Here is a 115343-nt window from a genome sequence, read left to right on the forward strand (position 1 = left end):
TCGGCAGACCACACTGATGCAGACGCAGGTATGGACCAACGGTGATTACAGAACGACCAGAATAGTCAACACGTTTACCTAACAGGTTTTGACGGAAACGACCTTGTTTACCTTTGATCATATCAGCCAAAGATTTCAGAGGACGTTTGTTAGAGCCTGTAATTGCACGACCGCGACGACCGTTATCTAATAACGCATCAACAGACTCTTGTAACATACGTTTTTCGTTACGTACGATAATGTCTGGAGCTGCTAAATCTAGCAGGCGTTTTAAACGGTTATTACGGTTGATAACGCGACGATATAAATCGTTCAAGTCAGAAGTCGCAAAACGACCACCATCAAGTGGAACCAGTGGACGTAAGTCTGGTGGTAACACTGGCAGTACAGTTAAGATCATCCACTCAGGTTTATTGCCTGATTGCATGAATGCTTCAAGTAACTTGATACGTTTAGTCAGTTTCTTACGTTTAGTTTCAGAGTTAGTCTCATTTAACTCTTCACGCAGCGTTTCACACTCTTGTTCCAGATCCATGCTCTGTAACAAGTTCTGAACAGCTTCAGCACCCATCTTCGCATCAAATTCATCACCGAATTCTTCTAATGCATCGAGGTATTGCTCTTCTGTTAAGATTTGGCCACGTTCAAGGCTGGTCATACCACCTTCAACAACAACATAAGATTCAAAATACAGTACACGTTCAATATCGCGCAGTGGCATATCCAACAGCAGACCGATACGGGACGGCAGTGATTTCAAGAACCAGATGTGCGCCACTGGAGAAGCTAATTCGATGTGACCCATACGTTCACGACGAACTTTAGTTTGTGTGACTTCAACGCCACACTTCTCACAGATAACACCACGGTGTTTTAAACGTTTGTATTTACCACACAAACATTCGTAATCTTTTACTGGTCCGAAAATACGGGCACAGAAAAGGCCGTCACGTTCTGGTTTGAACGTACGGTAGTTAATTGTTTCTGGCTTTTTAACTTCACCAAATGACCATGAACGGATCATATCAGGTGATGCCAGAGCAATTTTGATCGCATCAAACTCTTCGGTCTTGGTTTGCGCTTTCAGAAACTTTAATAAGTCTTTCACGAAATGGCTCCTGTCGGAGTTAGACCTGCCAGGCAAATGACCCCTGTCATTCACCCCTTTAAACCAGTGTAGTCACTGTTTAGCAGACTGCCATATTTAGCAGTCTGCTTTCATGGAATACGTTATTCGTCTTCCAATTCGATGTTGATACCCAGTGAACGGATCTCTTTCAACAATACGTTGAACGACTCAGGCATACCTGGTTCCATCTGATGGTTACCATCAACAATGTTTTTGTACATTTTGGTACGACCGTTAACGTCATCCGACTTAACAGTAAGCATTTCTTGTAGCGTGTAAGCCGCACCGTATGCTTCCAGTGCCCATACTTCCATCTCCCCGAAACGCTGTCCACCAAACTGTGCTTTACCACCAAGAGGTTGCTGAGTAACTAAGCTGTACGAACCGGTAGAACGGGCGTGCATCTTGTCATCAACTAAGTGGTTCAGTTTCAGCATGTACATGTAACCTACAGTTACTGGACGTTCGAATTGTTCACCTGTACGACCATCGAAAAGTGTAATCTGACCAGAAGTTGGAAGATCTGCTAATTTCAGCATCTCTTTAATTTCCATCTCTTCTGCACCATCGAACACAGGTGTTGCAGTTGGCATACCTTTTTTCAGGTTTTCAGCCAAACGTAACACTTCTTCATCACTGAAGGTGTCCAAATCAACTTTCTGACGAGGTGCCATACCCAGATCATAAGCTTTCTGGATAAATTCACGTAACTTAGCCACTTCTTGTTGCTGTTTCAGCATCGCATTGATTTTATCACCGATACCTTTAGCAGCCATACCCAAGTGAGTTTCAAGGATCTGACCAATGTTCATACGTGATGGTACACCCAGTGGGTTCAGTACGAGGTCAACAGGATTACCGTTTTCATCGTATGGCATGTCTTCAATTGGGTTAATCTTAGAGATAACACCCTTGTTACCATGACGACCCGCCATCTTATCACCAGGTTGGATCTGACGTTTAACAGCCAGATAAACCTTAACAATCTTCAATACACCCGGTGCTAAATCATCACCTTGAGTGATCTTACGACGCTTAGCTTCCAGTTTCTTCGCGAATTCAGCTTTCAGTTCATCATACTGTTCAGCTAATTGTTCTAACTGGTTTTGCTTCTCTTCATCAGCAAGACCCAGTTCTAACCAACGTTCACGAGGTAGTTTATCTAATTTGTCAGCTTCAATACCGCCGGCAATCAGAACGCCACGAATACGTGCAAAAAGACCCGCTTCAAAGATACGTAACTCTTCTGTTAAGTCTTTTTTAACTTCACGTAATTGCGATTCTTCGATTTCTAATGCACGTTTGTCTTTTTCTACGCCATCACGGGTGAAGACTTGTACATCAATAACTGTACCAGATACACCGTTAGGAACACGCAGAGAAGAATCTTTAACATCAGATGCTTTTTCACCGAAGATAGCACGTAGCAGTTTCTCTTCTGGAGTCAGTTGAGTTTCACCTTTCGGTGTTACTTTACCTACCAGAATATCACCGCCTTTCACTTCAGCACCGATATAAACGATACCTGATTCATCCAGTTTAGATAACGCAGCTTCACCAACATTAGGAATATCTGCAGTGATCTCTTCAGGCCCTAACTTAGTATCACGAGACACACAAGCAAGTTCTTGAATATGGATAGTTGTGAAACGGTCTTCTTGAACAACACGCTCAGATACAAGGATGGAGTCCTCGTAGTTATAACCATTCCATGGCATAAATGCCACGCGCATGTTTTGACCTAATGCAAGTTCACCAAGGTCTGTTGATGGACCATCGGCAAGTACATCACCACGTTCAACAGGTTCACCTAAAGAAACACAAGGTGTTTGGTTAATACATGTGTTTTGGTTAGAGCGGGTATATTTAGTTAAGCTGTAAATATCAATGCCTGCTTCACCAGCATAAGTCTCATCTTCGTTTACTTTGATAACGATACGAGAAGCATCAACATACTGAACAGTACCACCACGTTTTGCTACCGCAGTAACACCGGAGTCAACCGCTACAGCACGTTCCATACCTGTACCTACCAGTGGTTTATCACCACGAAGTGTAGGAACAGCCTGACGTTGCATGTTCGCACCCATCAATGCACGGTTGGCGTCATCGTGTTCAAGGAATGGGATCAGTGAAGCACCGACAGAAACAACCTGTTGAGTTGAAACGTCCATGTACTGAACTTGATCACGACTAAATAAACTTGACTCACCTTTATGACGGCAAGTTACTAATTCTTCTACGAAGTGGCCATCATCATCTAATACGGAGTTAGCCTGAGCAATGATGAAGTTACCTTCTTCAATTGCAGACAGATAGTGGATTTCATCTGTTACAGCGTTGTTTTCTACAACACGGTAAGGCGTTTCTAAGAATCCGTACTCGTTAGTCTGTGCATAAACAGATAATGAGTTAATCAGACCGATATTTGGACCTTCAGGTGTTTCGATTGGGCACACACGACCATAGTGAGTTGGGTGTACGTCTCGAACTTCGAAGCCTGCACGTTCACGAGTCAGACCACCAGGGCCTAATGCAGAAATACGACGTTTATGGGTAATTTCTGACAGCGGGTTATTCTGATCCATAAACTGCGATAACTGGCTAGAGCCAAAGAACTCTTTAACTGCAGCAGAAATCGGTTTTGCATTGATCATATCTTGTGGCATTAATGCATCAAGATCACCTAAAGATAGACGCTCTTTAACTGCACGCTCAACACGCACCAGACCAACACGGAATTGGTTTTCAGCCATTTCGCCAACAGAACGAATACGACGGTTACCTAAGTGGTCGATATCATCCACTTCACCTTTACCATTACGGATATCAATCAGTTTTTTCATCACTTCAATGATATCTTCTTGGCTTAAGATGCCAGAACCTTCAACTTCTTCGCGACCTAAAGAGCGGTTGAACTTCATGCGACCAACCGCAGAGAGATCATAACGATCTTCTGAGAAGAATAAGTTCTCAAATAAGTTTTCTGCCGCTTCGCGAGTTGGTGGTTCACCAGGACGCATCATGCGATAGATTTCAACTAATGCGCTTAAACGATCGTTGGTAGGATCGACGCGAATAGTTTCTGAAATATAAGCACCATGATCTAAATCGTTGGTAAACAGTGTTTCGATGGTTTTATGACCAGCTTGACTTAAGCGAGCTAACACATCTAAAGAGATTTCCATGTTAGCAGCACAAATCAATTCACCTGTCGCTTCATCAATATAGTCACGAGCCACTACTTTACCTGCGATGTATTCAACAGGTACTTCGATGCGCTCAATTTGTTCTTTTTCTAACTGACGAATATGACGAGCAGTAATACGGCGACCTTTTTCGACATAAACTTTGCCGTTTGCTTCAATATCAAATGAAGCTGTTTCACCACGCAGACGCTCAGGAACTAACGTCATCATCAGTTTATTATTACTGATTTCAAACGTTGTTTTCTCGAAGAACAGATTTAAGATGTCTTCGGTGCTGTAGTTCATTGCGCGTAAAATGATAGTCGCTGGTAATTTACGACGACGGTCAATACGGACAAAAAGATTATCTTTAGGGTCGAATTCGAAGTCTAACCATGAACCACGATAAGGAATAATACGTGCGTTATACAGTACTTTACCTGAAGAGTGCGTTTTACCTTTATCGCTATCAAAGAACACACCAGGGCTACGATGTAACTGGGACACAATAACACGCTCAGTACCATTGATAACAAAAGTACCATTATCGGTCATTAATGGGATTTCACCCATATAGACTTCTTGTTCTTTGATGTCTTTAACGGTGCCTTCTGGGGCTTCACGTTCATAAATGACCAGACGCAGTTTTACACGTAATGGTGCAGAATAAGTTACACCACGGATCTGACATTCTTTAACATCAAAAACAGGCTCGCCAAGGCGGTAGCTGACATATTGCAGTTCAGCATTGCCGCTGTAGCTTTGGATTGGAAATACGGAACGGAAAGCCGCTTCCAGCCCATTTTGACCATCAGGATCTTGCTCGATAAACTTCTGGAACGAGTCAAGTTGGATAGAAAGGAGATAGGGAACATCCAGAACTTGTGGACGTTTACCAAAATCCTTACGAATACGTTTTTTCTCGGTATAGGAGTAAACCATAGGGTTCCTCAGCTCGCTGAAAAGTGACCCACTCTGCCTGCCCTTGTTATTAAGGGTGACACGACATTCATCTAACACTGTTTTTTTGTAGGTAGGAAAATAGAATTTTCCATAATACTTATTGCTATTACTCTTAAATCATTTCATTGCATTGCGCACACTACCGAGCTTTTGGAAAAACGTGGATCGTAGTGGCTAACACAGTATATTAAGTCGTCAATAGCAAAAAATATTGAGGTAAAGAGGAAGCCAAAAAAGTGTGAAAAAGCTACTCTTACCTTACAGCGCAAAAAGGCTGGTGACCAAAAAATCACCAGCCATCAGCCGTTAGGCTGCTCTCTGGGAAGTTAAATTACTTAACTTCAACCTCAGCACCTGCTTCTTCCAGAGCTTTCTTCAGAGCTTCAGCATCATCTTTGCTTACGCCTTCTTTCAGAGCTGCTGGAGCAGATTCTACTAAGTCTTTAGCTTCTTTCAGACCAAGACCGGTAGCGCCACGTACTGCTTTGATTACTGCTACTTTGTTACCGCCGATACCTTTCAGGATAACGTCGAATTCAGTTTTTTCTTCAGCAGCTTCTGCTGGACCCGCAGCAACAGCAACAGCTGCAGCAGCAGATACACCGAATTTTTCTTCCATCATAGTGATCAGTTCAACAACGTCCATTACAGACATTTCAGCAACTGCATTTAAGATATCGTCTTTAGAGATAGACATAACAATTGTTCCTAAAATTCAGAAAAAGTTTATACGTAGTAAAGCAACGAAGGAAATTGGCTATTAAGCAGCTTCTTTCTGATCGCGCAGTGCAGCCAGAGTACGAACCAGTTTGCCGGCAGCGGCTTCTTTCATGGTTGACATCAGGCGTGCGATTGCTTCTTCGTAAGTTGGTAGTGTAGCCAGGCGATCAATGTTTGAACCTGGGATAAACTCACCTTCAAAGGCAGCCGCTTTAATCTCGAATGCTGGGTTCGCTTTCGCGAAATCTTTGAACAGACGAGCTGCAGCGCCCGGGTGTTCAGAAGAGAAAGCAATCAAGGTAGGACCAACAAATGCGTCTTTCAGCACTTCATAAGAAGTACCTTCAACAGCGCGACGTAGCAATGTGTTACGTACTACACGTACAGTAACACCAGCTTCACGACATGCTTTACGCAGTTCAGTCATTTTATCTACAGTTACACCACGGGAATCCGCAACAACTGCAGACAGCGCGCCTTTGGCAACTTCGCTGACTTCAGCAACAATCGCTTGTTTGTCTTGAAGATTTAGTGCCATTAGCTTCTTGCTCCTGGATTAACCGAGTAAAAACTCGGGACTCACATCACTTATTGCCACAATGGAAATAAGCGCTAAAACACGGTGAGCAGAATCCAGAATATAAAATTCTTTTTGGCTCTCTCACCGTCTACGCAGGAAAATTAAGTAATTACTTACACCTGCGGTCTTGGACGGGGTCTGGATAGGCCAGACTCCAACCGAATTTGGGAATTTAGTTATGTTGACTCACATTCAAAATACAACATAGCTAAACTCAAGGCGTCAAATTCTATACAAATTTGACGCCAAGGTAAAGTCTTTTATGACTTTTAGTCTAATCGAGGATTAAACTGTCGCGCTTAAGCTTGCTTGATCAATAGCAACACCTGCACCCATAGTGGTAGACAGGCTTACTTTCTTGATATAAACGCCTTTAGCTGAAGATGGTTTTGCTTTTTTCAGCGCAACCAGCAGAGCTTCTAAGTTTTCTTTCAACTGAGCTTCGTTGAAATCAACTTTACCGATAGTGGTATGGATAATACCATTTTTGTCGTTACGGTAACGAACCTGACCAGCTTTAGCATTTTTAACAGCTTCAGCAACGTTAGGTGTTACAGTACCCACTTTCGGGTTTGGCATTAAACCGCGTGGACCAAGGATTTGGCCTAATTGACCAACAACGCGCATTGCATCTGGAGATGCAATTACAACGTCAAAGTCCATTTCGCCAGCTTTAACTTTAGCAGCTAAGTCATCCATACCGACTAATTCTGCACCAGCTTCTTTAGCAGCTTCTGCATTTGCACCTTGTGCGAATACAGCAACGCGAACTGAACGACCAGTACCGTGTGGCAGAACAGTAGCACCACGAACGTTTTGGTCTGATTTACGAGCATCGATGCCGAGGTTAACAGCAACATCAACACTTTCAACAAATTTAGCTGTAGCTAACTCTTTCAATAAAGCAACTGCTTCATTGATTTCGTACTGTTTCACTACATCTACTTTTTCACGGATATTGCGCATGCGCTTGGTTAGTTTAGCCATCAGATTAGTCCTCCACTACCAGGCCCATGGAACGAGCAGTACCTTCAATTGAACGCATCATAGCTTCAACATCAGCACCAGTCAGATCCGCAGCTTTAGTTTCTGCAATTTCACGAACTTGAGCAGTAGTTACTTTACCTACTTTCTCTTTGTTCGGTTTGCCAGAACCTGATTTCACGCCCGCCGCTTTCTTCAGCAGAATCGCTGCTGGAGGAGTTTTAGTCACGAAAGTGAAAGAACGGTCTGCGTAAACTGTAATAACAACAGGGATTGGTAAACCTTTTTCTACGCTTTCAGTTTTAGCGTTGAATGCTTTACAGAATTCCATGATGTTAACACCTTGTTGACCCAGAGCTGGACCAACTGGTGGACTTGGATTAGCCATACCTGCTGCAACTTGCAGTTTGATATAGGCTTGGACTTTCTTAGCCATTAATTAATTCCTCAATGTGGGTATATCGCCCGGCTAGGGCTCCCCGATTTACTTTGTTTTGTCTCATGACAAAACAACTCAAAACGAAAGGTGGAAAATTGTAGTGAACTTTTCCACCTTTTGCAAGAAAGGCGAGTAAAAAGGTTTAACCTTTTTCAACCTGACTAAAGTCTAATTCCACTGGGGTCGCACGACCAAAGATAGAAACAGACACTTTCAGGCGACTTTTCTCGTAATCAACTTCTTCAACAACACCGTTAAAGTCAGCAAATGGACCATCACTAACACGAACCATTTCACCTGGTTCAAACAGTGTTTTAGGACGTGGTTTGTCACCAACTTGTTGTAGACGATTCATGATCGCATCAACTTCTTTATCACTAATTGGTGCAGGTCTGTCTGAAGTACCGCCAATAAAACCCATGACTCTTGGCACATTACGCACAAGATGCCAAGTTGCATCATTCATGACCATTTGGACAAGAACATAGCCTGGGAAAAATTTACGCTCACTTTTACGGCGCTGTCCGCTACGGATCTCAACAACTTCTTCTGTTGGAACCATAACTTCGCCAAATGAGTCTTCCATTTCGTTTAATTTGATATGTTCACGCAGAGACTGTGCTACACGGCCTTCGAAGCCTGAAAAGGCTTGAATAACATACCAGCGTTTTTTAGGAGAATCAGTCATGAACACCTCACAGGCCAGTAATAAATGAAACTAAACGAACCAGAATGCCATCCAGTCCCCAAAGAACCAATGACACAATAGCCGTCACCGCAGCAACGATTAATGTTGTCTGCAATGTTTCTTGACGCGTTGGCCATACTACCTTACGCATTTCAATTCGAGCTTCGCGAGCAAATGCTAGTGTTGCTTTACCTTGTGTTGTCCACAACGCAACTCCGCCCGCAGCCGCGAACAGAATAACAACCGCTAAAGCCCGCAACGCAAGGTTAAATTCACGATAAAGATAGTTGCCACCCACTGCTACTACCAGCAATAAGACGGTAATGATCCACTTAGCGATATCACCACCGCGTTTGCTATCTTGAGCTCCGCTATTCGCACTCATAAATTAACCTGTCCATATGATGTAAATAAATAGCCAGCTTGCCTCGCAAGAGCAAAACAAATCAGACTAACCATAAATAAACTATGATTGCATCTGACACAGCGTCATATCTCTATGACATTCGTATCTGCAAGATACTGGACTCAATTCGTTGTATCAGAGCCTATCTCACCAATAATTTCCAGAAAACTAGTGATGAGATAGGTTCTTTTTCAAACAACGCATAAAAAGGGCATCAATTGATGCCCTTCTTTAGGAAAATTACCGAGTAATTAACCTAATACTTTAGCAACAACACCCGCACCTACTGTACGGCCACCTTCACGGATTGCGAAGCGTAAACCTTCGTCCATTGCGATTGGGTGGATCAGTTCAACGATCATGTTCACGTTGTCGCCTGGCATTACCATTTCTACGCCTTCTGGTAATTCGATAGTACCAGTTACGTCAGTTGTACGGAAGTAGAACTGTGGACGGTAGCCTTTGAAGAATGGAGTGTGACGACCACCTTCATCTTTGCTCAGAATATAAACTTCTGATTCAAATTTGTTGTGTGGGTTGATTGAACCTGGTTTCGCCAGTACTTGTCCACGTTCGATTTCTTCACGTTTTGTACCACGCAGCAGAACACCTACGTTCTCACCTGCACGACCTTCGTCAAGTAATTTACGGAACATTTCAACGCCAGTACAAGTTGTTTTGGTGGTTTCTTTGATACCAACAATCTCAACTTCATCACCTACTTTGATGATACCACGCTCTACACGACCAGTAACTACTGTACCACGGCCTGAGATTGAGAATACATCTTCGATTGGTAACAGGAATGGTTTGTCAATTGCACGCTCTGGCTCTGGGATATAAGAATCCAGTGCTTCTGCTAATTCAACAATTTTTGCTTCCCACTCTGCTTCGCCTTCCAGTGCTTTCAGCGCTGAACCACGGATTACTGGAGTGTCATCACCTGGGAAATCGTATTGAGACAGAAGTTCACGAACTTCCATTTCAACTAATTCTAACAGCTCTTCATCATCTACCATGTCACATTTGTTCAGGAATACGATGATGTAAGGAACACCAACCTGACGACCTAACAGGATGTGCTCACGAGTTTGTGGCATTGGACCATCAGTTGCTGCTACTACCAGAATAGCTCCGTCCATTTGCGCAGCACCAGTGATCATGTTTTTAACATAGTCGGCGTGACCTGGGCAGTCTACGTGTGCGTAGTGGCGAGTTGGAGTATCGTATTCTACGTGTGAAGTAGAGATGGTGATACCACGCGCTTTTTCTTCTGGCGCATTATCGATTTGGTCGAATGCACGAGCAGCACCACCGTAAGTTTTAGCTAAAACTGTAGTGATTGCAGCAGTCAGAGTTGTTTTACCGTGGTCAACGTGGCCGATAGTACCAACGTTAACGTGCGGTTTTGAACGTTCAAATTTTTCTTTAGACACGACTATATTCCTTAATATCGCTCCCTCTCACAGAGGGAGCGTAAACTAAATTGAACTCGAAAGGATCTTATTTCGCTTTACGAGCTTCGATAATAGCCTGAGCGACGTTGCTAGGCGCTTCGTTGTACTTCAAGAACTCCATTGAGTATGAAGCACGACCCTGAGTTTGTGAACGCAGGTCAGTTGCATAACCGAACATTTCAGCCAGTGGTACTTGTGCACGAATGATCTTACCAGTAGGTAGATCGTCCATACCTTCAACCATACCACGACGACGGTTTAAGTCACCGATAACGTCGCCCATGTAATCTTCTGGCGTTTCAATCTCAACTTTCATGATTGGCTCTAACAGAATCGGTTTTGCTTTCATGAAACCTTCTTTAAAGGCCATAGATGCAGCAATTTTAAACGCGATCTCTGAGGAGTCAACATCATGGTAAGAACCGAAGTGCAGACGAGCTTTGATATCAACAACAGGGTAACCGGCTAAAGGACCTGATTTCAGCTGTTCTTGGATACCTTTGTCAACAGCTGGGATGAATTCTTTAGGAATTACACCACCAACGATATCGTTGACAAACACATAGTTCTCTTCACCACCTGATGGTAATGGGCTAAGGTCAATAACAACATGACCATACTGACCACGACCACCAGATTGTTTAGCGTGTTTACCTTCAACGTCAGTAATTTCTTCGCGAATTGTTTCACGGTAAGCAACTTGTGGTTTACCTACGTTCGCTTCAACTTTAAACTCACGACGCATACGGTCAACTAACACGTCTAAGTGTAGCTCACCCATACCTGCGATGATAGTCTGTCCAGACTCTTCATCACTAGATACACGGAAAGATGGATCTTCTTGAGCCAGACGGTTCAGAGCGATACCCATTTTTTCTTGGTCAGCTTTAGTCTTAGGTTCGATAGCAACAGAGATTACTGGCTCTGGGAATTCCATACGTTCTAAGATGATTGGTGCATCAATTGCACACAGTGTATCACCTGTAGTAACGTCTTTCAGACCGATAGCAGCAGCGATGTCACCTGCACGAACTTCTTTAATTTCTTCACGTTTGTTAGCATGCATCTGAACGATACGGCCAAAACGTTCTTTTTTGTCTTTAACTGGGTTCAGAACTGTGTCACCAGAGTTTACAACACCGGAATAAACACGGAAGAACGTTAAGTTACCAACAAATGGGTCAGTTGCGATTTTAAATGCCAGTGCAGAGAATGGCTCTTCATCGCTTGAATGACGTTCTGCTGGAGTATCTTTACCATCTGGTAAAATACCTTTAATTGCAGGTACATCTGTTGGTGCTGGCAGATATTCAATAACTGCATCCAGCATCGCCTGAACACCTTTGTTCTTAAATGCAGAACCACAGGTAACCAGGATAATTTCGTTATCTAGAACGCGTTTACGCAGCGCAGATTTAATTTCTGCTTCTGACAGTTCTTCACCGCCCAGATATTTGTCCATCAGATCTTCTGATGCTTCAGCTGCAGATTCGATCAGGTTGTTGTGCCACTCTTCTGCTAGATCTTGTAAATCAGCAGGAATGTCTTCGTATTCGAAGGTGACGCCTTGATCTTCTTCATTCCAGCGAATCGCTTTCATTTTGATCAGGTCAACAACACCAGTGAAATCTTCTTCAGCGCCTACTGGGATTTGCAGTGGAACTGGGTTTGCAGCTAAACGTGTTTTGATTTGTTCAACTACACGTAAGAAGTTTGCACCCATACGGTCCATTTTGTTAACGAACGCGATACGTGGTACATGATATTTGTTAGCCTGGCGCCATACTGTTTCTGACTGAGGCTGAACACCACCAACTGCACAGTAAACCATAACCGCGCCATCAAGAACACGCATAGAACGTTCTACTTCGATAGTGAAGTCAACGTGTCCCGGGGTGTCGATGATGTTTACACGGTGAGGCTCAAACTGTTTAGCCATACCAGACCAGAATGCAGTAGTTGCAGCGGATGTGATAGTGATACCACGTTCCTGCTCTTGCTCCATCCAGTCCATTGTTGCTGAACCTTCGTGAGTTTCACCAATTTTATGGTTTACACCGGTATAAAACAGAATACGTTCACTTGTAGTGGTTTTACCGGCGTCGATGTGCGCACTAATACCGATATTACGATAGCGTGCTATGGGGGTTTGACGAGCCATTTTTTCCTCTCTCGTGGGCGTTCAATTCAGGTAAAGGACAGCATAGCTGTCCTGAAAAGAGTTGCGACTACTTCGCGGATTACCAGCGGTAGTGTGCGAACGCCTTGTTTGCATCTGCCATACGGTGAACGTCTTCACGTTTCTTAACAGCAGCGCCTTTGTTTTCAGCCGCATCAGATAATTCATTTGCCAGGCGAAGAGCCATGGATTTATCACCGCGTTTACGAGCAGCTTCAACAATCCAACGCATTGCTAATGCATTACGACGAACTGGGCGTACTTCAACTGGAACTTGGTAAGTTGAACCACCAACACGGCGGGATTTAACTTCCACAGTAGGACGTACGTTATCTAATGCGATTTCGAACGCTTCCAGTTCAGTTTTGCCTGAACGCTGAGCCAGGGTCTCTAGCGCATTATAAACAATAGATTCTGCAGTAGATTTTTTACCGTCTACCATCAGAATGTTAACAAATTTGGCCAGTAGTTCTGATCCGAACTTAGGATCTGGCAGAATTTTACGTTGACCAATTACACGACGACGTGGCATGGAAATACTCCGTTTAAAATTCAGGGTTGTCCAAAACTCGATGAGTTTATTTTGACATTAATTGTGAAAAAATGTTTGGCCTTACTTAACGGAGAACCATTAAGCCTTTGGCTTCTTCACACCGTACTTAGAGCGACCTTGTTTACGGTCTTTAACACCGGAACAGTCCAGCGCGCCGCGAACAGTGTGGTAACGCACACCTGGTAAGTCTTTAACACGACCACCACGGATAAGGATTACGGAGTGCTCCTGCAAGTTGTGGCCTTCACCACCGATGTAGGAAGAAACTTCGAAACCGTTAGTCAAACGAACACGGCATACTTTACGCAGTGCTGAGTTTGGTTTTTTAGGAGTGGTAGTATATACACGAGTACATACGCCACGTTTTTGCGGGCAAGCTTCCAGAGCTGGAACGTTGCTTTTAACAACTTTCGAGCTACGAGATTTGCGCACCAGCTGATTAATAGTTGCCATTTAAAAAAAGCTCCTGGTTTTTGCTTCGTAAACACGGATTTGAACTCTGTCTTGTCGACAAGACAAAACATGAGGACGCAGAATTTTATTGCTGACGAGCTCATGTGTCAAGAATTATACAGCAATTCTACGCGCCCCAGTGAATTTGTTGGGGGTGTTTTACCGTTAAATCGACAAAATCACCATAATTGATAAGTTTAATCTGATGAGAAACCTGATCTTTTAGGCCTCGCGCGAGAACATCATCAATTAATGCATAAACAGAAATTTGCTGAGCCAGACAATAAATTAATAAAGGATTATCTTCAAGAACGGCTAGTACACCATCTTGGATTAATAAAACTTCATCATGCTTTGTCAATAAAGACAAAAATGCGTCCAAATCACTTTGGTAAATAGAGACGGAGTAAGTATACAACATAACCGTTCATCCTTCTTGACTAACTCATCATTAAAAACGTAATACCACGTCATAGTGACTCAGTTTCTGAGCAATCTCTTGAGCTGTTATAACCTTGGCGTCAAGAATAAACATTGTTTGTGACGATAAACCACGATGAGCTAGATCTTCTTGTGATATATAGACGTTTGTCACATCATACAAGGGGAGGACTTTAAATGTAGCTGCATGATGACGAGAAAGAACGCCTTCAGGCTGTTGATTTTCCAGTAATTGGAACACGCCATCAGAAAGAAAAAAAACACCTATATTTTCGGTTAAGGCGGAAGTTGCTAATAGCGCATCTAAACCTTCACGCCCAGCACTATTACCATGAGGTGCCTGAGTAAAGATAAACGCCACAGAATTCATTTTCTTCATTAAAACTGCACCACACGATCACAAGTTAACATCGCTTGAGCGAGGGCTCCTAAGCCACTTAGCTCAAACTTTGTTGCCATATTGCTGCTCAGTAACCCCTGCTCTTTAGCTTGTTGCTCATCAACAACACCACGCCGTAATGCTGCAGCAACACAAACCTGCAAAGGGATATTGTAGCGTGAAGCCAATGCTATCCAGGCTTTTGGCAAGTCAAATTCATCACTTGCGGGTGAGACCAATTGATTAGCATTGGACACACCTTCACGATAAAAAAATACTTGTGCGATGTGATGACCTTTTTCAAGTAACGCTTTAGCAAATAAATAAGCGCTAGAAGCTTGTTCCGTGCCATAATGTGGCCCAGTCACCAGCAAGCAATATGTCAGATTCATCGTATTACTCTATTCTCCATTTTTAAATTGGCGGATATAGAGATACACAGTATGTTTAGAAATATTCAGTCTATCAGCAACCTGATTTATCGCGTCTTTGATATCAAAGATCCCTTTCTCATAAAGATTTAACACCACTTGTTTATTTTTCGCATTATTAGCCACTTCACGATCGTTATTCACTTCTTCAATCGTAAATTCAAGTGTTTGTGCCACGAGATCATCGACAGAAGAAGCAAAATTCACATCAGAAGCCACTTCATGAGTTTCTTCAGGAATAAAGGTTTTAATAATCTCAGAGAATGGGACATCAAGGTTCATATTAATACATAATAAACCAATAACACGGCGCTCACGATTACGAATAGCGATCGTAATTGATTTCATCAAAGCGCCACTTTTTGCACGGGTAAAATAAGCTTTTGAAAAACTTGAATCTTCATCTGTAATATCATGCAACATTTGTAATGCTAAATCGGTAATAGGTGAACCAATCTTACGGCCTGTATGTTCCCCATTCGCAATTTTAACCGCTGAACATTTCAAATCTTCCAGAGAGTGCAATACGATTTCGCAGTGATGACCAATTAACATGGCTAAACCATCTACTGCAGCCTCATATGACTTTAAAATTTCGTGATCAGTTTGAGTAAAAGGTCGGCTATCTAGTTTTTCAAACTCGTTGCTGTCACCATAGAATAACGGGCTAGACATTTGATTATATAATCCTTAAAGGCTTTAATTATGATAATGACTTGAGGTCTTATTATTTATAATGATTCATCTTCATGAATCAATTCAATATTAAAATTTAAATATAAAGTCCTGTACAATCTTGACGTTAAATCGTCAAGGGATCTACGTCAAGAGTCTTAGAATAAGAGCTTTGTCATAGGTCACAGCTTTGCTTTATTTTCTTTCTATTTTTACATTACTCACGCATTTCTCTTGATAAAATTACCCTATTTCGGGGATCAAGAAAAAGATCAATGAAGCTAAGCACACCAGTTATATTTAAATATTATGCTATTTTAAGAAGTTGTTAACCCTATTAATATGCTAATTATCTAAAAATTTTAACAAATATTATAAAATATCGATCCGCGGGTGAAACCGACTATATCTACATTTTCTCTCGCTTGTTTTATGCAAAAGTTGCTAGGAAAACAGTTTACCTTTAGCACTGTTATGCACTTCTATAATTTATCTGGCTAGAATATATTCATTACTATATGTATGCAGAGAGATTATTACTATTGATTCTCCTATCAGAATGACATAACCGTTATCTCGACATTACTGCTGTTTCTACACACTTTTACAGGTTTACTTATGTTTTTAGGTCAATATTGGGCAAAGTTTGCCCCAACTACGCTTTTTGTTCTACTTTGGAGTAGTGGTGCTATTTTTTCTCGTTGGGGTTTAGATAATGGCAGTTCATTTGCCATTTTGACTTGGCGTTTTGTTATTGCATTACTGTTTCTTACCCTACTTTGTCTCCAACGTCGCCAATTTCTTCCCCCTAAAGGAAGCCGTTTAAAAACAGCATGGGTTGGATTGCTCATTATCGGTGGTTACTCTATTTGTTACTTGTTAGCGCTCGCTAACAGTATTACACCAGGGATGCTCGCCACTATTATGGGTATTCAGCCGATCCTCACTTTATGGATCATTGAACGACACTTTACTGCGAGTCGGTTATTAGGACTATTTATTGCTTTGATAGGATTAGTATTAGTGGTTGCGCAGAGTTTATTTAATACTTCACTCTCATTAACAGGAATGATTTATGCACTCATTGCACTCCTCTGTATGAGCTTTGGCGCAATTTCCCAAAAGAAATTACAATTAGCGCCTATGGAGGCATTGCCGATACAATATGTGGTTAGTTTAACGCTATGCTTATTATTTATTCCATTTCAACCTATGCAGCAATCTTGGGATATTGGTTTTATTGTTCCCGTACTTTGGCTAGCAATTATTATTTCTGTCGTGGCACAATTACTACTCTACCGACTGTTAACTGCAGGTAATCTGGTTAATGTGACTAGCTTATTCTATTTAGTACCGGGAGTAACTGCGTTAATGGATTATATCTTCTTAGGCAATAAAATGTCTTGGCTTAGCTTAGCGGGGATGGGCGCCATTATTATTGGTCTTATTTTTGTATTTAAAAAGTCTAACTCGATGATTGTTGAAGAAAAAATAAAATAAACAAACAAAAATGCTGGAATAGTACTCCAGCATTTTTTCATTAAGCAACTGATTATTTGTCGCTTTCAACACTCAGCAATTCAACTTCAAAGACTAATGTTGAGTTAGCTGGAATGCCACTCGTTGCACGTTGACCGTAACCTAATTCAGGTGGAATAACTAACTTAATTTTTCCGCCTTCTTTAATGTATTTCATACCTTCAGTCCAACCTGGGATAACACTTTTCAGGCTAATAGTTAAAGGCTCTTTACGATCATAAGAACTATCAAATTGTTTACCGTCAATCAGCATACCTTTATAGTTCACAGTAACGCGATCGGCATCTGTTGGTGTTTTACCTTTACCTGGATTTTCAACTAAATACAGTAGGCCTGATTTAGTTTTAACAACACCTTTTTCAGCCGCAAATTCTGTACGGAATTTATCACCAGCAGCTTTATTCTCTGCAGCTTCTTTTTCCATTTTCGCCGTTGCAACCGTACGTACTTGATCTTCAAAAGCTGCCAGCGTTAATTCAATTTCTGCATCTGATAATTTAGATTTATTATTAAAGGCATCTTGAACACCGGCTAATAATTGTTTTGAATCTAAATTAATACCGATATTTTTTTGTTCTGTTAATGCAGCTTCCATATAGCGACCCATTGACGCGCCTAAAGCATATGCATTCTGCTCATCCTGAGTTTTAAACGCGCTATTTAATGTTGGTACTTTAGCTGTCTCTTCTGCCAGTGCATGAGGTGCACTAAATGCAAATGCTAAACTTGTTGCCAACAACGTCGTTTTTAATAAAGATTTCATCCCGTTCTCCAGTTTATGTTAGTGAGTCACTACGCGTTGCAAACGATCATCTTAAATCTTAGCAAATACGTTTTGCATCACTTCTTTCTGTCGTTGCGGAGTAGATCTCATCCGCGGGTAACAATTTTATATGAATTAAAAATATTTGCCGACACCCACAACCGTTAATGTTAGGATTTTCGTCAGCACAGCGTGTTACCACATTAACAAAATAGTCTTTTAACTCAAACCAGATTTATGTCTTACTGTGTATATATCAGTAAATAATATTAAATTTTACTCAGTAATTCACTATATTAGTCATTATATGACATCACATAACAAGGAGAAAAAACCATGGACATTAAGGAAATAGAAGAGTTACTTATTCAATTAGAGAGTAAAATTGCTTTCCAAGATGCCACCATCGAAGAGTTAAATCAGGTGGTCACACAACAACAAATTGAAATTAGTCGTTTTAAAGAGGCCTTAAAAATCGTCACCGAACGATTGAAGTCATCCCAATCATCAATGCTCGCTCGCCCTGAAGATGAGACCCCACCACCTCATTATTAACTTCAAGTGAGACTGTAGGCAAGAACAAAAAAGGAGCGTTATCACGCTCCTTTTTCAATGGTTTCACAAGATTAATGTTGGCAACCACAACCGCCATGACCGTGGCCGTGACCACCTTTTCCATGACCGCCACCACAACATCCACCTTCTTCACCGTGATCGTGATCATGACCATGACCATGACCACCACCACAGCATCCGCCTTCTTCACCGTGGCCATGTCCGCCACAACACTCATGACCTTCATCTTCACCATGAACATGACCATGAGCTAATTCTTCTTCCGTGGCTTCACGGATAGCAACGATTTCTACATGAAACTTCAGGTTTTGACCCGCTAACATGTGGTTACCATCAACGATAACTTCGTCACCCTCAATACCGGTAATTTCTACTGGTACTGGGCCTTGATCTGTATCAGCTAAGAAGCGCATACCCACTTCTAACTCATCAACACCAACAAAAACATCTTTCGGTACACGTTGAACTAAGTTTTCATCGTATTGGCCATATGCGTCATCAGAAGCGACTTCAACGTCGAACTTCTCACCAACTTCACGACCCGTTAATGCATTTTCTAAACCACTGATTAAAGAACCACGGCCATGTAGATAGTCTAGCGGTGCACTCACCGGGGACTCATCAACTAAAACACCGTCTTCTGTTCTTACTTGATAAGCCAGACTAACTACCAAGTCGTTTGCTACTTTCATGACATCTCCTACATACCCGTGGGCAAAATTTTCCCGATTGTAACGAAAAATAAATCGTCTGTATCGGGTTATATCAAAAAAACCTACAATTATTGTGGTGTAAAGATCCCGATGACCTGTTCATTTTCACGCACAAGTGCACTCACCTCACCGTCTGTTTGCCTTTGCTGATGACCACATTGAGCGCATTCCACAATATCCACTTTATCTTCTCGCCACATTTTGAGTGTATCTTGGGCTTGACAGTGGGGACATACTGCGCCAGCAATAAAACGCTTACGGGTTGCAGACATGGGGTCAGTTCTCCTGTTTATCAATGGGTCTTTTTTCTCTATTTACTTGAGGGATAGCATCAGTTAACGATTCGTCCCAAATATCAGGCTGGTGGTGCTCTTGTCTCATCTCTTCATTAAACAGCTCTTCTAATTCACGACGAGCCTCTTTAACACGTGAAACATTCGAGACTTCTTCGGGTGATTCGTCCACCAACTTTCTTAATAACTGCATATCTAGACGACGAAAATGCTGTTGTGCACGATAGGCCTGATGTGGATGCATACCAAGTTCAATTAAAGTTTTACGTCCTAGCTCTAAAGCACTCGAGAAGGTTTCTCGACTAAACTCTGTTACCCCTGCTTTTAACAGCTCATGTGCTTCAACCCGTCCTCTTGCTCTGGCAATAATTTGTAATTGAGGAAAATGGCGCTGGCATAAATGGACAATTTCCATTGTCGCTTCAGGCTCATTACTGGTGATCACAATGGCTTTCGCGTGTTCAGCCCCCGCAGCACGTAATAAATTCAAGTCTGTCGCATCGCCATAATAAACTTTATAACCATATTTACGCATGGTACTTAAACTACCAACGTCATGCTCTAATACGGTCACATTGACTTTATTTGCCATAAGTAGGCGCCCGACTACCTGTCCCATACGACCAAAGCCCACCAGGATCACTTCTGGATGGTTATTTTCAACAAAAGGCTCTTCGTCTATCTTTGCATCATTATAACGGCGCGATAACACGGCGTCTGTCATTTGCATCACAAGTGGCGTAGTCATCATTGAAAGCGTTACGACAACCAAAAGCAATGCCATCTGTTCACTATTTAATACCCCCATCGCCATAGAGGTAGAAAAAACAACAAAAGCAAATTCACCGCCTTGGCTTAATACGGCTGAAAATTGCAAACGTGTCGAAAAGCGTAATCTCGCTAACCAAGCGATACCATAAAGTACCAACCCTTTAATCAAGACTAAAATGACAACGCCCAGTAACACTTGCGGTAAATAATGCCACAATATACCTATATCGAGGGACATGCCGACGGAGATAAAAAACAACCCTAACAATAAGCCTTTAAAAGGTTCAATCGAGATTTCTAATTCATGACGATATTCAGAGTCAGCTAATAATACCCCTGCAATAAAAGTTCCCATCGCCATGGAAAAGCCAATCATTTCCATAAAGAGTGCTGACCCTAATACCACTAATAGCGCACCGGCGGTAAAAACTTCTCTCACACCCGATTTAACAATTAAGCGAAATAGTGGGCGCAATAAATAGCGGCCACAAATTAATAATGCAGCGAATGAGACTATTTTTAGGGCAATACGATACCAATCACTACTGGCTGTTTCGCCAGCAAGTAAAGGGATCACCGCAAGAATAGGAATAACGGCCATATCTTGAAAGAGTAAAACCGCAAAACCCAACTGCCCTCCTTCGTTATGATTCATTCCTTTTTCATTCATCAATTGTAAAGCCATCGCAGTTGATGACATGGCGATACCTAGGCCACCAATCAATGCTGCTTGCCACGAAAAAGAAGTTAAGAGTAAAAGTAGCCCTGTGATAACAGATGCAGTAAAGACAACCTGCATGGCGCCGACACCAAATATTGCTCGCCGTAACTCCCAAAGCTTAGCTGGATTTAACTCCAGCCCAATCAGGAACATTAAAAAAACAACCCCTAATTCAGAAAAGTGTAAGATGTAATCAACATCTTTAAATAACCCTAATCCCCAAGGGCCAATCGCAATACCAGCAATTAAATAGCCTAATACCGCACCAATTTTTAAGCGTTGTGCAATGGGGACCATAATCACGGCAGCACATAAGAAAAACAGCACGGCTTTTATCATCCAATTACCTTCCATCCGCGTGTTCCCCCTCTAACGGTGCTTGTAACCATTGGCGATAAGCATCACTAATATGCCCTAGTGTTGTTTTGGACTGTTGCCTTGCGGAGTAAATAATCATCGGCGATAACCAGCGCATACCACACATTTCCGCCATTAACTCGATAGGACGCAATAATTCAGATAGTGTGTAGTGATTTTTACCATTATGTTGATAAGCATGTTCAGGCTCACCAGTAGTCACCACACAACGGAATGTTTTTCCTTTAAGTTGAGCTCGTCCAACTTTATTAGCAAAAGGACGCGTGAGCACTCTATCTTGCCACTCTTTTAATAGCGCAGGACAACTATAAGTTTGTAATGGAAACTGAAATACAATGACTTGATGTTGACACAATAGTGCTTGCTCACGGTGAATATCGATAAAAAAATCAGGGTAAGTGGCATATAAATCATGAATTGTTATATTTTCCAGATCCCTCACCGCACGCAACAACGCTTTATTGGCGATAGATTGACGCGGCTCGGGATGGACATACACCAGTAAAACATTTGATGCGTTTGACATCATTCCTCCTTACAAAACGTGTCAGAAACCTTTTTTTCCGTTACCATGCACGCATTGTGACCAACTGTTACGAACAACTTACTCTATATATTAATTTACATACTCTTAATAGACGACATTTATGATTGTTTTTTCTTCTTTGCAAATTCGCCGCGGTGTCAGGGTATTACTTGATAATGCCAGCGCAACGATTAATCCAGGACAAAAGATTGGTCTTGTGGGTAAAAATGGCTGTGGCAAAACCACACTGCTCTCTTTATTAAAAGGGGATCTACAAGCTGAAGCGGGTAATGTGACATTTCCTAGCACTTGGTCAATGGCATGGGTAAATCAAGAGACACCCGCTTTAGACGTTCCTGCCATTGATTATGTTATTGATGGTGATAGAGAATACCGCGAATTGGAGCGTCGTCTACAACAGGCGAACGACAATAACGATGGTCATGCTATTGCCCTGATCCACGGCCAACTCGATGCTATTAATGCGTGGACTATCCAATCACGTGCAGCCACATTACTTAATGGCTTGGGATTCAGCCAACAACAACTCACTGAGCCAGTAAAATCATTTTCTGGTGGTTGGCGAATGCGCTTAAACTTAGCACAGGCACTAATTTGTCGTTCTGATCTATTACTACTTGATGAACCGACTAACCACTTAGATTTAGATGCGGTAATTTGGCTAGAAAAATGGCTAAAAAGTTATAATGGTACGTTGATTTTAATTTCCCACGACCGAGATTTTCTTGATCCGATTGTGGATAAAATCTTACATATTGAACAAGAGAAAATATTTGAATATTCAGGTAACTACTCTTCGTTTGAAATGCAACGTGCAACAAAATTGGCACAACAACAAGCACTCTTTGAAAATCAGCAAGCAAAAATTGCCCATTTACAAAGTTTTATTGACCGCTTTAAGGCGAAAGCAACTAAAGCCAAACAGGCACAAAGCCGTGTCAAAATGCTTGAACGTATGGAGCGAGTGGCGCCTGCGCACTCAGATAACCCGTTCCAGTTTAGTTTTCGCCAACCAGAAAGCTTACCAAATCCGCTTCTGTCTATGGAAAAAGTCAGTGCCGGTTACGGTGATAAGATTATCCTTAATAACATCAAACTTAACTTAATTCCCGGCTCACGAATTGGGCTCTTAGGCCGTAATGGTGCAGGTAAATCTACATTAATTAAGCTGTTAGCTGGAGAATTAGCTCCACTACAAGGAAAGGTTGCCCTTTCCAAAGGGATCAAATTAGGTTATTTCGCCCAGCATCAGCTGGAATATTTACGTGCCGATGAATCTGCATTACAACATTTAACTCGTTTAGCGCCACAAGAGACTGAGCAAAAATTACGTGATTATCTAGGAGGGTTTGGTTTCCATGGTGATAAAGTCACCGATGCATGTGGCCAATTTTCTGGTGGTGAAAAAGCACGTTTAGTTTTATCGCTACTGGTTTGGCAACGCCCAAATTTACTACTAATGGATGAACCAACCAACCACCTTGATTTAGATATGCGACAAGCATTAACACAAGCGCTAATTAGCTTTGAAGGTGCGATTGTTGTGGTATCCCATGACAGGCATTTATTACGCTCAACCACAGACGATTTATATCTCGTCCATGACGGTCAAGTAGAGCCATTTGAAGGCGATCTTGATGATTATCAGCAGTGGTTAGTTGATCAAAATCGCCAAGAGACTCAAGCTAATAAAACGCAACCCGATCAAGAAACAACAAACGTCTCTAACTTAACGGCTCAAGATAAAAAAGAGCAAAAGCGTAAAGAGGCGGAGTTTAGACAACAAACTCAACCTTTGCGCAAAAAGCTAACCACATTAGAAAGTAAAATGGATAAGCTTAGCCAAGAGCTGACCGCCATCGAAACTGAGCTTTCTGATAGTCAAATTTATGAAGCGAAGAACAAGGCGACGCTTACCGATTGCTTAAGCCGTCAAAGTATTGCCAAATCGGCTTTAGAAGAAGTTGAGATGGCGTGGATGGAATTACAAGAAAAACTAGAAGAGATGACCAACGCTTTTGAGTCTCAATAACTATTTTTCATTAATGCCTAAAAAGGAACTATTAAAATAATATAGTTCCTTTTCATTAAAATACATTTAAAAAATTTATATAACTCATTTAACTTAACGCCTTTATTTCCTGTCACATTAGCACGTTTTACACAAAATTATATCCTCACCTTGTACGCAATTATCCAATTTAAATAGTTATCTATCATTTATTTACCCATTATTTGTATTAAGTAAGGGAAATACTCATTTTCTAGCTAAAGTTTTTAATCTACCAGCCGAATTAATCATTCTGCTAAGTGGAGCTCCCACTGGCGAAGAAAAAGGCCAAGCTAATAGGTAGGGTTATGTTAAAACGAATTAAAATCTCTCAAGGTTTAATGTGTGTCCTGACTCTGTTTTGTATTATTCAGGTAATATCTGGAGTACAAAGCATTCACGATGCCTACCAAACTCAAAACAAATTAAAACAAATCTCATACAGTTTCGACCAGTTACGCACTATGGATAACACCTACGCGGCGTTAAATACTTTACGTACTGATATTATTGCGCAGGCGTTTAGTTATATTGCTAATCCACAGGTGGAAGATGCCAATATTACTACATTCATGCAAACAATGGATGCACGTAAGGCAGAGGTGGATACGTTGATGAATGAATATGTCGAACTATCTGCACAAACTGGATTTGATCAGCAACGCATGGCAGAGATCAAACAACTTTATCAAAAAAGTCGTTATGACTTAGATCTTCTTGTGCAATATTTAAATGAACGTAATACCAATGCAATTCGTTTGATCTTAAAAAGTCCAGCCAACGATAACTTCACTAATTCATTATATGAAGCAACAGATTTCATTACTGATGACGTTGTTAATCCGTCAGTGATTGAAGCAGAAGATAACTATCACGAGATGCTATGGATAGCCTCCCTATTCATGGGCATATTCCTGATATTTACGACATTAGTGCTCTTTTGGATCCGTAAACATATTATTGTACGCATTAACCAAATGATTGAATATCAAGAGGCGATTGCTAGTGGAGATTTAATTAGTCGCATTGACCATGATATTACAGGCCGCAATGAAATAGACCAACTTATGTTGGGTTTACAACAAATGCGAGCGCGCTTAAAAGAAATGGTTAGCGCTATCCGTAACAGTAGTACAACGATTTATAGTGGTGTTCAAGAAATTGCCGCAGGTAATAACGATTTATCAAGTCGTACCGAAGAACAAGCCAGTGCTTTAGAAGAAACGGCTTCCAGTATGGAACAGCTTACCGCAACAGTCAGAAATAATACCGAAAGCGCACGTGAAGTCACTCAGTTAGTCATGAGCACAGCAGATATTGCCGTTCAAGGTGGTGAGCATAGCAATAAGATGGTGATGACCATGACAGACATTGCCGATCGTTCGCAAAAAATTGGTGAGATCACCGCAGTGATTGATGATATCGCTTTTCAAACCAATATATTAGCACTCAATGCCGCAGTAGAAGCAGCCAGAGCCGGTGAGCAAGGACGCGGTTTTTCTGTGGTAGCCAGTGAGGTACGTAATTTGGCGCAACGTAGTGCGGAGGCGGCAAAAGAGATAAAAGAACTCATTGAATCAACTATTTTACGAGTAAAACAGGGTAATGATCTTGTCGAACAAGTCAGCTTATCTATGGGAGAGATCGTCACATCAGTTAACCATGTATCAGGCTCGATGAAAGAGATTTTAGCAGCATCAGAAGAGCAAACTCGTGGCATTGCTCAGATTAGCCTTGCAGTTAATGAAATGGATAAAGCGACACAACAAAATGCCGCGATGGTGGAACAATCTACAGCGGCTTCAGCAACACTAAGTGAACAAGCCTCAATGTTAGATATGATTGTAAATACCTTCAAGGTAGAACAAGTCGCGGTTACATCACCACGATCACCAACATTCTCGGCTAAGCCAGCTGAACCGGAAATAACAAAAACAGCAACAACATCCACAATAAAATCCCATCATCATGAAGCCGATGACAATTGGGAAAGTTTTTAAGCTAAATAACCTACAATAATATTAACCTGCGACAACGTTTAAATAACACGTTACATCTGTATTAAAGACCTCTACCGTTAATACCTTCAATCAAATAAGATTGGAGGTATTTCTTAAAATCAATTATAAATTTTCCCATTCTATATAGGTTATAAAAGTCAGACAGCACTTTGATTGCTGATATTTTTCTTTCTCATCAATCATTAGAAACTTTTAATTACTAATAATTCGCCTTGCTAATAAATCATTTTTTTCCTCTAGCACCTTACACCAATCATTAGAAAATTTTAGTTATTAGCGGTTAATTAAAGCGAAAAAAAGCAAAATAAGTCGTTTTCAGTCACAAAATAGATAAAAAAAGTAAAGTTTTCAATTATTAAGCCGAATAAATTTAACTGATGTATGTTTGTCGTTCCTTGCTCTTTATCCTACAAATTAATGAAATAGGTAAGGCTATGCTTAAACGAATAAAAATATCTAGTGGCTTAATGTTTATTTTGATCTTGTTTTGTGCCATTCAGTTGTTTTCTGGTGCTACAGGCATTCGTGATGCTTATTTAACTAATAAGCGAATTTCACAGTTAGCCGATGGTTTTGAACAGATAAAAACCATGGATTATGGTTATGCCGCATTAAATAAATTACGTGAAGATATGCTTAATGTAATGTTTGATGCTCATCTCACCCCAGATCTTGCTGAAAGCAAAATTACAGATTTCCTCTCCTCTTACCCTCAACGAAAAAAAGAAGTCTCTAGCATTATTACCCAATATTTTACCTCCGCTGAAAATGCCGATTTTGATCGCGAAAAAGTGGCGAAAATGAAAAAACTATTTCAGCGTGTCATTTACGATCTTGACCAGCTCGTTTCATGTTTAGAAATACGAGATTATTACGGTTTCCAATCTCTTTATGCTCACAATACGAATGAGCGGTTCACACAATCACTTTATGAGGCAACGGATCATCTTAGTGATAATGTCGTCAACCACGCTATAGAAGCCGCACAGGGTAATTATCAACGCGCGTTGATCTTCGCGTTTATTTTTATGTCGGTATTTATCTTATTTACGGTGTTTGTCATGTTGTGGATACGCCACCATATCGTGTTACGTATTAAACAAGTCATTGATTATATGTCAGATATCTCACAAGGGAATTTACTTGAAAATAGCACCATAAAAGCCAAAGGTAATAATGAGATAGACCAACTTATTAATGGAATACAGTATATGCGGTCTGAATTATCACTGATAGTCAATGCTATTCGCGGAACAAGTCATCATATTTATAATGGTGTACAAGAGCTCAGTGCTGGTAATAACGATCTATCTAGTCGTACTCAAGAGCAAGCGAGTGCTTTAGAAGAAACCGCTTCTAGTATGGAGCAACTAACCGCCACAGTAAAAAATAATACTGAAAGTGCTCGTGAAGTATCACACCTTATCAATCAAACCTCTAATATTGCCAGTAAAGGGGGGGATGTTACCCATAGAATGGTAAAAACCATGAACGATATTGCACAAAGCTCTCAAAAGATTGGCGAGATCACAACGGTTATCAACAGCATTGCTTTTCAAACCAATATATTATCACTCAATGCTGCGGTAGAAGCGGCCAGAGCAGGAGAGCAAGGACGTGGTTTTTCTGTTGTTGCCACAGAAGTAAGAGAATTGGCGCAACGCAGTGCAGAGGCGGCAAAAGAGATCAAAGAGCTTATTGATGCGTCGATTAACCGCGTCAAACAAGGTAATCAACTGGTTGAACAAGTCAGTACTTCAATGGATGAGATCCTCACATCAGTTAAACATGTTGAAAGCTCAATGACTGAGATCCTATCTGCATCAGAAGAACAAACGCGAGGCATTTCTCAAGTCTCCTTAGCCGTCACTGAAATGGATAAAGCGACACAACAAAATGCCGCAATGGTGGAGCAATCTTCTGCTGTAGCGAGTTTACTAACCGAAGAGGCGGGTGATCTTGAGCAAATTGTTGAGCAATTTAAAACAGCGGAAAGTCTATTTTCGAAGAAGAGTACATTAACAAAACCCGTTGAGAAATCAGCCAATATTGGGTTATCGCCCATAAAAGAAAATCAACAAGACTCAAGAATAAAAGAGCCAAAAAACCATAACCAATCGACATTCAAAGAAGATGAAGATGATGATTGGACAAGTTTTTAACAAGTGCTAATCTATTTATATGTATATCAACACCTCATAAAAATGAGGTGTTGATATACTATTATAAACTGTGAAATTGGGCTTTAATACTATGTGTGATTTAGCGATTAAAATAATACTGCAATATTTTTATAGTATTTAACAGAGAAGTTTAAGTAGTAAATTCGCTCATTTCGCATCATGATTCTTATCTGAGTCTAAATTGTTAATTAAGCATAAGGATATTTGCATGGATGATGATATAAATATTAGACCTTTTGATTATAATGATATTGGTAGAGTCTATGACTTTAAATCACCATTAGTTGAAGGAGAGTATTTTGCTCTAGAATTAACTGACACTATACCATCAGGGTCAGTACCTGTCGTCGATGAAGATTCCGGAATGTGCATAGGCTATCTATATGGCATATCTGGAGTTTATGATGTTTATGATGCAACTGGTGAATATTTAGGTAAATATGAACTACCTTTAGTATCACCATTAATTGATCCTTTAGATATAATTTTACTTGGGGGATGGTTTGTTAAAAATGGAGCGAAGCTCACTACTTTACTTAAAGGAGGTGGTACATCTTTAGTCAAAGCAGGAACTATTAAATTAACAGATCATTTAATTTCACTTTTACGTGGACGACTAAAAATAGGATTATCACCTAGAACTTTAAAATTCACACCTAAAGCCGCATCTCACATGGCTGAAGCAGAAAGATATGTTCCAATAACAATTATTGAAAAAGCAATAAGATATGGTCAGAGAGGGATAGACACTAAAGGTAGATCTGCTTTAATACTTAAAAGATATATTATCAAAATAAAAAAGTATCGTTACTCATCAAAAATAAAAAATCTTAATGGTAAAAATATAAATGAAGTAAAAGAATATACTTTAGAAGTTGTTGTTGATGAAAAAACATGGACCGTTACTCATTTTATGTATAAATAGAGGTAATATGTTTAGTATAAACAATGAAATAAATAATATAAAGTTTTCTATTATTGATATACACGATTTCTCTATTGATAGTGAACAATACTCTGAATATGATAAATCATTTACTTTTAATATAGAATTAACCCTTAAAAACGGTTTTTTTAATGTTTTTAATTGTGAATTTTATTATTTTGAATTAAGTGATTTTGTCGATAATATTTTAGATATTATAAACAACGTTAGTCATAAATGTTTATTCACAGATGAGAGAAACATAATTAACATTTCCTTTAAAAAAATAAAAAACTCTAGCGACATTTCAGTTCACTATAAGTTATTTGAATACTTCGATAGTGACTGCTATATAACTGGAATATTTATTATTTCTAAAGAAAAACTATATGACATTATAAATGATATAAAACCTTATCTATTAGAGAAGAAAGCATCTACTTAGTAGATACTTTCTTCTCTAATACTATATCCTGATGTGGATGCCGCTAAATGCCTCCATGTGATATCTCTATAATCTAACAATATGATTTCTTCCGGTTGTCTGTCATTATGAGATATTGAATTAGGATAATCATAAGTTATATTTTTTATGGTGGCCTGTTGTAATGATATACTGTAGTACTTTTCTTGAGCGCCATTTTGACTAGTTCTAAAAAATTCTAGTTTGCAATCTATTAACTCATTATTAGATATGGCGACACCTAGCAGTGGCGATGATTTATCGATGGGTTTTACTATTTCGAATGGATGATGATGAGAGTTTTGGGCTCGAGATATCGAATGTCTAATAGCTAATACAAGTATTTCATCCTCATGACCTTTTTGGTATTTATTTCCAATTGAATCATATGTTGAACACCCTTTAGATATTAATCCTTGTTGTTCCCCAGTTAGGGTCATGTATATAATGTTAGCCATGTGATTTTCCTATTTTATATTTTCAATATTTTATATATAACTTAAGTCAGGACAAAAAACAATCAAAAATCCAAATATAGTAAAATCTCAAATGAAAGAAATAAGAGACACTATTTTTTCCATAATTAATTATTTAATACAATTTAATCAAATAATTACACCTCATAAAAATGAGGTGTTTTATATTATCTGTAAGATCTCTACCTATTTTCTCTCTTCTACTTTTCTTATTATTTAGTGAAATACATGAATGGCTTTTACTAAATAATTCGTTTGTTCTTTCATTTCTCCGGAAATTGATGACGCTTTAGAGACATAATCTGCATTTTCATGTGTTATTGATTCTAACTGCTCTACAGCTCGACCGAGCTCTTTTAATCCTGCACTTTGTTCTGATGATGCAAGGCTGATTTCACCAATAAGACTCGTGACATTTTTTACATGAACCACAATATTTTCCATTGTTTCCACCGTCTCATTTACTTGCTTTGAGCCAATCTTAATATTGTTACTTGATGTATTAATCAATGCTTTGATCTCTTTTGCCGCCTCTGCACTGCGTTGCGCTAAATTACGCACCTCACTGGCTACCACAGAGAAACCGCGTCCTTGCTCTCCTGCTCTGGCGGCTTCCACCGAAGCGTTTAATGCCAATATGTTGGTTTGAAATGCAATACTGTCAATGACACCAATAATATTACTGATACGCTCAGAACTTTTCGCAATATCGTCCATCGTATGCACAATAGTATCCATTGCTGTTCCGCCTTGTATTGCTGCCTTGCAAGTCATATTAGATAAATTATTAGCCTGCCCTGCCGTTTCACTATTATTACTCACCGCTGTGGTTAATTGATTCATGGTTGACGCAGTAGTCTCAACATGACTTGCAGTTTGTTCAGTCCTCGTATAGAGATCACGATTCCCCGCTGCTAATTGATCACAAGAAAAAGCAACTTGATGGATTTGATGACTGACATCGTTCACAAGCCAACGAAACATCCGCCCTAATTGGTTTACAGAACGTTGAGTCATACCAATTTCATCAATACGATCAAGATAATCAACGTTGTGTTCATCACCTGTAGCCACCCGATTAGCATGTTTATTAAGGATCATAATCGGCTTCACTACTTGAAAATAAAAAATTCGCTCATTGGCTATCAATAGTGAAAGTAAGATAGCGGTATGAATGAATAAACCCCAACCATTTAAACCAGCAAACCAAACACTTAATAATATAAAAGGAAATGGTAATAAGAGAAGTAAGCGTACACGCTGCTTTAGTGAGAGTGTTTGTTTCCATGAGCGCCAACTTTTCCAGCCCTTATAAATGAATACCCCCTTAGAAAAAGTGTGAGAGGGATATTTACCTTGGTTAAAAGCGGCATACAGTGCTGCGGCTTGTTCTACTTCTTCTTTTTTTGCCGCCGTCCTCACTGACATAAAACTTTGAATTTTACCTTGACGAATAATAGGGGTGACATTAGCCCTTACCCAATAATGATCGCCATTTTTGCGCCTATTTTTAACTATTCCCGTCCAAACCTCCCCCTGTTTTAATGTTTTCCACATGTCTCTAAATACATCAGCAGGAATATCTGGATGTCTGACAATATTATGGGGTTGCCCCATTAACTCTTGTGCTGAAAAACCACTGACTTCAACAAAATCCTCATTAGCATAAATAATATTGCCATTAACATCGGTTGTTGACATCAGTGTTGCGTTTTCAGCTACCGGATATTCTCGCTGTGTCACCGGTTGATTGTTACGCATTAGTTACTCTCCTCGTCATTGAAATGAGATATCTCAATAAAAAAACACGTGCTAAATAACTAACGTTTCGGCTACAAAGAGAATAACTTTAGAAATAAGTATAAATATTAACTTTTAAATATTAAAAATTTGAATCAGTTCAAATAAATTAATCATCCAGACTATTAATTAGTGCTTGAGAGCTTAATACTAAAGCCTTCGCATTTTCATCACGCTTCTTTAATAATGCCATAAAGATAAGATCGGTAATGGTGTTTTGTGCAGTGCGAGAAGAAATAGCAGCACTACGCCACTCACCTTCATCAGCAATAGTTTCTAATATATAATCGGCCATCAGACCTAGTGGTGAATGTTTTTCTCCTGTGATCGCTATAATTTTAGCACCTTGTTTTTTAGCCACAGATGCAGCGACCAGCATATCTTTTCTTTTGCCACTGTAAGAGATCACAATTTGTAAATCCCGAGGGCTTAACATCTGAGCAACAGAAATTTGTACATGGTGATCAGTTTCAATTAAAGTCGTAATACCTATTTTCTGTAATTTATAACTTAAATCTCTGGCAACTAAACCTGATCCACCAATACCTATAATTTGTACCCGAGAGGCGTCATCAATCTGTTGGATCACTTGTTCAAACTGGTGATAATTAATTTGACGTGTGGTATCCCGAATTGAATTATTTTTTTCTTGTGCTAATTTCTGCGCAATAACAACCAGGCTATCCTCTGAGTCTATTTGGTTATGTAATATGCTGGAGTTTTTTTCTGAATTAGCATTTTTTCGGCCTAAATCTTCACTGATAGCCAGCTTTAAAGAAGGAAATCCTTTAAATCCTATCTTTTGACTAAATTTCACTATTGCTGATTGGCTGACTCCCATAATTTCGGCTAATTGCTGTGATGATAAAGTCACGATTTTTTCAGGGTGTTCTAAAATATAATCCGCTATTTTACGTTGATTTGTCGCCATCCCTGGTTTTATCCACGCTATCTTCGTTAATGTAGGCATAATGACATAATCCACTTAAATTATACTATTTTTATAATGATTTAATTATTAACAAATTTAATTGTATTAAATAATTAATTATTGATGGTAAAGTGAATAAAAAACATCATCTACTCAATAGAAAATGTTAATAATATTAACAATACCTTTATAATAATTCTGTTTATGATTTTATCTAAAATTTTACGTATAAGCACATCTATTTTTAAACGAATTATAAATAATGCTTAAATTTTTTTTAGTTTTTTGAAATAATTTATTCCTTAATATCACTGCAGATAAAATTCCATTAAATATCAATATATAGCATAATAAAAATTTTTTATCCCATTGATAAATAATCATAAAATTAATGTTAATAAAAATAAACAACCAATAAACACTCAACAACTATGGTCAATCAAACGGAATAAATAATTCCTTGTCACAGCTACGATTAAAATTAAAGATAAAATAATCAAGAAATACACAAAACAACACTTTAATCATACTTAATATTATTAATAGATAATCATCAACAACGGTAATAAATAATTATGTGTAATGTGTGATTAAATAACATATTTGGGTATAATAATAATCGTAGAAAATGACTCAACATAGCTAAATTAGCTAATTAAACGCAATACAACAAAACAAGAGACTAACTAAACTAAAAAAAATATTATTTACAACAATAAAAAGAAATTAAATCATTTATTTTAGCCTATATTTATTCAATCCAAATCAATGGAATACACATGGCGGTTAATATCCCCATTATAATATTAAATGAGAACCATGCTCGTCTGCTTTGTAAAAAACGACTGATAAATGTTCCACCTAAAATCCATACCATACCAGCGATAAAATTAACCAACAACATCACAACACTAATCACACCAATCGATCCCAAATAACCATCACCGGCTAAACTAAAACTTCCTACGGCGCCTAGCCCCATCATCCAAGCTTTTGGATTTAAAAATTGCAATAATCCACCTTGAAACGCCGTCACTGTTTGGGGCACTTTACTTGAAATATCTAATCGTTGATAAGAAGCGGTTGCTGTTTTCCAAGCTAACCAACAAAGATAAATGCTACCAATAATCTTTAAACCGATATGCAATGCGGGATAAATAATCAATAATGTCGCAATACCAAACGCAGAGCTAAGTAATACACATTGCATTCCGACGATAATGCCTGCCATCAACGTTAAAGAGCGTTTTAAACCAACATGAGCCCCCGAAGAGGTTAATAGTAAATTATTAGGTCCGGGCGTAATAGCTGCAATAAAAAGGAAAACGCTCAACGAAACAACTAGGCTATTTGTCATAGTGAAATGCTCAAAGATGTGACAGATGTTTTATTTTCACCGAAAATAGCAGTATGTTATTTAGCAAACAAGCATTAATTCATTTTAATAAACGGAACTATGTCTCAATATTTTGATCCAATACCTTGGGCTAAGAATCCCCATTTACAGACACTTTTGCCTCGAATAGTGCGAAGAACGCCACTATTAACGCCTTATTGGCAACGGCTTAATTTGCCTGATAATGATTTTGTCGACTTAGCATGGAGTGAAGAACCCAAAACAGCGCAACATAAGCCCCGTTTAGTTATCTTTCATGGTTTGGAAGGTAACTTTAATAGCCCTTATGTTCACGGCATGCTAGCCGCGGCGAAAGCGCGAGGATGGCTAGGTGTTGTCATGCATTTTCGAGGCTGCAGTGGCGAACCCAATCGGCAAAAACGCATTTATCATTCTGGTGAAACAGAAGATGCCCGCTATTTTCTGAATTGGTTAAAAGAGCAATTTGGCGAACAACCAACCGCAGCGGTAGGTTACTCTTTAGGAGGCAATATGCTGGCCTATTATCTTGCCGAAAGTGGTGAAAATGCGGTATTAGATGCCGCTGTTATTGTGTCCGCACCTTTGATGTTAGAACCTTGCTCAACCAAAATAGAGCGAGGATTTTCGCGCTTCTATCAATGGTATTTACTGAAAGGGTTAAAACGCAATGCAACTCGCAAATTGATCCGCTATCCCCAATCGTTACCTATTAGTCTATTAACCATTAAATCCATTAAAAAGTTACGTCAATTTGATGATCTGATCACGGCAAAAATTCACGGTTTCAAAGACGCCCTTGATTATTATCGTCAATGTAGCGCTCTCCCTTTACTCAATCAGATCAAAAAAAATACACTTATCATTCACGCCAAAGATGATCCCTTTATGTCTACAGAAGTGATACCTGATATCACAACATTACCCAAAAATATTGAATACCAATTAACAGAATTTGGTGGGCATGTAGGTTTTGTTAGTGGAAAACTCTCTAAGCCTGTAATGTGGCTTGAAAAACGTATCCCCGACTGGCTATCAACCTATTTGGAGAAAGTAAAATGATCATCCCTTGGCAAGAACTATCAACCGAAACGCTAGATAACTTGATTGAAAGTTTCGTTTTACGAGAAGGGACTGATTATGGTATGCAAGAGAAAACGCTTGAACAGAAAGTTGCCGACGTAAAAAAACAACTCGTCTCGGGTGAGGCCGTGTTAGTGTGGTCTGAGCTTCATGAAAGCGTCAACATTATGCCAGCTGCACAGTTTCGCCCTGATTGATCTTACCTAAGTTGGCACTATCACATCACATTTAACAATAAGGTATAGCCCTTATTTTGAAAAGGAACATGATATGTCAATCAAACACCCTATTATTGCTGTTACTGGTTCAAGTGGTGCAGGTACTACTACAACCAGCCAAGCTTTTCGTAAAATATTTCAGCAACTCAACGCCCATGCAGCCTCTATTGAAGGGGATAGTTTTCACCGTTATACACGCCCTGAAATGGATATGGCCATTAGAAAAGCGAAAGAGCAAGGACGGCATATCAGCTATTTTGGCCCTGAAGCCAATGACTTTAATTTATTAAGTTCAACCCTAAGTCACTATAGCCAAACAGGGCAAGGGCAATTTCGCAAATATCTTCATTCTTATGATGAAGCAACCCCTTATAACCAATTACCCGGGACATTTACACCTTGGGAAGCATTGCCAGAAAAAACAGATATTTTATTTTATGAGGGATTGCATGGTGGAGTCGTTACCGATCAACATAATGTCGCTCAACACGTTGACCTATTAGTCGGTGTTGTGCCTATTGTTAACCTTGAATGGATACAAAAATTAATTAGAGACACCACAGAGCGCGGGCACTCTCAAGAAGCGGTGAGAGATTCTGTGGTACGTTCGATGGATGATTATATCAGTTACATCATTCCACAGTTTTCTCGCACTCATATCAATTTCCAACGCGTTCCTACGGTGGATACCTCTAATCCCTTCTCAGCTAAAGCTATTCCAACACTGGATGAAAGTTTTATTGTTATTCGCTTTCGTGGCTTAACGGATATCGATTTCCCCTATCTATTGGCAATGTTGCATGGTTCATTTATGTCGACTATCAATACTATTGTTGTTCCAGGAGGGAAATTAGGCTTAGCGATGGAATTAATCATGGCACCACTGGTGAAGAAATTATTGAATGGTGAAAAAATTAGCTAAAATAGATATGTTATTTGTGACGAAAATAATATCCCCGTATTTTAGGGATATTATTTTATATATTAAAATTTATTTTAAAATATCAAATTTATTCAGGATCTTTAATTTCAAAAGAGTGCGTAATATTGGCCGCTTTTCCTAACATTAAAGAAACAGAGCAATATTTTTCTGCTGATAATTGTACAGCTCGCTCAACAATTTTATCTGTCAACGCTTTACCGGAAACAATGAAATGTAAATTAATATCAGTAAATAAACGAGGTGCCTCTTCACGACGTTTTGATGTTAATTTCACTTCACAATCAGTGACTTGGTGGCGACCTTTACGTAAGATACTCACCACATCAATAGCACTACAACCACCCGCAGCAATTAATACCATTTCCATCGGACTAGGCGCTTTATCACCTGAATTACCATCCATCATAACTTGATGGCCGGAAGATGATTCGCCAACAAAAGATAAATCTTCAACCCATTTAACACGTGCTTCCATTTTATTTTTCCCCTAAATACAACTGAGACTAAAAGAGTACATTCTCATAATTCAACTAGCAATTAGCAAATAGGTTTATTATGCTGACTGCGTAAAACGAGACTTAATGCGTTAACTGTGTTAAAAACAATATCTGCTTGATGATAGTGGTTAAGATCAATGCATTATTTTCTCATTTATTATAATCTATTCCTTATTAACTTTCCGAATTCTCAGGAAGTTAATCGGTAAAGATAGGATTTTAAGCACGCTGTATCAAAAGGGTGTCAATCCGTTTTGAAAGGCTGCATTAACGTACAGAGGATAACGCGAATGGTTCTCGGCAAGCCGCAAACAGACCCGACTCTTGAATGGTTTTTGTCACACTGCCATATTCACAAATATCCATCCAAGAGCACGCTGATCCACCAAGGTGAAAAAGCGGAAACACTTTATTATATTGTTAAAGGTTCCGTGGCTGTTCTTATTAAAGATGAAGAAGGAAAAGAGATGATCCTTTCCTACCTAAACCAAGGTGACTTCATCGGTGAACTTGGATTATTTGAAGAAGATCAAGAACGTAGTGCATGGGTTAGAGCAAAAACAGCCTGTGAAGTAGCAGAAATTTCCTATAAAAAATTCCGCCAATTAATTCAGGTCAATCCTGACATTCTGATGCGCCTTTCCGCTCAAATGGCGAATAGATTACAAACCACATCAGAAAAAGTAGGTAACCTTGCTTTCCTTGATGTAACAGGTCGTATTGCACAAACTTTATTAAATTTAGCTAAACAACCTGATGCAATGACGCATCCTGATGGCATGCAAATTAAAATTACACGTCAGGAAATCGGTCAAATTGTAGGTTGTTCACGTGAAACTGTAGGCCGTATTTTAAAAATGCTGGAAGATCAAAACCTCATTTCAGCACACGGTAAAACTATCGTTGTTTACGGTACTCGTTAAGTTGCATTGAAAACAGCCCATTTAACTGATGGACAGTGATTATTTTGTATGAAGCCCCATCGCAATGATGGGGTTTTACATTTGAATTCACTCTGCTTTTACAAACTCATCAAGCGCTTTTCGTAACGCATTCATGCCCTCTTGTAACTCTTCGAGGGTAATAATCAGCGATGGTGTAAAGCGTATTACATCAGCCCCGGCATTTAATATCATTAAGCCATGCTTAGAGGCCAGTGCAAGTAACTCTTTTGCTTTACCTGCATACAGTGGTGCTAACTGCGCGCCAATTAATAAGCCTTGTCCACGAATTTGAGAAAACACAGCATAAGTTTGGTTTATCGCCTGCAATTCATCCACTATCCAACGATGACGCTCACTGACACCTTCTAATACCGCCTGAGTGTTGATTAAATCAAAAGCAGCATTGCCTACTGCACAGGCTAATGGGTTCCCCCCATAAGTCGTACCATGTGTTCCTACCCCCATTACCGAAGCGATATCCTCGGTGGTTAACATCGCACTGAGAGGAAAACCACTACCTAATGCTTTGGCACTGGTAATAATATCGGGCTGTATATCATAGTGCATATAAGCAAATAGTTTGCCGGTTCGCCCCATACCCGTTTGTACTTCATCAAGAATTAATAGCGCTTGATGCTTATCACATAGTGTACGTAAGCCATGCATAAACTCCGCTGTCGCCGGTGTCACTCCGCCCTCACCTTGGATAGGCTCCAGTATTACGGCACAAGTATGAGAGTCAATCACGGCTTTTACAGCATCAAGAGAGTTAAAAGGGACATGTATAATATCCGCAGGTTTAGGACCAAAACCATCCGCATATTTAGGTTGTCCCCCAACAGAGACTGTAAAAAATGTTCTACCATGAAAGGCGTGGTGGAAGGCAATTATCTTCGTTTTATAAGGATTATGACGGGTAATAGCGTAATGTCGTGCTAATTTAAGTGCGGCTTCATTCGCTTCTGCCCCAGAATTGGCAAAAAAGACACGTTCAGCAAAAGTATGTTGGATTAATTTCTGAGCTAAACATAATGCCGGCTCATTAGTAAACACATTACTTACATGCCAAAGCTTCTCACTTTGCTCTTGCAGTGCTTTATTCAATAGTGGATGCGCATGCCCAAGCGCTAGAACAGCAATACCACCAGCAAAATCAATATAGGATTTTCCCTGTTGATCCCAAACACGGCTACCTTGCCCTTTAACAGGAATAAAATCTGCTGGTGAATAAATTGGCAACATTACCTGATCGTAAGTTGCCCTATTAATACGTTGATTTATCATTACCCCACCTGACCGACATTTAGCTATACAATGAAAATATAATCACTAAATATGAATAAAAAATCAAATAAGGTTTGATATAAAAGTGGATAATGACGCTAAATTTTCATTATCCAATTAATATTTAAGAAAATTATTTAATAACTCATGCCCTTGTTCACTCAGAATACTTTCAGGATGAAATTGCACACCTTCAATGGGTAAAGTACGATGACGTATCCCCATAATTTCATCAACATTCCCGTCATGTTGGCTCCATGCTGTAACCTCAAAAGGGACAGGCAAGGTTGTCGCATCAATCACTAAAGAGTGATAACGGGTAACGCTTAAAGGTCGATTAAGCCCTTTAAACACCCCTTGCTGATTATGGTGTATTAATGAATTTTTGCCATGCATCACTTCACGGGCTCTGATAACGGATGCACCAAAAGCTTGCCCAATCGCCTGATGACCAAGGCAAACACCTAAAATAGGTATTTCCCCGGCAAATCGCTGTATCGCCTCAAGAGAGATCCCTGCTTCATCTGGCGTGCAAGGTCCCGGAGAGATAACAAGATGTGATGGCATCATCTTTTCTATCTCTTTAAGCCCAATCTCATCATTACGTTTAACAACAACCTCCGCCCCCAGTTCACAAAAATACTGGTAAAGGTTGTAGGTAAACGAGTCGTAATTATCAATAAGTAACAGCATATTAGCTTATCCGACTGATTTTATTATCATTATCTGTTTTAATGCTATTTTGAAACCGTTATATCCCTGACAAAATAGCTCGTTATTCAACCGACCTGGATACAACGAAGCCGATTATCATAGCACAGGTGTAAAATATAAATAGTAAGTAAGAAAAGCTGTTGATTTATTGCGCAATAACAATAATGACGGTGATTATTCATCAATTAAGAGATAAATAAAGCAAACAAGCGCGGTACTAGAAGATCATATGTCAAAAACAAAGATCAGAAATAATTTTTTTGATCGACAATATCCAGAATGTGAGAACGCATTCTGGATATCTGTTCATTGACTGGCTTAGGCTAGAGAAGTGTCTAACCTAATCACCCATTATTCTTTAACCACCTCAGCGGATAAAATCGTCACGGTTTTAACGGGTACATTTTGGTAAGGACCAATATTGCGGGTTTGCACTTGTGAAATTTTATCGACAACATCCATGCCTTTCACTACTTTACCAAACACCGCATAACCAAAATCACGTTGACCGTGATCTAAAAAGGCATTATCAGCAACATTAATAAAGAATTGGCTTGTGGCACTGTCTTTATCTGATGTACGAGCCATTGCAATGGTGCCTTTTAAGTTACGTAAGCCATTATCAGCCTCATTCTTAATCGGCTCTCGTGTCTGCTTTTGTTGCAAATCTGCCGTAAATCCCCCACCTTGGATCATAAATCCGGGGATCACTCGATGAAAAGTGGTCCCGTTATAGTAACCATCTTCGACATACTGAATAAAATTTTTCGTTGTGATAGGGGCTTTTTTATTATCCAGTGACAGTTCAATATTGCCTTCAGATGTGACTAATTTAACAAAGGTCTCTCCCGTTGCAGCCATTGCAAGGCTTGTGGTTGTCAAGGTGCAAGCGGTAACGAGAGTGACAAAAAAACGTTTTAACATGCAGGGATCCTTTACTTTAATAGTCTACAACTTACTTAATATGCAGCGATTTTAATTCGCTGGGGCAAATAGTGCCAATCATTTACCTTTATTTACGCACAATAAACGCATTTACATCATAACAGGGTAAATTTTCATGTTTAATTACTGTTATAAGTCGCTAAATTACGCCAAAATAGAGGGAATAGTTAATTAATCGATTTTCGATTCTCTATGCAAAACTCATCTTAGTATGCATGAGGAAGCGCATTATTTCAGAGAGGCTTATACCATAATGACCCAATTTAATTACCAAAAAGCACATTTCATTATCAGTGCACCTGATATCCGCCATTTACCACCAGATACAGGAATTGAAATTGCCTTTGCGGGTCGTTCTAATGCGGGTAAATCCAGTGCGTTAAATGCACTAACGCAACAAAATGGATTGGCAAGAACCAGTAAAACACCCGGTCGTACTCAACTTATCAATCTGTTTCAAATTGAGGAAGGACGACGTTTAGTCGATTTACCTGGCTACGGATATGCTCAAGTCCCCGAAGAGATGAAACGCAAATGGCAACGCTCTTTAGGTGAATACCTGCAAAAAAGAGAGTGCTTAAAAGGAGTTGTTATTTTAATGGATATCCGTCATCCATTAAAAGATCTCGATATGCAGATGATTGATTGGGCGGTGGATTCAGAGCTTCCGACTCTCGTCTTGCTCACTAAAGCGGATAAATTAGCATCAGGGGCACGTAAAAAGCAGTTAATGGCGGTACAAAATGCACTGTCAGAAAAATCAGGTGATATACGTGTTGAATGTTTTTCTTCTTTGAAAAAAATAGGCATTGATAAATTACGTAATACGTTAAATGAGTGGTTTACTGATACTAACGAACCAGAGACAGAAGCTTAACTCACTATCCGCTTTATTAGGGGAAAATATGGCTTCCCCTTCCATTCTTAGCATTAATCACTCGTGCAAATTTTAGATAAAAAAATGCCCCAGTCGAAATAAAGTCGACTGGGGCAGCTAATATTCAGCTAAATCCGATTACGTGAAGTAAAAGGTCTGAAAGATAGAACATCTTACCTCTGTACCCTACAAGAGATAATGTACTCTATTTTTTTGGCTAATAAAAGCCCTTTTGTAATTTTTTTTCACATGCAAACACGATTCAGCTTGATGTTTATGTATTCAAACGCTCAATAAATGTAGTTTAATTACATATTTATGAGATCTAAATCACCTGTAAAAAGTGCTTAAAAATAAAACAAATCACACAAAATGTGCGGTTTATACAAACTAATTTTGTGATAGGCTTATCGCGAGACCGTAATAAATTTGTAAATTAGCGATAAAATGAGGTATTCATGGCTGTATTAACGCTACTGCATTTTCCTGATGAGCGACTACGCAAAGTTGCTACACCTGTGGAAAAAGTAGATGACGAAATACGCACATTAATCGATGACATGATTGAAACCATGTACGCAGAAAGAGGAATTGGCTTAGCGGCTCCTCAGGTTAATGTCTCTAAACGTATTGTCGTTATTGATGTTTCTGAAAATAGAGATCAACCCATTGCTCTTATTAACCCAGAAATTATCAGTACTGAAGATGAAATAATGGATATGATGGATGGTTGTCTTTCTATCCCAGACTCTTTTGCTCCCACACAACGCTTTCGCTACTTAAAAGTCAAAGCACTAGATAGAAATGGTGATGAAATCGAGCTAGAAGCAGCCGATCTCTTTGCTGGCTGTATTCAACATGAGCTAGATCACCTCAATGGTAAACTATTTATAGACCATTTATCGCCGTTAAAACGTCAACGTATCGAGAAAAAACAGAAAAAATTAAGCAAACTCAACAGCACCCAAGTTGCTTAATGGAATGTATTTAACTTTTGATATTGTTAATACTAATGACTTTTATAGTGTAAGCTCAGTCAAACAACTGGGCTTTTTATTTTTTATCCCCCCACACTTCCTATTGCCCCTTCCCTAGCTTTAAATATAGCAAAGCGGGAAAACCTTATGGCTATCCCGCTTAAATTCATCAGTTAAAAAACCATTCTGATATCTATTATAAACAAAGTGTTATCTCGTCATTAATGGGCTTCATCCCAGTTATTACCGACTCCGACTTCGACTTTCAGTGGAATAGCAAGCTCCATGCTACTTTCCATGAGCTTATGGATCATCGCATTTGCTTTTTCTAAATATGACTCTCGTACCTCAAACACTAATTCATCGTGTACCTGCATAATCATATGTACATCATCAGGGCATTCATGACAGATCCAATTATCCACCGCAATCATTGCTTTTTTAATGATATCGGCTGCCGTTCCCTGCATAGGTGCGTTAATCGCTTCACGCTCTGATGCTTTACGTCGGATCGCATTTTTAGAGTTAATCTCTGGCAGATATAAACGGCGTCCATCTAACGTTTCCACATAGCCTTGCTGTGACGCTTGTTTACGGGTACGCTCCATATAATCTAATACCCCTGGATAACGTTCAAAATAGAGATCCATATATCGCTGTGCTTCTTTTCGTTCAACACCAATCTGCTGTGATAAACCAAATGCGCTCATACCATAAATAAGACCAAAGTTGATCGCTTTCGCACTACGACGTTGTTCAGAGGTGACTTCGTCTAAAGGTATACCAAACACTTCAGATGCAGTAGCTCGGTGAATATCTTTCCCTTGAGCAAAAGCATCAAGCAAACCTTTATCTTGCGATAAATGCGCCATAATACGTAATTCGATTTGAGAATAGTCGGCAGCAACTATTTTAAAACCATCACGGGCAATAAACGCTTGGCGAATACGACGCCCCTCTTCATTTCTTACTGGAATATTTTGCAGATTAGGATCACGAGAAGATAAACGTCCTGTCGCAGTCACCGCCTGATGATATGAAGTATGCACCCGCTTAGTTTTACTATTGACCATCAACGGCAATTTATCCGTATAAGTCGATTTTAATTTTGCCAATCCACGATGTTCTAAAATTAAACGAGGTAACTCATGACTATGCGCTAACGCTTCTAACACTTCTTCATTTGTTGAAGGGGCACCTTTTGGCGTTTTCTTGATAATAGGAAGATTGAGTTTTTCAAATAAAATCTCTTGTAATTGCTTAGGTGAAGAGAGATTAAATTCTTGCCCTGCTAACGCGAATGTCTCTTTTTCAATCTCAGCTAAACGTTGAGTGATTTCTTGGGATTGCATGGCAAGCACTTGTGCGTCAATCAATACGCCCTTACGCTCCATGCGTGAAAGCACAGGGACTAATGGCATCTCAATATCGTGATAAACGTGTTTTAGCGGTGCAATCGCCTCTATTTGAGGATAAAGCGCTTGATGCAGTAACAAGGTAATATCAGCATCTTCCGCTGCATATAAGGTCGCTTGTTCAACCTCAATCTGATTAAAGGTAAGTTGCCCCTTACCTTTACCAGCAATCTCTTCAAATGTCGTCGTTTTATGATTTAAATGCTTTTCCGCTAAGGTATCCATATCATGGCGGCTACTCACACTATTTAAGACATAAGACTCCAACATGGTATCAAAATAAATACCGTTTAATTCGATGCCTTCATTTTCCATAATGCCGCGGTCGAATTTCAGGTTTTGCCCAATTTTTAAGATGGTTTTATCTTCTAAAATCGGTTTTAAAGCAGTTAGTACCTCATCAACAGGTAATTGCTCTGGTGCATCTAGATAATCATGACGCAATGGAATATAAGCGGCCTTGCCAGGCTCTACCGCAAATGACAGACCGATTAAACGTGCATCAATATTATTCAAGCTATCTGTTTCAGTATCAAAAGCAAAGGCGGGCGCTTTTTTCAGTACCTCAACCCAGCGCATTAAGCTTTCATGAGTCAATATAGACTCATAGTTCTCTTGAGAGATAACTGGGAAATTGTCTGCAGCTGGCTGCTCTTTGGGTGTTGCGACTTCTGCACTATAGGGGACTGGCGCTTTACGGCTACTGCGTTGAGCTAACCAACCACCATTTTGTAAGTCACTTATCCAGCGTTTAAATTCATAACGCGTAAACATTTCAAGTAACTTATCTAAATTAGGTTCATTAACCACTAAGTCATCAAAGGTTTTATCAAGCGCTACATCTGTTTTAATTGTCGCTAATTGATAAGAAAGTTTGGCAACTTTCTCATGTTCAACCATTTTAGCGCCAAGTGTTTTCGCACCTCGGAAACTCAATGTGGCTATTTTATCAAGCTGTTGATAAATATCCTCTAAGCTACCAAGTCCTTGCAATAGCCCTAATGCTGTTTTTTCACCTACGCCCGGAACACCGGGAATATTATCTGATGAGTCACCCATCAGGGCGAGAAAGTCGATAATCAACTCCGGTGGCACCCCATATTTTTCTTTAACTTCATCGGGGCCTAAAATAACATTCGTCATCGTGTTGATAAGTGTGATATTGGGCGTAACTAGCTGTGCCATATCTTTATCACCGGTACTGATTAACACATTACGACCATCACTGGCTGCTTTTAATGCCAATGTGCCAATCACATCATCAGCTTCAACGCCAGTAATAGAAAGTAACGGTAAGCCCATCGCTTGAACCATTTCATGCAAAGGCTCAATCTGCTCACGCAGATCATCTGGCATTGGTGGGCGATTAGATTTATATTCCTCATACAACTCATCACGGAATGTTTTGCCTTTAGCATCAAACACAACCGCCACATGACTAGGCTTATACTGAATTATTAGGCTGCGTAGCATGTTTAACACACCATACATCGCCCCTGTGGGTTCACCTTTGCTATTAGTTAGCGGAGGAAAAGCATGATAGGCACGATAAAGGTATGAAGAGCCATCTACAAGGATAAAGGGGTTTTCTGCTATCTGGACCATAATCTGTTCATCATTGTTCTGAGGTTCATTGATATGACTAGAATGCCACATTGCAACGCAATAGACGAATATTACCTGAGATTATTGACAAACTTCTTATCACGATAGACAGATATAATTATCGGTTAGTCACCGACAATCATTGATTCGAATAAATCAAGCAGATCAATTTTATCTTAATAAAAAGACGATAAATATTATTCGTTTTATACAAAATAATGACTAAAAATAATATAGAAACACCTCAATAATATATGATTATTTATATTCTCTATATTATTTTTAATAAAATACGGTAATAAAATGCGGTATAGTTAATTAATTAAATAATTGCAGTAAGGCAAGCAATAGTACCGAATAGAATACCGGGAGCATTAGCAATCGCAACGGGATATTCTTTACTTTTCACGCCATAATAAGTCCATAATAAACAGTTTATGGCTGCAACAAAAGGCTGGAATGGGCTAGTTTTAATGCCATTAAGATTGTCCATTATTTGTGGAATATAAGAGACATACATACCACAGGCAGTGACTGTTGCTATCCAACTGACTAATGTGACAATATTAATTTCATTTAGCGTGGCGAGTTTCTGTTTAATTTTCCTCATTAATTTATTTATTGGGTTATTCGCTAATCTAATTCCACGATAAGGAACAAGGCTTGTTGAGGTAGATTCATCGAGTAAAGTAAGATTTTCAGGATCTGTTTCGTTTTGCATCACGCCTCCTACTGTTATTTATCCAATATATAAGAATGAATTTTTTATGTTGGATAATAAATATAACTATTACCAGTTCTAGCATAAGTAAAAGAATATTGTCAAATAAGCAAAATGGGAGAATAAAGCAGTTAAATTAAATGCTAAATAATCATTATTAACATAAAGTCTACATTTTTCATTATTCTAAGAGGTTAGCTATTTAACATTTCCAAACACTAAGCAATTACACTTAGCAGCGGAAAATAATAAACTAAAATATAACAAGTTATTGCTTCTTTACCTAAAAAAATTAGCGCAACACAACCATAAACAAGGAACCAAAAGAGTCAGTTCGTTAATATTGATTTACAGTAATATTACAGACTATTTCCCTGACATTACATTGTTTGTGTTATTCATGAATATCCTGTGGATAACTCTGTGAGTATTTTTGTAACCCTATCTATATTAAGTGATTAAGTCTATTTTCACTTTATTAACATAATTAAAAAATCAATGACTTACGATGCATTACTAATTATATTGAATTAATTAGATATACATCAATTAATGTGGATAGTTATATTATGAAGGAAATATGAAGAATAAAAAAATGGCACTCACAAACAGTGGGTGCCATTTTTATCTAACATTGGTAGCTATTTCTACTTATCTATCAATTAGCAATAACTTATCAATTATTTTTTCATCAGTAATTGATTGACGACATCAGAATAAGCTTTTGCATACTCTTCTGGTGATTTAGCACTAATGCCATCATTTTTCATTTTATATTTACCATCAATAACCATTGCCGGTACACCATTAATTTGGAAATCAGTTACCGCATTTTGTTGTTGGCTTACCAATGAGTTAACCACAAAACTATTAATTGCTGCATCATAATCTTCCGCTTTTACCCCTGCATTAATAAAGGTAGTGCGAATATCATCAACAGAGCGAATAGATTGTGTTTCTTGTATTCCTTTAAATAAGGCTGGAGAGACTTGGTCTTCAACACCTAATGCAATAGCAACCGCCCATGCACGGGTCATCTCTTTACCTAACGGCCCTAAGAAGTCAACGTGGTAACGAGCCATTTTGGTGTTTTCTGGTACATTTTTTTCAACTGTGCTATTGACCTTATACACTTCAGAAAACTGATAGCAATGAGGACAATAAAAAGAGAAAAATTCAACCACTTGTGGAGCACCTGCAACAGGCTTAGAAAGATTTGTATACTGCTTACCTTCAGAAATATCGGCAGCTGAAACACCAAATGCTAACACCATACTTGCTAACGCCAGCCAAATTTTTTTCATTTCGTATTATCTCCTAAAAATTAATACATTGGGCTAAGTTGTAAAGGTGGCTCATTTAATTGCTCCACTTGCCCTTTAAATAAAGCGAGTTGTTTAAACCAAAAGTCTTGCTCTTGAAACCAAACAAAGGTTCTTGGAAAAGCAGGATCCTTCCAGCGCTTTAATACCCATGCGATATAATGCACCATTCTCATCGCACGTAGAGGTTCAATTAATGATAGTTCTCTCACATCAAAATCTTGATATTCATTATAAGACTCAAGCAATGTATCTAGCTGTATAAGCTGATCTTGCTTTGAGCCACTTAATAACATCCAAAAATCTTGAATTGCACTTCCCATACGAGAATCATCAAAATCAACCATAACGACTTCATCACGCCACAATATATTGCCGGGATGACAATCCCCATGTAGTCGTAATTTTTTCCATGTTGAGTCTGATAATTTAGGACTCACTTCATGAATAATTTTATCAATAGCATCAATAAATTGAGATTTTAATTGCGTTGGAACTAAATCACTTTGTTCAAATTCTAATTTTGGCGCGACCAAATAGTCCGCAACAGACAGTGTCGGCCGATATTGATAGCTCTTTTTTCTACCTATTTGGTGAATACGTCCTAATGTCCGCCCCACCTCTTCAAGCTGAAATAGATTATCAGTTTCATATGCTCTTCCCCCAATACTTGGGAATAATGCAAAATAAAACCCTTCATTAGAAAGATGAACTGTTTCGCCTTTTACCTCGATAGGCGCTGCGACAGAAACCTGTGCCTCTTTTAGCGCTAAAACAAATTCATGTTCTTCTTTTATTTGTGAATAGCTCCAACGTTGAGGACGATAAAATTTCACCACATAACGTTGTTTGTGCTCATCCATAAACTGAAAAACACGATTTTCGTAGCTGTTTAATTCCGTCAGCCCTGAATCAGGATAAAACCCAATATTAATTAGCGCATCCCAAATACTATCGGGAGACAATCCTTGAAAATTAAATGAGGCAGATATGGCCATGTCCTATCCTGAAATTAATCTTTAATCACACCGCGAGCACGTAAAATAGCTGTTTTGAAATCTTCTTCATAATCTTTCTTCAGCCCAGGAATAACATCTGTGGGTGCGGTATTGCGCATTTTTAGATGATAGATCAAAATATCATCAGTTAGATCAGCAAGTTGACCTTTAAAACCTGCTTCATCCGCCAGTTTCTGTAATAATTGAACTAAGTTTAAATCAGAATGCTCTTCCCATACTGGGTGCAATAATTCCATCACTTCATTAAGACGGTGACATTTCATACAAAAAATCCTTATTATTAAAATAACAACAAAGTACCAAGTATTCTCTAAGAGAAAAAGACAACCTCTGTCAATCTGCGTAAATATTACGCTTTTTTAAAAAAATTGCTGTTGCTTTACATGTAACCAGAATAAGTTCGTGCTTTCTATTACTATATCGTCTTTACTTGATAAGTATTGTTCGCAATTTTTCGCAAACTCATTCACAAATATTGACTATGAAAAACCAGAATATCACAGGCGGTATACTCGCCGGTGGCCAAGCTACTAGAATGGGAGGCGCTGATAAAGGGCTTCAACTCTTACATGGGCTACCTTTATACCTCCATATTGCCCAAAAATTATCACCACAGGTTGCCTCTATTCTGATTAGTGCAAACCGTAATCTGGAACGCTATCGCCAAAGCCAGTATCCTGTTATCACCGATGAAACCAGCGATTTTTCCGGTCCTTTAGCTGGAATGCTGGCATTATTAAAACAAGCTCAAACCCCTTGGGTTGTGTTTGTTCCTTGTGATGTCCCCTATTTTCCTAGCAACTTGGTTGAAACGCTCTATCGTCACAAAGGGGATGCCTTAGCCGTCTATGCCGACGATGGGCAGCGAGAGCACCCAACACTGGCACTGTTAAATCGTTGTCTTATTCCAACACTTGAGGCTTATCTCGCTCAAGGTGACCGTAAATTAATGCTATTTATGCGCCAAATCGCCGCTAAACCGGTTTTATTTGCTAATCAGGCCGCAGCCTTTATTAATTTAAACACACCTGAAGATATAGCAAACGCCAATCACATAGCAAAATAGGAGCTCATAAGATGACACAAAATCAGTTACCGCTATTAGGGATCACCGCTTGGAGTGGTACAGGTAAAACAACCTTACTAAAAAAACTTATTCCTTTGTTGCGTAACAGAAATATTCGGGTTGGTATGATAAAACATACCCATCATGATATGGATGTCGATAAACCAGGCAAAGACAGCTATGAACTTAGAAAAGCCGGAGCCGAACAAACATTAGTCGCTAGTCAACAACGTTGGGCATTAATGACCGAAACCCCTGATTTAGCTGAGCTGGATTTGTACTATCTCGCTTCTCGTTTTGATGCAAGTAAACTCGATATGATTTTAGTGGAAGGTTTCAAAACAGAGGCTATCCCTAAAATTGCACTTTACCGTCATATCAATGAGCGAAGTGTTAATGAGTTACTGGATGAACATGTGATTGCACTAGCTAGTGATAGTGATTTAGACACATCCCTCCCACTGCTAGATATTAATTCGCCAGAAGCTATTGCTGATTTTATTATTCAGTGGCTAACGGAAAAAAAATAGCCATAAAAAACGCTAAAGAAAGTTGCCCTTCTCTAGCGTTTTATAAAATTGGTTTACCTTAAAATAAGGTAAAATACAGGGGGTCTTTATTTAGCAGGACGAACTGCAATCACTTCAATTTCTACACGCCATGCTGGATTAGCCAACTTAGCCACTTGGAATGCTGAACGTGCTGGTAATTGATTGGTTTTTGAAGCGTCATAGAACTTAGAATAACCGTTCATAAAGCCTTTAAAATCCATAGTGCCGTTATTCTCTTCACCACCAACTAAGAATACTTGCATCTTAACCACGTCTTTCATATCAAGACCAAGGTTATTCAGGTTAGTTTTGATTTGTTCTAAAACATTAATAGTTTGTTCTTCGGTATTACCGTAAGAAGCTAATTCACCTTCTGGTGCATCTGCGGATTTCTTAGTAGGCACTTTACCACTTAAGAAAACCAGATTATTACCTGCATTAATTTCAACTGCTTCTGAAATAGGCATACCGTCTAATTTATGATGCACAACATTCTCCGCTGCATTTGCACTTGCTACACCGAACACGAAAGGTAAAGCAACAAGTAGACTTTTATAGCGCATGAAAACTCCTTAATGTGTTTAATTACAGTAAAACAAGGGTTTACTTCTTAAAACGATCCAAACTAAACGGCGTTGGATCAATAACAGGTTTCTTGCCCATGACAATATCAGCGGTCACTTCACCCGCTGCCGGGCCTTCTGTCATACCCCACACTGTTGCCGTGTTAATCACTAAGCCTGGGTATTCTTTGACCTCAGAAATGATAGGTAATTCATCAAATGTTGGACTCACAACGGCACCCCAACGTTCAACAACTTCTGATTTTTCAAATACTGGGAATTCTGTTTTCATTCTTTGGAAAACAGCATCTAAGTGTTGCGTATTTTGTGTTGCCGTGGCAACTCGGAATTGTTCGAATGGTGTTTTTTCATCTAAATTCCAAGAGGTCGGCATTTTAAATGAATTAAATAGATCTTCACCAATAGAGAATTCCAACGGTAACTCTCCGCCACCTAATAAGTGCATAAATTTAGGCCCTAGCAGGAAGCTATCTTTGACTATTGAACTCGTAAAGATACGTGGTGCAACGGCATAAGTACCATCCGCTTGTTCGCGGAAATGAATACCATTAGGTAAATGCACATTACCACGTGGTGCACCAGGAACCCCTGAGACACGTTGTTGTGATAGATATACATTGAGCGTTGGGATATCAATACCCATATTGCCCATAAATAAACGCGACCAGATACCCCCAGCGAGTACAACTTGAGACGTTTTAATCGCCCCTTTCTCACTCACCACATCAGAGATTTTACCACCCGCAGTTTCAATACCTCTTACTGCACAGTTGGTATAAATTTTCACACCGATTTGTTTGGCATAACGAGCGAGTGCAGGTGTGCCTGTTTCAGGATCAACAGAGCCTGAATCTTCTTCAAATGCAGCAACAGTCCATGGCGTTTGAGCACCGACTAAGCGATTTGATAGCTCTTCACCTTTAATGATGCGAGTATTTAATGGTGTATCAAAACCTGCCGCTTCTTTAGCTGTTTTGATCCACGCTTGAGCTTTATCTAATGCTTTTTCATCTGCCAGCGCTTCTACACGACCTTGAGTACGATAACTGGTATCCGCACCAATTTTCTCATTCATGCCACGCCATAATATTTTCCCATAATGGTGTAATGGGAAGATTTCTGGCGATGTTTGGTAACTAATAATTTGGCTGTATGCACGGCCTGATTGCTCACCGGCAATCTGACCCTTTTCTAAGATAGTGACACTCATACCACGTTCAGCAAGGTTAATAGCGGTCATGATCCCTTGAATACCGGCACCAATAATCACTACATCTGCTTCTTTAGGAAGAGCCCCTTGCGTACCTTCAACAAATGATGCTCTTGATTTAGCTTCCACAAATTTGCCGTCACGGCGAACCATTGGAACTAAAGCCGCACCACCTGCTAAAACGCCCGCAGCACCAACACCTAAAAGTAGCTTTCTCCTTGAAATGTTCATCTTTTACCTCAGTAATAGTCTTACTATTTATATTGTTATTAGATTATTTTTTAGAGGCTTTATAATATCATGTTTTATTATAATGTTAATGAATATAATAATTTGTTAATAATACTAATAAGACATAATACCATTAGAAACATTATGGTTACTTATAAAAAAAACCTATTGATAATAAAGTGGAACAAAAGAGTCGAAATAAGTATTAACTTGAATTAAAAGGAAAAGTATGTCTTAGATGGAGGTATTGATAAGAAAGGGTATAAATATTTTATTAACATTTAACGACTGATGTTGTATTTAAAGCGACCATTTATGCAGATAAAATAAATAGACTCGATAGCACGATTAGCTAAAATAAAAAGCGAATACCACTATAGTAGTACTCGCTTTTTAATTAAATGTGAAAAAATTAACGCATTGTCACAAATTCTTCCGCCGCCGTTGGGTGGATAGCAACAGTATCATCAAAATCTTTCTTCGTGGCACCCATTTTTAATGCCACTGCAAAACCTTGCAACATTTCATCCATGCCAAAACCAATACCGTGGATTCCGACAATTTTTTCTTCAGCACCCACACAGACTAATTTCATCCGACAAGGCTGACGATGGCGTGTCACTGCACTATACATGGCAGTAAAAGAAGATTTATAGACTTTCACTTGCTCAGCGCCATATTGCTCAATAGCTTGAGGTTCCGTTAAACCCACAGTACCAATAGCTGGGTGACTAAATACCACTGTTGGAATATTGGTATAATCTAAATGTTCATTAGGTTTATTATTAAATAATCGCTCTGATAAACGACGTCCAGCGGCTACCGCAACAGGGGTTAATTCTACCGCACCTGTGTTATCACCTACGGCATAAATACCGGGCACATTGGTATTTTGGAATTTATCAACCTGAATATACCCTTTTTCATTTAGCTTAACACCCGTAGCCGCTAAATTGATATTATCTGTAGCAGGTTCACGACCAATCGCCCAAATTAAAGTATCTACCGTCTGCTCTAAGCCATTTTCAAGTTGTAACGTTAAGCTACCGTCGGCATTTTTAACCACAGCTTTAGGAACTGCATGGGTGTGTAATTTAGGCCCTTCCGCTTCCATTACTTCCACCAGCGTATCGACGATTAGTGGATCAAAACTACGTAATGGTGCATGTTTACGCACAAATAAGTGTGTTTCACTCCCTAACGCATTTAATACACCCGCTAATTCAACAGCAATATAGCCGGCACCCACAACAGCAACACGTTTTGGTAATGCGCTAAGTTCGAAGAAACCATCAGAGTTAATACCATATTCAGCCCCTGGAATGTTTGGCTGAATAGGACGGCCTCCCGTGGCGATAAGTATATTATCTGCGGTAATTTTTTCACCGTTTACTTCAATAGTATGCGCATCAACAAAACGGGCAAAGCCTTGGATAACATCAACTTTATTATTACCTAATACACGTTCATAAGATTGGTGGATACGATCAATATAAGCAGTACGGCTACTGATTAATGTATCCCAATCAAAACGGTTTACTGTAGTATCAAAACCATAATCAGGACCGTATTGATGAATTGCTTCGGCAATTTGCGCAGCATGCCACATCACTTTTTTCGGGACACAACCGACATTAACGCAAGTGCCACCTAGCGCTTTCGCTTCAATTAATGCACATTTTTGGCCATACATAGCCGCTCTATTGATTGATGCGATGCCACCACTACCGCCACCGATGGCGATATAATCGTAATGTTTGCTCATAATTGATCTAATCCATTTATCTGTAGAAAAATAGGTACCTAACAGGCTAATTCTTTCATGTAATAAAGTCTATTATGACAAATTTTATTACTTAGCAGGTTAGGTTTTCGCTTTTACAGTAATAGGTAAAACAGTAATAAATGACTTATTCTGGTACAACCCATTCAACTAATGTGTGTCCAGTACCTTCAGGAACCAAGGTTTTATGTAGCCAAGGCAAGATAGACGCCATTTGTGATGCCAATTTCCAAGGTGGGTTAATAACAATCATACCTGATGCTGTCATACCTAGTTGATCACTATCTGGTTTCACTGCCAACTCAATTTGCAGAATTTTACGAATACCGGTGGCCTCTAGCTCTTTTAGCATCCGTTTAATTTGTTGGCGATGCACAACAGGATACCAAATTGCATAGGTCCCGGTGGCGAAACGTTTATAGCCTTCCACAATGCCTTTAACAACCGCACTATAATCTTGTTTAAGTTCATAAGGTGGATCAATTAAAGCAAACCCACGACGACTGGCGGGAGGGAGTTTTGATTTTAATTGTCCAAAGCCATCTTCCCGACACACTCTCACACGTTTATCGCGGGAAAATTCCGTACGTAATAAAGGGAAATCGGTAGGATGTAATTCGGTTAGCATTAACAGATCTTGCTCACGCAATAATTTAGCAGCCAATAAAGGAGAGCCGGGATAATAACGTAACTCATCAGATGTATTTAACGAACCGACCGCCTCCAAATAAGGCAAGATAAGCTCAGGCACCTCTTCTTGTTGCCATAAGCGTGCAATGCCTTCTAAGTATTCTCCCGTGCGAGTCGCATGTGCATTGGTGAGCTGATAACGTCCAGCGCCAGCATGAGTATCCAAATAAAGAAACGGTTTTTCTTTCTCTTTTAAAGACTCAATAATCAGGGTTTGAACAATATGTTTTAATACATCGGCGTGGTTGCCAGCGTGGAAACTATGACGATAGCTCAGCATTCTTTATCTTCCGTTAGAAATGGGCATAGCAAAGTAATTAACTTACTCTGAAAAGAGTGAATAAGCTAAGTGTATCAGAAAAAGCTGAACTTCTTTATTGAAAGAAAAAGAAACATTGTGTCTTGGCAGGCAGAGGTTATGATAAATCAATATTTAACTTAAGTCAGATAAAGGAATAGAATGAAAAAATATATTTTTACTGCAATTATTCTTAGTTTAACAGCTAGTTATGCATCAGCAGAAACAGCGGTTAATGGTTGTGACATCAAAAAACAGAATATTCAACGACAAATCGACTATGCCAAAATGCATGGTAATCAATATCGAGTACAAGGCTTAGAGCGAGCACTTAATAAAGTAGAACGTTATTGCACTCCAGAAAAGGTTGTTGAAGATACCCGCCTAGAATTACGTGAAAAACAACTGGAAGTGAAAGAGCGTGAATTAGAATTAAAAGAAGCGCAACTTAAGGGAGAGCGCGATAAAATTACTAAAAGAGAAGATAAACTTGCGCAAGCAAAAGCTGAGTTGAAAGCAGCTGAAGAAGAGTTAGAGCTACTCACAAAAAAATAATGCCCCGTAAATTCCCATTATGTTAAGCCATATAATGGGAATTATTATTCATTCGAACTACCTGCTAATCATAGGTTTGCTTAGATAAAAAGCGCATAACTGTTAAAAATATCATCATACTTAAGCCAAAGCAGACAACTCTGCTACCCTAATAGATAGCTAATGATAATAAGCATTAAGTTATGTAATAGGCATAACCTTATGCTATTTTTCAATAATCATTATCATAATAGTACTCAATTCTTAAGAATGGACTGATTTAATTAAAGAGGATATATGTCAGAAGAGACACAGAAAAAGGCATCCAATAAAAACACTCAACTGACTCAGCCCATTAAGCATGGGTTAGAAAAAGGGCTTCATGGTGGAAAAAAAGCCATTGGTATTGGTATAAAATTCACTAATTTTGTTACCAACATTCCCTTTATTGCTCACCTTATTCGAGCGGCAGAGCGTTTTACTGACCGAATGGGAAACCAGTTTGGTGCGGCTATCACTTACTTCTCATTTTTATCATTAATTCCTGTACTAATGCTCTCTTTTGCTTGTGCGGGTTTTATTTTAGCTTCAAACCCTGATTTGTTGGCCAAATTAATTACGGGAGTTGCCAATAGTATTGATGATCCAACTTTAGCCTCAACCGTTCAACAAAGTATTGATACTGCGGTTCGTCAACGTACAACCGTAGGTTTAACAGGGTTAGCCATCGCCTTGTATTCTGGTGTTAACTGGGTCGGGAACTTACGCCAAGCCATTTTGGCTCAGTCTCGCCCGATATGGGAACGCAACAAAGAGGATCAAGAAAAAATTTACTTTCGTTATTTTCGCGATTTTTTAGCCCTTATCGGTTTACTTGTTGCACTTGTTATCACTATTACACTAACCTCCGTTGCTGGCTCCGCACAAAAATTGATTGTGCATACATTAGGTTTAGATGGTATTGAATGGCTCACACCTGCTTGGACAACCATTGGTTTAACTATCTCTATTAGTGCCAATTATCTGTTATTTTTGTGGATATTGTGGATCTTACCTCGTCACCAACCTAAACGTATCTCATTATTAAAAGGAACGCTTATCGCCGCAATTGGCTTTGAGATCTTAAAGTCGGTGATGACATGGTTATTACCTAGATTAGCCAGTTCACCTTCTGGTGCAGCTTTTGGCTCTGTGATTGGTTTAATGGCTTTCTTCTACTTTTTTGCACGACTAACACTCTTTTGTGCCGCTTGGATTGCAACAGATGGACCTAATATGCGCAAAGAAAAACACAAGAGTGAAACGCAATCTATCACCTAAAATTGTAACCTCACGAGATAGGGTTAATTCCCTGCATTAACCACCTATCAATAATGTAAAACGTAATAAGGAAAAATAAATGCCATACGTTAATATTAAAATTACCCGCGAAGGTGCAACAGCAGAACAAAAAGAACAATTAATTGCTGGGGCAACACAGCTTTTAGTGGATGTGTTAGGCAAAAATCCTGCGACAACTGTCGTCGTTATCGATGAAGTTGATACAGATAACTGGGGGATAGGTGGTAAAACAGTAACCGATTTACGTGCCAGTGCAAAAAAATAAGCTAGCGGTTTAACATATAACGATAAAAAAGCTGAAAATAGCGTTAGGCTATTTCCAGCTTTTATTTATTAAGTTAATGCCGTACTACTTATCTATTTTGTCTGTTGTGCATCTGCCTGCACCGAAGCTTTTTCACCAGTAGTTAACGATGTTTTAGCCGTGTTTGAGCTATTCGCTGTTTCTGGGTGAACTTGCTTTTCAAATTGCACACGCAATTCACCCAAGTTTACCGTTGGCGTCTCGCTACTTTGCGTTAATACAAAAGTGATATCCTCAGATAGAATTCTCGATAACTCTTGATTTAACATCTCTTTCGTTAAACCCGCTAAAAATGCTTGGCGTAAACGCTGATATTGCTCTGGTGGAATATCAATAATATTGCTTTGCTGAGACAATAAACGCTGATTAATTAAGATAGAAGTACTTGTTTTGGCATAACGCGCAAACAATTGAGTGAGTTGAATTTGCTTTTCTTGAAGTAAATCTTGATACAATTCATCACTGACACCTTGATTACGTAATTCGCCAAGCTCTTCCCCCACCCAAGTGGCAAGTGCAGGAATATTTGCCGTTGCTGTATCAACATTTAACGAGCAACTGGCTCGTTGATATTGCACTCGACAATCGATATTCACTTGCGTACTTTCTTTTTCTTTACGCTGTTCGAGACTACGACCTAAGTGCACAAAAATCACTTCACGCGCTAAATCACTTAACCAATAACGGCTCAGTGTGTCAGAATCTTTCACTGGTGACCAATCTAGATCCCAAATAAGAGAGATTTGGTCATTTTTTCGCATGGGTTCTTGCACATACAATGTTTCTGGTTTCATATCGGCAAGAACAGGCACAGGCACAGGTGTCACGCGTTTTCCTTCCAGAGAAGAAAATGCCTGATTAATACTTTCGGTTAAGATACGATTATCAACATTACCGGCAATATATAACGTCATCATATCTGGGGTATACCAACGCTGTTGATAATCTGATAACTCTTTTGTATTTACCGAATGATTAACCGGTTTACCTGGATTATGGCCTTTTAGATTTGAGCCTTCTAGACGTGAACGCCAGATAGGATCATCAATATTAGCGGGAAAAGTCACCACCGGAAGCGGTGATTGAATCGCATTTCGAACCGCATCTTCTGTATATTGTGCCGGTTTTGCTATGCCCGCCAATAATGCAAAGGCATCTTTTAATAATTCAGGCTGGTTATTAGGCAAGCTTAAGTTATAAACCGTAAAGTCATAAGAGACGATCATCGGTGGCAATGGATAATCAGGATCGAATGCATTTTTCCAAAGATTATCGCGTTTTTCTGGTGTTAATCCGGTGTTTTCTAACACATTCAGTTTTGACACCAGAGATGAAAACCCTGTTTCACTGCGCTTTTCTGATAAAGAGCCCGTATTCACTAATAAGCGAATTTGGATCCTATCATTTGGGCGTTGTGGTGTTTGTAAAATTTGCCATTGGAAACCATTTGCGAGTCGCCCTTCTTGCCAAGCAGGATCAGGCTGCAGTGCTTCAGCTTGAACCTGACAAATAGCAGCGCTGAACATAACGCTTCCCAATAAAATTCGTGTCATTGCACCCTGCATGTGAACCTCTGTTTTATTAATCCTTGGTATTAAACCACTTATGAGGTTTAACAATAAATGCCGGAAGACATGTTAGATGTAAAATGTCTGTATGTTGCGTTGTCATCTTTATCACCACAGAACGCTAAAATAAAATCACTCACGTGATTAGAGTCATAGTGGTGTAAGAAGGTTCAGATATCTGACTCTTTTTGATCAGATTTTTGTTGATTATATCCTTTAATCAGCAAACCAATCTCATCATCACGATGAGATTCTGAACACGACAACATCGAAACCTGATTACTTTTATTAAGAGTCACAGCAATGTGGCGCAACGGTTTTACCATAATACGATTAATACACCAGCTAATTGCAATAGTGAGGATAAGACCCATTAATAAATAAGTCGTCAACATCAGTGCGACAGTATTACTCGCAAAACGATAAAAACGGTTAGTATCTGCCTGTAAAATAAGATGACTGGTATAGGCTTTATCGTCAGCGGAGGTAATACCTAAAGGCTGTAAAGGGATAGTCACTTCAACAGGGATGCCAAACAGCCAACGTGAAAATTGAGAAACTGATTTTTTCGGTGCAAAATCTAAGTTCATCACCTGAACATTTTCGGGTTGTGTCACAATCGCTTTACCCAGTATCCCGGTCGTTTTTAAACTAATGATCAGTTGTTTGGCATCATTTAAATCTGAACGCAATAGCGCATCAGCTAGCGGTTGTTGTATACTGACTGCCGCATTAAATAGCTGATTTTGATAATCTTCTCGGCGTTGATCAATCAAATAAACAAGCTGAATACTAATAAAAATAGCAATAGTCACCAACGTGACACCTGCAACAGCTGCCATCTGTTTGATTGTTAGTGAACGTTTGAGATGAGGTTTCATCAGTGCTATTTCCAGTAACCATGCTTGAACAACGGTGATTATACTGTATTTTTTCGATTATGTATCACAATCAATAAAGAAAAAACACACGAAAGCCTGCATCTCTACTCAGGTTAAAATCAATAAAAAGAATTATCTGGCTATAAACACAAATAGCCAGATAATATTCATCTTTTTTAGATGATAATTTTATTACTCTTTTAATTGTTATTATTAAATATCATCATTTAAATTATTTAGTTTTATGTGGGTTAATATCGAAAATAACCTTGTCATTCTCCGTTATCTTGCTAGCGAACTTAAATAAGCTATATTCATTAATTAAAGAAGTTTTAAACTGACCTTTAATATTAATTTCATTATCAGCTATCAAATCTATATAACTTTTGCTTAATCCATCGTCTGAAGGCCTTTCTTTAAATTTAACATCTGTTATATTTATGTTGTCTCCATGTGCAAAAATTTGACCAAAACCAAGCATAGATAGTTTATTTAAATTAATATCATTAAGCTTATTTTTATCTAAGCTATTATTGTCGTTACCATCTCCTATCGGGATATTTCGATAACCTAAAAATCTGATACTACTATTTCTCAGCGCAAATCTACCCGAGTAGTTATTATCTTGATGGGCATTAAATGAGACACCAGAATTTCTGACATAAGAAGTTGTTTTATCAATATCAACATTAATATTTCTCCCATTAAATAAAACTTCGCTATTTATAATAGCTAGTTTACCTTTAAAGTTAATATTGTCACTTTCTATATATTGAAGTGCTGATCCTATTTCTTTACCCTCAGCCTCCAACTTTCTTTTTTCTGCTTGTTTAGCTTCATCGATTTTAAGAACAGCACTCTGGATCTTGTTATATTCTGCTTGCTGTTGATCAGCAACTCTCCTAGCTTCAGTAGCTAGTTCTCTTATTTTCTTTAGTTTATTTTTATGTATAAAATGAGGATCTAACTCCATTATTTTTTCTTCTAATGCCTCTAATTCTAATGCTATTTCAGCTGATTTTTTTGCATCTATTTCAAGAAAATATAACTTCATAGATGCTAACATGAACATTAGATCTACTTCATTATATGCTCTAAATTCATTTTTTTTATTAATAATTCCGAATACTGATTTTTCATTAGCATTAATTTCTTTATTACGAATGATATTGATTTTTTTAGTGATTAGATCCCCATCAAGATTAAAAATGCCACCTTGTAGAGAGAAAAGATCTGTTTTTAATGAACTATTTTCTAAAATAGAGAGGCCTTCTTGATTATCTTTAGATAGCTCTTTTCCTTGGTCACCTTTCCAATCATAATCAACAAAACTAACCGTTTCATAGCCATTGATCACATTAAAAACTGGGATTTTATTTTTACCCAATATATTAATACGATTAGAAAAAACATTGATTGTTTGTTTTTCATTGAAATTATTAACATTCTTTAGATTAACATAACCATCTGATAAATAAATTTTTTTGCCTGTAATACTATCTAACTTCCCTGAAATTAACATTACCTTATCTGAACCTGAAAATTGACACCCGTAGCAATCAATTCCATTTGGATTGGCGATAATCAATTCTGCATTTTGTCCTAAAACAGAGATTTTACCCTCTAATGAACTCGTTTTTTTTGAAGTTACTTCGTTAAGAATAACTTTTGCTTTTACTTCGCTATTATCAATATGAACGCCTTCTTTTCCAACATTAAATTGTTCAAAATAGTTAACTGATAAATTCATATCGTTTGCTTTGTTGATAGAAATAGTTTCTGAACCATCTCCATTCTTGCTCACTGTTGTGTTTGCAGATTTTCCTGCATCTACAATAACGTTATTGGCTACTGCACTATTATGCATAAAAGCAAATGAAATAGAGATAACTAGAAGATTTAATGATGGCAATTTTTTATAAAACATAACGTCCCTTTTATTTAGTAAATTTAAAGGGAGACTAAATAATAAGAAACGCTAGTCATATAAAAATAAGAACAACATATAATATCATTGTTCTTATTTTATAAACCAAATTTATCAATCTATTGATTAAAACTCGCCGTGATCTTGCTCTACGGCAAAACAAGCAATCAACTGCCCATGATACTCTTTTAAAGTCGGTTGTAATTGTGTACACATTCCAAATGCGCGCCGACAACGAGCAGCAAAAGCACATCCTGGTGGTGGATTTAACGGACTAGGTAATTCACCCGTTAATTTAATTCTCTCTCGCCTTAATGTCGGTGTTAATCTTGGTGTTGCTGATAATAACGCTTGGGTGTAAGGATGTTGTGGGTTTTCAAATATCTGTGTTTTAGTGCCCTTTTCAACACAGCGCCCTAAATACATCACCACCACTTCATCTGCAATATGTTCAACAACGGAAAGATCATGGGAAATAAAAACATAAGAAAGTCCCATCTCTTGCTGGAGATCCATCATTAAATTAAGCACCTGAGCTCGCACAGAAACGTCTAGGGCAGATACAGGCTCATCAGCAACCACAATATCAGGTTCAAGCATTAAACCACGGGCGATAGCAATACGTTGGCGTTGTCCTCCTGAAAACATATGCGGGTAACGACTATAGTGCTCAGCCTTTAAACCTACTTTCGCCATCATAGAAAGTACTTTTTCTTTACGATCTTGTGCACTTAACGTGGTATTAATTAATAGAGGCTCTTCTAATATTTGCCCCACTTTCTTACGTGGATTTAATGATCCATAAGGATTTTGAAAGACAATTTGGATCTTTTGGCGCCGTAATTTTTCCGCAGATTTATCTTTAACTAATAAATTTTGCCCTTGATATGAAAGCTCTCCTGAGGTTGGTACTTCAATCATCGTTAATAATCGACCTAAAGTAGACTTACCACAGCCAGACTCTCCAACCACGGCTAACGTTTTTCCTCGCTCGAGCTCAAAAGAGACGCCATCTAGTGCCTTAACGGTTTTTTCCTTCGTAAAAAGTCCACCTTTAACGCTGTAATATTTGGCAAGATTAACCGCTTTTAATAAAGGCACTGCAGTATTCGGATTAACATTAGCCATATGTTGGTCTCCCTGTATCATCCAATGGTGTATGACATTTCACTCGATGTTTACCTATCTCTTTCAATTCGGGCTCTATCTGAAAACAAGTATCCTGTGCATAGGGGCAACGAGGATTAAGTAAGCACCCCATCGGTCTATCATAACGTCCCGGAACCACGCCCGGTAATGACTCAAGCCGAGCTTTATCACTCGCAAATTCAGGTAATGCTTTTAATAAAGCTTGCGTATAAGGATGGCGAGGCGCTTTGAAAATTTCTGTTGCGAGGCCTGATTCAACAACTTGCCCTGCATACATCACAATAATGGTATCTGCAGCTTCTGCGACTAATGCCAAATCATGAGTAATTAACACTAACGCCATATTTTCTTGTTTTTGTAATTCAAGTAATAGCTCGATAATTTGCGCTTGAATGGTGACATCAAGAGCAGTAGTTGGCTCATCAGCAATCAATAATTTAGGTTGGCAAGCAATTGCCATCGCAATCATCACCCGTTGGCTCATTCCACCCGACAGTTGATGAGGATAAACATTTAAACGTGATGCGGGATCAGGAATACCCACCAGCGTTAATAGATCAATCGCCCGCTGTTTACGCGTACGATGACTTCCTCCTTGATGAACTTTGAGGGCCTCCATAATTTGATAACCGACCGTAAAACAAGGGTTAAGGCTTGTCATCGGATCTTGAAATATCATGGCAACCTCAGCACCAACCAAATCACGACGTTCAGATTCAGAAATTTGCATCAGATCACGTCCATCAAATTGCAAGGCTTCTGCTGATACTCGACCGGGAAAATCAATAAGCCCCATAATCGCTAATGAACTAACTGATTTCCCTGAGCCAGACTCGCCAACAATGCCCACCACTTGACCTTCTTCTACTTGATAACTGATCCGGTCTACCGCTTTAAACGGAGTATCTTCATCACCAAAGTGAACTGATAATTGATTTATATTTAATAACGCCATGCTCTTACTCCGTTACTGCTTTAATTTTGGATCGAGTGCATCTCGTAGACCGTCACCCATTAAGTTAAAGGCTAAAACCGTCAACAAAATAGCTAACCCCGGAAAAGTCACTACCCACCATGCACTTTGGGTAAATTGCAGTACATCAGATAACATGGTTCCCCATTCTGGTGTCGGTGGCTGTGCGCCCATTCCCAAAAAACCTAAGGCAGCCATATCTAAGATGGCATTAGAAAAACCTAAAGAGGCTTGCACAATTAAAGGAGCAAGGCAGTTAGGCAAGATATTGATAAACATTTGGCGTATAGAGCCTGCTCCCGCAACACGAGACGCCACAACATAATCACGGTTAATTTCTGTTAACACTGCCGCACGCGTCAGTCGAACATAATGAGGTAGGGCAACAAAGGTTAAAGCGATTGAAGCATTAATAATCGAAGGCCCAAAAATAGCCACTAACACTAATGCTAATAAAAGACTGGGTAATGCCAGCATAATATCGACTACGCGCATAATGGCGATATCAACGATGCCACCAAAATAGCCGGCCATTAAACCTAAAATAATGCCTAAAATCAGTGAAAGTATAACGACAATGCAACCAACGAGTAATGAAAGACGCGCACCATACATTAAGCGAGAGAGAATATCCCGCCCAACATCATCAGTACCTAAAATAAAACTCCAGCTTCCTCCTTCTTGCCATACAGGGGGCGTTAGAAGAAACTCACGAAACTGCTCATTAGGTGCATGAGGCGCTAAAACGCCTGCAAGGGCAGCTATCAACAGCATAATGACAATATAAATTAAGCCAACAACCGCCCCTTTATTTTGTTTGAAATAGTGCCAAAACTCTTGAAAGGGGGTCATTGGCACCGGTGCACTAATGACCGGTGTTACGTTATTTTCAGCCATGATGCACTCCTTATTTCTTATGACGGATACGTGGGTTAACAATGCCATATAGCACATCCACTAATAGATTCACGAAAATGATCATAGTGGCAATGAGCAATACTCCCCCTTGAACAACAGGGTAGTCTCGACGTTGTAGAGCATCAATTAACCAGCGACCTAAACCCGGCCATGAAAAAATAGTTTCTGTCAGTATCGCTCCGGCTAGCATCGTACCAACTTGTAAACCAATCACCGTCACAACAGGTAACATTGCGTTACGTAATGCATGGATCAAAATCACTCGTGCACGACTTAATCCTTTTGCTCTGGCAGTGCGAATATAATCTTCTCCCAATACTTCCAACATTGCCGAACGCGTCATGCGCACAATAACCGCTAATGGAATAGTCCCAAGCACAATGGCCGGTAAAATAATATGGTGTAGCGCATCAAGAAAATCACCTTCTTCCCCCCAAAAGAGCGTATCAATCAACATAAATCCCGTTAGTGGATAGCTATCATCTAGAAAGACACTATCCGCCAATCGGCCTGATACAGGTGTTAGATCAAGCTTCACTGAAACGAGCATAATCAGCATGATCCCCCACCAGAAGATAGGCATAGAATATCCTGCAAGTGACACACTGATTGCCGTATGATCAAAAATAGAACCTCGTTTTACTGCCGCAAGCACCCCAACGGGAATGCCCACTGAAACAGCAAAAATCATGGCACAAATACCTAGCTCTAAGGTTGCTTTAAATCGTGGCAAAAATTCATCCCAGACAGGAATACGACTTTTTAGTGAAATACCTAAATCACCGTGCATAATGCCGTTAAGGTAATTTAAATATTGTTGCCATAGCGGTTTATCTAGTCCTAATTCCGCCATTAAATAAGCGTGACGCTCTGGTGATAATCCACGCTCTCCCGCCATAATCATGACCGGATCACCCGGAATAAGATGGACAAAAATAAAGGTTAATAACGTAATTCCGATAAACGTTGGGATCACGAGCCCCAAACGCTGAAGGATAAATTGCAGCATATCCTAATTCTCTTTTTACACATCAGCTAAAAGATAGCGCTGATAAATCAGGGGAAAGCCCCTGCGCTCACAGTGTACTGAATGTATTGATTATTATTGGATAGCGGTACTTCTCTAAACGCTCAGAGAAGTACCGTGGTAAAGATAACTCAGCTCGTTAATATCACGACTATTTTAGAGAGACATTATTAAAGTGGTGTTTACCTAATGGGTCGACCACATAGTTCTCTACTTTTTTACTGATTGGTTCATATACCGTGGAGTGAGCAATAATCAATGCTGGCGCTTGGTCATGCATCACCACTTGAGCTTGCTTATATAACTCAACACGCTTATCGTGATCTGCCGTGATCCGCGCAGGCTGGATCAGATCTTCAAACGGCTTATAACACCATTTCGAGTAGTTAGAGCCTTGCTCTTTCGCAGCGCAACTAAACAGTGTGGCAAAAAAGTTATCAGGATCACCGTTATCTCCCGTCCAGCCCATCATTACTGCTTGGTGTTCACCTGATTTAGCACGTTTCAGATATTCACCCCACTCATAACTAACGATCTTGGTTTTCACACCAATTTTTTCCCAGTCAGCTTGTACCATTTCAGCCATACGGCGGGCATTAGGGTTATATGGTCGTTGCACTGGCATCGCCCATAAATCGATAGTAAAGCCATCTGCAAGGCCGGCTTCTTTTAACAGTGCTTTGGCTTTTTCCGGGTTATATTCATAATCGACGATGTCATCGTTATAACCCCACATTGTCGGTGGAATAAGATTCTTCGCTTTCTGGCCTGCGCCTTGATAGACAGCTTCAATAATGGCGTCTTTATTCACCGCCATACTTAATGCTTGGCGTACTTTTTGGTTATCGAGCGGTTTTTTCTCCACATTAAAAGAGATATACCCCACGTTTAATCCGGGTTGTTCCAGTAGCTGGATATCTTTATTTTGTTTCATCTTGGCGATATCAGCAGGATTTGGGTAAGGCATTGCCTGACATTCGTTCTTTTGTAATTTGGCATAACGAACTGAGGCATCTGGCGTAATAGAGAAAACTAAACGATCTATATCAGGTTTTTTCCCCCAATATTTATCATTTGCTTTATAAAGAATACGTGAGTCTTTTTGATATTGTTGCAGTTGGAAAGGTCCCGTACCAATAGGATTGAGATCCACTTTCTCAGGAGTCCCTGCTTTCATCATATTATCTGCATACTCGGCAGAAAGAATAGATGCGAAGTCCATTGCCATATCAGCCAAGAAAGGCGCTTCTGAACGGGTAAGTACAAAGCGAACCGTATTGTCATCCACTTTTTCGATCTTCTCGATCATATTATTCATATCCATCCCAGTGAAATATTCATAACTTCCACCAGAGACTTTATGATAAGGATGATTTGGATCCATTTGACGCATAAATGTATATATCACATCATCTGCGTTAAATTCACGAGTGGGCTTAAACTCTTTGTTGCTATGCCAACTAACCCCTTTACGTAAATGGAAAGTATACACCTTACCATCATCGCTCACTTCCCAACTTTCAGCTAAGCCGGGAGTAATTTCAGTGGTGCCGAGTTTAAACTCAACTAAGCGATCATAAAGCGGTACTGAGCTTGCGTCATAAGTCGTACCTGAGGTAAATAGTTGGGGGTTAAATCCTTCCGGTGAGCCTTCTGAACAGTACACTAATGTTTTCGCTTGCACACCCGCTGAAATAGCCAAAGCGAGTAAGCCGATTGTAGCGGTTAGCAACCCTGTCTGTTTTTTGGAGCTTCTCATCATTATTCTCCGTCATTATTCTGTTGTGTTTTTTGGTTTCCTGTTTAAAAACGGAATACCTTTTTATTTTGTCATTGTTCAATTAACCAACTGTATTCGTTTCCGTCAATAAGGGGCTTTACGCCAAAATGAACAAGTTGCAAACATAAACGAAACAAATACCAAACAATTACAGGATAAAAATTGGACAAATTGATTTAATGGTAGAGAATTAAACCACACATTAAGTAAGTCTTAAGTTAAATGACTATTTAAAAAAAAACGATATTTTGTGATTGAACGCTTAAATATTAAACGAATATATTGAAATGAAACAAAGAAGTGGGTGGTTTATTCTGTTAGTAGCGAAGAATAACACCAGTATATAGAAGATAATCAGCGCAATACTCCGTTAATCCAAAGAGAGAAAAATACCTTTTTCTCTCTTTGACTACTAGTATGCTATATAAGCCAATAATCTATAGTTATTTATTAAATAATTTATAAAAACAGTAGTAAAAAATATAAAATAAATCACCATAATCAGAAGTTAAATTGGGTATTAAAATTAAACTGCGATCCTGTTGCTTCTCGACTAGAAGGGGCTGATAACGGTATGCTCCATACTAACTGATAACTTAGTTTCTTAAAGCTACCTTCTAATCCTATTGCCGCACCAACTAAATATTTATTTTTATTATAAAAAATTTTTTTTCTATCTTCTGAAACGGAACCATAATCTATGGCGGAAAATAGCATTTGGTTATTCAAGGGTGTAAGCCAAGTAACTTTATGTCGGGAAACAAACTGATTGGCATCAGAATAACCTTTGCCGGACTCAAAACCATACACGCTATACAGACCACCAATGGTTGCTTTATCAAGTAATCCATCAATATCTGAGCGAGTCAGTTGAAATATCATTTCTGGTTGATAAAAAAATTGCTGTGAAGTGATTTTAAAAGGAATTAATGCATCAAAATTAAGATTAAAAATGGGTACACCATTAAGGGAATCTATCGGTGATAGTCTTGCGCCAGGAATAAAAACACTCTGCTTATAATGAAGTTTAGCATTAAGGTAACCCCCTCTCATAAAGCGATAATTTTGCTCAATACCCGCATTAACATAAGGACTGCGACGCTCATGGACTGATAAGCGATAGCCTGACACTTCATTGCGATAAGTGTAATATTGTATTCCACCACTTAAAGTCACCGTACGCTGTGTTGAAGGTCTAAATTGGCGCTGGATCTCAAAAGAAAGAAGCTGTTGACGCGTTTTTTGTAACTCTTTTGTCACTTCAGAGACTCTCATTTTTGAACCAATATCATAACCAAATAATGTCGCACGCCAATAATGATAAGGTACTTGCCATAAAAAGATCTGCTTTTTGATGCCTCTTGATTTTAAGGTATCGAGTTGACTTGAAAGAATAACCATTAAAGTATCATTAAGTTGCGCTAGATTACCAAAGCTTAGCCTTGTAGTACCAAATAGATCTCCGTAAATTTTCTGCTCCTTATTATCAATCGATACCGAGCCTGCCATTGTCCTTTTTCCCACTTGAGAAAGAGAAATAATTGACTCATGTTCTTTTGACGAGGGTTCTATCTGAATTTTGACATTACTATTAGGACGGGATCTGAAATTGTCAGCCCCCTGTTCAATATCTTTAACGTTTAAAATATCACCTTTTTTGACAGGCACTGCCTGTGAAATCAAATAGCGTTTATCTGTCGGGGCTTCGGAAACAATGTCTTGCACTCTCCCGACATTTAATGTGATATCCAATACCTCGTCATCGGCATAAAGATCAACTTTACCCACCTCACTGGTCACATAACCTGCATCATAAAGCAGCGCATTCAGAATATTGATATCTTGTTCTAACAATGCCTGTGACTGACAATGCCCAACTAATTCAGCTTGCCATTTTGCCACTTGGCGTTGCAGTGATGAGGAAGAAAACTCATCGAGATGATGGAGTTTTACCTGTTTGATTGAAAAACAATGTACAGAAGGTGTGATAAATTCCCTTTTATTTTGTGGTGCTAAGTTCACTAAAGAGACATTGTCATTTTGTTGTAGTAATTGATCTCTAAGTTGTGTTTCTGTCGGTAAATCTACTGGTACAGGGGGATCGATATGACTTTCATTCGCTACAGAAAAAAAAGCACAACACCATAAAATACAATAGATTAAAATAGACAACTCAATACGCATTCAATTTACACTCTTATCACCGGAAATAGGAGTGCTATGTATATGTAAAGAGAAATAAAAAAGATTTATAAAAACCGTCTTTTTACTCTGACTTACCTACACAGTTACCAATAATGCAACTATGTCGACTTATCAGATCAGAGAGTAAAAAATCATAAGCGATTATTTATAAAGAGATGCCTTAAAACGACAAAACCCCGCTTTAAAAAAGCGGGGTTTCTAAATATGGTCGGCGAGAGAGGATTCGAACCTCCGACCCACTGGTCCCAAACCAGTTGCGCTACCAGGCTGCGCTACTCGCCGAAAACGAGGTGCATCTTACTGCCTGAAAGCCAAAGCGTCAATACTTTTTTCTTATCTCCCAACTGTTCGTATGGTTTTCAACCAAAACGACTGATTTTTAACTTTTTATTAGCACTATTGCTGAAATTAACCGCATCATAAACCCTACTTTTACTTAAGTTATATGAAACAGCTATTTTTCTTTACAGTTATCAGAAAACATCATGAAAAATGACAAATTTATTCTTTATTGTTATCGTTTATTTCATGCACTTTTTATATAATTACCCTATGTCAAATCAGTTAGGTGAATTTAGAGCATGAAATCACGTTGGGGCATTAGCACATTACTTTTATTCGTCACCACATTTTCAGTCCAAGCGACTACATCACAAACTTGTCGGGTTTACTTTAAAGAAGCCGATAAATTCTTACAATATATTGCTACAAGAGATGACTTAAAACAGAACATGCCTGAAATAAAAGGTAATTTTGAACAAAATAAAAAGTTGATCAGTTCTTCCACCCTAAAAGAGCAAAAAGCAATTTGTGAAAAAGGAATGCAAGAGCTTGATAACCTTAACAAGATGTTTGGTCCAAAAGAAGCTACAGCAAAAAAATAAATATAAATAATGACTAAATAATAAATAAGTGATTATATTTAGTCTTATTTATAATAATTAGGTTTTATTTCCAGTATTAAGTGTATCATTAGTGCTACCTAATTTTTTTATCCTTTCTTTAGGTGAATTATCACTGTTGTCATCATGTTGTGTATAATAATCATAAGGAAGCAATAAAGTATCTAATAACGCACTAAAAGGAAGATCAAGAATAACTAACGGTTTCATTGCCCACCCTGTTTCATCATCAGAAAGCATATTAACGTTATTTTTTGTTCCTGAATAAAGCTCGTTATTAGGGCCTGCATGCGTCATAACACTTGAGCACCCTGTCAGTGATAGCATAAACGTCGCTAGTATTAACTTGTTAATGATTATGGATCTCATAGAGCACCTATAAAAAGCCGTTAGGGTTAAACACCTTTATTACATAGTTAAACCTGTTTTCCTTGTTAGGACAAGAAAAAGAACATCTAAGGGGTTTATTTTTAATAACACAGGTAATTAATTTAATCTAAAAATAAACTCATTTTATATAATAATTCTGATGTTATAAATTATTATGTTTCACTGATATTAAAATTCAACCCTATTCATTTTAAATAAATATTTTAACTGAATATTTATCTTTTTTATTTTTTTGATCGTTATATATGCTGAATTTGTGCAATAAGACACAGCGTTTTTTTATCTTTTTGGCAAACTAGATGTATCGTTTTAGCTAGTGAGTTACTTGGCTATTTCACTTGGCATAGGATCTGTTTTATGAGTGATATTGCATTAACAATGGTGATGTTGTCATTAGCAGGCGCCTTAGGACTTTGGATAGGTAACGTTAAAATCTATCGGGTCAGTTTAGGAATTGGCGGAGTGCTGTTTGGAGGGATTATTGTCGGCCATTTAGCTCAACGTTATGGACTGGTGCTCAACACACAGATACTCCATTTTATTCAAGAATTCGGCCTTATCCTCTTTGTATATACCATTGGTATCCAAGTCGGCCCCGGTTTTTTCTCTTCTTTACGTGTATCTGGGCTTAAGCTCAATGCCTTTGCCATTTTGATTATTTTACTTGGTTCACTAGTAACAGCCTTTATTTATCACTTATTTAATGTGCCACTCCCCATTATTCTTGGCATTTTTTCTGGTGCGGTAACGAACACGCCTTCATTAGGTGCAGGGCAACAAATCCTCACCGACCTTAATATTGATCCAGCCATAATCAGTCAAATGGGAATGGGATATGCTATGGCTTACCCCATGGGAATTTGTGGCATTCTTTTGGTCATGTGGTTTATTCGCGTGCTATTTAAAATCAATATAGAGCGAGAAGCAAAACACTTTAACCATCAGCAAAACAGCACTAAAGAGACACTGCATACCATTAACATTGCCATTCGCAATCCCAATTTAGATGGCTTATTAATGCAAGATATCCCACTACTCAATGAAGATGCCCTTGTCTGTTCACGTTTGAAACGTGGCGACGATATTATGGTTCCGATGCCTTCCACTATTATTCAGTTAGGCGATTTACTGCATATTGTCGGCTCAAGAGAAGATCTCAATAAGGTTCGCCTTATTTTAGGCGAAGAAGTAGATGCTTCACTTTCTACCTCAACCCATCAATTACAATCTGTGCGCATTGTTGTCACGAATGACGCAGTATTGAGTAAACGATTAAAAGATCTCGATTTAAAAAGAAAATATGATGTTGTTATCACACGATTAAATCGAGCTGGAATTGAATTAATTCCTAGTAATAACAGTATGCTACAGTTTGGCGATATTTTAAATGTTGTGGGTAGACCTGGGGCCATAGAAGCAATTACGGTACTTTTAGGTAATGCACGACAAAAATTAGAACAAGTACAGATGTTGCCTGTTTTTATTGGCATTGGTTTAGGGGTTTTATTAGGCTCTATCCCTATTTTTATTCCGGGGATCCCTGTTGCACTAAAATTAGGTCTTGCTGGCGGGCCACTGATCGTGGCCTTGATTTTAGGCCGTATTGGTACTTTCGGGAAACTCTATTGGTTTATGCCCCCAAGTGCTAATCTTGCACTACGTGAACTCGGGATCGTCATGTTTTTGGCTGTGGTTGGCCTTAATTCCGGTGGCGGGTTTATTGATACCTTAATATATGGACAAGGGTTAAGTTGGATTGGCTATGGTATCGCGATCACACTACTCCCATTATTGATAGTCGGTATAATGGCTCGTCTCGTTTTTAAGTTAAATTACCTTACCCTATGTGGCGTACTTGCAGGCTCGATGACTGATCCTCCCGCTCTAGCATTCGCTAATTCTATTCATCAAAATAGCGGTGCAGCCGCACTTTCTTATGCCACGGTTTATCCTTTAGCTATGTTTTTACGTATCATCACGCCACAACTAATGGCACTGATTATTTGGGCTTTGTAGCGAATTTAATAGATATATTAAATGGTTGCAGTCAATTTGTTATCAAATGCTTAATTTCACTTTACAGAAGGATAATAAAGGGCTTAAAAGGGGCTTATTTAAGCCATCGATTTTATTATTATCTGTTTTAATAGCGCTCGTGCTAAGAAATTTAGATTGAGACGGATTGCTAACTTTTAGTAATCAATTTCTTTCCGTCAAACTTATGCTCAAAAGTCCTCGTTATTGTCTTTGCCCCTTCTTCTCGCTGAAGGGGCATTTTTATTACTTATTTATTCTGGCGATAAGCATCGTTCTATCTCTTCCGATAGGATCTTTATTCCTTTTTCAATTAATGCAGGCTCTGGTACATAATTCATTCGCATACATTGATGTGCATGTTGCCACGACTCTTCTAAGCCTGGAAAGAAATAGTGACCAGGAACCATCAATACACCACGTTTTTTTAAACGCCGATAGAGTTCTTCACTTGAGATTGGTAAATCTTTAAACCAAAGCCACAAGAAAATAGCCCCTTCCGGTTTATGGATAAGGCAACGCTCTTTAGGTAGATAGCGACGAATAATATCAATAGTTTCAAGTACTCGTTGATGATAAAAAGATCTAATTATCTCTTGGGATAATCGCATTAAATCATCACGTTTGAGCATTTCTAATGCCATCGCAGGGCCAATACCTCCAGGGGCAAGACTAATAATGCCATTCACATTCGTGATTGCAGTAATAAGCTCTTCATTAGCGATAATAATGCCACAACGAGCCCCCGGTAATCCTAGCTTAGAGAGGCTCATACAAAGAATGGTGTTGTCATTCCAGTGGGGAGTTGCTTGGGAAAAAATAATCCCCGGAAAGGGCACGCCGTAAGCATTATCAATAATCAGTGGGATATCATGTTTTTTCGCTAAGGCATCCAGCTTTTTTACTTCATCATCAGTGATCACATTACCTGTTGGATTTGTTGGTCTAGAAACACAAATAGCACTAATATCATCACCTATCGTTAAATGTTCAAAATCTACATGATATTTAAATTGTCCATCAGGTAGCATTTCAATAGTGGGTTTATTCGCAACAAACAAATCTTCTTCTAATCCGGCATCGGCATATCCAATATATTCCGGAGCGATGGGAAAAAGAATTTTGCGCTTTTTACCCTCAGCAGATTGGCCACCGAGTAAATTAAAAAGATAAAAGAAAGCACTTTGACTGCCGTTAGTAAGCGCAATATTTTTAGCGGAAATATTCCATCCTAATTTTTCTTTTAAACAAATAGCCAAGGCGTTGAGCATCGCATCTTTACCTTGTGGCCCATCGTAATTACATACGGCATCACTTAATGAGCCATTATTCACCATCTCTTGTAATAATTGGTGAAAATAGCTGTCCATCTCAGGAATATGGGCAGGATTTCCTCCTCCTAACATCACCGCTTCTGGTGTACGTATTCCTTCATTTAAGTCTTGCATCAAGCGAGAAATACCTGAGTGGCGAGCAAATTTTTGCCCAAATCGTGATAGTTGAGTCATCTTTGCAGGATCTTCTTTGTCGTTTTTCATTAGATAAACACCATACCGTGAGCCGGACTCAGCATCAACCGTTAACAGATGTATACTTAAATATCAACACCAACCTTAAAACCAATATTGAAATATAAATTCAGTTTTAAATCCAATTAAAGATAACTAAACTAGTATTCTTCTATTTAATACTACTTTCCAGCTGAGATTGCCGACAAAAACAACAGAGTATATGATCGTTAACCATGCCTACTGCTTGCATAAATGCATAACAGGTGGTAGTACCAACAAATTTAAACCCTTTTTTCTTTAACGCCTTAGCCATATCATCTGAAATTTCAGTAAAAGCAGGAACCTGTGAAATAGTCTGCCACTGGTTATCAATGGGTTTTCCATCAACAAATTGCCAAATAAATTCACTGAAATCTTCACCCTGAGCTTCCATCGCTAAAAAGGCACGCGCATTATTGATAATGGCGTTAATTTTGCCACGATGACGAATAATAGACGGATCTTGTAGTAGTGTTTCCACATCTTTTTCAGTCATTAGTGCTATTTTTTCAGGACGAAAATCAAAAAAGCAACGACGAAATCCCGCTCTTTTCTTTAATACGGTATACCACGACAAACCTGCCTGTTGTCCTTCAAGGCAGATCATCTCAAAAAGTTTGTATTTATCTCGCTGTGGTTTTCCCCATTCATTATCATGGTATGCGAGATATTCAGGATCTTGAGTTACCCAATCACAACGTTGTTTATTCATTTGCTACATTCCTTGTTCTTTATAGGTGTTATTCATACAATTGATATCGCTCTTTATATACTGTATAAAAACACATGTAAATAGACTAAGAAAAAATCATTCTGGCTATTTGAGCATAGTCATAACAACGATTAAGGCACTATTTTTTTGATCAAGAGAAAATTGCCCGTATTCCTTGCTGTATATCTTTCGTCTAGAAGGTATACTGAAACCTTTCTTTTTATTCTATGTATCGCCATGCGGATATAACATGCAAAAGTTTGATACCAAAACCTTTCAGGGGCTGATCCTGACATTACAGGATTATTGGGCTCGTCAGGGCTGTACCATTGTTCAACCATTAGATATGGAAGTAGGAGCAGGTACCTCACACCCAATGACCTGTTTACGAGCATTAGGTCCAGAGCCTATTGCAGCGGCTTATGTTCAACCATCACGCCGTCCAACTGACGGACGTTACGGTGAAAACCCTAACCGTCTACAGCACTATTACCAATTCCAAGTTATCATCAAGCCATCACCGGATAACATCCAAGAGCTTTATCTTGGCTCTTTAAGAGAATTAGGATTAGATCCTACTATCCATGATATTCGTTTTGTTGAAGATAACTGGGAAAACCCAACATTAGGTGCTTGGGGATTAGGCTGGGAAGTTTGGCTCAACGGCATGGAAGTGACGCAATTTACCTATTTCCAACAAGTTGGCGGATTAGAGTGTAAACCCGTCACTGGCGAAATTACTTACGGTTTAGAGCGTCTGGCAATGTACATTCAAGGCGTTGATAGCGTTTATGACTTAGTTTGGTGTGATGGCCCACTAGGTAAAACCACCTACGGCGATATTTATCACCAAAATGAAGTGGAACAATCAACTTATAACTTTGAATATGCAGATGTTGACTTCTTATTCTCTTGTTTCGAACAATATGAAAAAGAAGCTCGTGAGTTGTTAGAGTTAGAAAAACCTCTGCCTTTACCTGCTTACGAACGTATCTTAAAAGCAGGTCACACTTTTAACTTATTGGATGCACGTAAAGCGATTTCTGTTACAGAGCGTCAACGCTATATTTTACGTATCCGTACTTTAACCAAAGCCGTCGCTGAAGCTTATTATGCTTCCCGTGAGGCGCTTGGTTTCCCTATGTGTAAAAAGTAAGAGGCTATTATGACAACTGAGACTTTCCTTGTGGAAATCGGCACAGAAGAGTTACCGCCGAAAGCGCTTCGTTCTTTAGCCGAATCTTTTGCGACCCATTTTACGGCTGAACTGGATAACGCCAATATTACTCATGGTGATGTATCTTGGTTTGCCGCTCCTCGTCGTTTAGCCATCAAAGTGGCGAATATGGCGAAATCTCAAGCAGATAGGATCGTTGAAAAACGAGGCCCTGCTATAGCGCAAGCATTTGATGCTGAAGGTAAGCCAACTAAAGCCGCAGAAGGTTGGGCTAGAGGTAACGGCATCACTGTTGACCAAGCGGAACGTTTATCAACGGATAAAGGTGAATGGCTCTTTTATCGTGCTGAAGTTAAAGGCGAAGCCGTTAACCAACTACTGGCTGGTATGGTAAGCAATGCACTGGCAAAACTGCCTATCCCTAAATTAATGCGTTGGGGTGATAAAGAAACGCATTTTGTGCGTCCAGTGCATACTGTTACTTTATTATTGGGTGATACCCTCATTGACGGTGAAATCTTAGGTGTACAAAGCGCTCGTATTATTCGTGGCCACCGTTTTATGGGTGAAGCTGAATTTACTATCGATAATGCAGACCAGTACCCTGAAATCCTTTATGAACGTGGTAAGGTCATTGCCGATTACGAAAACCGTAAATCCATCATTCTTCATGATGCACGTCTTGCGGCTGAAAAACTAGGTGGTGTCGCTGATTTAAGTGACAGCCTAGTTGAAGAAGTCACTTCATTAGTTGAATGGCCTGTGGTGTTAACGGCAAAATTTGAGGAAAAATTCCTTGAAGTTCCGGCTGAAGCATTGGTTTACACCATGAAAGGCGATCAGAAATATTTTCCTGTTTACGATAAACAAGGTGCGCTATTACCTCACTTTATTTTCGTTTCTAACATTGAATCCTCTGATCCTCAACAGATAATCAGTGGTAACGAAAAAGTGGTTCGCCCTCGTTTAGCGGATGCGGAATTCTTCTTTAAAACTGACCGAAAACAGCGTTTAGAAGATAACTTACCACGCCTTGAAACTGTTCTTTTCCAAAAAAATTTAGGCTCTCTACGCGACAAAACAGACCGTATTCAAGCTCTCGCCGGTTTTATTGCTGAGAAAATGGGTGCTGATGTCAATAAAGCAACACGTGCTGGTTTATTATCAAAATGTGACTTAATGACCAATATGGTGTTTGAATTCACCGATACCCAAGGGGTTATGGGGATGCATTATGCTCGCCATGATGGTGAAGATGAAGAAGTTGCTGTCGCATTAAAAGAGCAATATCAACCACGTTTTGCAGGTGATGCACTACCATCTAATCCAGTAGCAAGTGCTGTCGCTATAGCAGAAAAAATGGATACGCTGGCAGGTATCTTTGGTATTGGTCAACATCCTAAAGGGGATAAAGATCCTTTCGCTTTACGTCGTGCTGCCCTTGGTGTGCTACGTATTATTGTTGAACAAGATTTACCATTAGATATTGAAGAATTAACCCAAGAAGCGGCTCGCTTATATGGTGACAAACTGACGAACCAAAATGTCGTCAGTGATGTCGTAGAGTTTATGCTAGGTCGTTTCCGTGCTTGGTATCAAGAGCTGGGTTATAGTATTGATACTATTCAAGCGGTATTAGCGCGCCGCCCAACACAACCTGCTGACTTTAACGCTCGTGTAAAAGCCGTTACTTACTTCCGAACCTTAGAAGAAGCAGCTGCATTAGCCGAAGCCAATAAACGTGTTTCTAATATCTTAGCAAAATCAGCAGATGTTAAGCTCAACGATAAAGTATTAGCCTCGGTGCTAAAAGCGCCTGAAGAAGTTCAGCTAGCGGCTAATCTTTCTGTGCTACAAGATAAGCTAGCCCCTCTATTTGCTGAACGTAAATACCAAGAAGCATTAGTTGAACTCGCCTCTTTACGTGATGTTGTGAATAACTTCTTTGATAAAGTGATGGTAATGGATAAAGACGAAGAAATTCGTGTCAACCGTTTAACCATGCTACATGAATTACGCGAGTTGTTCTTAAAAGTCGCTGATATTTCTGTTTTACAATAAGTTATAAAACTTAGTCATACAACAACATAAAACCGGCATTGCGAAAGCAGTGCTGGTTTTTTTACTTAAAATAAAAATAAAAAACGATTAAAAAATACCCATTTACATTCTATGATTGAGTGATAAAATTTACTATAGTAAAAACTACCACAGAGGACGTGATGGTTATTTATAAAACAAAGATGTTCAAAAATAGTTTCAAAAAAATAACGCTTACGAATGCAGAACTAATAGCTATCGCTACCGAAGTCCTTGCAGGACAATTTGAGGCAGATCTAGGTGGTGGTGTTATCAAGAAACGTGCCTGTATCCAAGGAAAAGGTAAAAGTAGCGGAATTAGAACAATTATATTTTATAAGCAAGGGAATAATTTATTCTTTGCTGATGGTTGGAAAAAATCGAGTTTAAGCTCTAAAAAAACCAAAGAGATCACAGATGATGAACTTGAGTCCTATAAAGATCTAGCAAAAGATCTCTTCAATGCAAATCAAAATAAAATAGATAAAATGATTGCACTAGGCCTTTTAACAGAGGTTAAATATGACTGATAAAATGAAAGAAATGCTAAAATTTGCACAAGAAATGGAAGATGCAGGAGTCACTGATGGCAGTACAACTAAACGTATTGCCGCCAGAATAAAAGCGAAAGAATTACAAGCTAAGTATAAACATCCTACCCCTATGACAGGTGAAGATATAAAAAGGATCCGTGAGCAAAATAATATCTCTCAATCTTCCCTTGCTTTGATATTGAATATGACTAAAGAAAGCGTTTCTAAGTGGGAAAGAAACGAAATTAAGCCCAATGGTGCAGCACTACGACTTCTGCATTTAATAGATAAAAAAATATTATTCATCTAGTTTCCTCAAAAGAATAAAAACCGACATTGCGAAAGCAGTGCCGGTTTTTTATTGGTGATTAATCAATTTATTATAAATAGTATGATGAGTAAGCTCGATGATCCTGATAGACTCATTATCAATAATATTAACAATAATATGTAATAAATTTTCAATATCTTCTGCGTGAAAAGATTCTATTTCCGTTTCTATCTCAATAGGAAAGCCATTTATTTTACTAAAGCTATAACCAAATAGTATAAAACCACCCTCTTTACTTAAATCAGCATTATTAATATAAACAAGGCGCTCACTATTTATAAAATGAATATTACTTTTATTATTATCTTCAAATGATACCTTAACTTTATTATTGGTGATCACTTCTAGCTTTTTGACCACTGCACTGATTTTATCTTCTATCTTACTTCGTAGATCAATAATAAAAGATGCTCTATTGAGTGAAGCTTTTATTTTTTCGAATATCTTATGTTCATCATTCATGGAAGATCCTACAAAATATGGGGTAATGATCAAATTTCTTAAAAAAGATATCATCAAGGCAGTGATTATCATCATTTAGGACGCGATAAAAATCAAGCTGTTCAAGATCTAATTTAAAACAATCTTCTTTTCCATATAAAAATGATGAAGAAAAAATCATTTGATCAAACACATACCAACGATTAATAGATGCGGAATTATAATAATATGTACCTAAATTATTAGTCTTCTTATCAGATAAGAGATACCAAAATGGGTTAAATAATAGTTTTCTTTTCTTTTTTATTAAATGATAATCTCTTGTCGCATACAATATATTAAGCATCGCATTAGAATAAGGCTCTGTATTATAATCCCCCATACAAATAAACTGAACATCATCTCCATTATTTTCAAAGAGTTTATTAATACTACTTCTTAATCCTGCAGCTGCCACTTCTCGAGTTGTATCATTAGCACTTAATATTGATGGCCAATGTGATAAAAAAAGGGTGATTATTTTTTGATGTTCGATTTCTTTAAATACAACAGCAACGCCTACCCTTACCATTCTATTATCAGGCTGGAGTTTAGTTAAAAACTTACTTGAAATAAACTCTAGTTTATTCATTTGATATATTAATGATATATCAATAATAATCCGGCCTATTTTTCCTGAGAGATCGATATACCCCATTTTTAATTGAGTTGCCAACTGCTTAAAAGCGTAGCTCTCGTTTTCAGAAACCTCACTCAACGCAATGATATCAAGTGTTTTTTTAATGATAAGTTCTTCAAGATATTTTTTCGCTAAGCCAACTTTTTCAGTCTTGACGTTCTGTTTTGATTTTGTCGGTGGAGATATTCCTATATTCCACCAGCATAAATTTAATTCCATTGTTATATTTTATATCCATTAAAATATATTTAATTTTTAATCTCTAATAACTATTATTAAAACAATAAGTTAACTTTAACATGACAATTAGCTTTATAAAAACCAATAAAATGAATCAAGACAAATAAATATTTTAATTTTTATTTAAATAATATGTATATTAATAATAATAGAAAAGGTAACATCAAAATCAGTTACCTTTCACAATAAAAAACGTTATAACCCACTTTCTACCGTAAATATTTGCCGATAACCATCAATATCACGCATAAAAGCAATATACTGATCATTAGGTGAAAATACGACTGCGTCACCACTTGGTGCTTGTGCTGTTTTATCAGTTAATCGCGTTAATTCACCTGTTTTAGCATTACATAACATCACGCTATTATCACAAATAAAGGTGAGATATTCTCCGCTATAGCTCCAAGTGAATGCAGATTGAATATCCCATTGCTGTGAAGTGACCTGTCTAATCGCTTTGGTGGCTGGCGAAACGGTATATAGCTGGACAACACCATTATCATCTTTCATCAGAAAAGCAATCGCATCTCCTTGCGGTGAACTTCTTAACCAATGACGAGGTTGATTTAAAACACCGGGATATTTTCTATGGTGGGTATTCGTCAAGCGGATTTGTTCAATCCCTTGTGCAGGAGCTGGCATCGTCGTCTCTGTTCCTGCCAGAGGTTTATCACCTTCTAGACTGAAAGCATGATCATCATCTGGCAAATCAACTAAGAAGATATCAGCGACCTTCTCACCACTTTCACTGACCGTATCACCAATAAAAGCAATAGCCCAACGCTGTTGTGAGCCATCAGCTTTGGTATAACCTTGTTTACCTATCCAACACTCTTCATAGGCTTTATTAATTTCATCACTGCCCTTTTGTGGATAAGCGACTGTTTGGCTTATTAGGGTACAGAAATATTCACCGTCATACTCACGGGGGTGCTTTTTCGCAACTTTAACGGCTTTGAGTGGCACTGCGATTGCAACATTACGTTGATCGAACTCGCGCCCTAACTCATGCATTATGTGATCATTATAAGTAAAGCTTAAACGTGTACCATCAGGGCTAAACACATGCACATGGGTTCCACCACGTAACGCGCCAGCTTGATAAGGCAATGTCAGGGAACAAGCATCGATATTAACTGCACCAAGATCTTCCTGCTCATTAACAATCACACCGCGACGGTGATGAAAATCATAATGCCATAAATCATCGGGATTTTCTGGGCCATGAATAAAAGCATAACGCACCGGTGCCACAGGGCTGACTGTGGCAACCCCAACATGAGCACCTTGAGTGGCGGTGTAAATTATCTGTTGCTGTTTTGTTTTCGCATGAATTTTTTCTATGGTTAATCCTGTAAAAGATCCACCATTGGGACGTACATCATAAACTAACCACTGGCTATCTGGTGTCCAAACATTTATATTGGTTAACTGATGATGACGACTATCAAATGTAATCTGTTGTTCCTGAAAAGACATAGTTATCCTTATCGGGAAATAAATTTCCACATTATAAAAACTAATTGATTTTACCTGGCACTAAAAAAACTCAGTCGAGACTTTTTCGCAAGGTGATTACTCTACCCTCACTAAACAGTCAAAAAATTAAAAAATCATGTTACTTAGTGTTCTTTATATTATTGGTATTACCGCAGAAGCCATGACAGGGGCACTTGCCGCTGGTCGCCGTAAAATGGATGTTTTTGGCGTTATCATCATTGCATCAGCCACTGCTATTGGTGGTGGTTCAGTAAGAGATATTCTTCTTGGTCACTACCCTTTAGGTTGGGTCAAACACCCTGAGTATATTGTCACAGTAGCTTGTGCAGCGGTGATCACTATTTGGGTCGCCCCCATGATGAAACACCTACGACGCTTATTTCTCATTTTAGACTCCATCGGATTGATGGTTTTTTCTATTATCGGTGCCCAAATTGCACTCGATATGGAATATGGTCCTATTATTGCTGCCATTGCAGCCGTGATCACCGGCGCTTTTGGTGGCGTTTTACGTGATATGCTGTGTAATACCATTCCCCTCGTCTTCCAAAAAGAGATCTATGCGGGTGTCGCATTTGGCGCCGCTTGGCTCTATATGGGATTACTGTTTTACACGCCACTCCCTAAAGATGTCGTGATTATTATTACGCTTGTTGCCGGACTCACGGCTCGGCTACTCGCTATCCGCTATAAGCTTGGCTTACCCGTATTTAATTATGAAAATCAAGATTAGCGAAACGGAGTAATAACAACAGCAATTATTGTAGATTCTGTGGGGTATCTCAAAGTATCATCTATTTCTCGATGATGATAAAAGGCAATTCCTATCACTGAGACGTTATTTGTATGTTAATATTGGGCTTACTCAATTTTTCTCTTATTTCAAAACAAAAAAATAGCTGAATTAAGAAAAAAATAGCCCTGTATTAAACAAGGGCACTGTATGTGCTTCGAGGTATGTGTATACTATAGGGGGATTTGCTCCCTAGACATACATTTATATTAATTCTCCAGTCAAATTCAGAAAGTCATCATGATCCAAGGAACACTTTATATTGTTTCCGCTCCAAGCGGTGCGGGTAAATCAAGTCTTATTCAGGCTTTATTAAAAACACAGCCTTTATATGACACACAGGTTTCTGTCTCTCATACTACCCGCCCAATGAGACCAGGAGAAAACCATGGTGAGCATTACTTCTTTGTCACTGAAGAAGAATTTAAAAGTATGATAGCAAGTGGAGATTTTATCGAACACGCTTGTGTGTTTGGTAACTATTACGGTACATCGGGTAAAGTTATCAAACAGATCTTAGCCAGTGGCGTTGATGTCTTTTTAGATATCGATTGGCAAGGTGCGCAGCAGGTACGTAAAAAGATGCCTGAAGCTCGCAGTATTTTTATTCTGCCACCGTCTAAAGAAGAGCTTTACCGCCGACTTCGCGGACGTGGGCAAGATAGTGAAGAAGTGATTGCTAAACGTATGTCACAAGCTGTGTCTGAGATGGAACATTTTAATGAGTATGACTATTTGCTCATCAATGATGATTTCAATACTGCGCTTGCTGATTTACAATCAATCATTCGCTCAGAAAAATTACGCCTTGATCGTCAAACACTACGACATGGTGATTTAATCAGCAAATTATTGGCAGACTGAGATAAGTTTCAGTATTATGCCCAGTCATTTCGTTAATGGTGGAGTAACACAAATATGGCACGCGTAACCGTTCAAGACGCTGTAGAGAAAATTGGTAACCGTTTTGACCTCGTTCTGGTCGCAGCACGTCGTGCGCGCCAGTTACAAGTTGGCGCTAAAGATCCTTTAGTACCAGAAGAAAATGATAAAATGACGGTTATCGCACTACGCGAAATCGAAGAAGGTTTGATTAACGGTAAAATTCTTGATGCTCGTGAACGTCAAGAGCAGCAAGAGCAAGAAGCCGCAGAATTACAAGCGGTTTCAGCGATTGCGGAAGGTCGTCGTTAATCGTCTCATAAAATAGGGGTAGGTCTGCCTTGTACCTGTTTGAAAGCCTGAATCAAATCGTTCAAAAATACTTGCCACCTGAGCAAGTTGAACAACTCAAAAAAGCCTTTATCGTCGCCAGAGATGCCCACGAGGGGCAGACTCGTTCAAGTGGTGAGCCTTATATTACTCACCCTGTGGCGGTTGCCTGTATTCTTGCCGATATGCGATTAGATCATCAAACGCTAATGGCGGCATTGTTGCATGATGTCATTGAAGATACACCTGCGACATTTAAAGATATCGAAACTCTGTTTGGCAGTACGGTGGCAGATCTGGTTGAAGGCGTCTCAAAACTGGATAAATTAAAGTTTCGAGATAAAAAAGAGGCCCAGGCTGAAAACTTTCGCAAAATGATCATGGCGATGGTAAAAGACATTCGCGTTATTTTGATCAAATTGGCAGACCGAACTCACAATATGCGCACGCTGGGTTCACTACGCCCAGATAAACGTCGCCGTATTGCACGTGAAACGCTGGAAATTTATAGTCCTCTTGCTCACCGTTTAGGTATACACCATATTAAAACTGAGCTAGAAGAATTAGGCTTTGAGGCACTACATCCTAATCGCTACCGCGTGATTAAAGAAGTTGTTAAGGCAGCTCGTGGTAACCGTAAAGAGATGATTAATAAAATCCTCTCTGAAATTGAAGGGCGCCTTACAGAAGCGAGTATTCAATGCAAAGTTAACGGTCGCGAAAAACACCTTTATTCCATTTATCGTAAAATGTTGCTAAAAGAGCAACGTTTTCACTCAATTATGGATATTTATGCCTTTCGCGTCATCGTTAAAGATGTCGATACCTGCTATCGCGTGTTAGGCCAAATGCATAGCCTTTATAAACCTCGCCCTGGCCGCGTTAAAGACTATATTGCTATCCCCAAAGCTAATGGTTATCAATCCCTTCACACTTCGCTCATTGGTCCTCATGGTGTCCCTGTTGAAGTACAAATTCGTACCGAAGATATGGATCAAATGGCTGAAATGGGCGTTGCGGCCCATTGGGCTTATAAAGAGCAAGGTGAGCAGCCGGGGACAACAGCCCAAGTCAGAGCACAACGTTGGATGCAAAGTTTACTTGAATTGCAACAAAGTGCAGGTAGCTCTTTTGAATTTATCGAAAACGTGAAATCAGACCTTTTTCCTGATGAAATTTACGTTTTCACCCCAGAAGGTCGCATTGTTGAATTACCAACGGGTGCGACTCCGGTTGATTTTGCTTACGCAGTTCATACTGATATTGGTCATGCTTGTGTCGGTGCAAGGGTTGATAGACAACCTTATCCACTCTCACAGTCTTTACGTACCGGACAGACCGTTGAAATCATTACTGCGCCGGGTGCAAGACCAAATGCGGCTTGGTTAAACTTTGTCGTCAGTTCAAGAGCCCGTTCAAAGATAAGACAGTTGCTCAAAAATCTAAAACGTGAAGACTCTATTAATTTAGGTCGTCGTCTACTTAATCACGCTTTAGGCCATCATAAAGTGGCAGATATTCCGCTAGAAAATATTGAACGAGAGTTGAAGCGCATGAAGCTTCACTCAATGGACGATATTATGGCTGAGATAGGTTTAGGTAATGCGATGAGTGTTGTTGTGGCGCGTAACTTATTGATTGACAACCAACAACAAGAAGAACACACACATCTAAGCATAACCAATGACGAAACACCTAAATTACCTATTAAAGGGGCTGATGGTGTACTTATCTCATTTGCTAAATGTTGTCGCCCTATTCCTGGTGATCCTATTGTTGCGCACATTAGCCCTGGTAAAGGCTTAGTTATTCACCACGAATCTTGTCGTAATATTCGCGGTTATCAAAAAGAGCCAGAAAAATTCATGCCAGTTGAGTGGGATAAAGATATTGATGGTGATTTTATTACCGAAATCAAAGTCGATATGATAAACCATCAAGGTGCATTAGCGAATTTAACCGCAGCAATTAATGACGCTAATTCAAGCATTCAGAGCATGAATACCGAAGAGAAAGATGGACGCGTCTATTGTGCATTTATTCGACTGACAGCCAAAGATCGCATCCAATTAGCCAATATTATGCGTAAACTTCGTATCATGCCTGATGTATTACGTGTCAGCCGTAATAAAAACTAATTATGAATCCAACACGCTATGCCCGCATCTGCCAAATGATGGCGATGCGGCAACCTGATCTCACTGTTTGCCTTGAAGAAGTGCATAAATCTCATAATGTTGCTGCTGTAATACGCACTGCGGACGCGGTGGGGATCCCTAAAATCCATGCTATCTGGCCTGAAGAAAAAATGCGTATGCTGGTTTCTCCCGCAGCGGGCAGTAATAGCTGGGTAAATGTTAACACTCATCCAACCATTGCCGACGCCATCAACACTTTTCGTGCACAGGGCATGCAAGTTCTTGCGACCCATCTCTCAGATAAAGCGGTTGATTTTCGTGAGATTGATTACACACAACCAACCTGTATTATTATGGGGCAAGAAAAAACCGGTATATCACCAGAAGCTATTGCGCTGGCGGATCAAGATATCATTGTACCGATGATGGGTATGGTGCAATCTTTGAATGTTTCTGTGGCGAGTGCATTAATTTTATATGAAGCACAACGCCAACGTCAGGCGGCGGGCATGTATAATCGAACCGAAAGTGCATTAACTGCAGAAGAGCAACAAATTTTACTCTTTGAAGGTGGCTATCCAGTACTTGCTGAAGTTTCTCGTCGTAAAGGACTGCCTCGCCCTTATATTAATGATCGTGGTGAAATTGAAGCACCGGACTCATGGTGGGCAGAAATGCAAATGACACAAAAACAACTTAGGAAATTTAAACTGACGGAGTAACTTTCCCATGAAAGGAAAACTGCTTGATGCAATCCCCTTAACCACTCTTCACGGCGTAGGTGCAAGTCAGGCAGATAAACTGGCCAAAATAGGGTTAGTCACTGTGGAAGACTTATTGCTTCATCTTCCTTTACGCTATGAAGATCAAACCCATCTGTATGCCATCAGCGATCTACTTCCTGGTATTCCAGCCACTGTTTCCGGTGAAATCTTAAGAACTGAAGTAAATTTTGGTCGTCGAAAAATGATGACCTGCCAAATTTCTGATGGTTCAGGTATTTTAACCTTACGCTTCTTTAACTTCACGGCAGCCATGAAAAATAACCTTGCTCAGGGTAAGCAAGTTATCGCTTATGGTGAAATAAAACGAGGAAGTCGAGGCCCTGAAATTATTCACCCCGAATACAAAATTAAAGTGGCTGGCTCAGAAGTTAAGTTACAAGAAACGCTTACCCCTATTTATTCAACAACAGAAGGCTTACGCCAGACATCGTTGCGTAAATTAATAGAACAAGCCTTAACCTTACTTGATACTTGTGCCATTAATGAACTGCTTCCTGATCAATTTATTTATGGTTTACCGCCACTCGCTACCGCGTTACGAACCTTACATAATCCTCCCCCTGATATTGCGTTTGCTGAACTTGAAAAGGGGCAACATCCTGCACAAAAACGGCTGATTATTGAAGAATTATTGGCGCATAACTTAGGTATGCTTAATGCTCGGGCAGGAGCACAATCTTATCGTGCAGAACCCTTATTAATGCCACATGGCTCAACATTACGTGAACAATTTCTTGCAACATTGCCCTTTACACCCACCACAGCACAACAGCGCGTCGTCAATGAAATAGAACAAGATCTAGAAAAAAATTATCCTATGATGCGCCTAATTCAAGGAGATGTTGGCTCAGGTAAAACCTTAGTTGCTGCACTAAGTGCATTAAGAGCGATAGCCAATGGTAAACAAGTGGCTTTAATGGCGCCCACTGAGTTACTAGCGGAGCAACATGCCCTCACCTTTAGAAAATGGTTTGAGCCTTTTGGTATTCAAGTGGGGTGGTTGGCTGGCAAACAAAAAGGTAAAGCGCGAGAAGCACAACAAAATGCAATAGCTAATGGCGAGGTTTCCATCATTATTGGCACTCACGCCATTTTTCAAGAGCAAGTTAAGTTTCACTCTCTCGCATTAGTCATTATCGATGAGCAACATCGCTTTGGAGTACATCAACGCCTTGCATTATGGAAAAAAGGCGAAGAGCAAGGCTTTCATCCACACCAATTGGTGATGACCGCAACCCCCATTCCTCGAACACTGGCGATGACCGCTTACGCGGATATGGATACCTCCATTATCGATGAGCTACCTCCTGGTAGAACCCCAGTAACGACAGTGGCTATCCCTGACACTCGGCGAAATGACATCATTGAACGTATCAGGGTGGCTTGTAGCGAAGAAAATCGCCAAGCCTATTGGGTTTGTACGTTAATTGAAGACTCCGAAGTCCTTGAAGCACAAGCAGCACAAGTTATTTATGATGAGCTGACGATTGCCTTACCGGAAATCAAGATTGGATTGGTTCATGGTCGAATGAAGCCGGCAGAAAAACAGGCGGTGATGGCCGACTTTAAAGAAAACAAACTACAGCTTTTGGTCGCAACGACCGTGATAGAAGTCGGGGTAGATGTACCTAATGCCAGTTTAATGATCATTGATAACCCTGAACGATTAGGTCTTGCACAATTACATCAGCTACGAGGGCGTGTTGGTCGAGGTGCTGTGGCTTCCCATTGTGTCTTATTATATAAAACGCCGTTAACTCAAACTGCTCGTTTACGTTTACAAGTGCTCAGAGACAGTAATGATGGCTTTGTTATTGCACAAAAAGATCTCGAGATAAGAGGACCAGGTGAACTATTAGGAACTAAGCAGACGGGCAATGCACAATTTAAAGTCGCAGACTTATTACGCGATCAGGCGCTTATTCCAGAAGTACAACGTATCGCTCGTTATTTACATCAACATTATCCTAAGCATTCGCAAGCGTTAATCGAACGCTGGCTACCTGCAAAGACCCAATATAGCCAAGCTTAAACGACACCGTTTAAATGGCTTAGAGCACACTTGAGGGCTTAATACTGTAATAAAAAACGGCACAGACTTACCTGTGCCGTTCTCATTCGAACTAGATGAACACTGTCATCACCCTGCTATAGGCGTAAAGAATGGTAGCATCAGATACAATTTGATCACTATCGCATTCACTATATCAATAAAGAATGCACCGACCATCGGAACAACTAAGAATGCAAGATGAGAAGGACCAAAACGATCTGTCACAGCTTGCATATTAGCGATAGCCGTTGGCGTAGCGCCTAAACCGAAACCACAGTGACCCGCTGCCAAAATTGCCGCATCATAATTTTTACCCATAACACGAAAAGTGACAAAAATTGCATACAATGCCATTACTGCCGCTTGAACACCGAGAATAACCAACATAGGTATTGCCAGTGATGCCAGCTCCCATAATTTTAAGCTCATCAGCGCCATCGCTAAAAATAACGATAAGCTAACGTTACCTAAAACAGAAACGGCTCTATCAAATACACGATAAAAACCGAGCATTGATAGACTATTACTTAAAATAACGCCAATGAACAGTACACACACAAAGGTAGGTAATGAGAAAGCCGTACCTTCTAGTAACTGAGATAAGAAAGTCCCTGCCATTAAACAGATAGAGATCATCGCAATGGTTTCCAATAACACCATTGAAGTGATCATTCTCCCCGTAGCGGGTTTCTCAAAGGCTGTAGGCATTTCATGATCATCACTGCCTGCGCCAGGGGTTGGAATGTTACGAATTAAATAACGCGCAACAGGGCCACCAATTAATCCACCTAACACTAAACCAAAGGTTGCACAAGCCATAGCCACTTCAGAGGCACTCATAAAGCCGTAGCTTTCAACGAATGTTTTCCCCCAAGCGGCACCCGTTCCATGACCACCTGATAAGGTGATAGAACCGGCTAATAATCCCATAAGAGGATCAAGGCCTAGCATTTCTGCTAATGCAATACCTACTGTGTTTTGAACTAAAAGTAATCCAACGACCACAAACACAAAAATAAATAGCGCTTTTCCTCCCGCTTTTAAGCTGGCAAGGTTCGCGTTTAAACCAATTGTTGCAAAAAAAGCGAGCATCAGTGGATCTTTTAAGGAGAGATCAAAGCTAATTTCCCAGTCCATAAATGATTTTAATGCAAGTAAAAGAGCTGCAACAAGTAACCCACCTGCAACGGGTTCTGGGATCGTATACCGTTCTAAAAAAGGAACAGATTTCACTAACTTACGTCCGAGTAAAAGAACCAAAGTGGCCGCGACTAGCGTGCCATAAACATCGAGATGATACATTTATGTACCCCGTCTTATTTGTTAATTTTGTATAAAAAAACTACGACGCTAAGTTCATCCATGAACAACGCCAAAAGCAGGTATACCCCGATTAGAAAAAAAAACGACGATAAACACAAGTTAAAACATATAAAAATGTGAGCGCCTCTTATGCATTTTGATAACATCAATTTTACGCAAACGATTGCTTTTGTGGCGCAGATCATTAAAATACGCTTTTTGCCAGATAAGAAATTCACATCATGGTTACTTCAGAAAATCGTAATTTGTCACAAAGTAGTCAGATTTCGCCCCAAAAAACGAGTGAACTTTTATTCGCTTTAGAAGAAAAGCCCCCATTACTACAAACACTATTTGCGGCTTGTCAGCATCTATTAGCCATGTTTGTCGCCGTAATAACCCCTGCTATCTTAATTTGCCAAGCATTAGGGTTACCTGCACATGACACTCAACGCATTATCAGCATGTCATTATTCGCCTCAGGTATTGCATCACTGATCCAAATTCGAGCTTGGGGTCCCGTAGGTTCAGGTTTATTATCAATTCAAGGCACCAGTTTTAATTTTGTGGCTCCTCTGATTATGGGGGGGTTGGCATTAAAAAATGGTGGCGCGGATATTCCAACAATGATGGCGGCTCTATTTGGCACTTTAATGGTTGCTTCACTTACCGAAGTGCTATTATCGCGTTTTTTACATTTAGCTCGCCGGATTATCACACCATTGGTATCAGGAATTGTGGTGATGATTATCGGCCTTTCTTTAATTCAAGTTGGGCTTACTTCTATTGGTGGTGGTTACGCCGCTATTGAAAGTAACACCTTTGGCTCACCTAAAAACCTTTTATTAGCGGGTTCGGTATTAGTGGTTATTATTTTACTTAACCGCCAAAGAAACCCTTATTTACGTGTCGCTTCTTTAGTGATTGCTATGGCTGTCGGTTATATTTTGGCATGGTGGCTAGATATGCTACCTACACCGCCTGAACAACAAGAAACACCGATTATCACCGTACCAGAACCTTTCTATTATGGCCTCTCATTTGATTGGCATTTACTTATCCCACTAATGCTGGTGTTTATGATCACCTCATTAGAAACCATTGGTGATATTACTGCCACCTCAGATGTTTCAGAACAACCCGTCAGTGGGCCACTTTATATGAAACGCATTAAAGGGGGCGTATTAGCAAATGGATTGAACTCTATGGTTTCTGCGTTTTTTAATACCTTTCCAAACTCCTGTTTTGGGCAAAATAACGGCGTTATTCAATTAACAGGTGTGGCAAGTCGCTATGTGGGCTATGTCGTAGCAGCCATGTTGATTATTTTAGGGTTATTTCCCTCTGTGGCAGAATTTGTACAACGAATTCCTGAACCTGTACTGGGAGGGGCAACGCTTGTTATGTTTGGTACTATCGCTGCATCTGGGGTGCGTATCGTCTCTAAAGAGGCGCTAAATCGTCGTGCTATTATGATCCTCGCCATCTCTTTGGCCGTAGGACTTGGGGTATCACAGCAACCTCAAATATTACAGTTTGCACCAGATTGGCTAAAAACATTACTGTCATCCGGTATTGCTGCAGGCGGTCTAACCGCTATTATTTTAAACCTGATTTTTCCACCCGAAAAATAATCATTAATAAACTTCCAAATAATAAAGCGCTATTTTCATAATCAAAAATAGCGCTTTATTTGTTGGTCTTTTTATAAAAGCATTGTCCTTTAAGTTACGGTAGATATTTATCTAATTACTTAAAAACAAAGGAGAATACAATGTTGACCCCAACTAAAAACTCTGCACTCGAATACTTAAAAAGTCATCCATCTACTAAAGAATTTCATATAGAAACTATTGGGCAATTTTTTACTTATCTCAAAGATTCTATTCTTTCATTGTTTAATAGTGATCATAAATTTAGCTATTTAGGAAAGATGTCTGTTGCAGATTTCAACTTAATGTATATTAGAAAAGATTTGCATACTTTTTTAACTAATCCATTTCTCAATAAATCGGAACATAAAGACAAAGTAGGCGCTCTTCAGTACTCATTTGATTACTTGCAGAATCAAGCCCATATTACACCTAACCTTTACAATGTTTATCGCTCTGGAAATTTTGAGCCTAACGAATTGATTTCACAATTAATTAATTACGGCAATAAGCTTATCAAAAATAATTTAAGCACCGAAGAAGCACAACATGGTAAATATGTTATAGAAACATTAAAAGAGGTATTGAATAATTTAGAAAAATTATCCAATACAGAAAAAATGAGACTCAGAATATTAAGTATCGTTAATGAACGGAAGTAATCTCTTTGATTTACCCGATGAATACTTGAGCATCAACTCGTTTTCAGGCATAACTGTATGATGTTTTGATGGAGTATAAAACAGGAGAAAGGTTATGCGCTGGCTGATAAAAAGTTTGGTATCTCTGATACTTATCGTTATTTTATTTATTATTGTGATTTATGCCTTTCTTCAGACACAATGGGGTGCGCAAAAAACTAGTGAATGGTTAACACAGTATAGTGATTATGACATTCGCTTTTCCGGTATTGAACATGATTTAACTCAACCAGAACAAATTGTTGTTTATGATCTGTCCATTAACCCCAAACAAGATAAAACCGCCGTATTAGCCCAATCAGCACAACTTAGATTTAACTGGCAATTTTTTACTACGGCGTCTCATCTGCAAAAAATTACTTTAGAGAATGGTAAAATTATTTTAGCTAATAAAATAGCTCCCCTTCCTGTTAGTGCAGATATTCTCCAGTTTAAAAATATGCAGTTAGATAGCATGCCAACATCTAGCACAACATTCACCTTTAGCGCTAACAAAATAACGGGAGGTATCACACCTTGGAAACCTACCTCGACCGATCCTATTGGTGCGGGGCATTTTCAGTTTTCCATTGCTGATGGCATGATAGGAAAAAATAGCTTTAATAATTTTATTGTTGCTGGCGAATATCAACCAAATCGTATTTTGATTGAAAAATTAGCCACCCAGTTCCTTAATGGCTCACTCTCTTTATCAGGCCAATATCAAGATAACCAATGGCAACTTAATGATGTTTACTTAACCGGACTGCGTTGGCAATCCACAAAAACCTTAGAAGAGTTACAACAATCATTAAGTCAATCTCCAGCAATGACTATCAAGCAATTGAACATTGTTGATTTTACTGCCGAAGGGAAACAGTGGGCAATAAGTGGATTTGCTGGGCAGTTTTCTCAAATTGCGTGGAATAATAGCCTATCACTGACATCCGGTGAGCTAAACACCGATGATATTGTGTATAAAAATCAACATGTCACTGATGTGATCGCTAAGTTAAATCAGCAAGATAATTTATTTAACATAGATAATTTAAGCTTACGCTATGAAAAAGGGCTAATAAAACTAGCAGGACAATGGAACAGCGAGACAAAGACTTTAAATATTGAAGATGCAACACTCTCAGGTATTTTATATACCCTACCTGAGCAATGGCTCTCCTTCTTTGCTAAACCTATTGAGCAAGATGTGAAGAGTATCAATATTAAGCAGCTATCATTAAACCAATCTATCCTCATTGATATTAATCCCCTCTTTCCTTTTCAATTTACCGGCCTAACAGGCCAACTGAAAAATTTAATCATCGCCAAAGATGGGCAATGGGGATTATGGCAAGGCGCCGCGACGTTAAGTGCTGATAGTGGCACATTAAATGGCGTAGAGCTTCGCCGCCCTGACCTAACATTAATGACACAACAAGATACTGCCATTATCCCACAGTTTTCTGCTTTCGTAGATAAAGGCATCGTGCGTGGCTCTGCTGCATTAGAACAAAACAATAACCAAAGACTATTTTCTCTTATCGTCAATGGGCTGAATGTGCCCCTCTCTTTGCCTAATAATATGGGCTGGAAATTATCGCAACCTACCGATGGAACAGGACAATTTACCTTAAAGCTTAAAGGCAACTTAGCCGCTGACGCTGTTATACCGACCTTAAATGGTACATTAATAGGTAAAAAAGATGACCAAACGCCTATCGATGACAGGATGCAAGACGGCGAAATAATAAATAATTTATCCTTTTGATGGTTTAGCAGGCGCATAGATTGCGCCTGCTGCAAAAAGCGTTACAATGCAGACTCTTTCTATTTTCTTATTGCGGAGTTTTCATGTCTGATGACAATTTTTCCCTGCCAACAATCACTCTTGATGAATTTCAGCAAGCACCCTTAACCGCACTTGAAAATAGTAGTAGTGTCGAAGTGTGTGATAATAACCAAACTCCGTTATTTTATTGCCTATCAAAACAGGATTATGACACGCTAATGGGGCGTATTATGGATGCAGAATTAGCCGCCATTGTACTTGAACGTCGCCAAAAGAAACTCGATGAACTGGATTTAGAGTGATTGATTGCAGTGAGGAATAAAGCGGGATAAGCGCTAATTTCTCCCGCTATAGGCGCTTATTTAACTCAGAATGACAAAAGAAACAAACTAACGTTTTTTCTTTTTACGCCCCGGTTGTGCAAAGCGTTTACGCGTATTATTTTCCGTCTCTTTGGCTTTTGTTTTCGGAATATGGATCCCTAACGCTTTCGCATTACTACTTATCTGTTTCTTAGGTTTATTTTGCTTCTGTTTAGGGGCTTCAGAGCTTGATGCTTCAATAGCATCAAATAGCTTTATCAGCTCATCATCCGTTAAATCACGCCATTCCCCGACAGGTAATCCCGCCAAACTAACATTCATAATACGGATACGTTCAAGCTTGGTGACTTCATAACCAAAATATTCACACATACGACGAATTTGACGGTTTAGACCTTGTACTAAGGTGATACGAAATACCATTGCGGCTTCTTTTTTCACCTTACATTTCTTGGTTTTTTGTCCCAGAATAGGAACACCCGCCCCCATACCGCGAATAAATTCATCAGTAATGGGTTTATCAACCGTGACCAAATACTCTTTTTCATGGGAGTTACCCGCCCGTAAGATTTTATTGACCAGATCACCATGGTTAGTCAAAAAAATCAGTCCCTGAGAATCTTTATCTAAACGACCAATTGGGAAAACACGGGTGCTATGGTTAACATAATCAACAATATTATCTTTCTCACCTTCATCTGTGGTACTGACGATACCTACAGGTTTATTCAGTGCGATCAACACCAGCTCAGAATTATCTTGCGCTTCAATTAATCGTCCATTCACTTTCACTTCATCGCCAGCCGTTACGCGATCGCCAATGCCTGCGCGCTTACCATTGATAAGAACCAGACCTTGCTCGATATAACGGTCGGCTTCACGACGTGAACAGATACCGCTTTCACTGATATATTTATTAAGACGAGTAGATAAATTGGTGTCCATGCTTCCCTCCGTAAACTGCGGAATATACCTCAATTAAGTGACGATAGAAACACTATTAGGTAGACACTAAAGCAGAGATTTCTCACTCCCCATTTCCATGATAAGAAAAAGGTAGAAAAAAAGAGAGATAAAAACAATAAATAACTTAATTTTCAATTAAATAGAGATTTATTATTTAGCACTGTTTATTTTGTGAGGGTAACACAATGTAAGTGCCGCTAAAAACCGCCCCCGTTCCTTCATCACCACAAATATCAACATCTAACTTAATACGTGCTTTGCTTCCTTTCGCTAATCGTCCTAAATCACCACTTAAATTTTCCATATCAGCAACGGCTGACGGCCGACCAGAGACTGGTTTACGATAACGAATATGCGCATCCACCAGCACAATATCGCCTTGCAGTTTATGCTCTTGCATTAACAACCAAATCAGCCCCCAACCGGTCAGTGTTGCTAAAGAAAACTGGCTACCGGCAAAAATAGTATGGTGTGGGTTTTGATTACCGGATTCAGGGATCGTGGTATAAAAACGGGTGCCCGTATATTGCGTAATACGTAACCCCATTTTTTCACTTAGGGGGATATGCTGATGCCACTGTTTTTGTAACTCCGCACACCAATCAGGACGATGGAGAATATCATCTAATGATTCAATACTTTTTTTCATAAAGTAATGTTTGATCGGGGTAGTTTGAGGACCTGTGACTAAACCACAATTCTCATAACCTAATTTTTCAAAGAAACGAACGGACTCTTCTCTGGCGCTACAAACAATACGCTTTACCCCTTCTTGACGAGCTAAAGACTCTAACGCCATGGCAACTAAAGAGCCTAATCCTTTACCTTGAGCATCCTCACGTACCGCCATAAAGCGGATTGCACCTTCATTATCGGCATTTATATAGAGACGACCAATAGCAACGGGTTGCCCACTGTCATCAACCACCATCTGGTGATGCGCTAAGGTATCATAACCATCTTTTTCGGAGCCTTCGGGCTGATGTAACGGTTTACGAAGCATTTCCCAACGAAAAGTATAATAAGCTGCTAATTCTGCTTGCGTCTTAGGGGTTCGTAAATGATACATAGTAAGCTCCTATTATAATTCAACTAGACCTGCAACCAGAATGTCACTGGGCCATCATTAGTCAGGGTGACCTGCATATCGGCGGCAAATTGCCCTGTTTGGGTTTCTAAACCTTGTTGCTTACACTGCTCAACAAAATAGTGATATAAATTTTCAGCCATTTCAGGAGGCGCTCCGTTAGAAAAACCCGGTCTCATCCCTTTTTGGGTTTCGGCAGCCAGTGTAAATTGCGATACGACTAATAGGCTACCACCTGCTTGTTGTACATTCAGATTCATTTTGTCATTTTCATCACTGAAAATACGATAACCACACACTTTTTCACACAATCTTTTTGCTTTCTGTTGGTTATCGTCTTTTTCTACTCCTAATAGCACGAGTAAGCCGTGATTAATGGCACCAACAGTCACACCGGCAATATCGACTTTCGCTTGTGTCACTCTTTGGATTAACGCAATCATACTGTATTCCTGATTAACACCGAATATGTGTTTATAAAAAAAGGATAACAAATTCAATTAATTGTTATCCTATTACAACGTTATTCTGTTACTGGGAGAGTAAAATCATGATCTTTAAAGTATTCAACAACCGTATTTTTATCTACGACATGAACACCTTGAATACCTAACGCAATGGCTGCATCGACATTAGTTTGTAAATCGTCAAAGAAGACAGCATCTTGTGCTTCAACGCCTTCGGACTGTAGCACATATTTATACACTTCAGGATCTGGCTTTCTCATACCGATATCTTGGGATAAATAGAGAAAATCCGCTGAAGCGGCGATTTCAGGATAGTGCTGAGGCCAATAATCTTGATGTAATCGATTAGTATTTGACAATACCACCACACGATGACCTTGCTCTCTTAGCTTATTCATTATATCTATGACTTCTGGGCGAACAGCGATAAAAATAGCCTGCCATCCTTCCGCAAACTGTTCAAAACTCAGTCCAATACCAAGCTCAGCACAGACAGCTTCTGCAAATTCTATATCCGTAATATTGCCTCGTTCGTGTAATTTAAAGGTTTCCCCAGTCGTAAAATTATCTTTTATACTGGCTAATGGAACCCCACTGAGTTTACTCCACACGGCAAAAACACGATTGAAATCAATATCGATAATCACATTACCCATATCAAAGATATAAAGCATAAATTCTCTCCATAATAGAAAACTCGTTTTACTTTAATCATAAATTGCTTGAGTGAATAGGCTTAAACGATAAAAAATACCATATTCACACCTAATTTTTTGAAAAACATAAAACCAGAAGGGGAAGAGACGAAAAATAAGACGAGAAGCATCCTTATCTATAAAGGAATTGCCATGTGATGATAAGGTACTCTCTCCCCATTTATTTTCCTATGATTTTAAAATCATCATGCAACTGTGCCCAATGTAATACTAATTTCTCTTTATGCTCATCAAGCATTTAAAATGCCATGTAGCTGAATATTAAGGCCTTCCACTTTCTCGATTTGTTTATTCATACCTTATTCCTCTGTTTTAAACCAAAAGTCGAGATCATCCCCATCATCTTTCAAATCAATTTCGCTTTTATTCGCTATCACAGTACTTGCAATCATAGGGTTTATATTAGAATTTTTAGCCTTAATTGATAACTCTAAATCTAGTCCTTCTAATACTCTTAATAAGGTTGATAGTTTTAAATCACTTCCTGATTCTATACGTTGGTATTGTTGCTGTTTCATACCGATACGTAGATACATATCTTTTTGCTCAATACCTAATTTTTTACGTTGTTCCGCTATTAAATTAGCAATTTCATTAATAGTCTTCATAATTAACTCTAAACCATTTCAGTGATTACATTAGCATTATATACAACATTTTAGTTGTATATAAACAAAAAACAACTTATAAATTGTATACAGCAATAAAAACAACTTTCAAGTTGTATATAAGACAAGAAACAACACTTGAGTTGTAAATGGAAATCAAGGAATGAAAAATAACAAAAGCTAGCATTATAGGTATATCAGCGCATTATCCGAACTCACTTATTCATGCTAATGCACAACCATATGAAGATATTACTATTAGATATGAAAGTATATCTTGGGATCACATTTGTGCAGGAATGTCAGGTGATAGTATTAGTCAAAACATTTAAGATTTCTCAACAAAAAGTGATGTGGTTCTTGATTTTTCATCAATAGATATTTTTATATGTATATTATCTTTAACCCATCGCTCTTCTTTATAGAAATCATCATATGTAGAGGTGAATCCATTTTTAGATAGATTATCAATAAGAGCTATGTTCTTTTCAGGTTTTATATTAAAAAAAATAACATCATTGGACTCATTTGAATTTCCATCTATGGGTCTATAGATAATGATATATTCATCTGATATAAAATCTATTTTTTTGACCTCATCAAAAGTGTATAGGTAATAATAAACGAAATTTAACTTGGTATATTCTCTGTCACCAGGAAACATCAGTAAAATGATGGTCGTCATTAAAGATAAAATCAATAATATTGGAAAAATAAAAAATTTATTCAATTTTAATCCATTCACTTTCAGCTCCAATGTTTATTCCTGTTGTATCTTTTACATGAATTAAAATACTATTATTTCTAATATCTTCTATCGGTTTTACGCGATCCAAATAGCATGGTAATGAAACGAAGTAAGGTCTTGCATTATTTGGATAAATAGCAGGATCAGGAAAAATTAACGGTTTGAAAAGCTTATTTTTATATTTACTAATAGAGCCGTAATAATCCCAGCGACGATAAGCCTCTTCTTTACTTAATACTGTTAAATATGTCATTGGGTCTACGTCACTAACATAGTCTCCTGCAGTTAGAACACCCATTAAAGTGGATGCATCTTCACCTTTTGCATGACTTTTATCTATCCATCCAATTTATTTTGTGTAGATAAGTCTGCCTCCATCAATATCTGATCTTTTTGTCATTATCACACATCTTTTGTTATTACATTTTAGTTTTAGATAAGACCGTATTATGTTAAAAAAGCCAGTAAATTACTGGCTTTTTAGTGTTATAAAAATAAAAACGGCAACGCATCCCAAAAATATCAAACATGAGTCCAGTCCTCTATTTTTAGTCCTTCAACTCGTGAAAATTCACGGGTATTATTTGTTACCAATATTGCATTAACCGCGACAGCATGACCAGCAATCGCGCTATCATTATTTCCTATGGGCAATCCCACATCAGATAAGCATTTTTTTATCACGGTAGTTGCGTCTACCGCCGCTTTATCCCATGCCAAAATCGCGTCAACGCGTTCACAGAAAGCATCAACCAAACGATTGTGTTTAGGTGATGCTTTTTTTCCTATTGCTCCAAAGCGCATCTCTGAATAAGTAATCGCTGATATGACAATAGTATCGTGGTTCATTACACATTTCTGAAGTTTTTCGAGCAAAGAAATAGGTTGCTCTCGCATGATAAAAGAACAAATGTTTGTATCAAGCATATAGACTTTTTTCACAGAATAACTCGTCCTTCTTCAATAACATCATCGCGTTCAAGCAAGAAATCACTGTCGGCTTTTTCTTCGTTTTGTAATGAAATCCAGTTAGGTTTTACAGGGCGTAAAATAATACAATCCCCATCTCGGCTTATCTCGAGTTCATTGACACCATCAAAATCGAAATCTTTAGGTAAGCGAATGGCTCGGTTACTTCCGTTTTTAAATACAGCTACAGTTCTCGTTCTCATATCAGATACCTCTTACGTTAGCATATGCCAAATATATGCCTTCGTGTGACATATGTCAACATATGCATGGGTATGTAAGACCCGAGTACCCTATCAAACACCCAAAACCATACTGAAAGTTTAGAACGGTTTCTGTGCTGTTCAATGGCATTTTTAACATTTCTTTTTTAAACCTAAAAATACGGTTAACGTTTTTAAAAGTAGCCAATGATTTATGAGATATCGGATGAAAGCGAAAAAAGTAAAACCCGAGACTGAGATGCACAAATGGAAAAGGTTCAACCAAATGATAAAAGGAAAAATCGGTTTAGTCCGGCGCAAATAGAACAATGGAAAAAGGAGCAAGAAGCCCAAAAGCAATGAGAAGCATGACTGACTGAAAGTAAAGAGGCAATAAAACGTCACATGAAAGACTTATAGCATTTAGCATAAAAACCTAATGCCTCAATGTGGTACTAATCAAAACAGAGCGAAGCGACAACATCTTCTTGTCTTTGCTTTTCTCCATGATCGGTTATTGTGCCTTAGCTCGTGCAACTAGCTAAGTTGGGTACTTCTGGTTAGGTTGGGCTTCTTTCGATGGTGCAATCGAAAAATCTCTAGTCCGTTGATTGGTGCTCTTATCAGGTACGCACTGTAATCTTTCGATACCGCAAGGGTAGAGCTAGGATCACTTCACAGAAGTGACGGGGTTTTATAAACTCAGGGCGCTTAACGCGCCCTAAGAATTATATTATCAGAATAACAAATTAGTCTTTGCTACGATAAGCACGACGACGATCGTTTTCTGAGAGATGACGTTTACGTAAACGAATAGATTGTGGAGTCACTTCCACTAATTCATCATCATCAATAAACTCTAATGCTTGTTCTAATGTTTGCTTGATATGTGGCGTCAGCGTTGTCGCTTCATCCGTACCAGAAGCACGCATATTTGTCAGTTTTTTACCTGTTAAGCAGTTTACTGTTAAGTCATTAGAGCGAGTATGAATACCAATAACTTGGCCTTCATAAACTTCTGCACCATGAGTAACAAATAACTTACCACGATCTTGTAAGCTATATAGCGCGTAAGCAACGGCTTTACCCTGACCATTAGAGATCATCACACCATTATTACGACGACCGATTTCACCTGGGCGCACATCGTCATAATGACTGAATGTTGCGTACAGTAAACCAGTACCTGATGTCATCGTCATAAACTCAGTACGGAAGCCAATTAAACCACGGCTAGGGATAATGTAGTCTAAACGTACACGTCCTTTACCATCTGGTTGCATGTCGCGCATTTCACCTTTACGCTCACCCATCGCTTGCATCACATCACCTTGGTGCTGCTCTTCAATATCGATAGTGACTTGTTCGAAAGGCTCTTGTTTACGACCATCAATCTCGCGGAAGATAACTTTCGGACGAGATACGGCTAATTCGTAACCTTCACGGCGCATATTTTCAATCAGTACTGATAGGTGTAATTCACCACGACCTGATACACGGAATGCATCTGGATCTTCAGTCTCTTCAACACGCAGTGCTACGTTATGAACTAACTCTTTTTTCAGACGATCTAAAATCTGACGAGAAGTAACAAACTTACCTTCACGACCACAGAATGGTGATGTATTAACACAGAAATACATGCTAACAGTAGGCTCATCAACGGCTAATGCAGGTAATGCTTCCACAGCACCTACTTCGCAAATCGTATCAGAAATATTTAATTCACCTAAACCTGTAATCGCAATGATGTCGCCAGCTTCTGCAACGTCAACATCGATACGCTCTAAGCCTAAATGACCTAATACTTTACCTACTTTACCGTTGCGGGTATTACCTTCGCTATCGATGATAGTCACTTGTTGATTAGGTTTTACTTTACCGCGCTTAATACGGCCAATACCGATAACACCCAGATAGTTATTATAATCTAACTGAGAAATCTGCATCTGGAAGGTCCCCTCCAGATCGACTTTTGGCGGCTCTACATATTTGACGATAGCTTCATATAATGGAGTCATATCATCAGCCATGTCATTATAATCTGTTCCCGCAATACCATTTAATGCTGATGCATAGATAATTGGGAAATCCAGTTGTTCGTCAGTCGCACCTAAGTTAACAAACAGATCAAAGACCTGATCAACAACCCAATCAGGGCGTGCACCTGGACGGTCAACTTTGTTGATAACAACAATAGGTTTTAAGTTGTTAGCAAACGCTTTTTGTGTCACAAAGCGAGTTTGTGGCATTGGGCCATCCATCGCGTCAACCAGCAATAGAACGCTGTCTACCATAGACATAACGCGTTCTACCTCACCACCGAAGTCGGCGTGTCCTGGGGTATCTACGATATTAATACGATAGTCATTCCATTTAATCGCTGTATTTTTCGCAAGAATAGTAATTCCGCGCTCTCTTTCGAGATCATTAGAGTCCATCACGCGCTCAGCAACGGTTTCACGTTCACCGAACGTGCCAGATTGCTGTAGTAATTTATCGACAATAGTAGTTTTACCATGGTCAACGTGGGCGATGATGGCGATATTACGCAAGTTTTCGATCACAAAATTTGCCTCAGGCATTGTAGAAATAAGCGTGTTATTGTACACGCTTTAGACGAGAGACTAAACAAGATCACAATAATGATTGCTTAACAATATGCAATTAATTGAATTGTGATCCTTTTCACGCCTCAGAAATAAGTCGTCTTGAACCGATTGCACCAAAATTGTGCAACTATTCAGACTTAATTTGCACCAAATTTGTGCAATAATTAAAAAATCACGGGGGATATTCTACACTAAACTTCATCAATACAGTATATATCCCTTTTTAGATAAGTTGGCATGCTTTTCGCAATAGAATTTAGGTGAGCAAAAAATTCACCGAAAAATGTGTAAGGCCACTGCACTTAATAAAACCATTCGCCAGGAGAGTTACTATGTCCCTTGAACATGTGTTATCCATGATTGAAGAACATAAAGTTAGATATATTGACTTACGTTTCACTGATACCCGCGGTAAAGAACAACATATTACTATTCCGGCGCATCAAGTTAACGATGATTTCTTTGAAGAAGGAAAAATGTTCGACGGCTCCTCTATTGGTGGTTGGAAAGGCATTAATGAATCAGATATGGTGCTAATGCCTGATGCTACAACAGCGATGCTTGACCCATTTTTCCAAGATCCAACATTAATTATTCGTTGTGATGTTTTAGAGCCAGGCACTATGCAAGGTTACGATCGTGACCCGCGCTCTATCTCAAAACGTGCAGAAGACTACTTAAAATCAAGTGGTATCGCTGACACCGTCCTATTTGGCCCTGAACCTGAATTCTTCCTTTTTGATGATATTCGTTTTAAAAATGATATCTCTGGTGCTTCTTATGCCATCAATGATATTGAAGCAGCATGGAATACCAATACACAATATGAAGAAGGTAACAAAGGTCATCGCCCAATGGTAAAAGGAGGTTACTTCCCTCTCCCTCCGGTTGATTCCTCACAAGATATTCGCTCGACCATGTGTAATATCATGGAAGAGATGGGCTTAGTGGTTGAAGCACACCACCACGAAGTCGCAACTGCAGGTCAAAATGAAGTGGCAACCCGCTTTAATACCATGACCAAAAAAGCAGATGAAACTCAAATTTATAAATACGTAGTACAAAACGTCGCTAACGTATTTGGTAAAACCGCGACCTTTATGCCAAAACCTTTAGTGGGTGATAATGGCTCAGGTATGCACTGCCACATGTCACTGTCTAAAAATGGTGTCAATTTATTTGCTGGTGATAAATATGGCGGATTATCTGAAATGGCGCTGTATTACATTGGTGGTATTATCAAACATGCTCGTGCATTAAACGCATTTACTAACCCAACCACTAACTCATATAAACGCTTAGTGCCGGGATTTGAAGCCCCTGTTATGCTGGCTTATTCTGCCCGTAACCGCTCAGCATCCATTCGTATTCCGGTAGTCGCTAGCATGAAAGCACGCCGTATCGAAGTGCGTTTCCCAGATCCTTTAGCTAACCCTTACCTTGCATTTGCAGCTCAATTAATGGCAGGTCTTGATGGTATTATCAATAAAATTCACCCAGGTGATGCCATGGATAAAAACCTCTATGACTTACCCCCAGAAGAAGCTAAAGAGATCCCAACAGTGGCAGGTTCATTAGAAGAGGCGCTCAATGCCCTTGATAATGACCGTGAATTCTTAACCCGTGGCGGTGTATTCACTGATGATGCTTTAGACGCTTATCTTGAGCTATTACGTACTGATGTGCAGCGTGTTCGTATGGCACCACATCCACTTGAATTTGAAATGTATTACAGTGCGTAACGCACAATAGTTAAAGTACTTACTTTGCTTATGATTTTTTTGTTGCCGTGAAGCTATTTTGCCCATCTTCGGATGGGCTCTTTTCTCTCTAATGAGGCATCTGTTAATAAATTACGCATCTGTTCATTTATGAAAAAAAAGGTAAGATGCACTAAAATGGTGCAATGGGAGTATTCAATATGGAAACGGCGGATTTACCTGATAACACACTTATTTTGGATTCATTAATCCACTCAGTATTGGTTATCAACCAAGAGTTTATTATTTGCTATGCAAACCATGCTGCATTGCAATTACTGGCTCAAAGTCGTCGCAAATTATTTGAAACCCCTTTTAGCGCACTGTTTAGTTATTCCTCTTTTGATGAACAGTTAATGCGTGAAACATTAGCAAATGGGCAAAGCTTCACTGATAACGAAGTGATTTTGGTTATTAATAACCAATCACACACTATGTCGCTCAGTGCCCAGCCTATTTCCGAGCAACACATTTTGTTGGAGCTGGCGCCTATGGATAGTCAACGCCGGTTAAGCCAAGAGCAGATACAACAAGCACAACAAATGGCGGCTAGGGAATTGGTTAGGGGACTGGCACATGAAATTAAAAATCCACTCGGTGGATTACGAGGGGCGGCTCAATTATTAGCAAAATCATTACCTGATCCTGCGCTGACTGAGTATACCCAAGTCATTATTGAACAAGCCGATCGCCTAAGAGCGCTTGTGGATAGGTTACTCGGTCCACAACATCCCGGCACCAAAACCTTTCAGAGTATTCATCATGTTGTAGAGCGTGTTGCACAACTTATCACATTAGAATGCCCTGAAAATGTCACCTTACTCAAAGATTATGATCCTAGTCTACCTGAGCTTTCACACTATCCGGATCAGATTGAGCAGGTATTGTTAAATATCACCCGTAATGCATTACAGGCAGTGGAGAAAACTGGGGGAACTATTATTTTGCGAACCCGAACAGCGTTCCAAGTCACACTGCAGGGTGAACGTCATCGACTAGTGGCTCGCATTGATGTGATTGATACTGGCGCGGGTATTCCTCCTCATCTACAAGACACGCTTTTTTACCCGATGGTCAGTGGCAGAGAAGGCGGAAATGGCCTTGGTTTATCCATTGCACGTAGCTTAGTCGACCAACACGCCGGTAAAATTGAGTTTACCAGTTGGCCGGGAAATACCGAGTTTTCTATTTACTTGCCAATAAAATAGGAGATAACCAATGCAAAAAGGAAATATATGGGTTGTCGATGATGATAGCTCTATTCGCTGGGTACTTGAGCGAGCCATTACACGAGAAGGCCTTACATGTAAAACCTTCGAACACGCTAATGACGTCCTCAGTGCACTCAATAGTGAACTTCCCGATGTATTATTATCAGATATTCGTATGCCTGATATTGATGGTTTATCTCTATTAAAAAGCGTTAAAGAGCAACACCCTACGTTGCCGGTTATTATCATGACAGCGCATTCTGATCTTGATGCCGCGGTAAATGCTTATCAGCAAGGGGCATTTGATTATCTCCCCAAGCCTTTTGATATTGATGATACACTTGCACTCATTCATCGTGCTATTACGCACTATCGAGAGCAAAAACAACCTAATACAACAGAAACTAACCTTCAATCTGTCTCTGACATGATTGGCGAAGCCCCTGCGATGCAAGAGGTTTATCGCATTATTGGCCGCCTTTCTCGCTCATCAATTAGTGTGCTTATCAATGGCGAGTCGGGTACTGGTAAAGAATTAGTTGCACATGCTCTTCATCGCCATAGTCCGAGAGCACAAGCCCCTTTTATTGCACTCAATATGGCGGCTATTCCCAAAGACTTAATTGAATCAGAACTTTTTGGTCATGAAAAAGGGGCATTTACTGGTGCATCTCAAGTACGCCAAGGCCGTTTTGAACAAGCAAATGGCGGTTCCCTCTTTCTTGATGAAATTGGCGATATGCCACTGGATATTCAAACCCGCTTATTACGCGTCTTGGCTGAAGGACAATTTTATCGTGTTGGCGGTTATGCCCCTGTGAAAGTCGATGTGCGTATTATTGCCGCGACTCATCAAGACTTAGAAAAACGCGTAATGGAAGGTGATTTTCGTGAAGATCTCTACCATCGACTCAATGTAATACGTATTCAATTGCCCCCACTGCGTGATAGAACAGAAGATATTCCAAGCTTAGCGCGTTATTTTCTCCAAAAAACCGCTCGAGAGCTTGGTGTTGAAACCAAAGTGCTCCACCAGCAAAGTTTACATTGCATGATGGAATACCACTGGTCAGGTAACGTCAGACAATTAGAAAACGTATGTCGTTGGTTAACGGTTATGACCGCTAGCCAAGAGATTATGCCGCAAGATTTACCTCAAGAGATCCGCCAATCAGATGAGAAGAGCAAATCGATACCTCGAGTCTCCTCTCAACATTGGTCACAACATCTTTCATTATGGGCGGATGAGGTATTCAGTGAAGGCAAAGAAAATATTCTTAATGACGCTCTACCGCAATTTGAGCGCACCTTACTACTCAGTGCGCTTTCCTATACAAAAGGCCATAAACAAGATGCTGCTCGTTTATTAGGATGGGGAAGAAATACGCTGACACGTAAATTAAAAGAGTTAGGTATAGAGGAGTTTTAAGTCACTCCCCTCCCTTTTATTTTTGCCCACTAAATCACTCGAGAGAATTGGCGTTGGCGCATTTGATTACGTAAATAAGTATCAAAACACATACAAATATTACGGATCAATAAACGTCCTCTTGGAGTGACCTGAATTTTTTCTGCGCTGATCTCCACCAATCCATCTTCTACCATTGGTGCAAGCAATGCTAAGTCTTCTTTAAAATAATCTTGGAAATCAAGCTGATATAGATTTTCAATCTCAGTAAAGTTAAGATGGAAATTACAAATCAAGGTCTTAATAACATCGCGACGAATACAATCATCATGAGTTAGAGAGAGTCCACGCCACAACGCATGCCCTTCGCTATTTACGCGAGCATAATACTCTTTTAGCACTTTTTCGTTCTGCGCATAGTGATCACCCAGCATACTGATAGCTGAAACGCCCATTCCCAATAAGTCACACTCTTCATGAGTGGTATATCCTTGGAAATTACGATGTAAAATACCTTGGCGTTGTGCAACCGCTAATTCATCATCAGGCTTAGCAAAGTGATCCATACCAATAAACTGATAACCATTTGTGGTGAGTGTGGTGATAGTCTCTTGCAAGATCTCTAACTTTTCTTCTGCAAGTGGTAAATCTTCATCTTTAATTTTACGTTGTGCGGCAAATAAATTAGGTAAATGGGCATAATTGAACACACTTAAGCGATCAGGGGACAATTCAATCACTTTTTTTAACGTAAAAGCAAAACTTTCTTTAGTCTGTTTAGGTAGCCCATAGATCAAATCAATACTGGTAGAATGAAAGCCCACTTCACGCGCTCTTGCTACTAATGAAAAGATAAATGCTTCATCTTGTTCACGATTAACTTTTTGTTGTACCTCTTTATTAAAATCTTGCACCCCCATACTTAGGCGGTTAAATCCCTCATTGTGTAAATGATCAATAACATCTAACTCAATCTCACGGGGATCAATTTCAATAGAGAGCTCAGCATTTTCCACAAAATGAAAATGTTGTCTTAATAAAGCGACTAAGCGACTAATTTGCTGTTTATCAAGAAAAGTGGGAGTACCGCCCCCCCAATGCATTTGGGTCACTTTTCTATTTTTAAAATAGCGAGCGCGATTAATAATTTCTTTTTCTAAAACATCAAGATATTCATCAGCTTTATGTTTATGGCGCGTGATAATTTTATTACAACCGCAGAAATAACATAACTTATGGCAGAAAGGAATGTGAATATACAGTGACAGAGGTCGTTCGGGATAACGCTTTGTTGCTTGTTCGAAATCCGCATCACTATATTGCTGATTAAATTCCAATGCCGTTGGGTATGATGTGTAGCGCGGACCTGAATAGTTATACTTATGGATCAGGTCAAGATCCCAAATAATTGTTTGTTCTGACATGCTTCTACCTTCCAAAAGTGAACCGCCGATGTGCCATACCAGCCAACAGACATTATGACCACCAGAAATAATAGTGTAACCAATAAATGCTTAACTGAACACGAGAGAAAAAAAGATCCTGTTTTTGACCTTTTCACTCTATCTGTAAATAATCACTCAAGTAAAAAATATGATATAGATCACATTAAACGGAAATAGTATTACTGTTAAAATTTATTTATGAATAAATTAAGTTTATTCAATATGTTAGTAGCGCATTTTAATAATACATCTTTTTTCGATTATTTTTATAACACATTAAAAAAAATATATTACTCAAAATACACTTTAAAATAAATAAATATATCGTTTTATTAATTTTATTATATTTTTATTCTCTCATAATTCGATAGTTATAATTATAATGATAATTAGCCCTTTACCTAATTTATAATATTACATACTCTATATTTAAACATTGATTAATATCCAATTAAGTCGTGTTTTGATTTAAATTTGAGGCTCAGTAAAAGAATAAAGGTCGCTATATTACAAGGAAAGATAGCACTCCCCATTACCTTTTCGCATTCATTCTGATATTTCTCTTATTTAATCGTCTCTTTATATATTCCGAATTAAGGATTATGCGCCACGGAAGGAAATGGACAATCAACCAAGGATGGTTAGTTCTCTGCGATATATCATTTCCCCCCTTAATGTTTCACTCTCAAATCAGTAGTCTCACGCTGTTTATATAAAATGCAGATAAAATCACCCAATATAAATAAGAATAATTATTATTTATAATAGATAAATAAAAACGCGGCTTATATTTACAATATAAACCGCGTCTTTTAAAAGAGTAATCACTATAACAAACTGTTATTGTCCCTCTTTTTCATAGTGGGGAGAGCGAGGACCATATAAGATCCCATTGGCATGTCCAGCAGAGAGTAAACGCACACTTGCTACTCCTGCAATTTCGTGACTTTTATCTGCAATAGTATCAACAATTTGAGTCACTACTGCAGAAACTAACATGCCCACCAAACCATTCGATGCTGTATCCCCTTCTGCACTCGATGCACTGGCATGTCCACTCCACAGTAAGGCACCATTACGTAAATCAACCAATTTAGCACTGGCACTGACACGCGTCTCACTGGCGATCACTTGATAAGAAGTACCATATTGGGTGACATCCAAATAGAGCACAGAATCCGCACCAAAAATCTCACGTAACTTACTAGGACTCACCGCTTGGATATCGCTTCCCGTTGACAAACCATTTTGTTTAAAGGTCTCTTCAACAACGGCGACAGGAAAAACATAATAGCCAGCTTCCGCCAAAGGATAAGTCACTTGAGATAAAAAACTATGGGCAGCTTCTACTTCTGGAGTCTGATTTTTAGGTAACAGCACTAAAATGCTTTTTGGTTTACTTGCTTTAAAGGCGGTATAGTCTGTTTTGACTGGCTCTGCACATCCTGATAACACAAAAGCAAATGCCACAAAAACTAACGTTAAAATGCGATTCATTTTTGTGCTCCCTTATTTTTCATCAGAAAATCCATAAACTTTGCTGATTCAGGATAAAGAGTTTTCTCCTGATCAAACTCACTCATGGCTAAGTCTAATGCGCCAGTGGTCACATATAACATGCCCAAATGTGCATGTAACCCCGGTGGAACGCCTAATGATTTCGCTCGGGCAACCTCAATGCTTTTTTTCAATGCATCGATTTGCGCATGAGGATCACTTTCACTTTGTTGATAATATTGATATACCACCGTTTGATAACTATCCCAGTTATAAAGAGGCTTTGGCGCTTGGCACCCAACCAATAACAACGAGGCAAATAGCAACCCCAGCAATGATTTTGACATTTTTATATCCTTATAAAATTGGGGTTACTGCTCAGGCTGCCAAGCATGGCTTTCAATCCCTGCAACTAAATTATTCACCGCTTCACGAATGGCTAAATCAAGCACTTTACCATTAAGTGTTGAGTCATAACTTGCTGTGCCACCAAAACCAACAATCTCACGATTAGAAAGCTCGTATTCCCCCGCACCTTGCGTAGAGAACACCACTTCAGAGGTATTCACATTCACAACATTTAAGTTCACTTTGGCATAAGCAACTTGGGTTTTTCCACGTCCTAAGATACCAAATAGTTGGCGATCACCTACTTCTTTGCGACCAAACTCTGTCACATCACCAGTAATAACGTAAGTTGCGCCTTTTAATTGCTGACTTTGGCCTTTAATCTTCGCTTCTTGTGTTAACTCCGTTAAGTTAGCGCGATCTAAAACATTAAAACGGCCTGTTTGTTGTAAATGTGTAATTAAAATCGTTTTAGATTGATTACCCAATCTATCCACACCATCAGAAAAAATACCATTCATGTAATTAGAACGGTTATCAAACTTACCAATAGCAATGGCACTCTTAGGTCCTGAGTAAGTCGTATTATAGGTAGCCACTTTAGCAACCTCTAAAGAGCGAGAAGATTCTGAGGCACAACCTGCTAGTAATGAAGCAGAAAGTAAAACTACTCCTAATGATAATTTATTAAATGTCATTTTCATCATCCAATATCGGTGAAATAAACCTATCGTCATTGATTTTTTGTTGTGCAAATCCTATGACGAACAATAAAATAAGATAAATTTTAATTTACGTTTCTATTTTACCCGCCATTAAACCATAACAGTAGTAAGGTTAATAATGGGATCAACTTATTTTTAATATAAAATTAATCACCCATAGGGAAAATAGAAAAATGTTGATAAAAGAAACAACAAATGAATATAAAGATAAAATACGTTATATTCTATCTATTATATTAGCAATATACCTTAAGTTAGATAAAAGCAGACTAAGACAAAAGACTAAAAGTATATTTTATATTAACAAAATAATTTAATTGCTGATTACTTTTGGCTTTTTATTCATCAAACCATAGATTGAGTGAATAGTTATGAAACGTGAAGTAATACAATTTATTACTTCACGTTAATATTGATGGCTACCTATAAGATATTAGCGTTTTTTACCAAATGCTGCGGCCAATGCATCACTCATCGCACTATTACCTGCATTGTTACCCGTATTTGATTGGCGGTTTCTGGTCGGTTTTTGCCCGCGACTATGTTTAGAAGCATTATCCTTAGTCACTGACTGACGTTTATGATCACTATCAGCAGCCACTTCATCTAAACGCATGGTTAACGCAATACGTTTACGCGGTAAATCGACTTCAAGGACTTTTACCTTCACAATATCGCCGGTTTTTACCACAGTATGGGGATCTTCAACAAATCTATCCGACAGTGATGAAATATGCACTAATCCATCTTGGTGTACCCCAATATCCACAAAGGCACCAAAATTAGTCACATTAGTTACAGTACCTTCCAATATCATACCACTGACTAAATCATTCATTGTTTCAACACCTTCGGCAAAGGTGGCTGTTTTAAACTCAGGTCGAGGATCACGCCCCGGTTTAGCAAGCTCCTTTAAGATGTCATTAATGGTAGGCAAACCGAACTGCTCGGTGACAAACTCTCTGGCATTGATTTGTGAAAGTAATGCACTATTGCCCATGACTTGATCAATTTTTTGATGTATTGATTGCAAGATATTTTCAACAATAGGATAGGCTTCTGGGTGAACCGTAGAGGCATCAAGTGGATTTTTACCATCACGAATACGTAAAAATCCTGCACACTGCTCAAACGCTTTAGGCCCTAAGCGCGCCACTTTGAGTAACTGTTTTCTATCCACAAAACGGCCATTTTCATCACGCCAAGCAATAATATTTTGAGCAATAGATTGGCTAAGCCCCGCCACTCGCGTCAATAGCGGTACAGAGGCTGTATTTAAATCAACACCGACACCATTTACACAGTCTTCAACAACAGTATCTAATTTTTTTGCCAATAATGTTTGGCTCACATCATGCTGATATTGACCCACCCCGATAGATTTAGGATCAATTTTTACCAATTCCGCCAATGGATCTTGTAAGCGACGAGCGATAGAAACAGCGCCACGAAGAGAAACATCCAGATCCGGAAATTCTTTAGCTGCCAGCTCTGATGCCGAATAAACCGATGCCCCGGCTTCGCTCACGATCACTTTTTGTGCTTTAACTTCTGGGTAGCGTTTTACTGTATCAGCAAAAAAACGCTCTGTTTCACGTGATGCAGTACCGTTACCAATCGCCACTAACTCTACATTATGCTTAATACATAATGCCGCTACACTAGCAGCGGCTTTATCCGCTTGTCCGGTATGAGGATAAATAGTATCTGTCGCAATCAGCTTACCGGTACTATCCACCACCGCGACTTTAACCCCAGTACGTAAACCAGGATCTAGCCCCATCGTAGCTCGCATACCTGCAGGTGCGGCCATTAAGAGATCTTTTAGGTTACGTGCAAACACATTAATGGCTTCATCTTCCGCTTTCTCACGTAACTGACCCATTAACTCAGTTTCAAGATGCATTAACACTTTTATACGCCAAGTCCAGCTGACAACGGCTTTACGCCAACTATCCGCGGGTTGATTATTAAGACGTAAACCTAAATGCTCCGTAATCAACTGTTCGCCATAGCTCTCTTTGGGGGCTTCTTCGAATTGTGGATCAGGATTAAGTGATAACTGCAAAATACCTTCATTACGACCACGAAACATCGCTAATGCACGGTGAGAAGGTACATGAGCAATCGGCTCATGAGTATCAAAATAATCGCTAAATTTAGCGCCTTCTGCTTCTTTTCCGTCAACAACTTTGCTAACAAGATGCGCATTTTTCCATAAATATTGGCGAACTTTAGCTAATAATCCAGCATCTTCTGCAAAACGTTCCATTAAGATATAGCGAGCCCCATCTAAGGCTGCTTTACTATCATCTATGCCTTTTTCAGGGTTGATATATGCACTTGCTGCGTCTTCAGGAGTATGTTGTGGTTCATTCCATAACAAATCAGCTAATGGCTCTAAGCCATTTTCAATTGCAATTTGTCCACGAGTACGACGTTTCGGTTTATAAGGAAGGTAGAGATCTTCAAGTTCTGTTTTACTTTGCGTCTCATTAATCGAAGAGCGTAATTCTTCTGTGAGTTTCCCCTGCTCTTCAATTGATTTTAAAATAGTTTGGCGACGATCATTGAGTTCCCGTAAGTAACTCAGGCGGGTTTCCAATTGACGAAGCTGAGTATCATCTAACCCACCAGTTACCTCTTTTCGGTAACGGGCCACAAAAGGCACCGTATTCCCTTCATCCAGTAACGTAATGGCCGAAAGTACTTGCTGGGGCTTTACTGATAGCTCTTGTGCAATAATTCGGCTTAATGATTCATTCATAATATATTTACCTACCGAGAGGAGTGGTTAAAAAAGATGGCTATTATACACGCGCAATAAGAAAAAAATTCCGCTTATTATAGGCCAAGCATGACATTTATGAGGAAAATAACAGATTATTCTGTGATTCGCGCTATAGTATCTGTATGAAATTCAATGTTGATGATCGTATTTATTGGTAATGGCAAAAAGTAACTATATTACTCGTGATGGCTGGCATGCCTTGGATAAAGAGCTAAAATATCTTTGGAAAGAAGAGCGTCCTCGCGTCACTCAATCGGTCTCTGAAGCAGCGGCTCAAGGTGACCGTTCGGAAAATGCTGAATATATCTATGGTAAAAAAAGATTACGTGAAATAGACCGACGAGTTCGTTTTTTATCCAAACGTCTTGATGAATTAAAAATTGTTGACCCAGATCCTCGTCAAGAAGGAAAAGTGTATTTTGGCGCTTGGGTAACCCTTGAAGACGATGATGAAAACATTAAGACATTTAGACTAGTCGGCCCTGATGAATTTGACCCAGCAAAACAGTGGATTTCTATTGATTCCCCTGTCGCGAGAGCGCTGATCGGTAAAAAAGTGGATGATGAAGTTAGCGTGCAAACGCCAGGTGGCATCGTTAATTACTGCGTATTATCTATCAAATATTATTCGGAATAAGATAAATAAATAGTGTGATATTCTAAGATACAAAGTCAGAACAAGTTTTGCCTATAAATCATTAATATTTATTCTT

Annotated in this window: 108 protein-coding genes and 1 tRNA gene (1 of these 109 running past the window's edge); 38 read left to right on the plus strand and 71 right to left on the minus strand. The window is 39.0% G+C overall.

Features of this window, described 5'->3' with window-relative positions; genetic code table 11:
• From rpoC to PMI_RS13825, 16 genes are all read right to left on the minus strand, one after another.
• Window positions 1-1108 carry the beginning of a DNA-directed RNA polymerase subunit beta' gene (rpoC, locus tag PMI_RS13750; RefSeq protein WP_004246908.1) on the minus strand. The gene continues 3122 nt to the left of window position 1, outside the view, so only the first 1108 of its 4230 coding nucleotides appear in the window; the start codon lies at window positions 1106-1108; its stop codon lies beyond the left edge, outside the window.
• Window positions 1109-1230: 122 nt separating this feature from the next.
• Window positions 1231-5259, minus strand: coding sequence for a DNA-directed RNA polymerase subunit beta (gene rpoB / locus PMI_RS13755; protein WP_004246906.1), 4029 nt, complete (start codon window positions 5257-5259; stop codon window positions 1231-1233).
• Window positions 5260-5611: 352 nt separating this feature from the next.
• Window positions 5612-5977 carry a 50S ribosomal protein L7/L12 gene (gene rplL, locus PMI_RS13760; RefSeq protein ID WP_004246905.1) on the minus strand — a complete coding sequence of 122 codons (366 nt, stop codon included), beginning with the start codon at window positions 5975-5977 and terminating at the stop codon, window positions 5612-5614.
• 63 nt (window positions 5978-6040) lie between these two features.
• Window positions 6041-6538, minus strand: a complete 498-nt coding sequence (gene rplJ / locus PMI_RS13765; protein ID WP_004246904.1) for a 50S ribosomal protein L10 — start codon at window positions 6536-6538, stop codon at window positions 6041-6043.
• 327 nt (window positions 6539-6865) lie between these two features.
• Complete coding sequence (gene rplA / locus PMI_RS13770; RefSeq protein ID WP_004246903.1) at window positions 6866-7567, minus strand: 50S ribosomal protein L1; 702 nt, start codon at window positions 7565-7567, stop codon at window positions 6866-6868.
• 4 nt (window positions 7568-7571) lie between these two features.
• Window positions 7572-8000, minus strand: coding sequence for a 50S ribosomal protein L11 (gene rplK, locus PMI_RS13775; protein WP_004246901.1), 429 nt, complete (start codon window positions 7998-8000; stop codon window positions 7572-7574).
• Window positions 8001-8145: 145 nt separating this feature from the next.
• Window positions 8146-8691, minus strand: coding sequence for a transcription termination/antitermination protein NusG (nusG, locus tag PMI_RS13780; protein WP_004246900.1), 546 nt, complete (start codon window positions 8689-8691; stop codon window positions 8146-8148).
• 7 nt (window positions 8692-8698) lie between these two features.
• Window positions 8699-9076, minus strand: a complete 378-nt coding sequence (gene secE, locus PMI_RS13785; protein WP_004246899.1) for a preprotein translocase subunit SecE — start codon at window positions 9074-9076, stop codon at window positions 8699-8701.
• A 272-nt stretch (window positions 9077-9348) separates the two neighbouring features.
• Complete coding sequence (gene tuf, locus PMI_RS13790) at window positions 9349-10533, minus strand: elongation factor Tu (RefSeq protein WP_012368508.1); 1185 nt, start codon at window positions 10531-10533, stop codon at window positions 9349-9351.
• A gap of 67 nt (window positions 10534-10600) precedes the next feature.
• On the minus strand, window positions 10601-12715 hold the full coding sequence (gene fusA / locus PMI_RS13795) for an elongation factor G (protein WP_012368509.1): 2115 nt from the start codon (window positions 12713-12715) through the stop codon (window positions 10601-10603).
• 79 nt (window positions 12716-12794) lie between these two features.
• Complete coding sequence (gene rpsG, locus PMI_RS13800; RefSeq protein ID WP_004246897.1) at window positions 12795-13265, minus strand: 30S ribosomal protein S7; 471 nt, start codon at window positions 13263-13265, stop codon at window positions 12795-12797.
• 99 nt (window positions 13266-13364) lie between these two features.
• Window positions 13365-13739 (minus strand): 30S ribosomal protein S12, encoded by a 375-nt coding sequence (gene rpsL, locus PMI_RS13805; RefSeq protein WP_004246896.1) that lies wholly within the window; start codon window positions 13737-13739, stop codon window positions 13365-13367.
• Window positions 13740-13866: 127 nt separating this feature from the next.
• Window positions 13867-14160: a sulfurtransferase complex subunit TusB gene (tusB, locus tag PMI_RS13810; protein ID WP_004246894.1), complete on the minus strand. Its 294-nt coding sequence runs from the start codon at window positions 14158-14160 to the stop codon at window positions 13867-13869.
• 30 nt (window positions 14161-14190) lie between these two features.
• Entirely contained in the window at window positions 14191-14559 is a 369-nt protein-coding gene (gene tusC / locus PMI_RS13815) for a sulfurtransferase complex subunit TusC (RefSeq protein ID WP_004249124.1), read from the minus strand.
• On the minus strand, window positions 14559-14951 hold the full coding sequence (gene tusD / locus PMI_RS13820) for a sulfurtransferase complex subunit TusD (protein WP_004246892.1): 393 nt from the start codon (window positions 14949-14951) through the stop codon (window positions 14559-14561). Before tusD ends, tusC begins: the two co-directional genes overlap by 1 nt.
• A gap of 9 nt (window positions 14952-14960) precedes the next feature.
• A complete protein-coding gene (locus PMI_RS13825) occupies window positions 14961-15665 on the minus strand; it encodes a helix-turn-helix transcriptional regulator (RefSeq protein ID WP_004246891.1) in 705 nt (234 codons plus the stop codon).
• 618 nt (window positions 15666-16283) lie between these two features.
• On the opposite strand from PMI_RS13825, the gene PMI_RS13830 reads away from it, so the two are divergent.
• Window positions 16284-17165 (plus strand): DMT family transporter, encoded by an 882-nt coding sequence (locus tag PMI_RS13830; RefSeq protein ID WP_004246890.1) that lies wholly within the window; start codon window positions 16284-16286, stop codon window positions 17163-17165.
• A gap of 52 nt (window positions 17166-17217) precedes the next feature.
• Here PMI_RS13830 and fkpA read toward each other — a convergent pair whose 3' ends face one another.
• Complete coding sequence (gene fkpA / locus PMI_RS13835) at window positions 17218-17967, minus strand: FKBP-type peptidyl-prolyl cis-trans isomerase (RefSeq protein WP_004246889.1); 750 nt, start codon at window positions 17965-17967, stop codon at window positions 17218-17220.
• A 336-nt stretch (window positions 17968-18303) separates the two neighbouring features.
• On the opposite strand from fkpA, the gene PMI_RS13840 reads away from it, so the two are divergent.
• Window positions 18304-18522, plus strand: a complete 219-nt coding sequence (locus tag PMI_RS13840) for a SlyX family protein (protein ID WP_004246888.1) — start codon at window positions 18304-18306, stop codon at window positions 18520-18522.
• 71 nt (window positions 18523-18593) lie between these two features.
• Here PMI_RS13840 and slyD read toward each other — a convergent pair whose 3' ends face one another.
• The 4 genes from slyD to kefG form a co-directional block, all read right to left on the minus strand.
• Complete coding sequence (gene slyD, locus PMI_RS13845; RefSeq protein ID WP_012368511.1) at window positions 18594-19235, minus strand: peptidylprolyl isomerase; 642 nt, start codon at window positions 19233-19235, stop codon at window positions 18594-18596.
• A gap of 89 nt (window positions 19236-19324) precedes the next feature.
• Window positions 19325-19528 (minus strand): YheV family putative zinc ribbon protein, encoded by a 204-nt coding sequence (locus PMI_RS13850; RefSeq protein WP_004246886.1) that lies wholly within the window; start codon window positions 19526-19528, stop codon window positions 19325-19327.
• 4 nt (window positions 19529-19532) lie between these two features.
• A complete protein-coding gene (kefB, locus tag PMI_RS13855) occupies window positions 19533-21395 on the minus strand; it encodes a glutathione-regulated potassium-efflux system protein KefB (protein WP_041707101.1) in 1863 nt (620 codons plus the stop codon).
• A complete protein-coding gene (gene kefG, locus PMI_RS13860; protein WP_004246884.1) occupies window positions 21385-21945 on the minus strand; it encodes a glutathione-regulated potassium-efflux system ancillary protein KefG in 561 nt (186 codons plus the stop codon). Before kefG ends, kefB begins: the two co-directional genes overlap by 11 nt.
• Before the next feature lie 121 nt (window positions 21946-22066).
• On the opposite strand from kefG, the gene PMI_RS13865 reads away from it, so the two are divergent.
• The 5 genes from PMI_RS13865 to PMI_RS13885 all read left to right on the plus strand — a co-directional run bounded on the left by PMI_RS13865 (window position 22067) and on the right by PMI_RS13885 (window position 29590).
• On the plus strand, window positions 22067-23998 hold the full coding sequence (locus tag PMI_RS13865) for an ABC transporter ATP-binding protein (RefSeq protein ID WP_012368513.1): 1932 nt from the start codon (window positions 22067-22069) through the stop codon (window positions 23996-23998).
• 326 nt (window positions 23999-24324) lie between these two features.
• Window positions 24325-26016: a methyl-accepting chemotaxis protein gene (locus PMI_RS13870; RefSeq protein WP_012368514.1), complete on the plus strand. Its 1692-nt coding sequence runs from the start codon at window positions 24325-24327 to the stop codon at window positions 26014-26016.
• Window positions 26017-26471: 455 nt separating this feature from the next.
• Window positions 26472-28199 (plus strand): methyl-accepting chemotaxis protein, encoded by a 1728-nt coding sequence (locus tag PMI_RS13875; RefSeq protein WP_012368515.1) that lies wholly within the window; start codon window positions 26472-26474, stop codon window positions 28197-28199.
• 229 nt (window positions 28200-28428) lie between these two features.
• The gene (locus PMI_RS13880) at window positions 28429-29145 is read left to right on the plus strand and encodes a hypothetical protein (protein ID WP_012368516.1); all 717 of its coding nucleotides are present in this window, start codon (window positions 28429-28431) and stop codon (window positions 29143-29145) included.
• A gap of 7 nt (window positions 29146-29152) precedes the next feature.
• Window positions 29153-29590, plus strand: coding sequence for a hypothetical protein (locus PMI_RS13885; RefSeq protein WP_004249112.1), 438 nt, complete (start codon window positions 29153-29155; stop codon window positions 29588-29590).
• On the opposite strand, the gene PMI_RS13890 is transcribed toward PMI_RS13885, so the two are convergent.
• From PMI_RS13890 to PMI_RS13905, 4 genes are all read right to left on the minus strand, one after another.
• The gene (locus PMI_RS13890) at window positions 29587-30066 is read right to left on the minus strand and encodes an Hcp family type VI secretion system effector (RefSeq protein ID WP_004249111.1); all 480 of its coding nucleotides are present in this window, start codon (window positions 30064-30066) and stop codon (window positions 29587-29589) included. The genes PMI_RS13885 and PMI_RS13890 overlap by 4 nt on opposite strands.
• 234 nt (window positions 30067-30300) lie before the next feature.
• The gene (locus tag PMI_RS13895; RefSeq protein WP_012368517.1) at window positions 30301-31845 is read right to left on the minus strand and encodes a methyl-accepting chemotaxis protein; all 1545 of its coding nucleotides are present in this window, start codon (window positions 31843-31845) and stop codon (window positions 30301-30303) included.
• A 148-nt stretch (window positions 31846-31993) separates the two neighbouring features.
• Window positions 31994-32854, minus strand: a complete 861-nt coding sequence (locus PMI_RS13900) for an SIS domain-containing protein (RefSeq protein ID WP_004246879.1) — start codon at window positions 32852-32854, stop codon at window positions 31994-31996.
• A 712-nt stretch (window positions 32855-33566) separates the two neighbouring features.
• A complete protein-coding gene (locus PMI_RS13905; RefSeq protein ID WP_012368518.1) occupies window positions 33567-34172 on the minus strand; it encodes a LysE family translocator in 606 nt (201 codons plus the stop codon).
• A 99-nt stretch (window positions 34173-34271) separates the two neighbouring features.
• Between PMI_RS13905 and PMI_RS13910 the strand changes: the two genes are divergently transcribed.
• From PMI_RS13910 to PMI_RS13920, 3 genes are all read left to right on the plus strand, one after another.
• Window positions 34272-35252 carry a hydrolase gene (locus PMI_RS13910; RefSeq protein ID WP_004246877.1) on the plus strand — a complete coding sequence of 327 codons (981 nt, stop codon included), beginning with the start codon at window positions 34272-34274 and terminating at the stop codon, window positions 35250-35252.
• Complete coding sequence (locus PMI_RS13915; RefSeq protein WP_004246876.1) at window positions 35249-35470, plus strand: YheU family protein; 222 nt, start codon at window positions 35249-35251, stop codon at window positions 35468-35470. The genes PMI_RS13910 and PMI_RS13915 overlap by 4 nt, the downstream gene beginning before the upstream one ends.
• Window positions 35471-35543: 73 nt before the next feature.
• Entirely contained in the window at window positions 35544-36413 is an 870-nt protein-coding gene (locus PMI_RS13920) for a phosphoribulokinase (RefSeq protein WP_004246875.1), read from the plus strand.
• 88 nt (window positions 36414-36501) lie between these two features.
• Here the strand turns inward: PMI_RS13920 and PMI_RS13925 are convergent, their stop codons facing one another.
• A complete protein-coding gene (locus PMI_RS13925) occupies window positions 36502-36909 on the minus strand; it encodes an OsmC family protein (protein ID WP_004246873.1) in 408 nt (135 codons plus the stop codon).
• Between the two features lie 312 nt (window positions 36910-37221).
• Between PMI_RS13925 and crp the strand changes: the two genes are divergently transcribed.
• Entirely contained in the window at window positions 37222-37854 is a 633-nt protein-coding gene (gene crp / locus PMI_RS13930) for a cAMP-activated global transcriptional regulator CRP (protein WP_004246872.1), read from the plus strand.
• Window positions 37855-37941: 87 nt separating this feature from the next.
• Here the strand turns inward: crp and PMI_RS13935 are convergent, their stop codons facing one another.
• From PMI_RS13935 to ppiA, 3 genes are all read right to left on the minus strand, one after another.
• Window positions 37942-39159: an aspartate aminotransferase family protein gene (locus PMI_RS13935; RefSeq protein WP_004246871.1), complete on the minus strand. Its 1218-nt coding sequence runs from the start codon at window positions 39157-39159 to the stop codon at window positions 37942-37944.
• 117 nt (window positions 39160-39276) lie between these two features.
• The gene (locus PMI_RS13940) at window positions 39277-39852 is read right to left on the minus strand and encodes an aminodeoxychorismate synthase component II (protein ID WP_004246870.1); all 576 of its coding nucleotides are present in this window, start codon (window positions 39850-39852) and stop codon (window positions 39277-39279) included.
• 372 nt (window positions 39853-40224) lie between these two features.
• Window positions 40225-40797: a peptidylprolyl isomerase A gene (ppiA, locus tag PMI_RS13945; protein WP_004246869.1), complete on the minus strand. Its 573-nt coding sequence runs from the start codon at window positions 40795-40797 to the stop codon at window positions 40225-40227.
• Between the two features lie 274 nt (window positions 40798-41071).
• Here ppiA and yihA point away from each other — a divergent pair, with 274 nt between their 5' ends.
• Window positions 41072-41695, plus strand: a complete 624-nt coding sequence (gene yihA / locus PMI_RS13950) for a ribosome biogenesis GTP-binding protein YihA/YsxC (protein ID WP_004249106.1) — start codon at window positions 41072-41074, stop codon at window positions 41693-41695.
• A gap of 124 nt (window positions 41696-41819) precedes the next feature.
• Here the strand turns inward: yihA and spfP are convergent, their stop codons facing one another.
• Complete coding sequence (gene spfP, locus PMI_RS19835) at window positions 41820-41867, minus strand: small protein SpfP (protein ID WP_438361642.1); 48 nt, start codon at window positions 41865-41867, stop codon at window positions 41820-41822.
• A gap of 286 nt (window positions 41868-42153) precedes the next feature.
• On the opposite strand from spfP, the gene def reads away from it, so the two are divergent.
• Window positions 42154-42672: a peptide deformylase gene (gene def, locus PMI_RS13955; protein ID WP_004246867.1), complete on the plus strand. Its 519-nt coding sequence runs from the start codon at window positions 42154-42156 to the stop codon at window positions 42670-42672.
• A gap of 221 nt (window positions 42673-42893) precedes the next feature.
• Here def and polA read toward each other — a convergent pair whose 3' ends face one another.
• From polA to PMI_RS13980, 5 genes are all read right to left on the minus strand, one after another.
• Complete coding sequence (gene polA / locus PMI_RS13960; protein ID WP_012368519.1) at window positions 42894-45692, minus strand: DNA polymerase I; 2799 nt, start codon at window positions 45690-45692, stop codon at window positions 42894-42896.
• A 322-nt stretch (window positions 45693-46014) separates the two neighbouring features.
• Complete coding sequence (locus tag PMI_RS13965; protein WP_004246864.1) at window positions 46015-46413, minus strand: SemiSWEET family transporter; 399 nt, start codon at window positions 46411-46413, stop codon at window positions 46015-46017.
• Window positions 46414-47093: 680 nt separating this feature from the next.
• Window positions 47094-47717, minus strand: coding sequence for a thiol:disulfide interchange protein DsbA (gene dsbA, locus PMI_RS13970; RefSeq protein WP_004246863.1), 624 nt, complete (start codon window positions 47715-47717; stop codon window positions 47094-47096).
• A 20-nt stretch (window positions 47718-47737) separates the two neighbouring features.
• The gene (locus PMI_RS13975) at window positions 47738-48733 is read right to left on the minus strand and encodes a serine/threonine protein kinase (protein WP_004246862.1); all 996 of its coding nucleotides are present in this window, start codon (window positions 48731-48733) and stop codon (window positions 47738-47740) included.
• 14 nt (window positions 48734-48747) lie between these two features.
• Window positions 48748-49017, minus strand: a complete 270-nt coding sequence (locus PMI_RS13980; protein ID WP_004246861.1) for a YihD family protein — start codon at window positions 49015-49017, stop codon at window positions 48748-48750.
• A gap of 218 nt (window positions 49018-49235) precedes the next feature.
• Here PMI_RS13980 and mobA point away from each other — a divergent pair, with 218 nt between their 5' ends.
• Window positions 49236-49820, plus strand: a complete 585-nt coding sequence (gene mobA, locus PMI_RS13985; protein ID WP_004246859.1) for a molybdenum cofactor guanylyltransferase MobA — start codon at window positions 49236-49238, stop codon at window positions 49818-49820.
• Window positions 49821-49831: 11 nt separating this feature from the next.
• Window positions 49832-50350 (plus strand): molybdopterin-guanine dinucleotide biosynthesis protein MobB, encoded by a 519-nt coding sequence (gene mobB, locus PMI_RS13990; RefSeq protein WP_004246857.1) that lies wholly within the window; start codon window positions 49832-49834, stop codon window positions 50348-50350.
• An 86-nt stretch (window positions 50351-50436) separates the two neighbouring features.
• On the opposite strand, the gene PMI_RS13995 is transcribed toward mobB, so the two are convergent.
• The 4 genes from PMI_RS13995 to PMI_RS14010 all read right to left on the minus strand — a co-directional run bounded on the left by PMI_RS13995 (window position 50437) and on the right by PMI_RS14010 (window position 55149).
• On the minus strand, window positions 50437-50934 hold the full coding sequence (locus PMI_RS13995) for a RidA family protein (RefSeq protein ID WP_004246856.1): 498 nt from the start codon (window positions 50932-50934) through the stop codon (window positions 50437-50439).
• Between the two features lie 40 nt (window positions 50935-50974).
• A complete protein-coding gene (locus PMI_RS14000) occupies window positions 50975-52396 on the minus strand; it encodes an NAD(P)/FAD-dependent oxidoreductase (protein ID WP_004246855.1) in 1422 nt (473 codons plus the stop codon).
• A 412-nt stretch (window positions 52397-52808) separates the two neighbouring features.
• Window positions 52809-54161, minus strand: a complete 1353-nt coding sequence (gene gorA, locus PMI_RS14005) for a glutathione-disulfide reductase (protein ID WP_004246853.1) — start codon at window positions 54159-54161, stop codon at window positions 52809-52811.
• A gap of 145 nt (window positions 54162-54306) precedes the next feature.
• Window positions 54307-55149, minus strand: a complete 843-nt coding sequence (locus PMI_RS14010) for a 23S rRNA (adenine(2030)-N(6))-methyltransferase RlmJ (protein ID WP_004246852.1) — start codon at window positions 55147-55149, stop codon at window positions 54307-54309.
• A 180-nt stretch (window positions 55150-55329) separates the two neighbouring features.
• Here PMI_RS14010 and PMI_RS14015 point away from each other — a divergent pair, with 180 nt between their 5' ends.
• From PMI_RS14015 to PMI_RS14025, 3 genes are all read left to right on the plus strand, one after another.
• Window positions 55330-55722, plus strand: coding sequence for a DUF1090 domain-containing protein (locus tag PMI_RS14015; protein ID WP_004246851.1), 393 nt, complete (start codon window positions 55330-55332; stop codon window positions 55720-55722).
• 276 nt (window positions 55723-55998) lie between these two features.
• Complete coding sequence (gene yhjD / locus PMI_RS14020) at window positions 55999-57021, plus strand: inner membrane protein YhjD (RefSeq protein WP_004246850.1); 1023 nt, start codon at window positions 55999-56001, stop codon at window positions 57019-57021.
• A gap of 79 nt (window positions 57022-57100) precedes the next feature.
• A complete protein-coding gene (locus tag PMI_RS14025) occupies window positions 57101-57307 on the plus strand; it encodes a 2-hydroxymuconate tautomerase family protein (RefSeq protein WP_004246849.1) in 207 nt (68 codons plus the stop codon).
• 92 nt (window positions 57308-57399) lie between these two features.
• Here the strand turns inward: PMI_RS14025 and PMI_RS14030 are convergent, their stop codons facing one another.
• The 10 genes from PMI_RS14030 to PMI_RS14075 form a co-directional block, all read right to left on the minus strand.
• Window positions 57400-58872 carry a M16 family metallopeptidase gene (locus PMI_RS14030; protein ID WP_223293380.1) on the minus strand — a complete coding sequence of 491 codons (1473 nt, stop codon included), beginning with the start codon at window positions 58870-58872 and terminating at the stop codon, window positions 57400-57402.
• Window positions 58873-59084: 212 nt separating this feature from the next.
• Entirely contained in the window at window positions 59085-59795 is a 711-nt protein-coding gene (locus PMI_RS14035; RefSeq protein ID WP_004246847.1) for a HAMP domain-containing protein, read from the minus strand.
• Between the two features lie 232 nt (window positions 59796-60027).
• Window positions 60028-61722: a two-partner secretion domain-containing protein gene (locus PMI_RS14040; RefSeq protein WP_012368520.1), complete on the minus strand. Its 1695-nt coding sequence runs from the start codon at window positions 61720-61722 to the stop codon at window positions 60028-60030.
• 126 nt (window positions 61723-61848) lie between these two features.
• On the minus strand, window positions 61849-62850 hold the full coding sequence (gene dppF, locus PMI_RS14045; RefSeq protein WP_004249101.1) for a dipeptide ABC transporter ATP-binding subunit DppF: 1002 nt from the start codon (window positions 62848-62850) through the stop codon (window positions 61849-61851).
• The gene (gene dppD / locus PMI_RS14050) at window positions 62843-63826 is read right to left on the minus strand and encodes a dipeptide ABC transporter ATP-binding protein (protein ID WP_012368521.1); all 984 of its coding nucleotides are present in this window, start codon (window positions 63824-63826) and stop codon (window positions 62843-62845) included. Before dppD ends, dppF begins: the two co-directional genes overlap by 8 nt.
• A gap of 12 nt (window positions 63827-63838) precedes the next feature.
• Window positions 63839-64741, minus strand: coding sequence for a dipeptide ABC transporter permease DppC (gene dppC / locus PMI_RS14055; protein ID WP_004249100.1), 903 nt, complete (start codon window positions 64739-64741; stop codon window positions 63839-63841).
• Window positions 64742-64751: 10 nt separating this feature from the next.
• The gene (gene dppB, locus PMI_RS14060; RefSeq protein WP_004246841.1) at window positions 64752-65771 is read right to left on the minus strand and encodes a dipeptide ABC transporter permease DppB; all 1020 of its coding nucleotides are present in this window, start codon (window positions 65769-65771) and stop codon (window positions 64752-64754) included.
• A 169-nt stretch (window positions 65772-65940) separates the two neighbouring features.
• Window positions 65941-67548 (minus strand): dipeptide ABC transporter periplasmic-binding protein DppA, encoded by a 1608-nt coding sequence (gene dppA, locus PMI_RS14065; protein ID WP_004249098.1) that lies wholly within the window; start codon window positions 67546-67548, stop codon window positions 65941-65943.
• A 522-nt stretch (window positions 67549-68070) separates the two neighbouring features.
• Window positions 68071-69753: a ShlB/FhaC/HecB family hemolysin secretion/activation protein gene (locus PMI_RS14070; RefSeq protein WP_012368522.1), complete on the minus strand. Its 1683-nt coding sequence runs from the start codon at window positions 69751-69753 to the stop codon at window positions 68071-68073.
• 226 nt (window positions 69754-69979) lie between these two features.
• Window positions 69980-70056: transfer RNA gene (locus PMI_RS14075), tRNA-Pro, on the minus strand.
• Window positions 70057-70355: 299 nt separating this feature from the next.
• On the opposite strand from PMI_RS14075, the gene PMI_RS14080 reads away from it, so the two are divergent.
• Window positions 70356-70658, plus strand: a complete 303-nt coding sequence (locus PMI_RS14080; RefSeq protein ID WP_004250065.1) for a DUF5339 family protein — start codon at window positions 70356-70358, stop codon at window positions 70656-70658.
• Between the two features lie 57 nt (window positions 70659-70715).
• Here PMI_RS14080 and PMI_RS14085 read toward each other — a convergent pair whose 3' ends face one another.
• Window positions 70716-71045 (minus strand): YceK/YidQ family lipoprotein, encoded by a 330-nt coding sequence (locus tag PMI_RS14085; protein WP_004246836.1) that lies wholly within the window; start codon window positions 71043-71045, stop codon window positions 70716-70718.
• A gap of 378 nt (window positions 71046-71423) precedes the next feature.
• On the opposite strand from PMI_RS14085, the gene PMI_RS14090 reads away from it, so the two are divergent.
• Window positions 71424-73082: a putative transporter gene (locus PMI_RS14090; RefSeq protein WP_004250064.1), complete on the plus strand. Its 1659-nt coding sequence runs from the start codon at window positions 71424-71426 to the stop codon at window positions 73080-73082.
• Window positions 73083-73354: 272 nt separating this feature from the next.
• Here the strand turns inward: PMI_RS14090 and PMI_RS14095 are convergent, their stop codons facing one another.
• Entirely contained in the window at window positions 73355-74608 is a 1254-nt protein-coding gene (locus PMI_RS14095; protein ID WP_012368523.1) for a valine--pyruvate transaminase, read from the minus strand.
• A gap of 172 nt (window positions 74609-74780) precedes the next feature.
• A complete protein-coding gene (locus PMI_RS14100; protein ID WP_012368524.1) occupies window positions 74781-75362 on the minus strand; it encodes a DNA-3-methyladenine glycosylase I in 582 nt (193 codons plus the stop codon).
• A gap of 250 nt (window positions 75363-75612) precedes the next feature.
• Between PMI_RS14100 and glyQ the strand changes: the two genes are divergently transcribed.
• From glyQ to PMI_RS14120, 4 genes are all read left to right on the plus strand, one after another.
• Window positions 75613-76518: a glycine--tRNA ligase subunit alpha gene (glyQ, locus tag PMI_RS14105; protein WP_004246832.1), complete on the plus strand. Its 906-nt coding sequence runs from the start codon at window positions 75613-75615 to the stop codon at window positions 76516-76518.
• 9 nt (window positions 76519-76527) lie between these two features.
• The gene (gene glyS / locus PMI_RS14110; protein WP_012368525.1) at window positions 76528-78600 is read left to right on the plus strand and encodes a glycine--tRNA ligase subunit beta; all 2073 of its coding nucleotides are present in this window, start codon (window positions 76528-76530) and stop codon (window positions 78598-78600) included.
• 161 nt (window positions 78601-78761) lie between these two features.
• Window positions 78762-79148: a type II toxin-antitoxin system RelE/ParE family toxin gene (locus PMI_RS14115; protein WP_004249093.1), complete on the plus strand. Its 387-nt coding sequence runs from the start codon at window positions 78762-78764 to the stop codon at window positions 79146-79148.
• Window positions 79141-79461, plus strand: coding sequence for a helix-turn-helix domain-containing protein (locus PMI_RS14120; protein WP_004246828.1), 321 nt, complete (start codon window positions 79141-79143; stop codon window positions 79459-79461). Before PMI_RS14115 ends, PMI_RS14120 begins: the two co-directional genes overlap by 8 nt.
• Window positions 79462-79509: 48 nt before the next feature.
• Here PMI_RS14120 and PMI_RS14125 read toward each other — a convergent pair whose 3' ends face one another.
• The 3 genes from PMI_RS14125 to PMI_RS14135 form a co-directional block, all read right to left on the minus strand.
• Window positions 79510-79944 (minus strand): hypothetical protein, encoded by a 435-nt coding sequence (locus tag PMI_RS14125; RefSeq protein ID WP_004246827.1) that lies wholly within the window; start codon window positions 79942-79944, stop codon window positions 79510-79512.
• The gene (locus PMI_RS14130) at window positions 79937-80821 is read right to left on the minus strand and encodes an endonuclease/exonuclease/phosphatase family protein (protein WP_012368526.1); all 885 of its coding nucleotides are present in this window, start codon (window positions 80819-80821) and stop codon (window positions 79937-79939) included. Before PMI_RS14130 ends, PMI_RS14125 begins: the two co-directional genes overlap by 8 nt.
• Before the next feature lie 216 nt (window positions 80822-81037).
• Complete coding sequence (locus tag PMI_RS14135; protein WP_012368527.1) at window positions 81038-82324, minus strand: YidR family protein; 1287 nt, start codon at window positions 82322-82324, stop codon at window positions 81038-81040.
• A 136-nt stretch (window positions 82325-82460) separates the two neighbouring features.
• Here PMI_RS14135 and PMI_RS14140 point away from each other — a divergent pair, with 136 nt between their 5' ends.
• The 6 genes from PMI_RS14140 to recG all read left to right on the plus strand — a co-directional run bounded on the left by PMI_RS14140 (window position 82461) and on the right by recG (window position 89305).
• On the plus strand, window positions 82461-83078 hold the full coding sequence (locus tag PMI_RS14140; protein WP_004246822.1) for a trimeric intracellular cation channel family protein: 618 nt from the start codon (window positions 82461-82463) through the stop codon (window positions 83076-83078).
• A gap of 300 nt (window positions 83079-83378) precedes the next feature.
• Window positions 83379-84002 (plus strand): guanylate kinase, encoded by a 624-nt coding sequence (gmk, locus tag PMI_RS14145; RefSeq protein WP_004246821.1) that lies wholly within the window; start codon window positions 83379-83381, stop codon window positions 84000-84002.
• 54 nt (window positions 84003-84056) lie between these two features.
• On the plus strand, window positions 84057-84332 hold the full coding sequence (gene rpoZ / locus PMI_RS14150) for a DNA-directed RNA polymerase subunit omega (RefSeq protein WP_004246820.1): 276 nt from the start codon (window positions 84057-84059) through the stop codon (window positions 84330-84332).
• A 29-nt stretch (window positions 84333-84361) separates the two neighbouring features.
• Window positions 84362-86488: a bifunctional GTP diphosphokinase/guanosine-3',5'-bis pyrophosphate 3'-pyrophosphohydrolase gene (gene spoT, locus PMI_RS14155; protein ID WP_004246819.1), complete on the plus strand. Its 2127-nt coding sequence runs from the start codon at window positions 84362-84364 to the stop codon at window positions 86486-86488.
• Between the two features lie 2 nt (window positions 86489-86490).
• Entirely contained in the window at window positions 86491-87210 is a 720-nt protein-coding gene (trmH, locus tag PMI_RS14160; RefSeq protein ID WP_004246818.1) for a tRNA (guanosine(18)-2'-O)-methyltransferase TrmH, read from the plus strand.
• A gap of 7 nt (window positions 87211-87217) precedes the next feature.
• Window positions 87218-89305: an ATP-dependent DNA helicase RecG gene (recG, locus tag PMI_RS14165; RefSeq protein WP_012368528.1), complete on the plus strand. Its 2088-nt coding sequence runs from the start codon at window positions 87218-87220 to the stop codon at window positions 89303-89305.
• A gap of 108 nt (window positions 89306-89413) precedes the next feature.
• Here the strand turns inward: recG and gltS are convergent, their stop codons facing one another.
• Window positions 89414-90628 (minus strand): sodium/glutamate symporter, encoded by a 1215-nt coding sequence (gene gltS, locus PMI_RS14170; protein ID WP_004246816.1) that lies wholly within the window; start codon window positions 90626-90628, stop codon window positions 89414-89416.
• A 242-nt stretch (window positions 90629-90870) separates the two neighbouring features.
• Here gltS and PMI_RS14175 point away from each other — a divergent pair, with 242 nt between their 5' ends.
• The 4 genes from PMI_RS14175 to PMI_RS14190 all read left to right on the plus strand — a co-directional run bounded on the left by PMI_RS14175 (window position 90871) and on the right by PMI_RS14190 (window position 95048).
• Window positions 90871-92262, plus strand: a complete 1392-nt coding sequence (locus PMI_RS14175; protein WP_012368529.1) for a uracil-xanthine permease family protein — start codon at window positions 90871-90873, stop codon at window positions 92260-92262.
• A 140-nt stretch (window positions 92263-92402) separates the two neighbouring features.
• Window positions 92403-92942: a hypothetical protein gene (locus PMI_RS14180; RefSeq protein WP_012368530.1), complete on the plus strand. Its 540-nt coding sequence runs from the start codon at window positions 92403-92405 to the stop codon at window positions 92940-92942.
• Between the two features lie 94 nt (window positions 92943-93036).
• Window positions 93037-94725, plus strand: a complete 1689-nt coding sequence (locus tag PMI_RS14185) for an AsmA family protein (protein WP_012368531.1) — start codon at window positions 93037-93039, stop codon at window positions 94723-94725.
• A gap of 83 nt (window positions 94726-94808) precedes the next feature.
• Window positions 94809-95048, plus strand: coding sequence for a hypothetical protein (locus tag PMI_RS14190; protein ID WP_004246813.1), 240 nt, complete (start codon window positions 94809-94811; stop codon window positions 95046-95048).
• Window positions 95049-95135: 87 nt separating this feature from the next.
• On the opposite strand, the gene rluF is transcribed toward PMI_RS14190, so the two are convergent.
• From rluF to typA, 10 genes are all read right to left on the minus strand, one after another.
• A complete protein-coding gene (rluF, locus tag PMI_RS14195) occupies window positions 95136-96014 on the minus strand; it encodes a 23S rRNA pseudouridine(2604) synthase RluF (protein WP_004246812.1) in 879 nt (292 codons plus the stop codon).
• Window positions 96015-96189: 175 nt separating this feature from the next.
• Window positions 96190-97104, minus strand: a complete 915-nt coding sequence (gene fabY, locus PMI_RS14200; RefSeq protein WP_004246811.1) for a fatty acid biosynthesis protein FabY — start codon at window positions 97102-97104, stop codon at window positions 96190-96192.
• Window positions 97105-97127: 23 nt separating this feature from the next.
• Complete coding sequence (gene dtd / locus PMI_RS14205) at window positions 97128-97565, minus strand: D-aminoacyl-tRNA deacylase (protein WP_004246810.1); 438 nt, start codon at window positions 97563-97565, stop codon at window positions 97128-97130.
• Window positions 97566-97645: 80 nt separating this feature from the next.
• Entirely contained in the window at window positions 97646-98263 is a 618-nt protein-coding gene (gene yihX / locus PMI_RS14210; protein WP_004246809.1) for a glucose-1-phosphatase, read from the minus strand.
• Window positions 98264-98604: 341 nt separating this feature from the next.
• Entirely contained in the window at window positions 98605-98913 is a 309-nt protein-coding gene (locus PMI_RS14215) for a helix-turn-helix domain-containing protein (protein WP_004246808.1), read from the minus strand.
• Between the two features lie 328 nt (window positions 98914-99241).
• Window positions 99242-99658 (minus strand): hypothetical protein, encoded by a 417-nt coding sequence (locus PMI_RS14220; RefSeq protein WP_004246806.1) that lies wholly within the window; start codon window positions 99656-99658, stop codon window positions 99242-99244.
• On the minus strand, window positions 99636-99959 hold the full coding sequence (locus tag PMI_RS14225; RefSeq protein ID WP_012368533.1) for a hypothetical protein: 324 nt from the start codon (window positions 99957-99959) through the stop codon (window positions 99636-99638). The genes PMI_RS14220 and PMI_RS14225 overlap by 23 nt, the downstream gene beginning before the upstream one ends.
• A 224-nt stretch (window positions 99960-100183) precedes the next feature.
• Window positions 100184-100603: a type II toxin-antitoxin system VapC family toxin gene (locus tag PMI_RS14230; RefSeq protein ID WP_012368534.1), complete on the minus strand. Its 420-nt coding sequence runs from the start codon at window positions 100601-100603 to the stop codon at window positions 100184-100186.
• Window positions 100600-100833 carry a type II toxin-antitoxin system VapB family antitoxin gene (gene vapB / locus PMI_RS14235; RefSeq protein ID WP_012368535.1) on the minus strand — a complete coding sequence of 78 codons (234 nt, stop codon included), beginning with the start codon at window positions 100831-100833 and terminating at the stop codon, window positions 100600-100602. Before vapB ends, PMI_RS14230 begins: the two co-directional genes overlap by 4 nt.
• A gap of 749 nt (window positions 100834-101582) precedes the next feature.
• On the minus strand, window positions 101583-103418 hold the full coding sequence (gene typA / locus PMI_RS14240) for a ribosome-dependent GTPase TypA (RefSeq protein ID WP_004246802.1): 1836 nt from the start codon (window positions 103416-103418) through the stop codon (window positions 101583-101585).
• A 359-nt stretch (window positions 103419-103777) separates the two neighbouring features.
• On the opposite strand from typA, the gene glnA reads away from it, so the two are divergent.
• The 3 genes from glnA to glnG all read left to right on the plus strand — a co-directional run bounded on the left by glnA (window position 103778) and on the right by glnG (window position 107845).
• Window positions 103778-105187: a glutamate--ammonia ligase gene (glnA, locus tag PMI_RS14245; protein ID WP_004246801.1), complete on the plus strand. Its 1410-nt coding sequence runs from the start codon at window positions 103778-103780 to the stop codon at window positions 105185-105187.
• 179 nt (window positions 105188-105366) lie between these two features.
• Window positions 105367-106413, plus strand: coding sequence for a nitrogen regulation protein NR(II) (glnL, locus tag PMI_RS14250; RefSeq protein WP_004249083.1), 1047 nt, complete (start codon window positions 105367-105369; stop codon window positions 106411-106413).
• Window positions 106414-106423: 10 nt separating this feature from the next.
• Window positions 106424-107845 (plus strand): nitrogen regulation protein NR(I), encoded by a 1422-nt coding sequence (gene glnG, locus PMI_RS14255; RefSeq protein ID WP_004246799.1) that lies wholly within the window; start codon window positions 106424-106426, stop codon window positions 107843-107845.
• A gap of 29 nt (window positions 107846-107874) precedes the next feature.
• Here glnG and hemN read toward each other — a convergent pair whose 3' ends face one another.
• From hemN to PMI_RS14280, 5 genes are all read right to left on the minus strand, one after another.
• Window positions 107875-109248: an oxygen-independent coproporphyrinogen III oxidase gene (gene hemN / locus PMI_RS14260; protein ID WP_012368536.1), complete on the minus strand. Its 1374-nt coding sequence runs from the start codon at window positions 109246-109248 to the stop codon at window positions 107875-107877.
• An 861-nt stretch (window positions 109249-110109) separates the two neighbouring features.
• The gene (locus tag PMI_RS14265) at window positions 110110-110766 is read right to left on the minus strand and encodes a DUF799 domain-containing protein (RefSeq protein ID WP_004246797.1); all 657 of its coding nucleotides are present in this window, start codon (window positions 110764-110766) and stop codon (window positions 110110-110112) included.
• Window positions 110763-111113, minus strand: coding sequence for a DUF4810 domain-containing protein (locus PMI_RS14270; protein ID WP_004246796.1), 351 nt, complete (start codon window positions 111111-111113; stop codon window positions 110763-110765). Before PMI_RS14270 ends, PMI_RS14265 begins: the two co-directional genes overlap by 4 nt.
• A gap of 24 nt (window positions 111114-111137) precedes the next feature.
• Window positions 111138-111818 (minus strand): CsgG/HfaB family protein, encoded by a 681-nt coding sequence (locus PMI_RS14275; RefSeq protein WP_012368537.1) that lies wholly within the window; start codon window positions 111816-111818, stop codon window positions 111138-111140.
• A 454-nt stretch (window positions 111819-112272) separates the two neighbouring features.
• Complete coding sequence (locus PMI_RS14280) at window positions 112273-114606, minus strand: Tex family protein (protein ID WP_004250050.1); 2334 nt, start codon at window positions 114604-114606, stop codon at window positions 112273-112275.
• A gap of 181 nt (window positions 114607-114787) precedes the next feature.
• Here PMI_RS14280 and greB point away from each other — a divergent pair, with 181 nt between their 5' ends.
• Window positions 114788-115267, plus strand: a complete 480-nt coding sequence (greB, locus tag PMI_RS14285) for a transcription elongation factor GreB (RefSeq protein WP_004246793.1) — start codon at window positions 114788-114790, stop codon at window positions 115265-115267.
• Window positions 115268-115343 lie beyond the last annotated feature (76 nt).

Origin of the sequence: Proteus mirabilis HI4320 (assembly GCF_000069965.1) — a bacterium.
GTDB lineage: Bacteria > Pseudomonadota > Gammaproteobacteria > Enterobacterales > Enterobacteriaceae > Proteus > Proteus mirabilis.

Excerpts from the sequence above, each read along its gene's own strand:
- rpoB (WP_004246906.1), bottom strand. The coding sequence starts at position 5,259 with ATGGTTTACTCCTATACCGAGAAAAAACGTATTCGTAAGGATTTTGGT.
- rplL (WP_004246905.1), bottom strand. The coding sequence starts at position 5,977 with ATGTCTATCTCTAAAGACGATATCTTAAATGCAGTTGCTGAAATGTCT.
- rplJ (WP_004246904.1), bottom strand. The coding sequence starts at position 6,538 with ATGGCACTAAATCTTCAAGACAAACAAGCGATTGTTGCTGAAGTCAGC.
- rplA (WP_004246903.1), bottom strand. The coding sequence starts at position 7,567 with ATGGCTAAACTAACCAAGCGCATGCGCAATATCCGTGAAAAAGTAGAT.
- rplK (WP_004246901.1), bottom strand. The coding sequence starts at position 8,000 with ATGGCTAAGAAAGTCCAAGCCTATATCAAACTGCAAGTTGCAGCAGGT.
- nusG (WP_004246900.1), bottom strand. The coding sequence starts at position 8,691 with ATGACTGATTCTCCTAAAAAACGCTGGTATGTTATTCAAGCCTTTTCA.
- secE (WP_004246899.1), bottom strand. The coding sequence starts at position 9,076 with ATGAGTGCGAATAGCGGAGCTCAAGATAGCAAACGCGGTGGTGATATC.
- fusA (WP_012368509.1), bottom strand. The coding sequence starts at position 12,715 with ATGGCTCGTCAAACCCCCATAGCACGCTATCGTAATATCGGTATTAGT.
- rpsG (WP_004246897.1), bottom strand. The coding sequence starts at position 13,265 with ATGCCACGTCGTCGTGTAATTGGTCAACGTAAAATTCTGCCAGATCCT.
- rpsL (WP_004246896.1), bottom strand. The coding sequence starts at position 13,739 with ATGGCAACTATTAATCAGCTGGTGCGCAAATCTCGTAGCTCGAAAGTT.
- tusB (WP_004246894.1), bottom strand. The coding sequence starts at position 14,160 with ATGTTGTATACTTACTCCGTCTCTATTTACCAAAGTGATTTGGACGCA.
- tusC (WP_004249124.1), bottom strand. The coding sequence starts at position 14,559 with ATGAAGAAAATGAATTCTGTGGCGTTTATCTTTACTCAGGCACCTCAT.
- tusD (WP_004246892.1), bottom strand. The coding sequence starts at position 14,951 with ATGAATCTGACATATTGCTTGCTGGTGACTGGGCCACATTATGGCACG.
- PMI_RS13825 (WP_004246891.1), bottom strand. The coding sequence starts at position 15,665 with ATGTCTAGCCCGTTATTCTATGGTGACAGCAACGAGTTTGAAAAACTA.
- PMI_RS13830 (WP_004246890.1), top strand. The coding sequence starts at position 16,284 with ATGTTTTTAGGTCAATATTGGGCAAAGTTTGCCCCAACTACGCTTTTT.
- fkpA (WP_004246889.1), bottom strand. The coding sequence starts at position 17,967 with ATGAAATCTTTATTAAAAACGACGTTGTTGGCAACAAGTTTAGCATTT.
- PMI_RS13840 (WP_004246888.1), top strand. The coding sequence starts at position 18,304 with ATGGACATTAAGGAAATAGAAGAGTTACTTATTCAATTAGAGAGTAAA.
- slyD (WP_012368511.1), bottom strand. The coding sequence starts at position 19,235 with ATGAAAGTAGCAAACGACTTGGTAGTTAGTCTGGCTTATCAAGTAAGA.
- PMI_RS13850 (WP_004246886.1), bottom strand. The coding sequence starts at position 19,528 with ATGTCTGCAACCCGTAAGCGTTTTATTGCTGGCGCAGTATGTCCCCAC.
- kefB (WP_041707101.1), bottom strand. The coding sequence starts at position 21,395 with ATGGAAGGTAATTGGATGATAAAAGCCGTGCTGTTTTTCTTATGTGCT.
- kefG (WP_004246884.1), bottom strand. The coding sequence starts at position 21,945 with ATGTCAAACGCATCAAATGTTTTACTGGTGTATGTCCATCCCGAGCCG.
- PMI_RS13865 (WP_012368513.1), top strand. The coding sequence starts at position 22,067 with ATGATTGTTTTTTCTTCTTTGCAAATTCGCCGCGGTGTCAGGGTATTA.
- PMI_RS13870 (WP_012368514.1), top strand. The coding sequence starts at position 24,325 with ATGTTAAAACGAATTAAAATCTCTCAAGGTTTAATGTGTGTCCTGACT.
- PMI_RS13875 (WP_012368515.1), top strand. The coding sequence starts at position 26,472 with ATGCTTAAACGAATAAAAATATCTAGTGGCTTAATGTTTATTTTGATC.
- PMI_RS13880 (WP_012368516.1), top strand. The coding sequence starts at position 28,429 with ATGGATGATGATATAAATATTAGACCTTTTGATTATAATGATATTGGT.
- PMI_RS13885 (WP_004249112.1), top strand. The coding sequence starts at position 29,153 with ATGTTTAGTATAAACAATGAAATAAATAATATAAAGTTTTCTATTATT.
- PMI_RS13890 (WP_004249111.1), bottom strand. The coding sequence starts at position 30,066 with ATGGCTAACATTATATACATGACCCTAACTGGGGAACAACAAGGATTA.
- PMI_RS13895 (WP_012368517.1), bottom strand. The coding sequence starts at position 31,845 with ATGCGTAACAATCAACCGGTGACACAGCGAGAATATCCGGTAGCTGAA.
- PMI_RS13900 (WP_004246879.1), bottom strand. The coding sequence starts at position 32,854 with ATGCCTACATTAACGAAGATAGCGTGGATAAAACCAGGGATGGCGACA.
- PMI_RS13905 (WP_012368518.1), bottom strand. The coding sequence starts at position 34,172 with ATGACAAATAGCCTAGTTGTTTCGTTGAGCGTTTTCCTTTTTATTGCA.
- PMI_RS13910 (WP_004246877.1), top strand. The coding sequence starts at position 34,272 with ATGTCTCAATATTTTGATCCAATACCTTGGGCTAAGAATCCCCATTTA.
- PMI_RS13915 (WP_004246876.1), top strand. The coding sequence starts at position 35,249 with ATGATCATCCCTTGGCAAGAACTATCAACCGAAACGCTAGATAACTTG.
- PMI_RS13920 (WP_004246875.1), top strand. The coding sequence starts at position 35,544 with ATGTCAATCAAACACCCTATTATTGCTGTTACTGGTTCAAGTGGTGCA.
- PMI_RS13925 (WP_004246873.1), bottom strand. The coding sequence starts at position 36,909 with ATGGAAGCACGTGTTAAATGGGTTGAAGATTTATCTTTTGTTGGCGAA.
- crp (WP_004246872.1), top strand. The coding sequence starts at position 37,222 with ATGGTTCTCGGCAAGCCGCAAACAGACCCGACTCTTGAATGGTTTTTG.
- PMI_RS13935 (WP_004246871.1), bottom strand. The coding sequence starts at position 39,159 with ATGATAAATCAACGTATTAATAGGGCAACTTACGATCAGGTAATGTTG.
- PMI_RS13940 (WP_004246870.1), bottom strand. The coding sequence starts at position 39,852 with ATGCTGTTACTTATTGATAATTACGACTCGTTTACCTACAACCTTTAC.
- ppiA (WP_004246869.1), bottom strand. The coding sequence starts at position 40,797 with ATGTTAAAACGTTTTTTTGTCACTCTCGTTACCGCTTGCACCTTGACA.
- yihA (WP_004249106.1), top strand. The coding sequence starts at position 41,072 with ATGACCCAATTTAATTACCAAAAAGCACATTTCATTATCAGTGCACCT.
- def (WP_004246867.1), top strand. The coding sequence starts at position 42,154 with ATGGCTGTATTAACGCTACTGCATTTTCCTGATGAGCGACTACGCAAA.
- polA (WP_012368519.1), bottom strand. The coding sequence starts at position 45,692 with ATGGTCCAGATAGCAGAAAACCCCTTTATCCTTGTAGATGGCTCTTCA.
- PMI_RS13965 (WP_004246864.1), bottom strand. The coding sequence starts at position 46,413 with ATGCAAAACGAAACAGATCCTGAAAATCTTACTTTACTCGATGAATCT.
- dsbA (WP_004246863.1), bottom strand. The coding sequence starts at position 47,717 with ATGAAAAAAATTTGGCTGGCGTTAGCAAGTATGGTGTTAGCATTTGGT.
- PMI_RS13975 (WP_004246862.1), bottom strand. The coding sequence starts at position 48,733 with ATGGCCATATCTGCCTCATTTAATTTTCAAGGATTGTCTCCCGATAGT.
- PMI_RS13980 (WP_004246861.1), bottom strand. The coding sequence starts at position 49,017 with ATGAAATGTCACCGTCTTAATGAAGTGATGGAATTATTGCACCCAGTA.
- mobA (WP_004246859.1), top strand. The coding sequence starts at position 49,236 with ATGAAAAACCAGAATATCACAGGCGGTATACTCGCCGGTGGCCAAGCT.
- mobB (WP_004246857.1), top strand. The coding sequence starts at position 49,832 with ATGACACAAAATCAGTTACCGCTATTAGGGATCACCGCTTGGAGTGGT.
- PMI_RS13995 (WP_004246856.1), bottom strand. The coding sequence starts at position 50,934 with ATGCGCTATAAAAGTCTACTTGTTGCTTTACCTTTCGTGTTCGGTGTA.
- PMI_RS14000 (WP_004246855.1), bottom strand. The coding sequence starts at position 52,396 with ATGAACATTTCAAGGAGAAAGCTACTTTTAGGTGTTGGTGCTGCGGGC.
- gorA (WP_004246853.1), bottom strand. The coding sequence starts at position 54,161 with ATGAGCAAACATTACGATTATATCGCCATCGGTGGCGGTAGTGGTGGC.
- PMI_RS14010 (WP_004246852.1), bottom strand. The coding sequence starts at position 55,149 with ATGCTGAGCTATCGTCATAGTTTCCACGCTGGCAACCACGCCGATGTA.
- PMI_RS14015 (WP_004246851.1), top strand. The coding sequence starts at position 55,330 with ATGAAAAAATATATTTTTACTGCAATTATTCTTAGTTTAACAGCTAGT.
- yhjD (WP_004246850.1), top strand. The coding sequence starts at position 55,999 with ATGTCAGAAGAGACACAGAAAAAGGCATCCAATAAAAACACTCAACTG.
- PMI_RS14025 (WP_004246849.1), top strand. The coding sequence starts at position 57,101 with ATGCCATACGTTAATATTAAAATTACCCGCGAAGGTGCAACAGCAGAA.
- PMI_RS14030 (WP_223293380.1), bottom strand. The coding sequence starts at position 58,872 with ATGTTCAGCGCTGCTATTTGTCAGGTTCAAGCTGAAGCACTGCAGCCT.
- PMI_RS14035 (WP_004246847.1), bottom strand. The coding sequence starts at position 59,795 with ATGAAACCTCATCTCAAACGTTCACTAACAATCAAACAGATGGCAGCT.
- PMI_RS14040 (WP_012368520.1), bottom strand. The coding sequence starts at position 61,722 with ATGTTTTATAAAAAATTGCCATCATTAAATCTTCTAGTTATCTCTATT.
- dppF (WP_004249101.1), bottom strand. The coding sequence starts at position 62,850 with ATGGCTAATGTTAATCCGAATACTGCAGTGCCTTTATTAAAAGCGGTT.
- dppD (WP_012368521.1), bottom strand. The coding sequence starts at position 63,826 with ATGGCGTTATTAAATATAAATCAATTATCAGTTCACTTTGGTGATGAA.
- dppC (WP_004249100.1), bottom strand. The coding sequence starts at position 64,741 with ATGGCTGAAAATAACGTAACACCGGTCATTAGTGCACCGGTGCCAATG.
- dppB (WP_004246841.1), bottom strand. The coding sequence starts at position 65,771 with ATGCTGCAATTTATCCTTCAGCGTTTGGGGCTCGTGATCCCAACGTTT.
- dppA (WP_004249098.1), bottom strand. The coding sequence starts at position 67,548 with ATGAGAAGCTCCAAAAAACAGACAGGGTTGCTAACCGCTACAATCGGC.
- PMI_RS14070 (WP_012368522.1), bottom strand. The coding sequence starts at position 69,753 with ATGCGTATTGAGTTGTCTATTTTAATCTATTGTATTTTATGGTGTTGT.
- PMI_RS14080 (WP_004250065.1), top strand. The coding sequence starts at position 70,356 with ATGAAATCACGTTGGGGCATTAGCACATTACTTTTATTCGTCACCACA.
- PMI_RS14085 (WP_004246836.1), bottom strand. The coding sequence starts at position 71,045 with ATGAGATCCATAATCATTAACAAGTTAATACTAGCGACGTTTATGCTA.
- PMI_RS14090 (WP_004250064.1), top strand. The coding sequence starts at position 71,424 with ATGAGTGATATTGCATTAACAATGGTGATGTTGTCATTAGCAGGCGCC.
- PMI_RS14095 (WP_012368523.1), bottom strand. The coding sequence starts at position 74,608 with ATGACTCAACTATCACGATTTGGGCAAAAATTTGCTCGCCACTCAGGT.
- PMI_RS14100 (WP_012368524.1), bottom strand. The coding sequence starts at position 75,362 with ATGAATAAACAACGTTGTGATTGGGTAACTCAAGATCCTGAATATCTC.
- glyQ (WP_004246832.1), top strand. The coding sequence starts at position 75,613 with ATGCAAAAGTTTGATACCAAAACCTTTCAGGGGCTGATCCTGACATTA.
- glyS (WP_012368525.1), top strand. The coding sequence starts at position 76,528 with ATGACAACTGAGACTTTCCTTGTGGAAATCGGCACAGAAGAGTTACCG.
- PMI_RS14115 (WP_004249093.1), top strand. The coding sequence starts at position 78,762 with ATGGTTATTTATAAAACAAAGATGTTCAAAAATAGTTTCAAAAAAATA.
- PMI_RS14120 (WP_004246828.1), top strand. The coding sequence starts at position 79,141 with ATGACTGATAAAATGAAAGAAATGCTAAAATTTGCACAAGAAATGGAA.
- PMI_RS14125 (WP_004246827.1), bottom strand. The coding sequence starts at position 79,944 with ATGAATGATGAACATAAGATATTCGAAAAAATAAAAGCTTCACTCAAT.
- PMI_RS14130 (WP_012368526.1), bottom strand. The coding sequence starts at position 80,821 with ATGGAATTAAATTTATGCTGGTGGAATATAGGAATATCTCCACCGACA.
- PMI_RS14135 (WP_012368527.1), bottom strand. The coding sequence starts at position 82,324 with ATGTCTTTTCAGGAACAACAGATTACATTTGATAGTCGTCATCATCAG.
- PMI_RS14140 (WP_004246822.1), top strand. The coding sequence starts at position 82,461 with ATGTTACTTAGTGTTCTTTATATTATTGGTATTACCGCAGAAGCCATG.
- gmk (WP_004246821.1), top strand. The coding sequence starts at position 83,379 with ATGATCCAAGGAACACTTTATATTGTTTCCGCTCCAAGCGGTGCGGGT.
- rpoZ (WP_004246820.1), top strand. The coding sequence starts at position 84,057 with ATGGCACGCGTAACCGTTCAAGACGCTGTAGAGAAAATTGGTAACCGT.
- trmH (WP_004246818.1), top strand. The coding sequence starts at position 86,491 with ATGAATCCAACACGCTATGCCCGCATCTGCCAAATGATGGCGATGCGG.
- recG (WP_012368528.1), top strand. The coding sequence starts at position 87,218 with ATGAAAGGAAAACTGCTTGATGCAATCCCCTTAACCACTCTTCACGGC.
- gltS (WP_004246816.1), bottom strand. The coding sequence starts at position 90,628 with ATGTATCATCTCGATGTTTATGGCACGCTAGTCGCGGCCACTTTGGTT.
- PMI_RS14175 (WP_012368529.1), top strand. The coding sequence starts at position 90,871 with ATGGTTACTTCAGAAAATCGTAATTTGTCACAAAGTAGTCAGATTTCG.
- PMI_RS14180 (WP_012368530.1), top strand. The coding sequence starts at position 92,403 with ATGTTGACCCCAACTAAAAACTCTGCACTCGAATACTTAAAAAGTCAT.
- PMI_RS14185 (WP_012368531.1), top strand. The coding sequence starts at position 93,037 with ATGCGCTGGCTGATAAAAAGTTTGGTATCTCTGATACTTATCGTTATT.
- PMI_RS14190 (WP_004246813.1), top strand. The coding sequence starts at position 94,809 with ATGTCTGATGACAATTTTTCCCTGCCAACAATCACTCTTGATGAATTT.
- rluF (WP_004246812.1), bottom strand. The coding sequence starts at position 96,014 with ATGGACACCAATTTATCTACTCGTCTTAATAAATATATCAGTGAAAGC.
- fabY (WP_004246811.1), bottom strand. The coding sequence starts at position 97,104 with ATGTATCATTTACGAACCCCTAAGACGCAAGCAGAATTAGCAGCTTAT.
- dtd (WP_004246810.1), bottom strand. The coding sequence starts at position 97,565 with ATGATTGCGTTAATCCAAAGAGTGACACAAGCGAAAGTCGATATTGCC.
- yihX (WP_004246809.1), bottom strand. The coding sequence starts at position 98,263 with ATGCTTTATATCTTTGATATGGGTAATGTGATTATCGATATTGATTTC.
- PMI_RS14215 (WP_004246808.1), bottom strand. The coding sequence starts at position 98,913 with ATGAAGACTATTAATGAAATTGCTAATTTAATAGCGGAACAACGTAAA.
- PMI_RS14225 (WP_012368533.1), bottom strand. The coding sequence starts at position 99,959 with ATGGGTGTTCTAACTGCAGGAGACTATGTTAGTGACGTAGACCCAATG.
- vapB (WP_012368535.1), bottom strand. The coding sequence starts at position 100,833 with ATGAGAACGAGAACTGTAGCTGTATTTAAAAACGGAAGTAACCGAGCC.
- typA (WP_004246802.1), bottom strand. The coding sequence starts at position 103,418 with ATGCCTGAGGCAAATTTTGTGATCGAAAACTTGCGTAATATCGCCATC.
- glnA (WP_004246801.1), top strand. The coding sequence starts at position 103,778 with ATGTCCCTTGAACATGTGTTATCCATGATTGAAGAACATAAAGTTAGA.
- glnL (WP_004249083.1), top strand. The coding sequence starts at position 105,367 with ATGGAAACGGCGGATTTACCTGATAACACACTTATTTTGGATTCATTA.
- glnG (WP_004246799.1), top strand. The coding sequence starts at position 106,424 with ATGCAAAAAGGAAATATATGGGTTGTCGATGATGATAGCTCTATTCGC.
- hemN (WP_012368536.1), bottom strand. The coding sequence starts at position 109,248 with ATGTCAGAACAAACAATTATTTGGGATCTTGACCTGATCCATAAGTAT.
- PMI_RS14265 (WP_004246797.1), bottom strand. The coding sequence starts at position 110,766 with ATGAATCGCATTTTAACGTTAGTTTTTGTGGCATTTGCTTTTGTGTTA.
- PMI_RS14270 (WP_004246796.1), bottom strand. The coding sequence starts at position 111,113 with ATGTCAAAATCATTGCTGGGGTTGCTATTTGCCTCGTTGTTATTGGTT.
- PMI_RS14275 (WP_012368537.1), bottom strand. The coding sequence starts at position 111,818 with ATGAAAATGACATTTAATAAATTATCATTAGGAGTAGTTTTACTTTCT.
- PMI_RS14280 (WP_004250050.1), bottom strand. The coding sequence starts at position 114,606 with ATGAATGAATCATTAAGCCGAATTATTGCACAAGAGCTATCAGTAAAG.
- greB (WP_004246793.1), top strand. The coding sequence starts at position 114,788 with ATGGCAAAAAGTAACTATATTACTCGTGATGGCTGGCATGCCTTGGAT.